Annotated in this window: 118 protein-coding genes, 1 tRNA gene, 1 other RNA gene, 2 riboswitches and 1 other annotated feature (2 of these 123 running past the window's edge); of the genes, 32 read left to right on the forward strand and 88 right to left on the reverse strand. The window is 36.1% G+C overall.

Features of this window, described 5'->3' with window-relative positions:
- The 10 genes from odhB to CS937_RS05255 all read right to left on the reverse strand — a co-directional run.
- Positions 1 to 82: the 5' end (the start) of a 2-oxoglutarate dehydrogenase complex dihydrolipoyllysine-residue succinyltransferase gene (gene odhB / locus CS937_RS05210; protein WP_099157400.1), read on the reverse strand. Its footprint begins 1,178 nt before the window's first position; 82 of the gene's 1,260 nt are visible here — the first part of the coding sequence; its start codon is at positions 80 to 82; the stop codon falls past the left edge of the window.
- The gene (locus tag CS937_RS05215; protein WP_099157401.1) at positions 69 to 2,933 is read right to left on the reverse strand and encodes a 2-oxoglutarate dehydrogenase E1 component; all 2,865 of its coding nucleotides are present in this window, start codon (positions 2,931 to 2,933) and stop codon (positions 69 to 71) included. The genes odhB and CS937_RS05215 overlap by 14 nt, the downstream gene beginning before the upstream one ends.
- Positions 2,934 to 3,516: 583 nt before the next feature.
- Entirely contained in the window at positions 3,517 to 3,990 is a 474-nt protein-coding gene (gene trmL / locus CS937_RS05220) for a tRNA (uridine(34)/cytosine(34)/5-carboxymethylaminomethyluridine(34)-2'-O)-methyltransferase TrmL (RefSeq protein ID WP_099157402.1), read from the reverse strand.
- A gap of 43 nt (positions 3,991 to 4,033) precedes the next feature.
- On the reverse strand, positions 4,034 to 4,885 hold the full coding sequence (locus CS937_RS05225) for an amidase domain-containing protein (protein WP_099157403.1): 852 nt from the start codon (positions 4,883 to 4,885) through the stop codon (positions 4,034 to 4,036).
- A gap of 69 nt (positions 4,886 to 4,954) precedes the next feature.
- The gene (locus tag CS937_RS05230; protein WP_099157404.1) at positions 4,955 to 5,242 is read right to left on the reverse strand and encodes a DUF5316 domain-containing protein; all 288 of its coding nucleotides are present in this window, start codon (positions 5,240 to 5,242) and stop codon (positions 4,955 to 4,957) included.
- 57 nt (positions 5,243 to 5,299) lie between these two features.
- Entirely contained in the window at positions 5,300 to 5,815 is a 516-nt protein-coding gene (locus CS937_RS05235) for a methylated-DNA--[protein]-cysteine S-methyltransferase (RefSeq protein WP_099157405.1), read from the reverse strand.
- A 24-nt stretch (positions 5,816 to 5,839) separates the two neighbouring features.
- Complete coding sequence (gene queG, locus CS937_RS05240; protein WP_099157406.1) at positions 5,840 to 6,985, reverse strand: tRNA epoxyqueuosine(34) reductase QueG; 1,146 nt, start codon at positions 6,983 to 6,985, stop codon at positions 5,840 to 5,842.
- A gap of 21 nt (positions 6,986 to 7,006) precedes the next feature.
- The gene (locus CS937_RS05245; protein ID WP_099157407.1) at positions 7,007 to 8,716 is read right to left on the reverse strand and encodes an ABC-ATPase domain-containing protein; all 1,710 of its coding nucleotides are present in this window, start codon (positions 8,714 to 8,716) and stop codon (positions 7,007 to 7,009) included.
- A 156-nt stretch (positions 8,717 to 8,872) separates the two neighbouring features.
- A tRNA-Gly gene (locus CS937_RS05250) sits at positions 8,873 to 8,946 on the reverse strand.
- A 405-nt stretch (positions 8,947 to 9,351) separates the two neighbouring features.
- The gene (locus CS937_RS05255) at positions 9,352 to 10,041 is read right to left on the reverse strand and encodes a Crp/Fnr family transcriptional regulator (protein WP_099157408.1); all 690 of its coding nucleotides are present in this window, start codon (positions 10,039 to 10,041) and stop codon (positions 9,352 to 9,354) included.
- A 175-nt stretch (positions 10,042 to 10,216) separates the two neighbouring features.
- Here CS937_RS05255 and dat point away from each other — a divergent pair, with 175 nt between their 5' ends.
- From dat to CS937_RS05270, 3 genes are all read left to right on the forward strand, one after another.
- Positions 10,217 to 11,092: a D-amino-acid transaminase gene (gene dat, locus CS937_RS05260; RefSeq protein ID WP_099157409.1), complete on the forward strand. Its 876-nt coding sequence runs from the start codon at positions 10,217 to 10,219 to the stop codon at positions 11,090 to 11,092.
- 94 nt (positions 11,093 to 11,186) lie between these two features.
- Positions 11,187 to 11,693 (forward strand): DNA topology modulation protein, encoded by a 507-nt coding sequence (locus CS937_RS05265; RefSeq protein ID WP_099157410.1) that lies wholly within the window; start codon positions 11,187 to 11,189, stop codon positions 11,691 to 11,693.
- Between the two features lie 94 nt (positions 11,694 to 11,787).
- Positions 11,788 to 13,785 carry a S9 family peptidase gene (locus tag CS937_RS05270; RefSeq protein WP_099157411.1) on the forward strand — a complete coding sequence of 666 codons (1,998 nt, stop codon included), beginning with the start codon at positions 11,788 to 11,790 and terminating at the stop codon, positions 13,783 to 13,785.
- A 102-nt stretch (positions 13,786 to 13,887) separates the two neighbouring features.
- On the opposite strand, the gene CS937_RS05275 is transcribed toward CS937_RS05270, so the two are convergent.
- The 10 genes from CS937_RS05275 to CS937_RS05320 form a co-directional block, all read right to left on the reverse strand.
- Positions 13,888 to 14,847 (reverse strand): alpha/beta hydrolase, encoded by a 960-nt coding sequence (locus CS937_RS05275; protein ID WP_099157412.1) that lies wholly within the window; start codon positions 14,845 to 14,847, stop codon positions 13,888 to 13,890.
- A gap of 188 nt (positions 14,848 to 15,035) precedes the next feature.
- Complete coding sequence (locus CS937_RS05280) at positions 15,036 to 15,524, reverse strand: DinB family protein (RefSeq protein WP_099157413.1); 489 nt, start codon at positions 15,522 to 15,524, stop codon at positions 15,036 to 15,038.
- 55 nt (positions 15,525 to 15,579) lie between these two features.
- The gene (locus tag CS937_RS05285; protein WP_176555757.1) at positions 15,580 to 17,754 is read right to left on the reverse strand and encodes a YhgE/Pip domain-containing protein; all 2,175 of its coding nucleotides are present in this window, start codon (positions 17,752 to 17,754) and stop codon (positions 15,580 to 15,582) included.
- 298 nt (positions 17,755 to 18,052) lie between these two features.
- Positions 18,053 to 19,165 carry an ABC transporter permease gene (locus CS937_RS05290; RefSeq protein WP_099157414.1) on the reverse strand — a complete coding sequence of 371 codons (1,113 nt, stop codon included), beginning with the start codon at positions 19,163 to 19,165 and terminating at the stop codon, positions 18,053 to 18,055.
- On the reverse strand, positions 19,162 to 20,430 hold the full coding sequence (locus tag CS937_RS05295; RefSeq protein WP_099157415.1) for an ABC transporter permease: 1,269 nt from the start codon (positions 20,428 to 20,430) through the stop codon (positions 19,162 to 19,164). The genes CS937_RS05290 and CS937_RS05295 overlap by 4 nt, the downstream gene beginning before the upstream one ends.
- Positions 20,431 to 20,444: 14 nt before the next feature.
- Complete coding sequence (locus tag CS937_RS05300) at positions 20,445 to 21,377, reverse strand: ABC transporter ATP-binding protein (RefSeq protein WP_099157416.1); 933 nt, start codon at positions 21,375 to 21,377, stop codon at positions 20,445 to 20,447.
- A 214-nt stretch (positions 21,378 to 21,591) separates the two neighbouring features.
- Positions 21,592 to 22,233, reverse strand: coding sequence for a response regulator transcription factor (locus tag CS937_RS05305; protein ID WP_099157417.1), 642 nt, complete (start codon positions 22,231 to 22,233; stop codon positions 21,592 to 21,594).
- Between the two features lie 12 nt (positions 22,234 to 22,245).
- Entirely contained in the window at positions 22,246 to 23,325 is a 1,080-nt protein-coding gene (locus CS937_RS05310) for a sensor histidine kinase (RefSeq protein WP_099157418.1), read from the reverse strand.
- Between the two features lie 23 nt (positions 23,326 to 23,348).
- Positions 23,349 to 24,644 carry a M20 family metallo-hydrolase gene (locus CS937_RS05315; protein ID WP_099157419.1) on the reverse strand — a complete coding sequence of 432 codons (1,296 nt, stop codon included), beginning with the start codon at positions 24,642 to 24,644 and terminating at the stop codon, positions 23,349 to 23,351.
- Positions 24,645 to 24,815: 171 nt separating this feature from the next.
- The gene (locus tag CS937_RS05320) at positions 24,816 to 25,673 is read right to left on the reverse strand and encodes an SAM hydrolase/SAM-dependent halogenase family protein (RefSeq protein WP_099157420.1); all 858 of its coding nucleotides are present in this window, start codon (positions 25,671 to 25,673) and stop codon (positions 24,816 to 24,818) included.
- A 61-nt stretch (positions 25,674 to 25,734) separates the two neighbouring features.
- Positions 25,735 to 26,008 (reverse strand) — a binding site (T-box leader).
- 130 nt (positions 26,009 to 26,138) lie between these two features.
- Between CS937_RS05320 and CS937_RS05325 the strand changes: the two genes are divergently transcribed.
- A complete protein-coding gene (locus CS937_RS05325; RefSeq protein ID WP_099157421.1) occupies positions 26,139 to 27,239 on the forward strand; it encodes an SDR family oxidoreductase in 1,101 nt (366 codons plus the stop codon).
- A 687-nt stretch (positions 27,240 to 27,926) separates the two neighbouring features.
- Here the strand turns inward: CS937_RS05325 and CS937_RS05330 are convergent.
- Together CS937_RS05330 and CS937_RS05335 are read right to left on the reverse strand one after the other, a co-directional pair.
- Positions 27,927 to 28,430: a DNA-deoxyinosine glycosylase gene (locus CS937_RS05330; protein ID WP_099157422.1), complete on the reverse strand. Its 504-nt coding sequence runs from the start codon at positions 28,428 to 28,430 to the stop codon at positions 27,927 to 27,929.
- Between the two features lie 191 nt (positions 28,431 to 28,621).
- Positions 28,622 to 28,846, reverse strand: a complete 225-nt coding sequence (locus CS937_RS05335; protein ID WP_099157423.1) for a hypothetical protein — start codon at positions 28,844 to 28,846, stop codon at positions 28,622 to 28,624.
- Positions 28,847 to 29,445: 599 nt separating this feature from the next.
- On the opposite strand from CS937_RS05335, the gene CS937_RS05340 reads away from it, so the two are divergent.
- Positions 29,446 to 30,402: a DMT family transporter gene (locus CS937_RS05340; RefSeq protein WP_099157424.1), complete on the forward strand. Its 957-nt coding sequence runs from the start codon at positions 29,446 to 29,448 to the stop codon at positions 30,400 to 30,402.
- Positions 30,403 to 30,556: 154 nt separating this feature from the next.
- Positions 30,557 to 30,898, forward strand: a complete 342-nt coding sequence (locus CS937_RS05345) for a GNAT family N-acetyltransferase (RefSeq protein WP_099157425.1) — start codon at positions 30,557 to 30,559, stop codon at positions 30,896 to 30,898.
- 457 nt (positions 30,899 to 31,355) lie between these two features.
- On the opposite strand, the gene CS937_RS05355 is transcribed toward CS937_RS05345, so the two are convergent.
- From CS937_RS05355 to CS937_RS05365, 3 genes are all read right to left on the reverse strand, one after another.
- Positions 31,356 to 32,192: a deoxyribonuclease IV gene (locus tag CS937_RS05355; protein WP_099157427.1), complete on the reverse strand. Its 837-nt coding sequence runs from the start codon at positions 32,190 to 32,192 to the stop codon at positions 31,356 to 31,358.
- A gap of 18 nt (positions 32,193 to 32,210) precedes the next feature.
- Positions 32,211 to 33,020 carry an Fpg/Nei family DNA glycosylase gene (locus CS937_RS05360; protein WP_099157428.1) on the reverse strand — a complete coding sequence of 270 codons (810 nt, stop codon included), beginning with the start codon at positions 33,018 to 33,020 and terminating at the stop codon, positions 32,211 to 32,213.
- A 132-nt stretch (positions 33,021 to 33,152) separates the two neighbouring features.
- Entirely contained in the window at positions 33,153 to 33,710 is a 558-nt protein-coding gene (locus CS937_RS05365; protein WP_099157429.1) for a beta-class carbonic anhydrase, read from the reverse strand.
- A 211-nt stretch (positions 33,711 to 33,921) separates the two neighbouring features.
- Here CS937_RS05365 and CS937_RS05370 point away from each other — a divergent pair, with 211 nt between their 5' ends.
- The gene (locus CS937_RS05370) at positions 33,922 to 34,104 is read left to right on the forward strand and encodes an aspartyl-phosphate phosphatase Spo0E family protein (RefSeq protein ID WP_099157430.1); all 183 of its coding nucleotides are present in this window, start codon (positions 33,922 to 33,924) and stop codon (positions 34,102 to 34,104) included.
- A gap of 334 nt (positions 34,105 to 34,438) precedes the next feature.
- On the opposite strand, the gene CS937_RS05375 is transcribed toward CS937_RS05370, so the two are convergent.
- The 4 genes from CS937_RS05375 to CS937_RS05390 all read right to left on the reverse strand — a co-directional run bounded on the left by CS937_RS05375 (position 34,439) and on the right by CS937_RS05390 (position 35,622).
- Positions 34,439 to 34,810: a VOC family protein gene (locus CS937_RS05375; protein WP_245835699.1), complete on the reverse strand. Its 372-nt coding sequence runs from the start codon at positions 34,808 to 34,810 to the stop codon at positions 34,439 to 34,441.
- Positions 34,811 to 34,973: 163 nt separating this feature from the next.
- A non-coding RNA gene (gene ssrS / locus CS937_RS05380) (6S RNA) lies at positions 34,974 to 35,160 on the reverse strand.
- A 51-nt stretch (positions 35,161 to 35,211) separates the two neighbouring features.
- Positions 35,212 to 35,460, reverse strand: a complete 249-nt coding sequence (locus CS937_RS05385) for a sigma-G-dependent sporulation-specific acid-soluble spore protein CsgA (protein WP_099157796.1) — start codon at positions 35,458 to 35,460, stop codon at positions 35,212 to 35,214.
- Between the two features lie 21 nt (positions 35,461 to 35,481).
- Positions 35,482 to 35,622 (reverse strand): small, acid-soluble spore protein L, encoded by a 141-nt coding sequence (locus CS937_RS05390; RefSeq protein WP_099157431.1) that lies wholly within the window; start codon positions 35,620 to 35,622, stop codon positions 35,482 to 35,484.
- 413 nt (positions 35,623 to 36,035) lie between these two features.
- On the opposite strand from CS937_RS05390, the gene CS937_RS19380 reads away from it, so the two are divergent.
- Both CS937_RS19380 and CS937_RS05400 read left to right on the forward strand, forming a co-directional pair.
- A complete protein-coding gene (locus tag CS937_RS19380; protein ID WP_176555711.1) occupies positions 36,036 to 36,197 on the forward strand; it encodes a glycine zipper domain-containing protein in 162 nt (53 codons plus the stop codon).
- 37 nt (positions 36,198 to 36,234) lie between these two features.
- Positions 36,235 to 36,828 (forward strand): kinase, encoded by a 594-nt coding sequence (locus CS937_RS05400; protein WP_099157432.1) that lies wholly within the window; start codon positions 36,235 to 36,237, stop codon positions 36,826 to 36,828.
- A gap of 41 nt (positions 36,829 to 36,869) precedes the next feature.
- Here the strand turns inward: CS937_RS05400 and CS937_RS05405 are convergent, their stop codons facing one another.
- Positions 36,870 to 38,480 (reverse strand): acyl-CoA synthetase, encoded by a 1,611-nt coding sequence (locus CS937_RS05405; protein ID WP_176555758.1) that lies wholly within the window; start codon positions 38,478 to 38,480, stop codon positions 36,870 to 36,872.
- Between the two features lie 410 nt (positions 38,481 to 38,890).
- On the opposite strand from CS937_RS05405, the gene CS937_RS05410 reads away from it, so the two are divergent.
- On the forward strand, positions 38,891 to 39,406 hold the full coding sequence (locus tag CS937_RS05410) for a spore coat protein (RefSeq protein ID WP_099157433.1): 516 nt from the start codon (positions 38,891 to 38,893) through the stop codon (positions 39,404 to 39,406).
- Between the two features lie 162 nt (positions 39,407 to 39,568).
- Here the strand turns inward: CS937_RS05410 and rbsB are convergent, their stop codons facing one another.
- The 9 genes from rbsB to CS937_RS05455 form a co-directional block, all read right to left on the reverse strand.
- Entirely contained in the window at positions 39,569 to 40,513 is a 945-nt protein-coding gene (rbsB, locus tag CS937_RS05415) for a ribose ABC transporter substrate-binding protein RbsB (protein WP_099157434.1), read from the reverse strand.
- Positions 40,514 to 40,573: 60 nt separating this feature from the next.
- Positions 40,574 to 41,509 (reverse strand): ribose ABC transporter permease, encoded by a 936-nt coding sequence (rbsC, locus tag CS937_RS05420; RefSeq protein ID WP_099157435.1) that lies wholly within the window; start codon positions 41,507 to 41,509, stop codon positions 40,574 to 40,576.
- Positions 41,487 to 43,010, reverse strand: a complete 1,524-nt coding sequence (locus CS937_RS05425; protein WP_099157436.1) for a sugar ABC transporter ATP-binding protein — start codon at positions 43,008 to 43,010, stop codon at positions 41,487 to 41,489. The genes rbsC and CS937_RS05425 overlap by 23 nt, the downstream gene beginning before the upstream one ends.
- 18 nt (positions 43,011 to 43,028) lie before the next feature.
- Positions 43,029 to 43,424: a D-ribose pyranase gene (gene rbsD / locus CS937_RS05430; RefSeq protein WP_099157437.1), complete on the reverse strand. Its 396-nt coding sequence runs from the start codon at positions 43,422 to 43,424 to the stop codon at positions 43,029 to 43,031.
- Positions 43,424 to 44,317 (reverse strand): ribokinase, encoded by an 894-nt coding sequence (gene rbsK, locus CS937_RS05435; protein ID WP_099157438.1) that lies wholly within the window; start codon positions 44,315 to 44,317, stop codon positions 43,424 to 43,426. Before rbsK ends, rbsD begins: the two co-directional genes overlap by 1 nt.
- Positions 44,318 to 44,321: 4 nt before the next feature.
- Positions 44,322 to 45,308, reverse strand: a complete 987-nt coding sequence (locus tag CS937_RS05440) for a LacI family DNA-binding transcriptional regulator (RefSeq protein ID WP_099157439.1) — start codon at positions 45,306 to 45,308, stop codon at positions 44,322 to 44,324.
- Positions 45,309 to 45,531: 223 nt separating this feature from the next.
- Entirely contained in the window at positions 45,532 to 46,146 is a 615-nt protein-coding gene (locus tag CS937_RS05445; protein WP_099157440.1) for a 3'-5' exonuclease, read from the reverse strand.
- A 149-nt stretch (positions 46,147 to 46,295) separates the two neighbouring features.
- A complete protein-coding gene (locus tag CS937_RS05450; protein WP_099157441.1) occupies positions 46,296 to 47,681 on the reverse strand; it encodes an FAD-binding oxidoreductase in 1,386 nt (461 codons plus the stop codon).
- Between the two features lie 14 nt (positions 47,682 to 47,695).
- Positions 47,696 to 48,631, reverse strand: coding sequence for a fumarylacetoacetate hydrolase family protein (locus CS937_RS05455; RefSeq protein ID WP_099157442.1), 936 nt, complete (start codon positions 48,629 to 48,631; stop codon positions 47,696 to 47,698).
- 162 nt (positions 48,632 to 48,793) lie between these two features.
- Positions 48,794 to 48,893, forward strand: a riboswitch (SAM riboswitch).
- A gap of 150 nt (positions 48,894 to 49,043) precedes the next feature.
- Between CS937_RS05455 and CS937_RS05460 the strand changes: the two genes are divergently transcribed.
- On the forward strand, positions 49,044 to 50,150 hold the full coding sequence (locus tag CS937_RS05460) for a 5-methyltetrahydropteroyltriglutamate--homocysteine S-methyltransferase (protein ID WP_099157443.1): 1,107 nt from the start codon (positions 49,044 to 49,046) through the stop codon (positions 50,148 to 50,150).
- A 60-nt stretch (positions 50,151 to 50,210) separates the two neighbouring features.
- On the opposite strand, the gene CS937_RS05465 is transcribed toward CS937_RS05460, so the two are convergent.
- Genes CS937_RS05465 through CS937_RS05475 form a run of 3 tightly spaced genes read right to left on the reverse strand, consistent with a single transcriptional unit; the run spans position 50,211 to position 52,437 of the window.
- The gene (locus CS937_RS05465; RefSeq protein WP_099157444.1) at positions 50,211 to 50,960 is read right to left on the reverse strand and encodes an amino acid ABC transporter ATP-binding protein; all 750 of its coding nucleotides are present in this window, start codon (positions 50,958 to 50,960) and stop codon (positions 50,211 to 50,213) included.
- Between the two features lie 15 nt (positions 50,961 to 50,975).
- Positions 50,976 to 51,680 carry an amino acid ABC transporter permease gene (locus CS937_RS05470; protein ID WP_099157445.1) on the reverse strand — a complete coding sequence of 235 codons (705 nt, stop codon included), beginning with the start codon at positions 51,678 to 51,680 and terminating at the stop codon, positions 50,976 to 50,978.
- Positions 51,664 to 52,437: an amino acid ABC transporter substrate-binding protein gene (locus CS937_RS05475; RefSeq protein WP_099157446.1), complete on the reverse strand. Its 774-nt coding sequence runs from the start codon at positions 52,435 to 52,437 to the stop codon at positions 51,664 to 51,666. Before CS937_RS05475 ends, CS937_RS05470 begins: the two co-directional genes overlap by 17 nt.
- 316 nt (positions 52,438 to 52,753) lie before the next feature.
- Between CS937_RS05475 and CS937_RS19385 the strand changes: the two genes are divergently transcribed.
- Together CS937_RS19385 and CS937_RS05485 are read left to right on the forward strand one after the other, a co-directional pair.
- On the forward strand, positions 52,754 to 53,020 hold the full coding sequence (locus tag CS937_RS19385) for a hypothetical protein (RefSeq protein WP_099157447.1): 267 nt from the start codon (positions 52,754 to 52,756) through the stop codon (positions 53,018 to 53,020).
- Between the two features lie 174 nt (positions 53,021 to 53,194).
- Positions 53,195 to 54,433 (forward strand): IS256 family transposase, encoded by a 1,239-nt coding sequence (locus CS937_RS05485; protein ID WP_099157448.1) that lies wholly within the window; start codon positions 53,195 to 53,197, stop codon positions 54,431 to 54,433.
- 103 nt (positions 54,434 to 54,536) lie between these two features.
- Here CS937_RS05485 and CS937_RS05490 read toward each other — a convergent pair whose 3' ends face one another.
- The 4 genes from CS937_RS05490 to CS937_RS05505 form a co-directional block, all read right to left on the reverse strand.
- A complete protein-coding gene (locus tag CS937_RS05490) occupies positions 54,537 to 54,968 on the reverse strand; it encodes a VOC family protein (RefSeq protein ID WP_099157449.1) in 432 nt (143 codons plus the stop codon).
- Between the two features lie 172 nt (positions 54,969 to 55,140).
- Positions 55,141 to 56,202, reverse strand: a complete 1,062-nt coding sequence (locus CS937_RS05495) for a DUF4030 domain-containing protein (protein ID WP_099157450.1) — start codon at positions 56,200 to 56,202, stop codon at positions 55,141 to 55,143.
- Between the two features lie 6 nt (positions 56,203 to 56,208).
- Complete coding sequence (locus CS937_RS05500) at positions 56,209 to 56,778, reverse strand: sigma-70 family RNA polymerase sigma factor (protein ID WP_099157451.1); 570 nt, start codon at positions 56,776 to 56,778, stop codon at positions 56,209 to 56,211.
- A 165-nt stretch (positions 56,779 to 56,943) separates the two neighbouring features.
- The gene (locus CS937_RS05505) at positions 56,944 to 57,921 is read right to left on the reverse strand and encodes a ring-cleaving dioxygenase (RefSeq protein WP_099157452.1); all 978 of its coding nucleotides are present in this window, start codon (positions 57,919 to 57,921) and stop codon (positions 56,944 to 56,946) included.
- A 187-nt stretch (positions 57,922 to 58,108) separates the two neighbouring features.
- Here CS937_RS05505 and CS937_RS05510 point away from each other — a divergent pair, with 187 nt between their 5' ends.
- Positions 58,109 to 59,488 carry a tetratricopeptide repeat protein gene (locus CS937_RS05510; protein WP_099157453.1) on the forward strand — a complete coding sequence of 460 codons (1,380 nt, stop codon included), beginning with the start codon at positions 58,109 to 58,111 and terminating at the stop codon, positions 59,486 to 59,488.
- Between the two features lie 102 nt (positions 59,489 to 59,590).
- On the opposite strand, the gene CS937_RS05515 is transcribed toward CS937_RS05510, so the two are convergent.
- A complete protein-coding gene (locus tag CS937_RS05515; protein WP_099157454.1) occupies positions 59,591 to 60,502 on the reverse strand; it encodes an endonuclease I family protein in 912 nt (303 codons plus the stop codon).
- Positions 60,503 to 60,808: 306 nt separating this feature from the next.
- Between CS937_RS05515 and CS937_RS05520 the strand changes: the two genes are divergently transcribed.
- Genes CS937_RS05520 through CS937_RS05535 form a run of 4 tightly spaced genes read left to right on the forward strand, consistent with a single transcriptional unit; the run spans position 60,809 to position 62,396 of the window.
- Positions 60,809 to 61,168: a CidA/LrgA family protein gene (locus tag CS937_RS05520; protein ID WP_099157455.1), complete on the forward strand. Its 360-nt coding sequence runs from the start codon at positions 60,809 to 60,811 to the stop codon at positions 61,166 to 61,168.
- Positions 61,165 to 61,854, forward strand: a complete 690-nt coding sequence (locus tag CS937_RS05525; protein WP_099157456.1) for an LrgB family protein — start codon at positions 61,165 to 61,167, stop codon at positions 61,852 to 61,854. Before CS937_RS05520 ends, CS937_RS05525 begins: the two co-directional genes overlap by 4 nt.
- Before the next feature lie 59 nt (positions 61,855 to 61,913).
- Positions 61,914 to 62,066, forward strand: a complete 153-nt coding sequence (locus tag CS937_RS05530; protein ID WP_099157457.1) for a Fur-regulated basic protein FbpA — start codon at positions 61,914 to 61,916, stop codon at positions 62,064 to 62,066.
- A gap of 24 nt (positions 62,067 to 62,090) precedes the next feature.
- Positions 62,091 to 62,396, forward strand: a complete 306-nt coding sequence (locus CS937_RS05535) for a MerR family transcriptional regulator (protein WP_099157458.1) — start codon at positions 62,091 to 62,093, stop codon at positions 62,394 to 62,396.
- A 146-nt stretch (positions 62,397 to 62,542) separates the two neighbouring features.
- Here CS937_RS05535 and proC read toward each other — a convergent pair whose 3' ends face one another.
- From proC to CS937_RS05550, 3 genes are all read right to left on the reverse strand, one after another.
- Positions 62,543 to 63,385, reverse strand: a complete 843-nt coding sequence (gene proC, locus CS937_RS05540; RefSeq protein ID WP_099157459.1) for a pyrroline-5-carboxylate reductase — start codon at positions 63,383 to 63,385, stop codon at positions 62,543 to 62,545.
- Between the two features lie 283 nt (positions 63,386 to 63,668).
- Complete coding sequence (locus CS937_RS05545) at positions 63,669 to 64,406, reverse strand: class I SAM-dependent methyltransferase (protein ID WP_099157460.1); 738 nt, start codon at positions 64,404 to 64,406, stop codon at positions 63,669 to 63,671.
- A 116-nt stretch (positions 64,407 to 64,522) separates the two neighbouring features.
- Complete coding sequence (locus CS937_RS05550; protein WP_099157461.1) at positions 64,523 to 65,086, reverse strand: GNAT family N-acetyltransferase; 564 nt, start codon at positions 65,084 to 65,086, stop codon at positions 64,523 to 64,525.
- A gap of 357 nt (positions 65,087 to 65,443) precedes the next feature.
- Here CS937_RS05550 and CS937_RS05555 point away from each other — a divergent pair, with 357 nt between their 5' ends.
- On the forward strand, positions 65,444 to 66,319 hold the full coding sequence (locus CS937_RS05555; protein ID WP_099157462.1) for a manganese catalase: 876 nt from the start codon (positions 65,444 to 65,446) through the stop codon (positions 66,317 to 66,319).
- 62 nt (positions 66,320 to 66,381) lie between these two features.
- Here CS937_RS05555 and CS937_RS05560 read toward each other — a convergent pair whose 3' ends face one another.
- The 4 genes from CS937_RS05560 to CS937_RS05575 form a co-directional block, all read right to left on the reverse strand.
- A complete protein-coding gene (locus tag CS937_RS05560; RefSeq protein ID WP_099157463.1) occupies positions 66,382 to 66,804 on the reverse strand; it encodes a DUF1801 domain-containing protein in 423 nt (140 codons plus the stop codon).
- A gap of 26 nt (positions 66,805 to 66,830) precedes the next feature.
- Positions 66,831 to 67,340 (reverse strand): GNAT family N-acetyltransferase, encoded by a 510-nt coding sequence (locus CS937_RS05565; protein ID WP_099157464.1) that lies wholly within the window; start codon positions 67,338 to 67,340, stop codon positions 66,831 to 66,833.
- Positions 67,341 to 67,711: 371 nt separating this feature from the next.
- Positions 67,712 to 68,629, reverse strand: coding sequence for an aldo/keto reductase (locus CS937_RS05570; RefSeq protein ID WP_099157465.1), 918 nt, complete (start codon positions 68,627 to 68,629; stop codon positions 67,712 to 67,714).
- A 375-nt stretch (positions 68,630 to 69,004) separates the two neighbouring features.
- Positions 69,005 to 70,483, reverse strand: a complete 1,479-nt coding sequence (locus CS937_RS05575) for a glycine betaine uptake BCCT transporter (protein ID WP_099157466.1) — start codon at positions 70,481 to 70,483, stop codon at positions 69,005 to 69,007.
- A gap of 132 nt (positions 70,484 to 70,615) precedes the next feature.
- Between CS937_RS05575 and CS937_RS19390 the strand changes: the two genes are divergently transcribed.
- On the forward strand, positions 70,616 to 70,777 hold the full coding sequence (locus CS937_RS19390) for a hypothetical protein (RefSeq protein ID WP_176555759.1): 162 nt from the start codon (positions 70,616 to 70,618) through the stop codon (positions 70,775 to 70,777).
- A 50-nt stretch (positions 70,778 to 70,827) separates the two neighbouring features.
- Here CS937_RS19390 and CS937_RS05580 read toward each other — a convergent pair whose 3' ends face one another.
- Complete coding sequence (locus tag CS937_RS05580) at positions 70,828 to 71,859, reverse strand: S66 family peptidase (RefSeq protein WP_099157467.1); 1,032 nt, start codon at positions 71,857 to 71,859, stop codon at positions 70,828 to 70,830.
- A 75-nt stretch (positions 71,860 to 71,934) separates the two neighbouring features.
- A complete protein-coding gene (locus CS937_RS05585; protein WP_099157468.1) occupies positions 71,935 to 72,849 on the reverse strand; it encodes an aminoglycoside phosphotransferase family protein in 915 nt (304 codons plus the stop codon).
- A 195-nt stretch (positions 72,850 to 73,044) separates the two neighbouring features.
- Here CS937_RS05585 and CS937_RS05590 point away from each other — a divergent pair, with 195 nt between their 5' ends.
- From CS937_RS05590 to queE, 4 genes are all read left to right on the forward strand, one after another.
- Positions 73,045 to 75,330, forward strand: coding sequence for an ATP-dependent DNA helicase (locus tag CS937_RS05590; RefSeq protein WP_099157469.1), 2,286 nt, complete (start codon positions 73,045 to 73,047; stop codon positions 75,328 to 75,330).
- A 108-nt stretch (positions 75,331 to 75,438) separates the two neighbouring features.
- Positions 75,439 to 75,483: riboswitch (PreQ1 riboswitch) on the forward strand.
- An 81-nt stretch (positions 75,484 to 75,564) separates the two neighbouring features.
- Entirely contained in the window at positions 75,565 to 76,233 is a 669-nt protein-coding gene (queC, locus tag CS937_RS05595; protein WP_099157470.1) for a 7-cyano-7-deazaguanine synthase QueC, read from the forward strand.
- Positions 76,233 to 76,700 (forward strand): 6-carboxytetrahydropterin synthase QueD, encoded by a 468-nt coding sequence (gene queD, locus CS937_RS05600; protein WP_099157471.1) that lies wholly within the window; start codon positions 76,233 to 76,235, stop codon positions 76,698 to 76,700. Before queC ends, queD begins: the two co-directional genes overlap by 1 nt.
- Positions 76,693 to 77,421, forward strand: a complete 729-nt coding sequence (gene queE, locus CS937_RS05605) for a 7-carboxy-7-deazaguanine synthase QueE (protein WP_099157472.1) — start codon at positions 76,693 to 76,695, stop codon at positions 77,419 to 77,421. The genes queD and queE overlap by 8 nt, the downstream gene beginning before the upstream one ends.
- Positions 77,422 to 77,499: 78 nt before the next feature.
- Here the strand turns inward: queE and CS937_RS05610 are convergent, their stop codons facing one another.
- From CS937_RS05610 to CS937_RS05625, 4 genes are all read right to left on the reverse strand, one after another.
- The gene (locus CS937_RS05610) at positions 77,500 to 78,672 is read right to left on the reverse strand and encodes a hydroxymethylglutaryl-CoA synthase (protein ID WP_099157473.1); all 1,173 of its coding nucleotides are present in this window, start codon (positions 78,670 to 78,672) and stop codon (positions 77,500 to 77,502) included.
- Between the two features lie 384 nt (positions 78,673 to 79,056).
- Positions 79,057 to 80,190, reverse strand: a complete 1,134-nt coding sequence (gene alr / locus CS937_RS05615) for an alanine racemase (RefSeq protein ID WP_099157474.1) — start codon at positions 80,188 to 80,190, stop codon at positions 79,057 to 79,059.
- Between the two features lie 88 nt (positions 80,191 to 80,278).
- The gene (gene ald / locus CS937_RS05620; RefSeq protein ID WP_099157475.1) at positions 80,279 to 81,403 is read right to left on the reverse strand and encodes an alanine dehydrogenase; all 1,125 of its coding nucleotides are present in this window, start codon (positions 81,401 to 81,403) and stop codon (positions 80,279 to 80,281) included.
- A gap of 104 nt (positions 81,404 to 81,507) precedes the next feature.
- A complete protein-coding gene (locus CS937_RS05625) occupies positions 81,508 to 82,758 on the reverse strand; it encodes a PucR family transcriptional regulator (protein ID WP_099157476.1) in 1,251 nt (416 codons plus the stop codon).
- Between the two features lie 233 nt (positions 82,759 to 82,991).
- Between CS937_RS05625 and CS937_RS05630 the strand changes: the two genes are divergently transcribed.
- Together CS937_RS05630 and CS937_RS05635 are read left to right on the forward strand one after the other, a co-directional pair.
- Positions 82,992 to 84,062 carry a YkvI family membrane protein gene (locus CS937_RS05630; protein ID WP_099157477.1) on the forward strand — a complete coding sequence of 357 codons (1,071 nt, stop codon included), beginning with the start codon at positions 82,992 to 82,994 and terminating at the stop codon, positions 84,060 to 84,062.
- Positions 84,063 to 84,241: 179 nt separating this feature from the next.
- Positions 84,242 to 85,350, forward strand: a protein-coding gene (locus CS937_RS05635) for an IS3 family transposase (RefSeq protein ID WP_425445454.1) whose coding sequence is annotated in 2 segments (ribosomal slippage) — positions 84,242 to 84,470 and positions 84,470 to 85,350 — 1,110 coding nt in all. Because the reading frame shifts where the segments join, the coding sequence is not laid out codon by codon here.
- 61 nt (positions 85,351 to 85,411) lie between these two features.
- On the opposite strand, the gene CS937_RS05640 is transcribed toward CS937_RS05635, so the two are convergent.
- The 5 genes from CS937_RS05640 to sspO form a co-directional block, all read right to left on the reverse strand.
- The gene (locus CS937_RS05640; RefSeq protein WP_099157798.1) at positions 85,412 to 86,779 is read right to left on the reverse strand and encodes a DHA2 family efflux MFS transporter permease subunit; all 1,368 of its coding nucleotides are present in this window, start codon (positions 86,777 to 86,779) and stop codon (positions 85,412 to 85,414) included.
- Positions 86,780 to 87,076: 297 nt separating this feature from the next.
- Positions 87,077 to 87,358: a hypothetical protein gene (locus tag CS937_RS05645; protein ID WP_099157479.1), complete on the reverse strand. Its 282-nt coding sequence runs from the start codon at positions 87,356 to 87,358 to the stop codon at positions 87,077 to 87,079.
- Between the two features lie 22 nt (positions 87,359 to 87,380).
- On the reverse strand, positions 87,381 to 88,616 hold the full coding sequence (locus tag CS937_RS05650) for a hemolysin family protein (protein ID WP_099157480.1): 1,236 nt from the start codon (positions 88,614 to 88,616) through the stop codon (positions 87,381 to 87,383).
- 49 nt (positions 88,617 to 88,665) lie between these two features.
- On the reverse strand, positions 88,666 to 89,832 hold the full coding sequence (locus CS937_RS05655; RefSeq protein ID WP_099157481.1) for a TraB/GumN family protein: 1,167 nt from the start codon (positions 89,830 to 89,832) through the stop codon (positions 88,666 to 88,668).
- A 164-nt stretch (positions 89,833 to 89,996) separates the two neighbouring features.
- Complete coding sequence (gene sspO / locus CS937_RS05660) at positions 89,997 to 90,146, reverse strand: small acid-soluble spore protein O (protein WP_099157482.1); 150 nt, start codon at positions 90,144 to 90,146, stop codon at positions 89,997 to 89,999.
- Between the two features lie 207 nt (positions 90,147 to 90,353).
- Between sspO and CS937_RS05665 the strand changes: the two genes are divergently transcribed.
- Together CS937_RS05665 and serA are read left to right on the forward strand one after the other, a co-directional pair.
- Complete coding sequence (locus CS937_RS05665; RefSeq protein ID WP_099157483.1) at positions 90,354 to 91,499, forward strand: pyridoxal-phosphate-dependent aminotransferase family protein; 1,146 nt, start codon at positions 90,354 to 90,356, stop codon at positions 91,497 to 91,499.
- A gap of 27 nt (positions 91,500 to 91,526) precedes the next feature.
- The gene (serA, locus tag CS937_RS05670) at positions 91,527 to 93,110 is read left to right on the forward strand and encodes a phosphoglycerate dehydrogenase (RefSeq protein WP_099157484.1); all 1,584 of its coding nucleotides are present in this window, start codon (positions 91,527 to 91,529) and stop codon (positions 93,108 to 93,110) included.
- Between the two features lie 115 nt (positions 93,111 to 93,225).
- Here serA and CS937_RS05675 read toward each other — a convergent pair whose 3' ends face one another.
- The 6 genes from CS937_RS05675 to CS937_RS05700 all read right to left on the reverse strand — a co-directional run bounded on the left by CS937_RS05675 (position 93,226) and on the right by CS937_RS05700 (position 98,635).
- On the reverse strand, positions 93,226 to 94,020 hold the full coding sequence (locus CS937_RS05675; protein WP_099157485.1) for an HAD family hydrolase: 795 nt from the start codon (positions 94,018 to 94,020) through the stop codon (positions 93,226 to 93,228).
- Between the two features lie 147 nt (positions 94,021 to 94,167).
- On the reverse strand, positions 94,168 to 95,268 hold the full coding sequence (gene ddlA, locus CS937_RS05680; RefSeq protein WP_099157486.1) for a D-alanine--D-alanine ligase: 1,101 nt from the start codon (positions 95,266 to 95,268) through the stop codon (positions 94,168 to 94,170).
- Positions 95,269 to 95,405: 137 nt separating this feature from the next.
- Positions 95,406 to 96,881, reverse strand: coding sequence for a sodium/proline symporter PutP (gene putP / locus CS937_RS05685; protein WP_141554329.1), 1,476 nt, complete (start codon positions 96,879 to 96,881; stop codon positions 95,406 to 95,408).
- Positions 96,882 to 97,163: 282 nt separating this feature from the next.
- A complete protein-coding gene (locus CS937_RS05690) occupies positions 97,164 to 97,730 on the reverse strand; it encodes a DUF6241 domain-containing protein (protein ID WP_099157488.1) in 567 nt (188 codons plus the stop codon).
- Between the two features lie 40 nt (positions 97,731 to 97,770).
- The gene (locus CS937_RS05695; protein WP_099157489.1) at positions 97,771 to 98,355 is read right to left on the reverse strand and encodes a DedA family protein; all 585 of its coding nucleotides are present in this window, start codon (positions 98,353 to 98,355) and stop codon (positions 97,771 to 97,773) included.
- A 103-nt stretch (positions 98,356 to 98,458) separates the two neighbouring features.
- Entirely contained in the window at positions 98,459 to 98,635 is a 177-nt protein-coding gene (locus tag CS937_RS05700; RefSeq protein ID WP_099157490.1) for a YjzC family protein, read from the reverse strand.
- A 186-nt stretch (positions 98,636 to 98,821) separates the two neighbouring features.
- Here CS937_RS05700 and CS937_RS05705 point away from each other — a divergent pair, with 186 nt between their 5' ends.
- Both CS937_RS05705 and CS937_RS05710 read left to right on the forward strand, forming a co-directional pair.
- Positions 98,822 to 99,601, forward strand: coding sequence for a class I SAM-dependent methyltransferase (locus tag CS937_RS05705; protein WP_099157491.1), 780 nt, complete (start codon positions 98,822 to 98,824; stop codon positions 99,599 to 99,601).
- Between the two features lie 10 nt (positions 99,602 to 99,611).
- Positions 99,612 to 100,076, forward strand: coding sequence for a GNAT family N-acetyltransferase (locus tag CS937_RS05710; protein ID WP_099157492.1), 465 nt, complete (start codon positions 99,612 to 99,614; stop codon positions 100,074 to 100,076).
- A gap of 320 nt (positions 100,077 to 100,396) precedes the next feature.
- Here CS937_RS05710 and CS937_RS05720 read toward each other — a convergent pair whose 3' ends face one another.
- Genes CS937_RS05720 through CS937_RS19940 form a run of 5 tightly spaced genes read right to left on the reverse strand, consistent with a single transcriptional unit; the run spans position 100,397 to position 102,486 of the window.
- Positions 100,397 to 100,741, reverse strand: coding sequence for a VOC family protein (locus tag CS937_RS05720; RefSeq protein ID WP_099157494.1), 345 nt, complete (start codon positions 100,739 to 100,741; stop codon positions 100,397 to 100,399).
- Positions 100,742 to 100,774: 33 nt separating this feature from the next.
- Positions 100,775 to 101,344, reverse strand: a complete 570-nt coding sequence (locus tag CS937_RS05725) for a histidine phosphatase family protein (RefSeq protein ID WP_099157495.1) — start codon at positions 101,342 to 101,344, stop codon at positions 100,775 to 100,777.
- A gap of 24 nt (positions 101,345 to 101,368) precedes the next feature.
- The gene (locus CS937_RS19395) at positions 101,369 to 101,536 is read right to left on the reverse strand and encodes a hypothetical protein (RefSeq protein ID WP_176555760.1); all 168 of its coding nucleotides are present in this window, start codon (positions 101,534 to 101,536) and stop codon (positions 101,369 to 101,371) included.
- An 18-nt stretch (positions 101,537 to 101,554) separates the two neighbouring features.
- Positions 101,555 to 102,028 carry a GNAT family N-acetyltransferase gene (locus tag CS937_RS05730; protein ID WP_099157496.1) on the reverse strand — a complete coding sequence of 158 codons (474 nt, stop codon included), beginning with the start codon at positions 102,026 to 102,028 and terminating at the stop codon, positions 101,555 to 101,557.
- 41 nt (positions 102,029 to 102,069) lie between these two features.
- The gene (locus tag CS937_RS19940; RefSeq protein ID WP_099157497.1) at positions 102,070 to 102,486 is read right to left on the reverse strand and encodes a DUF4181 domain-containing protein; all 417 of its coding nucleotides are present in this window, start codon (positions 102,484 to 102,486) and stop codon (positions 102,070 to 102,072) included.
- 523 nt (positions 102,487 to 103,009) lie between these two features.
- Here CS937_RS19940 and CS937_RS05740 point away from each other — a divergent pair.
- On the forward strand, positions 103,010 to 103,420 hold the full coding sequence (locus CS937_RS05740) for a DUF6376 family protein (protein ID WP_099157498.1): 411 nt from the start codon (positions 103,010 to 103,012) through the stop codon (positions 103,418 to 103,420).
- 74 nt (positions 103,421 to 103,494) lie between these two features.
- Here the strand turns inward: CS937_RS05740 and CS937_RS05745 are convergent, their stop codons facing one another.
- The 9 genes from CS937_RS05745 to CS937_RS05785 form a co-directional block, all read right to left on the reverse strand.
- Positions 103,495 to 104,169, reverse strand: a complete 675-nt coding sequence (locus tag CS937_RS05745; RefSeq protein WP_099157499.1) for a phosphatase PAP2 family protein — start codon at positions 104,167 to 104,169, stop codon at positions 103,495 to 103,497.
- 126 nt (positions 104,170 to 104,295) lie between these two features.
- Positions 104,296 to 106,146, reverse strand: a complete 1,851-nt coding sequence (locus CS937_RS05750; protein ID WP_099157500.1) for an LTA synthase family protein — start codon at positions 106,144 to 106,146, stop codon at positions 104,296 to 104,298.
- Positions 106,118 to 107,752, reverse strand: a complete 1,635-nt coding sequence (locus tag CS937_RS05755) for an aminotransferase class V-fold PLP-dependent enzyme (RefSeq protein ID WP_176555761.1) — start codon at positions 107,750 to 107,752, stop codon at positions 106,118 to 106,120. The genes CS937_RS05750 and CS937_RS05755 overlap by 29 nt, the downstream gene beginning before the upstream one ends.
- The gene (locus tag CS937_RS05760; protein WP_245835700.1) at positions 107,749 to 108,309 is read right to left on the reverse strand and encodes a glycerol-3-phosphate acyltransferase; all 561 of its coding nucleotides are present in this window, start codon (positions 108,307 to 108,309) and stop codon (positions 107,749 to 107,751) included. The genes CS937_RS05755 and CS937_RS05760 overlap by 4 nt, the downstream gene beginning before the upstream one ends.
- Positions 108,310 to 108,685: 376 nt before the next feature.
- Complete coding sequence (locus CS937_RS19945; RefSeq protein ID WP_425445450.1) at positions 108,686 to 108,913, reverse strand: DUF1697 domain-containing protein; 228 nt, start codon at positions 108,911 to 108,913, stop codon at positions 108,686 to 108,688.
- Between the two features lie 78 nt (positions 108,914 to 108,991).
- Positions 108,992 to 109,501 (reverse strand): DinB family protein, encoded by a 510-nt coding sequence (locus CS937_RS05770; RefSeq protein ID WP_099157501.1) that lies wholly within the window; start codon positions 109,499 to 109,501, stop codon positions 108,992 to 108,994.
- Positions 109,502 to 109,692: 191 nt separating this feature from the next.
- Positions 109,693 to 110,529, reverse strand: a complete 837-nt coding sequence (locus CS937_RS05775) for a DUF4037 domain-containing protein (protein WP_099157502.1) — start codon at positions 110,527 to 110,529, stop codon at positions 109,693 to 109,695.
- A 60-nt stretch (positions 110,530 to 110,589) separates the two neighbouring features.
- A complete protein-coding gene (gene csaA, locus CS937_RS05780; protein ID WP_099157503.1) occupies positions 110,590 to 110,919 on the reverse strand; it encodes a chaperone CsaA in 330 nt (109 codons plus the stop codon).
- Positions 110,920 to 111,383: 464 nt separating this feature from the next.
- Positions 111,384 to 112,277 (reverse strand): TetR/AcrR family transcriptional regulator, encoded by an 894-nt coding sequence (locus CS937_RS05785; protein ID WP_099157504.1) that lies wholly within the window; start codon positions 112,275 to 112,277, stop codon positions 111,384 to 111,386.
- Positions 112,278 to 112,446: 169 nt separating this feature from the next.
- On the opposite strand from CS937_RS05785, the gene CS937_RS05790 reads away from it, so the two are divergent.
- Entirely contained in the window at positions 112,447 to 113,988 is a 1,542-nt protein-coding gene (locus CS937_RS05790) for a DHA2 family efflux MFS transporter permease subunit (protein ID WP_099157505.1), read from the forward strand.
- 69 nt (positions 113,989 to 114,057) lie between these two features.
- Here the strand turns inward: CS937_RS05790 and CS937_RS05795 are convergent, their stop codons facing one another.
- The 3 genes from CS937_RS05795 to CS937_RS05805 all read right to left on the reverse strand — a co-directional run.
- Positions 114,058 to 114,345, reverse strand: a complete 288-nt coding sequence (locus CS937_RS05795) for a hypothetical protein (protein WP_099157506.1) — start codon at positions 114,343 to 114,345, stop codon at positions 114,058 to 114,060.
- A 184-nt stretch (positions 114,346 to 114,529) separates the two neighbouring features.
- The gene (locus tag CS937_RS05800; RefSeq protein WP_245835701.1) at positions 114,530 to 114,769 is read right to left on the reverse strand and encodes a hypothetical protein; all 240 of its coding nucleotides are present in this window, start codon (positions 114,767 to 114,769) and stop codon (positions 114,530 to 114,532) included.
- A 29-nt stretch (positions 114,770 to 114,798) separates the two neighbouring features.
- A protein-coding gene (locus CS937_RS05805; protein WP_099157507.1) for a nucleotidyltransferase domain-containing protein crosses the window boundary here: on the reverse strand, positions 114,799 to 115,343 show its 3' portion. The gene runs 292 nt beyond the window's last position; only the last 545 of its 837 coding nucleotides appear in the window; its start codon lies beyond the right edge, outside the window; the stop codon is at positions 114,799 to 114,801.

Consider the following 115,343-nt stretch of genomic DNA (forward strand, 5'->3'; position numbering starts at 1 on the left):
TATCACCTTTTTTTACAAGCCACTCGGCGATTGTACCTTCTGTGATGGACTCTGCTAATTCTGGAATTTTAATTTCTTTCACTGGAATCTCCTCCTTTTGTCTGATTTATAGCTCCACGTATAATTTGATTTTGTTCTGTCTTATGCACATTTGGTTCTCCAACTGCTGGGGAAGAACGATCAGGCCGACCAATATATCTGAGCGTTTGACCCTCTCCTAATAAATCTCTTAAGTAATCATCAACGAAGTTCCATGCACCCATGTTTTTTGGCTCTTCTTGAACCCAAACAACTTCTTCTAAGTTAGGAAGTTCTTTTATAACTTTAGCTAATTCTTCTTTAGGGAATGGATAGATTTGTTCAAGACGCATTGCTCGTAACCAATCCAATTTCTCCTCGGATTTATCAATCGCTTCTTCAATATCTACCATTATCTTACCACTACCGATTAACAAACGTTTTGCATTCTTCTTACTAACTTTTAAGTTAGGCTGTGAACGTAACGCTTGAAAATTCCCTTCCGAAAACTCTTCTGCCGCTGAAGCAACACGCTGATTACGCAACAGACTTTTCGGTGTCATTAAAACTAGTGGCCTTGCTTCCTCACGACCACGCATTGCTGCTTGTCTACGGATTAAATGGAAGAATTGGGCTGATGACGTTACATTTGCCACAATCCAGTTATTTTCCGCTGCCAATTGTAAATAACGTTCTAAACGTGCACTTGAGTGCTCTGGTCCTTGGCCTTCGTAACCGTGTGGCAAAAGCATTACCATATTTGACTTTTCGCCCCACTTCGCACGAGCTGCTGCAATAAATTGGTCAAATATAACCTGTGCTGCATTTGCAAAGTCACCGAATTGCGCTTCCCAAATAACTAATGTATTGGGAGACTGTACACTATACCCGTATTCATATCCCAATACTCCCGCTTCAGAAAGTGGACTATTACGAACATCAAACGATGCTTTAGCGTCATCTAAACCATGCATTAAACAATAAGAGTCGTTTGTGTTCACATCATGTAATACTACATGACGATGTGCAAATGTTCCCCGTTCGGAATCCTGTCCAGTTAAACGAATAGGAATACCATCTTGTAATATAGAAGCATAGGTTAGTGCTTCACCTGCACCCCAATCAGCTTTATTACCTTCTTCTAAAACTTTTTCACGACGCTTTAGGATTTTCTCAAGTTTTTTAAAGCCGATAAATCCTTCTGGACGTTTTGTTAAGCCTTTATTTAAAGCTTTCAATTGTTCTAGAGGTACAGCTGTATCAAACTGGTCAAGACTATTCGTTAATGCTTTAGGCATACCCTTAGCCTCTGCTTCACCAGTATTATTTTCCTTCATACTATCGTAAATGCCACGTAAGTTTTCTTCAACTTGCTCTTTGATCTTATCAAAGTCAGTATTTTCGATTATGCCATTTTCCTTCAATACTTCTGCAAATACATTAGCTGCAGTAGGATGATTGTCTATATCCTGATAGAGTTGTGGTTGTGTTGTTCTTGGTTCATCCATTTCATTATGACCATAACGACGATACCCTACTAAATCAATAAGAAAATCTTTATGGAATGTTTGACGGTATTCATAAGCTAGTTTAATTGCAGAAACGCATGCCAATGGATCGTCTGCATTTACGTGAATAATTGGAATTTCAAAACCTTTTGCTAAGTCACTAGCATAACGAGTTGACCTACCATCCTCTTGGTTTGTTGTATAACCAACAAGGTTATTCGCAATTATATGAAGTGTTCCTCCGGTATTAAATCCTGGTAATCCACTTAAGTTTAACGTCTCAGCAACAACGCCTTCGCCAATAAACGCTGCATCACCATGAATTAAAACACCAAATGCTTTATTTAAATCCTGTTTTGGATAACCTTTATCTGAGCGGTCATCCTGTGCTGCTCGTGTAAATCCTTCTACAACTGGATTAACAAATTCTAAGTGAGATGGATTGTGTGCAAGCGTAATACGAGTTGATACTTCATCGCCTTCTCGAACATCTTTTGTTGCACCAAAGTGATATTTCACATCCCCAGTCCAACCGTAATTAATCCCTGTAGAACCTTCTGAAGGAATTAATTCCTTATCTGGTGAATGGTGAAATTCAGAAAATATTTTATCAAATGGTTTACCTAAAACGTGGGCTAACACACTTAGGCGGCCACGGTGGGCCATTCCCATCATAATATGTTCAATTTTGTCATTTGTCGCGTGCTTAACAATTTGGTCAAGCATTGGAACCATGGCTTCTAAGCCTTCAATAGAAAAACGCTTTTGCCCGACAAATGTTTTTTGTAAAAATCCTTCAAAACCTTCTACATGGGCAAGACGTTCCAATAGTTGTTTTTTTTCTTCATTTGAAAATGATAAGTAAAGTTTACCGGATTCAATTCGCTCTAATAACCATTTACGTTCATCATCATTATTAACATGATCATATTCAAACGTTATTGTTCCAGCATAATATTTTTTCAATTGTTGAATAACATCATATCCATTATCTACACCATTCGGAGCTTCCTCCCATAACCATGATGCAGGTATGTTCTTTAATTCTTCATCAGATAGTCCGTACGATTTCGGATCGACTAACCCCGACTTACGATTTTTATCGCGCCCAACTGGATAAATATCAGCTTCCAAGTGTCCATAACGACGAATAGCCTCAACAAGTTTCATCGCTGAGGTTAGTTTTTTAACATCGTTTATAGAAGTTGTGTTTACTGATGGTTGCACTGCACCGTTTGTCTGGTACATCCAGTCAGGGGCTCCATGTTCATCAAAAATATCTTTTAAAGATGAATCAATAGCTTCTGGATCCTCTTTGTACAAGTCATATTGTTCTTCAATATATCCCATGTTTGGACCATGAAATTTACTCCAGAATCTTATGCTCGATTCTTCATTCTGTGCCACGTCTTATACCCCCATTAGAAGTTAACTTTCTCCGTTTAGAACGGTTATTTTCAATCCAGTATCCATTATAGAACTGTCGAATGACTTCATCAACTAATATACCCTATTTTATGTGTATAAACAATAATGTGTATAGTCTTTTGAGATGAAAAATATCAAATAAGAAAAGTCAAAAAAATGGAAGCGTTTTTAACAATAAAATCGTATTTGTGACATTTTGGCAATTTATCGTACTAATAGTTCACATTCAGAAATTTTTTCGGTATAATGAGGACATAATAATAGAAAAGAACTTTTTACATATAGACACAAAAGCGGAGTGACTGTTTAGTACGATGTTGACTTAACGAGAGAAGTTAATCAGTCGCTAAAGCCGAACGTGGCTGTTTATGTTGTTCATTTACCTTAGCAATACATTTTTAAATTCATATGATTAAGGAGGCAACACATATGGGATTAGCATTATTAATGGGAGTAATTGTTGTATTTATCGTATCTATGTTTACATCAGGATATGAAGCAAAACCAGGTAAACCAACAAAACAATAATAACAAAAAAGCTGACTTACAAGAGTCAGCTTTTTTATGTCAATTTTGGAAATGATTGTTGTCGTAAGGCCTCATAAATTAGTATTGCAGCTGTATTTGATAAATTTAATGATCTAACCTTGTCATTCATATGAATCCGTAAACACTTGTCCTCTTTTCCAACTAATAATTCTTTTGGAATCCCGTTTGTTTCTCTTCCAAAAACAAAGAACAAATCTTCATCAGTATTACTATAATCATAATCCGTGTAATATTTTGTACCGAAGTTTTCAATGTAATAAAAATTTCCATTTGGGTATGTATCATATAATTCATCGATTGAATCATACTCACGAATATCTACATGCCTCCAATAATCAAGCCCTGCCCGGCGAACCATTTTATCATCAGTTGAAAATCCTAGTGGGTGAATTAAATGAAGTGTCGTATCGGTTGCCAAACAGGTTCGTGCAATATTTCCTGTGTTTGCCGGAATTTCTGGTTGAAATAAAACAACATGTAAACTCACTATTCATTCTCCTTACTATGTTAATACGAAATTCATTATACCACTACTCACCGATTCGAAAAAACTTATACTTAATATTTGGTGTATATGCGGTTGAATCTTCGTATGACCAATAACGATTCCTGCTGTTTGACGTATGCGCATTTACTAGTGGCATTCCATAAGCATCTTTGGCAACGACTATTGTATTATGATTCCACCGGCCATCCCCTTCAAAGTCATAACAAATAACATCACCTGGGATAAGATCACTGGCTTCTTGCATTTCTTTCCCTTTCAAACCTCTAGTAGAACCACTTAAATACCAGCGAAGTGAATGTGCTACCGCCCAGCTATAACTCCAATTGTCCTGTTGGTACCACCAACCACGCCCTCTGTTTGGTGCCCCCCACATTGGAGCACCCCCTGCACGAAGACATTGGGAAATATAATTTGTACAATCCACTTCAAATTTATGATAAGCTGGATTATAGCTATTCCACCAACGTTCAGCGTACCTTACTGCTGCTAAACGATCATAACTAAAGCGCGATTCTTGTATATCACGATAATCGTTTGAAGAAAATGTATCATTCTTTTTAATTTGATCAGGTTCTGGTTTTTTCAGTTGAAAATGTTCTATTATGTTTCCTTTTTCCAATCTAAATTGAAACGGCAGTACTTGTTCTTCTAGGTAAAATTGATCCTTCTGTTTCATTAATAGTGATAAATGGAGTAAATAGTGATACGTGGATTTATTATCATAGCGAAGTTCTTGAAATACATGTCCATTCCCCTTTATCCTACTAATCTCTATACCCCGCTCTTCGCATAGTGCGTTTTTTCTATCCCACCAATCGTTTTTATAACGATCCGATTGAAAAAAATCCAACCACAAATCTGTTAATTTTTTCATAAAAAATCCCCTCCATTAGAAGTATATGGAGAGAAGGATTGTCTCAATGTTTTCTAATTTCTAAAAATGTTACGCTATAAGCAAAAGTACACCCACTGCAAAGTTTGGTAATGCTATAGCACCTGAAATTAAAAGTAATTTTTGCCTTTTACTACGATCTTCTTTCGTTTCTGTATGGAAATTTGCTTGGATTTGATTTCCGCTAATAAAAGCGCCCCCGACAAGACCACCAATTGCGAAAAAAACGAGTCCAATTCCCATCGCGATAGAACCAAATAATTCTGTATTCTTTGTAAAATATCCTAAAACTAATAGTAATAAAGCAACACCAAACGCGACTGAAAATGTTTTTTTCATTTTGGAATCTCCTCTCATTCATTATTACGAAAGAACATTCCAAAAAGATTCACAACCTTATCTTTGTTCATGTCTCAACAAATATTCTTTTTTATCCAGTCCTCCGTTATAACCAACCATTTTACCATTTGTTCCAATAACACGATGACAGGGAACTACAATTGAAAAAGGATTTTTATTAACGGCCCCACCAACCGCACGGATTGCTTTTGGATTTCCAATCGTCACCGCAATATCCTTGTATGATTTGGTCTCGCCATATGGAATAGTATCATATAACGCCTGCCAAACCTTTTTCTGAAAAGGCGTTCCATAAAAAGTAAACTCAAAAGAAAATTCCCGGCAATCATTTTTAAAATAGGATTGCAGTTCCATTTTAACGAGTTCTACTTTTTCTGGCATATGTTTAAAAACAGGATTGGCAAAATGCCGTTCTGACCAATTATCCAATTGTGATTTTAAATTATCTATACTGCCATAATCAATCCTGACTATTTTCTCCCCATTACTAATAATCATCAATGGACCAACAGGCGAGTTCATTTCATCATAGTACAGCATTGTATTTTTCATATTTTCTACCTCTTTCCCAAAGCATTATGTGGCCGAAACCTTTTTTTGATTTTCCAATCCTTTTTCCAATTCAAATAACACTTGGGTATCCTGTTCTTTTTCCATTGCACCTTTTATCGCTTCAAAAGCTTTTTCAGTTCCAATCTTCCCTAGCGACCATGCAGCTGTTCCACGGATCACAGGACGTGGATCATTATTCATAATACCAATAAGATCCTCTACTGCCGTTTCATCCTTAAAATGGGCAAGAGCGATAATGGCATTTCGTTGAAGCGGCTTCTTCCCACGCCACGAACCTGCTATATGGCCAAAAGTATCTTTGAATTCACGATTAGAAATTTTAAGCATTGGCTTTAATTTTGGCTTGGCGATTTCAGGCTCTGGTTCAACTTCTGGATGAAAATGAAAATCCATTTTTTTATTCTTTGGACAAACTTGCTGACATGTATCACAACCATATACACGATTTCCCAGTTCCACACGAAACTCATCAGCCAAAAACCCTTTTGTTTGGGTTAAAAATGACAGACAGCGCTGTGCATTCAATTGCCCACCTTGTACAAGCGCCCCTGTCGGACAAGCATCGAGACATTTTGTACAATCCCCACAGCTATCTTCAACTGGAGAATCCGGTATAAACGGTATATTCGTAATTAATTCACCCAAATAAACATACGAGCCAAACTCTGGAGTAATAATTGCACAATTCTTTCCACTAAAACCAATACCAGCACGTTCAGCAACGGCACGATCCGAGAGTTCACCAGTATCCACCATTACTTTATTTTTGGCATCAGGTACTTTTTCTTGAATAAACCTTGCCAATTTTTCTAATCGCTCTCGTAAGACTACATGGTAATCCGTTCCCCATGAGGCCCGACAAAAAATTCCTCGTCGATTTTCCTTGGTACCTTTTGGTGCGTTCTTAATACGTGATGGATAAGCAATTGCTATAGAAAGGATTGATTGCGCTTCGGGTAATAGCCTTCCTGGTTCAGTCCGTTCCTCGATTGTGCCCTTTTCAAATCCCGATTGAAATTTTAGCGTCTGTTGTCGTTTAAGTCGTTCTTTTAATTCACTAAAAACATCGGCGGAGGCAAAACCAATTTTATCGATACCAATTTCTTTACTGTATTCAATAATTTCTTGTTTAAGTTGTCCCGTGTTCATTGATTTTGCCTCCTTTAATTATCAATATAGCTGGGTTACGGTTAATGTCCTAATCCTATTCAACACAGCTGCTATTTCATATTTCCTTGGTCTTGCAATATCTCCAGGGTGCTGGTTTGGAAAAGCTGCAAACGATGCTAGCCCCTCTTTTTCAATTTTTGTCTCAATTGTATTTAGCAATTTATTTAATGAACTACTATTTTGTATGCCGTTCGTTCGGTCCAAATACTGGATAATTTCTGCAATCATTCGAGTTTGTGATTCATCTACCAACTGCTCGGTGCTGGTGAATGAAATATCGGTTTTTCCCATGATAATTTTGGTTAGTCCTTTTGCTTGTGTTTTCGCTCGCTTACCCTTCTGCGTTTGTAAGCTATTTTGCGCAAGCTTACGTCGTGTTATCTCACCAAACTCTTCTATAGTAGTCGAGTCACGCTCCATCGGAAATTTTTCCATAATAGATTTAGCTTGTTTTGTTACATTCTTTGGTACATATTCTCCCATCATAAGCACATCATCTGCAACTGCAAAATAATCACCAGAACCGCCCATGACAAGAATAGTCGAAACATCAAGTTGATCTCGCATTTGCTTAACTTTATCAATAAATGGCGTGATAGGTTCCTGTTCTTTTTTTACAAGCTGCTGCATGCGATGGTCACGAATCATGAAATTTGTTGCACTCGTATCTTCATCAATAAGTAATGTCGTCGCACCGACTTCAAGTGCTTCCATTACATTCGCCGCTTGTGATGTACTGCCACTTGCGTTTTCAGTTGAAAAAAACTGTGTATTTTGCTTATGTGGCAAATTAGAAATAAATGGTGAAATATTAACCCCCGTAATCTTTCTACCATCTTCAGCGCGAATTTTAACTGCATTTAGATTTGTTAAAACAAACTCACGCCCGTCTCCTTTTGTATGCGGATAAACACCACGTTCAATTGCCTGTAAAACAGTACTTTTCCCGTGGTAACCACCACCTACAATAAGTGTGATTCCTTTTTTTATCGCCATACCTTTTAGCGGTTCTGTCCTATGTGGTATGGCGACTTCAACTTCATTTTCTTTTGGGCTTTGAAAAGGAATTGCCTGCTGCATTGGACGATTACTGATTCCACTTTCCCTCGGTAAAATGGAGCCATTTGCTATAAATGCAATCCAATTATTGTCATACATCTCTTTATGAATTGCTTGTTGCTGATCAGCCAGTTGAACAGCACTTTCAATTTCTCGATCTGTAATCGTAAAAATTGACTTTTCTACAATAGAAGGAATCAGCTGACTCAATAATTTTTCCGCTTCCCGACCATTAATTCTTCGTCCATTTGCCGGAAGACCAATAGAAATACATGTCGTAATTGTTGATGAGTCAATTTGTACCGCACTTCTTTCAATAACTTCCTGACCTGGTTTATCAAAAAGAACTGCACCACTTTTACCCGATCCTTTTACTTGAAATTTAACATTATCAACTGCTTTTCCAACAAAGCGTGCAATAGCATCTTCTGTTGCTGTTTTTCGATAATAATTTTCCATCCATTCCTTTTTCAGTGGTCGTTTTTGTTGCGGGATAACAACGCGGATTTTTGACGGAGTGGCGAACGGATCTCCCTGAACATAATCTATATATAAGTTAAATTTATTATAAGCGTAATAGCCTTGGATACTTTTATAAGCTTTATAGCCTTTTCCATCTATTTGTTTCAGTAACTGCATAAGTTTTTTCATATAAATCCCTCAATTTTAATTATTTCTTCTTAAAGAATACTATCAAGAAACCCAACAATTCAAGCGAAGTAAAATTTGTTTTAGTAACGAAATAAAATAAAAACGCAACGCCCCGTAAAATTTAGTTACGAAACACTGCGTTAAGACATATGTATATGGAGCGGGTGATGAGAATCGAACTCACATCATCAGCTTGGAAGGCTGAGGTTTTACCACTAAACTACACCCGCAAATAAAATTTAATTATTTTTTCAACGTGCTTTTTATTATAACAACATTATTCTAATTAATCAATAGAAAAATGTCGATTTTTTTATTTGGCTCATTTCGCATAATTTCATTGCTATTTATAGAAACTGTGACATAAATTTTATCTTGGACTACCGTTCCGGAAATACACTACGCGCACCAAAAGCTCGCAATGAGAACCCGAAGTAAGTAATTTTCTCACGAGGATGACACCAGCCACCCTAAAGTGCGCTACTACCCGGAGCGGAAATCACATTACTGTTACGTTGCTGTTTTTATTAAATACTATTTACCATGTGAAAAATTAGCAACCTTCTATAAATCAGCATGTTTAATTTTTATAAATAATTTCATTGAAGGGCTGGTTTTCTGACGAGGTATAACCCTTATATTACACAGTTTTCGACACCGCATCTATCACAAGCTAGCATTTTCTTGAAGTAAGCTATGTCTTTAATTAGAAAATATTTGCTATCATTCCCTATAACTCCTTGCCCTTTCCATTTATTCACGATTCTGCTAACTGTCTCTCTGGAAATACCGATATGTTTACTAATATCCTGTATTAAGACTGCTTCTGTAATTCGAATACCAGTTGGTGTAACAACTCCATACATGTTTGCATAACGAATAAAGATAGAAGCAACAGCACCTTCTGAACCAAACAATAAAAAGTCACGGATCTTTGCTTTGCTTGCTTCTAATGATTCAGCAACCCATCTTGTAAAATGCAACCCGAGCTTACCATTCTGAGCAAGAATAGATTCCATTTCACCTTTTTCGATTACATATAATGTACTGTCCATTGTAGCTTGTGCCGAATTGGAGTAGCAATTTCCGCTAAAGATACCTACTTCACCAAAGCCATCTTGTGCACCACGAATAAAAATGGTTAATTCCTTATGTGTTCCAATCTCTTTAAACATACGAATTTCACCCTTATGAATAAAATATAAATAATCTGCAGGGCTACCCTCTTGAAAGATAAAATCATATTTTTTTACAAATTTTCGTTTTGAATTGGCTAGCAACATATCATAATCATACAAGTCTATCCGTTGTAGTAATGGCTCCACTCCATCACATCCTCTTCTTTAAACTAATACCATTATATATTGCCTTCCAAACTATTTCTGTGATTTTAATCACATTCTAATGAAAATAATTGTAAAAATTTTTACACAAGCAGTCCATTTACAAGGGGGAAAGGAAGTTATAAAATAGGCATAAGCTTTTTTAGGAGGCGTCATAATGTCTATTTACCCAATCATGTTATCACAAACAAAATTTGTTCATCGCGATAATATTAACTATCCTTTTGAAGAACGTGGATTACAGTTCGGGGATGGCGTGTATGAAGTGATTCGTATCTATAATGGAAACTATTATTTACTTAACGAACATGTAACACGTTTATTTCGCTCTGCAGAAGCGGTAAAAATTAATCTACCGTTTACGAAAGAAGAGGTTAGTAAATTATTAGCCGAATTAGTAGAAAAAAATGATATTACCACAGATGCAAAGGTATATCTTCAAGTTACTCGTGGATCAGCACCAAGAGACCATGTCTTTCCAAATAATGTTGAAGCAAATGTGTATGCGTATGTGCAGCATCTACCAAGAAATTTGGATCTTTTAAAAAATGGAGTATCAACCATAACCCGTCGAGATACCCGCTGGGAAAATTGTTATATTAAAAGTTTGAATCTACTGCCAAACGTTCTGGCAAAGCAAGAAGCAAAAGAACAAGGATGCTATGAAGCAATTTTGCATAAAGATGGTTTTGTCACCGAATGTAGTGCATCGAACGTCTACCTAGTTAAAGATGGAAAAATTCATACCCATCCAATTAGAAAGAATATTTTACATGGTTGTGTAAGAATGAGCGTTGAAAGATTTGCTACTGATCTGAAAATACCTTTTATAGAAGAAGGATTTTCAATTGATGATATTACGACCGCAGATGAAATATTTTTAACAAGTAGCACATCCGAAATTATGCCAATTGTCCAGGTCGACAGTAACCTTATAGCAGACGGTAAGCCTGGTAGCATTACAAAACAACTTCAAGCAGCATATGAGGCAGATGCACATATCTCCTCTACTAAAAAAGTAATTGTTAACTAAAAAAATGCTCCTCATGCAGGAGTATTTTTTTTTGCGTGAATTTTTCTGAATGTTATGTTAAAATATTGCTTCCTATTATAAAAGGGAGGACATTATGAGGAAAATTTTAATTATTGGCGGTAGCGGAGCAGGAAAGTCAACATTAGCTAGACAGTTGGGGGATATTTTACATATTCCAGTCTATCATTTAGACTCCATTTTTTGGAAACCCGGATGGCAATCAATTGAACGTGATGATTTAATCTCAGAACAACGAAAAATTGTCCAGAATAATACTTGGATTATCGATGGAAATTATAGTACCACAATCGATATTCGATTGAATGAGGCGGACACAGTTATTTTTCTCCATTATAAAACAATTCGCTGCCTGTACGGAGTCGTTAAGAGACGCATTCAGTACCATGGGAAAACACGTCCCGACATGGGGCAAGATTGTCCTGAGAAGCTAGATTTTGAGTTCCTTCAATGGGTATACCAATTCAACAAGAAAAAAACTTCAAACATTTATAAAAAATTAAACCAACTGCATAATATAACAACTCACATATTTACGAACCCGAAGCAAACACGAGATTTTCTCACCAATTTAAAACAATAATTCTTAAAATTTTTATCATTCTAATTGATTCGTAACTCGAAATAGTTTAGAATAGATAAAACTTGAAGTCTATTTATACTTGGAGGTCTTGTTCATGACAAATTCAAAACGTGCTTTGACAGTAGAAGATTTAACGAAAATTGCAGTTTACAGTGATCCACAATTTGCACCGAACGGGGAATCCTATGCCTTTGTATCGACAACTGTAAATGAAGCTAACGAATACCAATCACAACTCTTTTTACAAACAACTACTGACCAGCCACAGCAATGGACATTTGGTAATAACAAAAACAGTCACCCTCGTTTTTCTCCAGATGGTAATAGTATTGTTTTTCAGTCTACAAGAAGTGGTATCATGCAGCTTTGGATAGTACCTAGAAATGGTGGTGAGGCACGTCAGCTTACTTTTTTCAAGCATGGCGCTGCTAATCCCGAATGGTCAAAAGATGGTAGGTATATCATTTTCACGGCTGAATTGGATGCTGGTGATCATGTACAAGAACAAAAAGAACAATCAAAAGAAGAACGTCAAAAAGAGAAAGAACAAAAAGCAAAAGAACCCGTTATAATTAATCGACTAAAACATAAATCTGATGCAAAAGGATTTCATGATCATAAAAAGGCTCAATTGGTGCTGTTTGATGTTAAAGAGAACACCTTCACACAACTGACATCAGAGAATTCAGATCACAGTTACGAGGATATTTCTCCTGACGGGAATCTTGTGTTGTTTTCAGCCAACCTGGAAGATAATGCCGATTACAAAAATACCAATGACCTTTTCCTATTAAATCTATCCACTAAAGAGGTTACAAAATTGACCAATGGAAAAGGTTCTTATGGCCACGCCAGCTTCTCTCCAAGCGGAAAGAAAATTTCTTGCTTCGGTCATGAATATACATATAGTGGCGCGACATTGAGTGAGTTGTTTGTATTTGAGGTTGCAACAAGTGAAAGAACATGCTTAAGTGAATCTATTGATATGCAGCTTGGTGATGTAATGATCGGCGACACCCGCATGGGTCAATCTACAGTAGGACCGATTTGGTCTAAAAATGAGGAAAAATTATATTTCATTGGAACGGACTACGGCGCAACAGGACTTTATCAAGCAGATCTGAATGGAAATATTAACGTGCTATACAAAGATAATAATCATGTCTTTGGATTTTCTTATGATGAAAACAAGGATACGTTCATTTTAGGAATAAGTACCCCAACGAATCCATGCAACTTTTATCAGTTTAAGAATTCCCAATTAACGCGATTAACTGATGCCAATGCAGAGCTTTTAGCTGAGGTGACACTGTCTGAACCAGAAACAGTTACAGCTGCCGCAGAAGATGGCTGGGAAATTCAAGGCTGGCTTTTGCACCCATATGGTTTTGAAGCAGATCAAAAGTACCCATTTATATTAGAAATTCACGGCGGACCACATGCAATGTACGGCCAGACATTTTTCCATGAATTGCAATTACTTGCGGCTAAAGGATATGTAGTCTTGTACACAAATCCCCGTGGAAGCCATGGGTATGGACAGGAATTTGTTGATGCATGCCGTTCAGACTATGGTGGTAGTGACTATACCGATCTAATGTCCGCAGTTGATTACGCACTTAAAAACTATGACTTTATCGACAAAGATCGTCTTGGTGTAACCGGAGGAAGCTATGGTGGTTTTATGACAAACTGGATCGTTGGTCACACAAATCGCTTCAAAGCTGCCGTTACTCAACGTTCAATCAGTAACTGGTTAAGTTTTTATGGTGTCAGTGACATTGGGTACTTCTTCACCAAATGGGAGCTTGGCCAAAACCTATTAGAAGACCCTACTAAACTATGGGAATTTTCCCCGTTAAAATATGTTGAAAACGTTGAAACACCCTTATTAATTGTACATGGGGAACAGGACATGCGCTGTCCTATCGAGCAGGGTGAGCAATTGTTTGTAGCGCTAAAGCATTTGAAAAAAGACGTTGAATTTGTTCGATTCCCTGGTGCAAATCATGAGCTTAGCAGAAGCGGAAATCCCGAGATGAGGATGGCCCGCTTAAATCATATTTGCGGATGGTTTGAGAAATATTTATAAAGGTTTAGTGGCTGACGTATAATACGTCAGCTTTTTTTTGTGTGGACTTCGTACTCCTTACCTCCCTATCCCTAATAAAAAATAAGCAGTCGCTTTGACTGCTTATTCCTTCATATATTTACCTAGAAATTCTATTAACTTATTTTCATAACGCTCCTGGTCCACCACAAACGATTCACCATGTCCTGCGCCATCAACTGTCATGATCTCTGCTTCACTTTTAGTATTTTCATAAAGTTGTTCGGTCATTCTAGTCGGAACAAATGAATCAGCATTTCCATGAACATACAATATTGGTACTTCTGCTTTTTTAACTTGACCTAACGCGGAAGCTTCCGATAACGAATAACCCGCTTTTAGGTTTGTCACTAAGCTAGTACTTGGTAAAATTGGAAATGTAGGTAAATGATACATGCGGTTCATTTGATAGGCAAACATGTCTTTAACACTAGTATATGCGCTGTCTGAAACGACAGCTTTTACATTATCAGGAAGCTCTTCCCCACTAGCCATTAATACAGTAGCTGCCCCCATTGAAACACCGTGTAACACGATTTCTGTGTCAGATCCTAGCTTATCAACAACTAAATTGACCCAGTCAACATAATCCAATCGATCATGCCAGCCGAAACCAATGTAATCCCCTTCACTTTGTCCATGTCCACGTGCATCGGGCATCAGCACATTGTAGCCTAGATTTTCATAATAAAATTGTGCATACAATCCCATATCCTTCCCTTCACCAAGATAGCCGTGTGCAAGGATAACCGTCTTGTTAGTTGCCTCCTCTGCTTCTAAAAAATAACCTTTTAAATTCAATCCATCATAGGAGGTCATTTCTATCTCCTCAAACTGTTGACTACTTACCCAATCCCGCCAGTCACCATCAAAAAAGACTTCCATTGCCTCAGCAGAAACTTCTAAATCCTGATTTCCTTGTAAAAAATCTTTTTGATTACGATCAATTGCTAGATTATAAAAGTAAAAACTAGCCACAAAATTTATAATTAATAGGACAATTACGATTCCTATAGTAATTTTTAACCATTTTTTCCGTTTCACAGGTACTCCCCTTTCTAGTATACTCTATATATAGTATATAAAACTTTCATGTATTTTTGGGAAATTTGACCTATTCTTTTGTTGGTACTTCTTAACAATTCAATTTTATCTGAAAATGATTGCTTTTATTTTTACTCTATCCACATGGTACAGAAAAAGCAGCATATCGCTGCTTTTCATCAATTATACTATTCTTCCAGTTGCTCTTTTATTTCTTGAATCTGTAATATATGTCTTTTTTCGTGCCATCCAATAAATGGAATCCACTGGCTAAGACTCATTTGTCCAAATACTGGATGCGGAAAACCTTTGCGTTCAAGCTCATTTTCATCAGTATTTGCCACAAGCCTTAAAAGACCTTGGCGCGATGCTTCCAGTTTTAGTTTCATTTCATCAAGTGTAAAAAATTCGTCAGACGGTACTGTATAATCAGGCGCGTTAACCTTTTGACTTCGATCAACAGTTAGTTCAATTGGCTTTGGATCAGCATTTACATCCTCTCCATTTTTCAACTGGTCTTGAATTGTCTTCACTATCGCACCTTCCATAAGAAATAAATGCTCAAGTACTTGCTTTATTGACCAACTTTTTTCATCGGGTTTCTTATTTAAATCATTGTCTGAAATCTCATTTACCTCTACTAATAACGCTTCACGCACCTTCTCATTTCTTTGCAATACACTCTCCCCCTTTTCAAAAACTGTTCAATTCCACTTTACTATACAAGTATAATTAATGAAATAATCCAGATTCCTTCGATTTTTTCATCAATACATTTGTCTTTTTATTGATTGTTTTTTTCAAAAATGACCCGAGTAATAGTGCTGCAATTCCAAAGATCACAAGATACATAATATCCTTTAATGCACGATCCCAGACAATCCCACCGACTGCCTCCCTCATTAAATCAATTGCATACGTAAATGGCAGGAATGGATTCATCGCTTGGAAAAATTCAGGCAACAGTACGACCGGATACGTTCCACCTGCAGCAGCTATTTGTAGAACGAGTAATATGATTGCTAATGCCTTTCCAACATCCCCGAACACCGATACTAATGTATATACAATCGACATAAAAACAGTGCTTATCAATAAACCAAACAAAATAAACCAACTTGCTTCATTGATATACACATCCAATAAAGCTATATCACCAATTGTCACGACAAATGTTTGCAGTAATCCGATACTCATAAACGTTAAAAATCGGCCAAAGTATATTTGCTTTGAAGTCAACGACTCAGCACCGACAACTTCAACGGACAGTAAAGAAATAAGAAGTAATGCCCCTACCCAAATTGCCAATGTCGTATAAAACGGTGTCATCCCTGATCCATAGTTAGGAATCGGATAAAGCTTGTTTTCGTTTAGTTCCACGGGCTCTGCAAAGAAACTACGCTCTGCCTCAGGATCATTTTCCAGTAATTCAATGATCTCATTGATGTCAGTTTCTCTTTGTATATTTCGAATTCGATCAGCCAATTGGTTTATTTTATTGCTAACATAAGGGAATTCACCAGAAATGGATTCTAACTTCTCTTTTCCTTCACTTAAATTCTCATCCGTTCTTGTTATAATCTGCTTAACTTGAGGGATTGTCTGTTGAATATCTGTTAAAATTCCTTTTGCATTAGCTAACGTGTTTTTAGCTTTTGCAACTTCATTCAAAACAGTCGGTTCAATCCTTTCCTTGTACTCCTTCACAAAAGCATCGATTTTTGTATGTGTATCTTGCGTTAACTGCTGTAAATCCGCAAGCATCTGATCAATTTTTTGTTTTTTATTCCCAATAAAAGTACTTAAAGACTTGGTATTTTCCTGAACTATTTTCAAGCCATTCTTTAAAGTGGCCAGCTGTTTAAGTGTATTGTCAATCGTTCCCTGTTGTGAACTGTTTTGATCTTGATTATTATTGTTTTGCTCCTGTAAATTTCTCAATGCTTGCTCAATCGTTTCGATCGTTTTAATTTGTTCATTCACTTGATCATTCAGTTGACCAGTAATTTCTTCCCCTTGCTTGAAATTAATATCCTTACGTTGAATCCTACTAATAAATTTATTCGTGCTTGCGGCGAGTTCACTAACCTTTTTCAGATCCTTTTTAATTTGAGGAGCCATTTCATTCAAACGATTTTCAGCTTTATTCAAAAAATCCGTCGTTTTATCAATTGTTGCTAACCCATCATTTGTCACCTGTTCAGCTTCTGGAACTAGACCTTGCGCTTTATTAATAATACCTTGCACATTCGTTGCATCTGTTAACGATTCATTTAACATGTCATGAATTTCCGGAAGATTTTTTTCGATTGTAAAAATGTAGTCCTCGAATTGTTTAATGTCCGGTAAACCCGTTTCCAATTCAATTCCAAGATTATTAAAAAGGTCAAAAATAACGCCATTAACCGTTGAAACAAAGTTACTACTAATTTGCTCAACAATTACACTAGCACCTTTTTCAGTAATTTTTGGTGCTATTGCATTTATTTTTTCATTCACATAATACTCTACTGTCGCCTTTTTAGGATTATCGCTAATGACGGTACTTAGTTTTTCAGAAAAGTTTTCAGGAATAATAATCACTGCAAAATAGTCACCATAATCAACTTTGTCCATTGCCTCTTTCCGATCAACAAATTGCCAATCCATGTCATCATTTTTCTGTAACTTTTTAACTAAGTCGTCCCCAACTTGTATTTTCTGATCGCGAACCATTGCCCCTTGATCCTCGTTTACAACCCCAACTGGGATTTGATCGGTTTGACTGTATGGATCCCATGAAGCTTTTATATTGAACCAAGCATAAAATGAAGGTAATATAATTAACCCACCAATTAAAATAGCTGCAACCCAATTCGTACCAATGTTTTTTCCATCAGTTTTAAAAATTCTCAAGATGTTTTTCATCAATCTCGCCCTTATCTGTTAGAATACAATAATGAATATCCATTCATTTTGAAGTAAAAATATATTATAACATGGTATTATAGCAGTATCTTTTAGTAGATTCCACATCAACGATAAATAATAATTCTTCACACTTTTACACGCGAGCCCGCGGAAAGCGATGTGTATTTCCAGAACGACAGCCCTAGCATTAATTCACGTTGCATTTTTCGGAAACTACGGGGTTTAAAGCAACAAGATTTCTGAAAAAGCATTGATAAAAAAACGATTGACCTGTTAAAAGTCAATCGTTTCAACCTCACACATGCCTCTTCTCCATCAGGTGAATCCCAACTCCTGTCATCACAACACCCATCAACAATAAAATACTAATGGGATAAAGTAACTCATTTAATGAATATCCATAAATAGCTACTCCATTCAATGCTTCCATTCCATACGTAATTGGCACAATCTTTGCTAGCGCAAGCATAAATTTCGAACTAACTATTTCAAGCGGCCAATACGCTCCACCAATCATCGCCATACTAACCGCGATAATCGGGATTACTGCATTAAATTGTTGTACTGTTTTAACGATACCAGTAATTAGGATTGATAAAGCAACTATCGCAAAGACATACGGAATCAACATTAATAGTGCTACGCCGAAATTGCTGCCAAAGTCTACCCCAACCCAGTACCGAAATACAAGGAAAATAATCAGCACCTGTAAATAACCAGTACCAAAACTATACAGAAAGTTTGCAACATACATTTCCCATTTTCTTGCGGGGGACAGAATAATTCGATCCCAAACACCATTATTTTTTTCCTCTAAAATATGAAACACATTATAGGCAATTGTATAGATGACAAAAAATAACGTAAAGCCGAATATCGTATGAAGCTTTCTATTAATGATGACAGCATCTGAGCCGCGAAAATTAGCTGATTGAATAGAAAAAATAGGATCAGCAATTGTCTCTTCTAACTCTTTTTTCACTTCTTCCTTATCACTATTTGTGGTTGCATTAGCTGCGGTATAAATTTGCTCATATTGCAGCTTTTTACTGTAGGCACCATTTACTGTTTGCTGCACTAAATTAACATTTGGAGAATCTACTCCAACTAATACCCGAAAATCACCCTCATACAAGGCAACTCCAGTCTCTGCTTTTCCATTTGCAATTTGTTGTTTCACTTCAGCTTTTGACATATAGTTAAATTTAAAAGCTTCGGATTCGTTTAGTATATCCTCAACAACTGTCCCACGAATTGCATCATCTGCTACATAAACAGGAACATTGATAACATTGCCATTTCCTCCACCAATAATTAATGCAAAACCAATTGACATCACAACCATTGCAAGAAATGTCAAAGGATAGCGGATGAAAATTTTAATTTTAGCTAGTAAAATGCCAATCATATTATTTGCCCCCTTTTCGGAAAGCTAATAGCTGCTACTGTGATTAACACCGCTGCAAAAATAAACAGAAAGGCAATTTGATCCATTACTGCTGAAATATTATCACCACGCATAATCGATAAATAAGCCGTCATCGCCGCACCATTTGGTGTAAAGTTACCAGCTACCTGTATCGCCTTTGATAAGTCGCCAATTGGAAAAAAGCTTCCACCTAAAAAGGCGCATAATGTAACGACAATTGAACCGAAAAAATTGGTAATCATCTCTGAATTTAACCGAAAGCATATTGCAGTAAGCAGTACAGATAATCCGCCAACTGCTATCGCCAACCCTAGGGTAACAACTAGACAACCAAATAAATTTGGCCAGGTAACACCAAAAACCAACCAAGCAACCCCAAAAACGAGCGATAAATGAAGAAATCCAATAATCGTACCCGATATAAAAATTCCAATAAAATAAATCCATCTAGAAACATCAGCCAGTAATACACGATTAAATACATGTGTTCTTTTCTCAAGGAAGGCGATTGAACCTATTGTTGAAGCAATGAACAAAACATTCATCACAGCCATACCAACCGCATAATAATTCTTTGCTGAAACAGGTTTCTTTTGATTTATAGCAACTGTCTCTCCAATAATTGCATCTGGATCAACCTGTAATGCCTCAGACGCAATTCCCTGTTTACCAGCAAATGTGGTAAGCGATAATTGTTCCTGATATTGCTGTAAAATCCCGGTTACTATATTGGAACCTAATTGATTTCCCTCATTTTTATATACTTGTAATTCACCTTTTGATCCATTTTCTAAATAGATGCTTTTAAGTGTTTTGTAAGTAAAATTTTCCGGCACCTCAATAACTGCTGCATATTCTTTATTTTTGAGTACGTCATCTTTTTTTGATGGTTTTACTATTTCTAGGTCAATAATATTTTTTAGATCATCACTTCCTAAAATATCTTTCTTTAATATGGAAATAGGCATCATTTCTTTTGCACTACTACTAATAGCATTCACTGCCTCTTGTGGTAGCTTATTATTTTTTATCTCATCCAAAAACATATCCACCTGTGTTTGTTCATCACCGTGTTCAATAAATGCTACCTTTGCATCAATTGATATTGGTTCACCTTCCATCAAGCCTCCAAGTGAAGCACCCAAAATGGCAATTAAAATAATTGGGAGACCAAGTATCAAAAGAAGCTGCTGGGGATTTCGCCAAAATACTAAAAGCTGCTTTTTTACAATATGCCATATCATCTATTCCCCACCCCCTAATCCCTAAGTGCTCGCCCTGTTAAATGCAGAAATACATCTTCAAGGGTAGGAGTTTTTATATCAACAGAATTTAATTCAAGCTTTGCTTCTTCAGCAAGCTTTAAAACCGTCTGAAAAATATTTATTTCCTTGGGCACAATAATTGTCACTGTTTTGTTTTCAACCGTTACTCGATTAATGGTTGGGTTCTGTTTCAATGAATCAATAAACGTGTTGTTCAACCGGTCCGCTTTAACGATAATCGTTTTCTCAGCAGAAAGAATTCGTTTTATCTCTTCCTTTGTTCCAGAAGCAATCAAGTTTCCTTGATCCATGATATAAATCCGGTCACATAAAAACTCAACTTCTTCCATGTAGTGACTCGTGTAAATTACTGTCATCTGCTTTTCTTCATTCAGACGCTTTACTGTTTCTAAAATATAATTTCTTGATTGCGGGTCAATCCCGACAGTTGGTTCATCCATTATGATTAATTCCGGATTATGCAAAAGTGCTACACCGATATTCAACCTCCGTTTCATTCCTCCCGAAAACTTTTTGACAATATCTTTTCGTCTGTCTGCTAAACCTATCAACTCTAGTATCTCATCAATTTTCTGCTTGAGATCATTACCTTTCAAACGATAAATTCTGCCGAAAAATTGCAGATTCTCTTCAGCGCTTAAATCATTGTACAAAGCGATTTCCTGTGGAACCATACCAATAACTCTCCGAATTGGCCCTGGGCTTTTTAAAATACTTTTATTCTTAAAACGCACATCACCTGTTGTTGGTTCAACTAATGATGAAAGCATTGTTATTGCTGTTGACTTGCCAGCACCATTCGGCCCAAGCAATCCAACAATTTCACCTTTCTCAATGAACATATTTAAGTTTTTAACAGCATATAGGTGTTTAAACTTCTTGGATAGATTAACTAATTCAAGCATTTCGTACCCGCCTCCTATGTTAATTAGTTTACGTGGAATTGCAGTTGCTGAATACTGTCTGTAGTCATTGGATAGTGGTTAGAGGAGTGACTTAAGTCATTTTTTATAATCATGAAGTTGTGCTTAATATGAAATTTATGTGTTCAAACTGCTATTTCAGTTTTCGCACTTATTTCTGCTAAACTAAAAACTCCCAACCGAAGCAAGGAGTCTGTCACACATCACTTATATCATGTTTTACCGCATAAATAGCCAATTGTGTCCGGTCACGTAGCCCAGTTTTTTGTAGGATTTGTGTAATGTGATTTTTTACCGTACCAATTGATAAATAGAGTTTTTCAGCGATTTCTTTGTTTGTCATTCCTTCGCCGACAAGCTTGGTAATTGCCAATTCTCGCTCGGTGAATTCCACATCCATTCTGGAACTATTTTTAGACCGTTGTAGTAACCGGGGCATTACCTTAGCCGCTACTTCTTCATGGATTGTAAGTCCACCCTTCATGCAACTATATACTGCTTCTATTAATTTCCCTGACTCTGATGTTTTCAGCAAAAATCCATTTGCACCTTCTTGTAGCGCCTGTACTGCATATTCATCATCATTAAATGTCGTTAAAATTAAAATCTTGACATCCGGCCAGCGTCCTTTTATTTTCCTGGTTGCTTCGATACCGTTCATAACAGGCATTCTTACATCCATCATAACAAAGTCTATCACTTGTTTTTCTAAAATATCTAATGCTTCCTGCCCGTTTTCCGCTTCATGAATCACGCTTATCCCATTGTCTTGTTCTAAAATAACTTTTAAACCCTGTCTAACAATTGCCTGATCCTCAACAAGCAACACTCGTAACATACTTCCCGCCCCTTATTCGCTCGGTATCGTCCCACTAACTACAAATTGTTTGTCTGTTTGATAGACTTCCAAATTTCCTCCTATTTGCTCAACCCTTTCCTTCATGTTGGTTAGGCCAAAGCCAAATTCAAATGCCTTAGCAGTAAACACCTGATTCACAATCTCAAATGAAATGGCCCCGATGGCAGATTTGCCCAATGAAATATGTACTTCTCTTGACTCGGCATGACGCATGGCATTTGTTAGCCCTTCTTGAATCACCCGGTACAGGATAACACTCTTCTCGTTTGATATTGGCATCGACAAAATACCTTGTTTCACTGTAAATTGGACAAGAATATGACTTTCTGCTTCTAACTTACGAATTAAATGGACAACAGTTGCAATTCCTTCACTTTCCTCCGTTTGCAATGCTTTAACAGCAAGACGTGTTTCCTCCAAACTTTCCTTCGCCATTTGCTTTAATTCATCATATTGTGTATCTGCATTTTGAATAGCCAACATTTCCAATTTCATGATCAATGCTGTTAAACGATGACCAACAGAATCATGAATATCACGTGCTATTTTGGTTCGCTCCTCGAGACGTGCATTGTTTTCTGCAACTAAATGCATTCGTTTTAGCTGCCGGTATTCTCCTAAAAGCTCCTCGTAAATAGCTTTTTGTTCCTTTCTCGCAACCGCCATTCGATTTAGTGTCCATACAATGAAATAAAAAAACACACTAATCACAAGCGTTTCAATCAATCTACTCTCATTTAAAACACTCAATACAGTAGATAATACTAAATTACTAATCAAATAAACCGTAAACAATTTTTCAGGTAATTTAAATGCTGATATAATTGTTACAAATAAAAGTAATAAAAACGTGTATATATTATCGTTCATTACCATTAAATCATGGGTAAAAATAACAGCAGATAAACATATATATAATATAAACAAAGCTCGCTGCATAGATAAGAAAAAATAGATTCCAATTGCAATAGTAAAAAATAACAAACTAATTGTAGTTTCACTACTATATTGAACGATCATAAATGTCCACAAAAAACAAAACACACTAAAACGAAGCCAAAAAATACTCAAGGTCCTTTTTCACCCTTTTCTGATCATTCCCCTTGCAAGCTTTCCACAAAGTGCTTCAGGACATGTACTGTCTGTATACAATCATTTAAATCAGTCCATTCAGCAGGATGATGGCTAACCCCCTCTTTACTCTGTACGAATAACATAGCAATTGGTAATTTCTCTCCAACAATCATCGCATCGTGACCCGCACCACTTGGCAATTTGTATGGTCTAATTCCCTTATCCATAAATGATTTTTCCAACATTTGCTGTATTTCTTCTTCAATTGGGACAGGATTCACACGCATATTTTCACTTGATTCAACCTTCACATCATGTTTCACAGCAACTTTGGAACCTAACGCTTTTACACGATCAATTAAATCATCACGTGTTTCTTTAAATATATCACGTATATCCACAGAAAGTTTGACCTTTCCCGGTATAACATTAACACCATTTGGCTCAACTTCAAGCTTACCAACCGTTGCGACAGCAGAATCACTGACCTGACCAGGAAGATCTTTTACTTCAAAAATAAATTCGCTGGCTGCAATCAATGCATCATTTCGATCGTTCATTGGCGTGTTCCCTGCATGTCCAGCCTTCCCTTCAAATGTAACTTCCAACCAGCAAGGGCCAGCAATTCCAGTCACAATCCCACATGGAAGTTTTTCATTTTCCAATCGTTTTCCTTGTTCAATATGTACTTCCACAAACAATTCCATTTCATCCGAGTTACGTGCAGCATTTTCATAACCATCAACACTAAGACCAACATCATGCAAAACTTCTTCAAAACTCATTCCAGCAGAATCTTGTAGTTGTACCTTTTCTTCTATATTTCCTAGACCTAGCATTCCTTCACTACCGTTAAAACCGCCATTAAATCGCGCACCTTCTTCATCAGAAAAAATCACGACTTCAAATGGTTTTTCTGGTTGATATCCTGTTTGTTTCCATGCCTCTATCACTTCCAAAGCTGACAAAACACCCAAAGGACCATCAAAATGACCACCATTTGGTACACTATCAACGTGTGATCCAGACAATATTGCTGGTAGGTTATCTTTCTTACCTGGAAGTCTTCCAAAAACATTCCCTGCACCATCCTGATGAACCGATAGTCCAGCTTGTCGCATCCATGCTGCAACTAAATCCTTCGCCTGCTTTTCCCCTTCTGAAAATCCAGGACGATTTGAGCCATTATCAGCTGTACGCCCAATTTCGGAAAGCTCTCCTAATCGACTAGCCAACCGCTCACCTGACAAACCATCGAAATCAAATCCTCTATCATAACTATCTAGTAATTGTTCTTTTAATGAATAAGTACTCATCTTAACATCCCCCTAATACCGTTACTTTATAAAACCATACCAAAAATTCTAACATTTGAAAATAGTTTGGGACAGAGGGACAGGTTCATCGTCCCGTCCCACTGTCCCTATAAAAACATTCCCCTTCAAAAAACGTAAAGATATCTTTCCATTCCCCTTTTTAATTAATTTTTAGTTGTAAACCACTTTAGCAGTCTTGCGTATAATAATTTTCCAATTAACCCCTGTTTTAATATGATACGCTTCTGCAAAAGAACCTTGGTTAAGCGCAACTCCTAAGTTATCTAATGAATTTACGTATAATAGCGGTTCTCCCAATTGACTATCCGCAAATGACCTCCCAAACGTCATAATGTTCTTGTATACTTGTTGTCTATTATTCGCGATTGATACCTCAATTGAATCACCATATTGAATACCCGCGTCCTTAAATGTCCCCCTACTGATATTTGTCCACAAGTTACCAAATCGAACATCTAATATATCAATGTTTCCTGAAATGACTCCTTGTTCAACAATTGCCTCTGGTTTAGGTAGTTCTACAATTTTGTCCACATCGATGATTGGCCCCACCTCTTCATAAGTAATCACATTGGCGGCTAGTCGCGCTCCAGTATATGCGTAAACATCACGACCATGAAATGTGTATGATTCTCCTGATTTTGGTAAACGATTAACAGTTTCATCAATAATACGTGCTTCAACAATTCCGATATTATGTTTGATATGAGTTAACGTTCCATTATCAGGTGTAACAATATATTGATTATCTGCTGTTTTTACAACAATGCTTAATCGTGATGTTCCTACACCTGGATCAACAACAGACACAAACACGGTTTCTTCTGGCCAATACGTAATGGTCTGATATAAACGATAAGATGCCTCCCATATATTGTATTGTGGAATATCGTGCGTCAGGTCAAATATTCTAAGTGATGAATCCACAGATATTGCTACTCCATGCATTGCACTTACCGCACCATCACTGATTCCGAAGTCTGTTTGAATAACTAAATTTCTACTCATGTAAAAATTCCTCCCGCTGTGAAGTTTTGCAATTAAAAAACCACGTCATTACCGAATAAACGATAAGGACGTGGTTGGATTAACGTGGTACCACCTTACTTCACTGTATGCTCACACGTACAGTCTCATCAAGTACGAAAGCTCTCCTGCTCTTTATACTGTGGTATTGATAACGAGTACCAAATCTCGTCGGAACCTACTAATATCCATAAACAATACGTTCAGCACGAAACTCGGAGGCCATTGTTCAGATTCGTATTTTTGCTTCTTTTCAGCTACCGAAGCTCTCTTTTGAAAAATAGCTAAATCCTACTTTTCCTCTTCAACGTTTTAAAAAATGTTTCAATTAAATTAACGTTATTATACGGAATAAAAATTAATAATGCAAGAGAAATTTTTATAAAAGTGAAAACATTTTGTAGACAATGCTATAATAGTATCAAATATATAATAGGAGTTGTTACGATGAATCATACTTATTTCATCACTGGATACCCCGGATTTTTAGCTAGTAGTCTGATTAAACAACTCATCGACGACCACCACACAGATATTGAACGTGTTTACTTACTTATTTTACCTAGCCTCCAAGATCAAGCAACGGAAGAAATTACTCGCTTCTCCAAAAAACATAAATTAGATCCTGAATTATTCAGCCTTGTTACAGGCGACATCACGCAACCAAACTTAGGACTCCAACACGATACGAACCTTGAAATCCAACAATCCGCTACACATGTTTTCCACCTTGCAGCAATTTACGACCTTGCTGTACCAAAAGACATCGCTTTCAATGTAAACGTATACGGAACCCACCAAGTAAATAACTGGGTAAAAGCATTAAGCAGATTAGAACGCTATATTTATTTCAGTACTGCCTATGTATCAGGTACGCGGGAAGGCCGGATTTATGAGCATGAACTTGCTGAAGAGCAAACGTTTAAAAATCATTATGAACAAACTAAATTTGAAGCAGAACTTCTAGTTGATGATGTAAAAGATGAAATACCGACTACAATTATTCGTCCTGGAATTGTAAAAGGGAATTCAGTAAACGGACAAACAACTAAATTTGATGGAATTTATTTCATGTTGAATTTTTTGGATAATTTATGCTTTCTTCCTGTCATCCCATACCTTGGAGAAGGTGAACCAGAAGGTAATTTTGTACCAGCAGACTATGTATTACGTGCAACTAGCTATCTAGCAATCAACCCGATTGGCGTGGGTAAAACTTATCATTTAACAGACCCTAAACCATACCAAATGAGGGAGTTACAGAAAATACTTACAGAAAGCTATTTAGGTAAAACACCAGTAGGTCGCATACCAATTTCAGCAACAAAATTTTCTTTGTTATTAACACCAATTCGAAAATGGCTGCAAGTTGAAAAAGAGGCAATGGACTATTTCACGATCCACTCTTCCTACGATTGTTCCCAAGCAACAGCCGATCTAGAGGATTCAGGCGTAGTTTGTCCCGACTTAAAAGACACAGTTGAATCCATGATAAACTTTTATAGAAAATACAAACATGACAACAAAAAACATATTACTATCACATAAATGAAGCTAGATAATAACTTTTATAACAGGGTAAATGGTACGATAATAAAGGAAAGATGGGGGATTTCAATCAAACTTACCGACTTCTGTGAATATTGTACCATTTTCAAATAATTACAACCTTTACCAGTTGATTTATTGTATAATGGTAAGGGACAGGTAATGCAGGGTGATCTCCACTGAAGCTGCATAGGGAAGCTTCTTTAATCGGCGGCTTTAACCCCTAAGAAAGGGGCTGAAAGCAATTGATACCAATTGAAAAAGCAATTGAGTTGATGCTTATGTTTTCAACGCTTATATTGTTAGTTGTGAACAGCCGAGAAAAAAAGTAATCACCCTGTCGATGGAGTTAATGGGATAATTACTTTTTTCATTCCTTAACAAAGTCGCCGCACCTTGCGGACAACTGTCCGAGTCGCAAGTTCCCCCTTGCGACTCACCTTTTTATTGTATTCAAGATTTTCGAAAAAAACAACTAAAAATTTGAATACAATTAAATTAAGTAATTATTACTATTATATTGTTCGAACTAATAACTCTATTTCTAACTCTATTATAACTTAATAAAAATTTTATTGTTAGCTTTCATTAATATGTACCCGTTTACCGTATATACGAAAACTTAGCAGATTCTAGGGATAGATTCATGGAATGCTTTAACCGTCAAGGATGGACCATTAATAATTTCTATACGTATTCCAATATCCTCTTCCAATCCTCCACTTTTTCATCAAATGTTTTCGTATATCGTCCTGGAATTGGACTAGTTGATGGCATTTTAACAACTTCAACACCGCTCAATTTGTTAACATCAAATTTCTTGTTAAACGTTTGGAATGATTTCGTTCCGTTACAAGCAATCAGACGAATGTTCGGAAAACGTCCCAATAAACCCTCTATATCATTTACCTCTTCATTCTTAATAGCTGAATCCAAACTTCCCTCACGATAACACGAACCAATTGTATCCCACAAAGCAAGTCGATGTCGTTTAATAAATGCTAGCTTTTCATCATAATTTTCTACCGGAGCCTGGTTAAATACCGTAAAAAGAATATCCCAAAAATGATTTCTGGGATTACCATAGTATTCTTGTTTCTCTAGTGACCTAACACTGGGCATTGAACCTAATATTAAGACAATAGGATTTTCTGGTAAAACTGGTGCTAATGAGGTTATTTTTCCCGGCATTGCTAGACCCTTCTTTCATCTTATTTTAATTTGTTACAACTTATCAATTGTACGTAGAATGATAGTAAACTATTTATTACTGACAATAAAATTCCAAGGTAAACTATATTTTGAATAATATTAGCAAACACCCATTATAACGATGAAATAGCTCTTTAACTTCAATATCGGCCAGCTCCCTTATTATTGATTTATTTATCTTTATCGCGATCCCGTTCCTCTAGATATTTCTCAAACCCTATTTGTACTTTATCTTTTATTTTGATAGATTTATGAATTTCACTTAGTAAAAATAATCCTCTAAACAGGCACCCTACGACGATTCCAAAGGTTAAAACACCTCCAAGAATTGGTCCTAACATTAATAATATGTACCCTAAAATAGCACTTAAAATAATTGATATAAATAAATACATGGAAACCCCCATATGTCTTCTACTAAATATCTAGATAGCTTCATATTTTATAAAACTACCTTTTTTGTCTATTAATTAAGAATATCCCCCACCAAGCAAGTAAATATATATAACAAACGGTGATGAAAATAGCCCATAGATCACCCTGTTGCAGTTGGGGAAAGATATACTCGAACTCATTTAGTCCCTCGGTTCTCCCTATGCAATATAATAGGGTCATAATCGGCACAAGTAACGATAACATTTTTACTTAGAAAATAACCACCAAAATTAATAACTTGTTTCACCTTTTAAGTATAATCCATAATTTAAAAACATAGATAATACAACTAATTTCTACAAAAAGAACAAATATCCTGCTTCTTATGTCGATTCTCATGTGTCAATTACTTTTTACATAAATAAATAAAAGACTCCTGCTGTGGCAAAGCAAAAGTCTCTTCCTTTCAAAAAAACAATCCTAATTACATGAGGCATGCGTTATTTGACAGCATTATTTTCAGGGACTTTAACCAAAAATTAAATTAGTTTAATTTTTTCACCTTTTCGAATATTTACGTCTCATAATTTGTTATGATTAGTATGTTGGGAGTGAGAATATGAAAGCAACTCTAATTGGTATTTTGGCCGCAGTATTTTTTTCGGTAACATTTATTTTAAACCGTGCGATGGAACTCGAAGGTGGTAGCTGGGTGTGGAGTGCCTCATTGCGATTCATGTTCATGCTACCAATCTTGCTAATCATCGTCGGTTACCAGAAAAATGTAAGACCTGTTCTGGATCATATTAAAAAACAACCGCTTCCGTGGATCACCTGGAGTACCATTGGTTTCGGTTTATTTTATGCACCGTTAACATTTGCAACCATTTATGGACCAGGTTGGCTTGTCGCAGCTACATTTCAAATAACTATTATTGCTGGTTCACTGCTCGTTCCACTTTTAAACAATGAACGCAAACAGCGAATTCCAATCCAAAGTATTTTTATATCGTTAGTCATTTTGGCTGGGATATTCGTAATGCAAATGGAACACGCAACAGCAGTACCAATAATGAGTGTCGTCCTATCTGTCATTCCAGTAATCATTTCTGCATTTTCGTATCCGCTCGGAAACCGGAAAATGATGCAGCTTGTAAATGGTGATCTGAACACTTTTCAACGCATTCTTGGTATGACTATTGCAAGTATGCCATTTTGGATTATACTTTCTATTTATGGAATAGTTGCCCATGGTGGACCTAGTTCAAGTCAATTATTACAAACATTCCTAGTAGCAATATCTTCAGGAATTATTGCAACCGTATTATTTTTCTATGCTACAGAACTTGTTAATCATGATAATCATAAACTTGCTGCAGTGGAGGCGACTCAATCAGGAGAAGTTATATTTGCCCTATTCGGTGAATTGTTGGTCTTAAGCGTACCAATGCCTAGTACAGTATCGTTTGTCGGTATGTCCTTAGTTGTTGTGGGGATGATTTTACATAGTGTAGTATCAACCCTTGGGAAGCGAAAAAAAACACTTGTTTATAAAAATGCCTCAGGTAATGAATAAAGGAATTTTTATATTTACTGCGAAATTTATAAGGATAATCATAACTAGATGGATAAGACTATTAAAGTAAATTGTATTCCACAAGAATTCTTTATGGCATGTGCAAAATTACAAGTTGCAGAAAAATATATAGCTAGCTAGCAATCTCGCAACAATCGCTTGGGTATATGTTGATCTAAATTCCACTCCTTATGCAATTTGTGATGGTGAAACGATTGTAGGTGTAGCTGCAGTTGAACACGTTCCAGACAATGATCCTGAGTATAAACACTGGATTCCGCGGTTCATGATTCAGGACAAGTTCCAAGGAAACAGCAATGGTAAAAAGGCAATGCATAAGCTGATAGAAATGATTTCAGAGCATGACGACTTCGACCGTGTGCGCTTATCTGTAGTACCTGAGAACGAAGGTGCGATTACATTTTATAAGAATGTTGGGTTCGTATTAACGGATGAATTTTTAGAAGGCGAGCGTGCGATGGAGTGGTTTTGTTAATCCAAATAAACTTTAGTAAAAAGGAATAATAAGGGAAAACTACCACCAACAGAATTGAGGTAGTTTTTTATGTTAAGAGGAATATGTTTATTACTCATAATCTCTTTATTAAATATTAATATGGTTTCCGCTAATAACGATACTCCTCCCCCGCTCGAAAAGTTTTATTCCGACTTTGGATTCAAGCATGTAGAAGAAGCACTAAATACTTGTGCAAGTCATTTTAATAAAGAGCTAAAATTACCCTATAAGTTGCCACAGCTAAGTTTTACGCATCAATTAGGAAAATGCGATAAGAAGAATAACGTTTTTGAAGTTATGTTTATCAATGAAGATTCACCAAGAATACATTATAAGGTCAGGGTCCGTCCAGTTGAACATAAGGTTTCTTTTTAGGGACATGTTCATAGATAAGCAATATGAATTGGATAATTGCCTAAAAATGTTGTATATAACTTCACCTGCCCCACTTTTCATGCAATTGCTGTATCTCTTCATTATGTGGAACTTCCTCTTTTGGTGTTTCCAATATAAACGGAATATTCGCTAGTTGTGGTGATTTAATTAATTGATCAAATTGCTTTTCTGATATATATCCATGGCCAAAAATGTTAGCATGGCGATCTTTTCCTGAGCCAGGTTCATACTTTGAATTATTAAAATGTATTACTTCCAAATGATCAAAAAATCCGAGCTCAATTCCTCTTCCCAACACGTCATTCCAGTTTTCCCCATCCCAAAGCCCACTTGCAAAAGCATGGCATGTATCTAAACAGAACCCAATTTTTTCAGATTGATCACATAGGTTACGAACCTGGGCAAGCTCCTCTAACGTAGTTCCAATCGATCCGGGTATTCCAGCATTGTTCTCAAGAAGTATTTTACAATTACCTTTCCATTGGCTAAGGACCTCATTAAGCATTTCAATCATTAATTGATAACTTGCAAGTCGATCATCATTGCTGATTAATTTACCAAAATGGACGACAGCACCGATTGAACCACATGCATCGGTTATTTCCAAATCATTTAATAAAGACTCAATAATTTTATTCCTTTTGTTTTCGTCCCTTGGCGTTAAACTCGTTGGATAGGGTGTATGTGTTACAGATTCAATGGCATTTTCTGTACAAAACCTTTTGCATAATGCAGAATCCTCCTTGTTGAATTCCTTTATAGATAAACTTCTAGGATTCTTGGGGAAATATTGAAAAGCAGATGCATTTAGTGCTGCTGCTTGTTTTGCGGCACCTAAGTAGCCTTCCCTTATAGAAATATGACAACCAAATTTCATAACATTCACCTTTCAACATCAAGTCTGACAACCTTTACAAAAGAATGTTTTACGGGATGAAATTTCTTCTTTAACTATTAATGCACCACATCGTTTACATGTCTCCCCTGCTCGATTATAGACATACGTATTCGCTTCATAGCCACCTGTTTTCGTATCTCCTTTAAATAAAGGCTGATCCATATAACCACCATATTGGATCCCCTGCTGCAGGATAAAACGAATGGATTGATATAATTGTGTCTGTTCAATTCTTTCAAGCTCATTCATATTTCGTTCCGGTGATAGTTTTGCGTGCCACGCAATTTCATCGGAATAACGATTTCCAATTCCCGATAAGAATTCCTGATTGACAAGCGTAGTTTTAATCATACCTCTTCTATTTTCAATAAGGGCAAAAAAGGAATCGAGTGAAAAGTTTACACTAAGTGGTTCTGGGCCTAAATTCTCCAACTCTTTCTTCACCCCTTCCTTTGAAATAAGATGGAGGTATCCTAATCTTAGACCAATAAAGTAAAGGTTCTGACCTCCAAAAGATAATTGTATTTGAACAGTACGATCCGGCTTATCCTCGTCTGTCCCGTAATACATCCACCCACCTAACATGAGATGTAAAAGCAACACATAGCCATTATCAAGACGAAATAGTAAATACTTAGCCTTTCTGCTGATAGATCCAACTTTCTGATCTTTTACCTTATTTACAAATTCCTCAACCTTTACATTAATTGATTTTTCTCGATTCACCATTACATTGGTTATTTTATTTCCACTAATCCTTTGATTCAATAAGATTTTATAGTTCTCCATTTCCGGTAATTCTGGCATTTTTAATCCTCCACCTAAAAAGCTGATACTCTATTTTCCCCTAATTTGTACAAAATAATATAGAAAAAGCTTAGGTAACTATGATTACCTAAGCTTTTGTGAATATATTTGTTTTTTTAATATTAGTTTAACTTAATAGCCTTTCTCAACAAGATCCAATTTACCTGTATCAGGATTGATTACTAGTCCATGAACAGGTACATCCTGTGGTAATAAAGGATGATTACGTATCGTTGCTACGCTATGTTTTACACTATCCTCCACAGAATCAATGCCTTGCAAAAACTCTTCAAAATTAACCCCAGAGTATTGTAACGTATCAAGATTCTCTTGCGTAATTCCTCGTCCTCTTGCTTTCTCTAAAACCTTTTCTACTTGTAAACCAGCCATACCACAATCATGATGGCCTACAACACAAACTTCTTGCGCTTGAAGCTCATAAACAGCAACAAGAATACTTCTCATGATACTTCCAAATGGATGTGACACGAGCGCACCAGCATTTTTCACAATTTTAACATCACCATTACCTACATTCATCGATTTTGGCAGCAGTTCAACTAAACGCGTGTCCATACATGAAAGAATAACAAGCTTTTTATTTGGTAATTTACCTTTTTGGTATTTTTCATATTCCTTATTTTCTACAAACTTTTCATTATATGCTAAAATTTCATCTAGTAGTTTCATAAAATCCTCCTTCATGTTTCTTTCCATAATTCAATTCTACTTGATTTCCAAATAAAATGAAATATATTATCTAGCTTATTTCTTTGTCTAGTTTTGTAATGTTTTGACTTCATTTGTAGAATCTATTGAATTTTTATTAAAAAATAGTCATAATAAGTTTCGTTGTGTGTGAGTCATATGACTTAAGTAATAGGGTGAGGAGAAGGAAATAATGAAACAAGTAATAAAACCAATGCATTACGATTTATCTACGGCTATTATAGTTAAAAAGAGAGAAATGATTGAACTAGGTATGAAGTTTGGGTTAGCAGATAAAAGAACCATTGAATGTAGTCAACAGCTTGACGATCTTTTAAATAGATTTGAAAATGTAAAAAAGCTGCGTTATGCATAATTTATAAAGGTAACTGAAAAAGATGAGCTTATAGTTTAAGCTCACTTTTTTCAGCCTTTAAGACAATATAAACAGCAGCTTTTACAAGGTTTGTTCGCCTTTTAATAATCCACTTCTTGGTCCATACCAAGTGAGAGCCTTTTAAGTAAATCAAATAATTATATTAAAGAAGTGAAGTGTATATACTTCCGTAGTTCTCTCTGTGGACTGCGGCTCTTCTGTACGTAGCGATGATAAGTCTGTGCATATCCAAAAATATATGAATGACCAAATAAAAAGAAAAGGAAGTAATGCTGCACTGTTGGAGCATTTAGATTGCAATTAAATCAACTTCTTACTTGATCCATTCCAAAAATTCTAGTCGATTCCCAAACGGATCATTTAAATAAAACCGATTCGCACCTGGCAGTTTGTCATCAACTTTAAACGTTATATCGTGGGCTTGTAAATGCTCTTTCATTGCTTCAATATTTTTCACATGAAATGCTGGGTGTGCTTTCTTGGCCGGATGAAAATCACTCTCAACTCCAATATGTACATGAACAGACCCGGACCGAAACCAAACTCCCCCACGCTTACGTAACGGTTCAGGTTTTTCTACTTCCTCGAACCCAAGTAATCCTTGAAAGAATTCCCTTGCTTTATTCTCCCCTCCGATAGGTGCTGCTAACTGAACATGATCGATAACTTCATATTGAAACGTCACTTCAAATTCCCCCTCTATGTTTGACTTCATTATAGCTAACTGCATCCAATTAGTATAATATGAATTTTCAATCAAAGATAGCAAGTTTAGCTTATACCCTGAAAACGCCATGCAAAAAGATCAGTTTCAATTAAGAAACTGATCCTGGTTGTTATTATATGTAGGTACAGCCACGGTTGCCGTAATTTCTATATAAAAAGTTTTAAACCACCACTTCGCAAAGTGGGTGTTTGCAGAAACCTTCCTGTCTTCCGCTCAGTGACGGCCCGACATTAGAGTTCCAATTTAAAACTCCCTATTCATACATTAGAGGTTAAAACTTATTATGATTACGAACATCGTAGCTTGTATTTATATATTACATCTTCACCAAATAGATTTCAATGGTATATTTACCCATTTTAAAACAATAATTCATAAACCTCGTTTAGTTCTTTTACCCTATTATCATGTTGTACATTCTTTGCGTAGTTTATTTCTCTTTCTAACATAGCATTTAAATATTGCATCTCATCATCGTTCAAATCCTCAACAAACTCACCCTCACCTTTGTAATTTCCACGTTCCAATTTTTGATATATTTGCCTACAAATATCGCTTTCTATATAGTTTGATAGCGATTCTCGTAAATATTCTAATGTGTTATCGATTAGTCTCACCTTTTCTTACATTTATCTTTTTGTATTTGTTTTTTTGGCACGCTGCTCAAGTTGTGATTTTGGCGCTTGATCTTCCACATCCTCCGTTAACCCCTGTTGGTTGACGCTACTATTCACCCGATTTTTACTCCGATTATTCTTCTTTTCGCTCATACAAAACACCTCCTGTAGATAGTGTTTCAAAATCATGGTATTATATACAGCTACAAAATGTAAATAACACTTTACATCTATAAACTTATGTGCTATAGAATATGTAAATATGTAGTTACATTATAAGGTGATGAGGACCTAACGTCTCTTAAAAACAACATAAGAGAAATACGAAGGGAATTAAGCAACTAAAAATGGTAGAAGATCTACAAGTGACACGCCAAACATTTACCGCCATCGAAAAAGATAAGTACAATTCCAGCTTAGAATTAGCGCTAAAGATTGTTAACTATTTTATTTACATATTAAGTGATGAATTTTTGTATTATTGCTACAATAATAGCAAGCATAATTGTCGTTTCTTATTACATTTAATAATTTTCAATGAAATTAAATAAGAGAGGTAAATGACCATGGCAGAGAAAATGAATAAAAATGATACAAGTACTTGGATTGTGTTGGGTATAGCTATAGGTGTTACGGGTGGAGTAATTTTTGATAACATCGCTGTTGGAATTGCAGCAGGTCTTGCAATAGGCTTAGCTATAAGTTCTGGTGTTAATAAGAAGAAATAAGAATAATCCAAAGCTTTAAGAAGGAGATGATATTGAGTTGAAAGATAATTTAGAAGCATTAATAAGGGTGATTCCTACTATTGAAGAAGGTAGACGTTTTATATTAGGTGTGGATGGTTTAAGCCGTTCCGGAAAAACAACAATTGTGAATAAACTTAAAAAAATATTAAGGGATGAGAACAACACAGTCTATGTTTTTCATATTGACGATCACATTGTTGAGAGAAAAAAACGTTACCATACTGAACATGAAGAGTGGTTTGAGTATTATTACCTACAATGGGACATAAATTGGTTGCGCGACAATTTTTTTACTAAACTTAGGTATTCTAATGATCTTAACCTTCCTTTTTATGATGGTGATTCAGACGTATGTACGATGGTGAATGTAAAACCTCCCGATTCCAGTATTATCATAATCGAAGGTGTTTTTCTTCAACGGCAAGAGTGGAGGGATTTTTATGATTATGTCGTTTATTTGGATTCCCCAAGGGATAAACGATTTCAGCGTGAAAGTAATCATACACAAAAAGCTATTGAAAAATTCAAAAATAGATATTGGAAGGCAGAAGAATTTTATATACAATCCGAATCCCCAAAAAAAAATGCGGATTTAGTTTTAAATGGATAGAGGAGAAAAAAATTTTGTACTTTCCCCTCTATTCCAATCCCTTACTCCGCACTCAATCCTTCATACCGCTCTCTCAATGACCGCTTCAGCACTTTCCCACTAGGATTTTTAGGTAAAGTATCAGCAAAGTCTACATACTTGGGCACTTTAAAGGTAGACAGTTTCGATTTACAAAACTCAATAACAACCTCTTTCGTCAGGCTTGATCCATCTTTTGGAACGATAATTGCCGTCACCGCCTCTATCCAGTACGCATCAGGAATACCGACAACAGCCACTTCTGAAACACCATCCAATTGATAAATGGTTTCTTCAACTTCCCTGCTCGACACGTTAACGCCGCCAGTATTGATCATATCCTTTTTCCGGTCGATAATTGTTATATATCCTTCGTCATCCATTACGCCAAGATCACCACTATGGAACCAACCACCACGAAATGCTTCGGCAGTTTTCTTAGGATCATGTAAATATCCTTTCATTGTGTGTGGTGTACGATGAACAATCTCACCAATCTCACCGCGAGGTACTTCGTTGTCTTGATCGTCAACGATCCTTGTTTGCACATTTAGTGTTGCCTTACCCGCCGAACCAATTTTTCGTAATTGATCGTCGGGTTGCAATGCTGTTGCTAATGGAGCTACTTCGGTTTGTCCATAAAAATTCCAGAATTTAGCATTCGGTAACCGCTCAGCTAACTCCTTTAAAATTTCTCGAGGCATAATTGCTGCACCATAATAACATTTTTCCAATGAAGAAAGGTCACGTTTATCAAAGTCTGGGTGACGTAATAACCCAATCCAGACAGTTGGTGGAGCGAAAAGAAGTGTTGCCGCTTCTTCCTCAATAGTTTTCAAAATAACCTCCGGACTAGCAGTTCCTAAAATAATTCCACTTGATCCAACATATATGCTCGGACCTAAAAACACATGTAATTGCGCACTATGGTATAACGGCAATGCGTGAATTGCCACATCCCTTTCTTCCATTTTTCCATCAATAACACAACTGACATATTCGCTTATTAAGCTTTTATGGGAAAGCATTACCCCTTTAGGACGAGATTCTGTTCCACTCGTATACAACACGTGAGCAAGAGTCTCATCAGAAATCTCCGCCTCAACAAAATCAGTCGATTTCCCCACACGTATTAAAGACAATTGCTCCCATGATGCAAGCTCTTCCCTAGACTCGTATGTATCAGGCAAATCTATTAAATATTTATGGGCAATCGGAGCATTGCCTTTAGCACCTTCAAGAACTGGTGCATATTCTTCTGAAGCAATAAAACCGGTAACCTCCGCATGCTCAATGATATATCGAACATCCTCACCTGTCAGCATGTAATTAATTGGAATCATCACTGCACCAATTCTTGCTAAAGCAAAATTCACAACAACAAAGTCTAAACTGTTCTTGGACATCACTGTAACCATTTCACCCTTTTTCATTCCTTTTTCTAGAAAGGCATGTGCTGTCTGATTGACCAGATTATCCAACTCTGCATAGGTCAGACGCTTGTCCTCATAGCGAATCGCAAATTTTTCCGGTGTACGGTCACGTGTCCTTGCTAGTAAATCCCCTAACGCATTTCTCCGTGCACGTTCCAACAACTTGGAAAGCTCAACATTTTCATTTGCCTGTGTGCTCATTGTCCCACTCCTTAAATGAATTAATAACGTATGCTATCCCTCACGTTGAATTTTCTTTCTTTTATTTTAATTCAGATAATTAATGTTGGCAAGTGGCGTTCATAAGAATTGGATCGTATTTCGCATATTTTGGATCGTATTTCTACTAATTCGACTCGTATTTACTGAGTTTGGATTGTATTCCCATTATTTGTGCTTCCTCCCTATTCTCAACAGTTTCCCCGCCTAAAACACAACAAAATACCAATTAATTAACTACACTTCTTCAAGCATTCGCTTAAGTATATCCTTCTATTTTCACTACCCTATATTATTTAACTACTGTGCTTTCTGCCCAATTTCAATCTTTATGGTGCCATTACTCTCGCCTATGAATATAGTGAAAATGACTATATATTAGGAGGATAACTATGGTATCTCTGGAGTCATTTTCAAGAAATAATCCCGACCATTTAGCGTGGCATGAGACGATGGAAATACATGAACTTGTTGCATTACAATCTATAGCATTAATGAAATTAAAGAGCTCAGTAGATAAGATACAAGATGGTATGCTACGGGCACTTTATCTGCAGACAATCAAAGATCTAGAAATGAACATTACAGAGCTTATTCAATTTTATTCATTAGCACCCAGGAACGATGATGAATATGATAGGCGAGAGTTAGGTACAGGATTTTATGCAGGGGACCTATTGGGATTTGCTAAAACAGCGGTACGTACCTATGCTGCTGCTATCACTGAAACAGCGACACCAGCTTTACGTGAAACATTAAACAAACACCTTCAAAAGACAATTCAAACGCATGGGAAGGTCTTTAATTATATGTATGGAAAGGGAATGTACCCAGCCTATAACCTTGAAAAATTACTGCAAAATGATTTACAGAATGCCCACAAGGCTTTGGAAATGAATTATAAGTAAATTTCGTTATGTCATAGTAGTATACTAGATGTTTCCACGTGTATTTTTCCTTTTTCAACTAAATGGTATTGTACTATTTCGCACGCTTACCACACGTTATGACGTTTTGCATCAAAAAGATCCCTACACAAAAACGTAGGGATCTTCACTATCTTAATCTAATTACTCTGTGACTAACTGTAATTCAACTGGAATAAACTTTTCAACAGATTCACCATTAACTACCTTACCTGCTGCGTCAATAGCCTTTTGTCCGATTAATTCTGGTTGCTGTGCAACTGTTGCAGCCATTTTACCTTCTTTTACCGCTGCACGGGCATCATCTGTAGCGTCAAAACCGACAACGATTACATCTTCAAGCAAACCTTTTGATTCAAGCGCTTGTACCGCACCTAATGCCATTTCATCGTTATGTGCAAATACTGCGTTAATTTTATCTGTACCTTGAAGGATATTTTCCATCACAGTTAAGCCTTCTGTTCTGTCAAAGTTTGCTGATTGTTTGGCAACAACTTCTATTCCATCGATTTCATCAACGATGTTATGGAACCCTTCTCCGCGCTCTCGTGTTGCGGATGCACCCGGAATTCCTTCCAGCTCCACAACTTTACCTTTTTCGCCTAATTGCTCTGCGATGAATTCTCCTGCCATTTCTCCACCAGCCACGTTATCGGAAGCGATGTGTGTTACAACTTCGCCACCCTCAGAACTACGGTCAACTGTAATAACTGGTACACCAGCATCGTTAGCTAGTTCAACAGCAGTCACAACTGCTGCTGAATCTGTTGGATTGACTAATAGTACATCAATATCTTGTTGTAATAAATCTTCAACATCACTTAATTGTGTTGATGGATCATTTTGTGCATCAGAAGTTAGAATTTCATAGCCTGCCTTCTTTGCTGCAGCTTCAGCACCATCACGTAGCGTTACAAAAAACGGGTTGTTTAGTGTTGAAATAGATAAACCAATTTTCACACTATCTTCTTCTGATCCATTATCCTTTGAGCCTTCTGATTCGTCTGATGAACTAGGGGCCTCTGTTGAACATGCAGTAATAACTAAAAGCAATACAAGTAGTGCTAAAGTTTTTATCCATTTACTCATTTTGTATTTCCTCCCATGGAAAATGTTTAGTTAAAGTGTTCTAATTGAACACGTGAAACCTTACTTAGATCTTCGGTCAAGCAAGACAGCAAGTAAGATAACGCCACCTTTGACAATTTGTTGATAGAACGATGATACGTTTAATAGATTTAGCCCGTTATCAAGAACACCAATAATTAATGCACCCACAAGTGTACCGACGATTCTACCGCGTCCACCCATCAAGCTCGTACCACCGATAACGACAGCAGCAATCGCATCTAATTCGTACATTGATCCTGCTGTTGGTTGTGCTGAGTTCAATCGGCTTGTTAAAATAATTCCTGCTAAGACCGATAGCATACCAGTTAATGAATATACCCAGATTTTTACTCGATCAGCTCTTATACCCGAAAGAGTTGACGCTTCTTCATTTCCGCCGACAGCATATACCTGTCTGCCGAAAACAGTTTTACGTAGCACAAAATATAAAATTAGAAATACACCAAGCATAAGGATAACAGGAAACGGAATACCAAACACATATCCGCGACCAATCATTTCAAATGCAAAACTATCCGACAATCCTGTAATTGGTTTTCCATCGGTATAAACAAGTGTAACACCACGGAAAACTGTCATCGTAGCAAGTGTTGCAATAAATGGTGCAACTTTCCCTTTTGTAATAATAAGACCATTCACCGCACCTAGTGCTAAACCAATTATTAACCCAATAAACACAGCAAAAATTGGATCCATTCCACTCGAAAGCATACCCGCAGTTAATGCACTTCCTAAAGCTAAAATAGAACCAACGGATAAATCGATCCCCGCTGTTAAAATTACAAACGTCATACCAAATGCTATAAGTGCGTTAACCGAAACCTGACGTAGTAGATTAAGAATATTATCTAGTGTGAAGAAATTATCACTTAAAAATCCTAATATGATCATAATTACGATTAAACCAATAAATGGACCAATTTTTGCAAAGTTAGTTACTAATAAGCGCTTCATGATTCTCCCCTCCTGTTGCCGCCCTCATTATTTTCTCTTGATCAGCGACTTCTCTATCTAAAGTTCGTGTTATCTTGCCTTCATGAATAACCATAATACGATCACTCACTCCAAGAACTTCTGGAAGCTCGGAGGAAATCATAATAATCGCTACACCCTTTTCGGTAAGTTCATTCATAATTGTATATATTTCTTTTTTTGCCCCAACATCAACACCGCGGGTTGGCTCATCAAGGATTAGCAGCTTTGGTTTAATTCCTAACCATTTTGCAATAACAACCTTTTGCTGATTACCTCCACTCAAATGTTTGATTTCTTGTTCGATACCAGTTGTTTTAACTTGAAGTCTTTTAATCAGATCACTAATCAACTTATTTTCCTTAGAAGCAGAGATAACCCCATTATTCGAAACCGCTTTCATATTTGTTAACGAAATATTTTCACGAATTGAAGCATTTAATACTAATCCTTTCGCTTTTCGATCCTCTGTAATAAAACCAATTCCAGCTTTGATCGCATCACTTGGATGGTTAATCGTTAAGGCTTTTCCATCTAATTTAACGGTGCCATTATTTTTCTTTTCAAAACCGAAAATTGCTTCCATTATTTCCGTTCTGCCTGCCCCCATTAGTCCAGCTACTCCAAGGATTTCACCTTTTCTTACATTAAAACTAATATTTTCAAATACCCCTCGTCGGTCTAGATTATCTACTTCAAAAACTACATCGCCAATGATGCTAGTTCTTGCCGGGAATCGTTCCCCAAGCTCACGACCAACCATCATTTTCACAATTGCTTCAAAGCTTGTCTCACGAATGAACTCTGTACTAATGTACTGCCCATCACGCAATACTGTGATTCGATCACAAATTTGAAAAATCTCTTCCATTCTGTGCGAAATGTAGATGATACTTACTCCTTTTTTCCGAAGCGACTCGACAACATTGAAAAGACTTTCGATTTCACGTGCCGTTAATGCGGCAGTGGGCTCATCCATGATGATTAGTTCAGCATTTGTAGCTAGAGCACGAGCTATTTCTATCATCTGTTGTTTTCCAACGGATAAATCTCCAGCTGTATCTTCTGGTTGAATGTTTGTTGCACCCAAATCTTGTAAACTAGTTTCCGTTTGTTTCTTCATTTCTTTCGTATTTAAAATTCCAGTTTTGCCATATGTCAGTTCTTTTCCAAGAAACATATTTTCAGCAACAGTTAAATGTGGAATAATATTAAGTTCCTGGTGAATGACAATAATCCCATCTTGTTCTGCTTGTTTTGGATTAGAAAAATCTACTTTTTTCCCCTTCACCTTGATAATCCCATTATCACGTGCATGTATTCCTGTTAACACTTTTATTAATGTTGATTTCCCTGCACCATTCTCCCCCATTAAGGCATGAATTTCTCCAGAATTAATTTCAAAATTAACCCCTTTTAACACTTGATTTCCTGAAAAAGACTTATCAATATTTATCATTTCAACAAAAGGTGTTTCGACCATTTTTCTCACCCCTTTTCATTAAAAAATTACACCAGCATGTAAAATGACATTGGCATACGGAGTTGCCTCTCCTGTTCGAATTACCGCTTTTGCTTTAGGAATTTCGGCTTTAAGCTGCTCATGTGACACATAATTTACTTGCACCTTGTCATAAAAATTCTTTAATTCATCGTGCAACACACTATTTTTGTCATGAATTTCTTTTGCAATTGTCATTTCCTCCACTTCCATGTCATCGGTAACCGCTTTAAAAACAGTTGTAAAACTTGGATTACCTATAGTTAATGACAAATCAATACAATGTATCTCATTCGGTATCGGAAGTCCACAATCTGCAATAATTATTTTGTCTGTATGTCCAAGTTTCCCTAGTACGGATGTGATGTCTCGATTTAAAATGCCTGACTTTTTCACTAAGAAACCGTCCTTTCTTTGATAAATAAATCTACCTCAGTACCTGTTGGCATACCTCCTTGAGCACCAATTTTTGTCACCGACAGTGCTGCTGCGGCATTAGCATATTCAATAGCTTTTGTTAGCTTTGCGCCTCTGCCAAGCTGAGATGCAAGAGCACCATTAAAGGTATCTCCAGCTCCAGTCGTATCCTTCGCTTCTACATGGTGACTCGGTAAATATCGTTTTTCTCTATTTTCATAAAATTGAACTCCCCGTTCACCCTGTGTCACAATTACATTCTCTTGAATCGAAGTAAATTTTGGATCAGTCTTCATCGACAGCAACTCAATCTCGTTCGGTGTCAGAAAAGCTGAACCACTAAAAACAGCTTCGGGTAATTGTTGATATGGTGCTGGATTAACAATTACTGGAATACCATATTCATTAGCTATTTTTAATGTGTGAACAACTGTTTCCATTGGAATTTCCAATTGTAGTAACACGATGTCACTTTTATTAATAACGTCACGATGTCTTTCAACAAAGTCTGGCGTCACTAAACGATTCGCCCCTGACGAAACAATAATTCGATTATCATTTTCTGACAAAATAATGTTAGCAATTCCTGTTGCCACGTCAGGAATTGTCTCTATACCATCATAATTTATACCTTCTGATTCTAAATGATCTAAAAGTGTGGCACCAAAAGTGTCATTACCTATAGCACCAATCATATTTACTGATGAACCAAGTCGTGCAGCTGCAACTGCTTGATTAGCACCTTTTCCCCCTGGATACGTCGCAAATTCTCCCCCAATCACGGTTTCGCCCTGCTTCGGTATTGTGTTTGTTGAAATTGATAAATCCATATTAATACTACCTACAATACAAACTGTGGAACTTACAGCCATGTTATTACCCCCTTTTTCGTGTCGATTGACGCTCAATAAGCTGGACGGTAAATTCTTCTCTCTTTGTCTTATATCCACTATTATTAATTTGTTCTAGCAGCATTTCAGCAGCTTGTGTTCCAATATCATAGATTGGTTGTGCCATCGTCGATAGAGACGGTGTCGTGGTTTCCCCAACCGTAATTCCATCAAAAGCTATTATCGATAACTCATCAGGAACGTTTATTCCTAGTTCCTCAGCCCCTTTAAGCGCCCCAATACCCATCAAATCATTCCAAACAAAGATTCCATCTATTTCCGTGTGATCTGTGAGTAATTTTTTCGTTGCTTGAACAGCTGTTTCGAAATTGTATTCTCCTGGCACAATATAACTTGACAAAAACCAGTCTTCATTCTTAACCTCGTCAAGATAACCCTTAAGTCGTTTTGCCGTATTACTTACATGTTCCGGACCGCATATATGTGCAATCCTTTTACATCCAACTGATTTTAAGTGCTGAACGGCCTGCCTAGCACCCTCTCGATTATTTACAGTTACCGAGGATATATTAGAACCTATGATTCTATCAAGCGCAATGATGGGAGTACTTATCTTACCAACAAGTTCTTTCGTAATCGTACTTGAAACAATTATTATGCCGTCCACTGACTTTTGTTGTAATGCATTCAAATACGTTTGTTCCTTTTCAAAATCGTCATCCGTATTACACAGAATGAATGTATAACCATGTTGATTGGTAACATCCTCCACTGCTCGAGCAAGCTCTGGAAAGAAAGGGTTCATAATATCCGGAACAAATAAAGCTATCATTTTCGATTTGCCTTTATACAGACTTCGTGCCACATCATTTGGTCGATAGTCTAATTGCTTAATTGCACTGTTAACCTTTTCTTTTGTTGATGGATTTACATAACCAGTACCGTTCATAACGCGCGAAACAGTAGCTGTTGAAACCCCGGCAAGCTTTGCAACATCTTTAATCGTTGTCATTATAAAACCACTCTCTTAAATTATTAAAAACAAAAGTGTAACCCGTTACATTAAATTATAGAAAAAAATTCACTTGAAAACGCATTCATGTAACCCATTACATAAATAATAAAGTGCGTGCACATAAGTGTCAATAACTTTTGCTAGAACGATAATTGTAGAGATTAAATAAATAAAAAGCATGGATAGTATGGGTCCATGCTTTTCATTAGTGAGGCACCGATTAAAAGATTCTAATCTTACTGCTTCGTTTAAAAGATTTTGATTTTGGCGGTACATATCCACGTTCAAAAATTCTCCCTTTTGAGATCATACATTTCTGTAAAAACATTTCCAACGAGTCGGATTCATACTCCTCGATAGCCTTTAGTAATACTTTTGCTGCTACTTTTGCATCCTCTAAGGCATGGTGATGCTCGAACACGATATTATGATGGGCAGCAAGTGTGTTTAATTTATGACTCATTAAATCTGGCCAAACTCGTTTAGATATACTCGCTGTACAAAGATACTCCAACTCCGGATAACGCAAATCAAATCGATCCAGTGTTTGCCGAACAACACTCATATCGAAGCTTGCATTATGTGCAATTACAATATTATTATCAAGATATTTATGTAGTGTTGGCCACAGTTCAGCAAAAGTTGGTGCATCTTCTACATCACTTTCAGTTATACCATGAATGTATGTATTAAATGATTTGAATTCCATGAGTGGATTTATTAGGCTATAAAATTCATCAACAATTCCCTGCTCATTAGCAACGACAACACCAATTGCACACGGACTGTTACGTTTTTCGTTTGCAGTTTCAAAGTCAATGGAGACGAAGTCCATGATAAAAATCTCCTTTGTTTTCTAATGTCAATAACAATATATAATACTATGTATTTCTAGTGTAAGGGAGAAGGAATTTCATTGTAAATGAATGTGCATTGCTGTACCACGAATTAACGTAGTACTGCAATGCAATTATATCAACGCTATTATAACTGTTTTACAGAATTATTCTTAAGAATTTTATTTGGGTTCAGAATGGCATCAGGGTCCAGTGCTTGTTTAATCTTTTGCATTACCACTAACGCTTCTCCATGTTCTTTTTCCTGGTATTCCTGTTTACCAATTCCAACACCGTGTTCACCCGTACATGTTCCACCTCTTTTAAGTGCATAATTCACAATACGAGTGTTTACATGTTTCGCCTTTTCAACGTCTTCTTGATTAGCCGGATCAATCATGATCAAAGCATGATAGTTACCATCCCCAACATGACCAACAACTCCGCCACTGAGTCCTGAATCTTCAATGGCTACTCTTGCCTCTTTAATAGCCCCTGCTAGCTTGGAAATTGGTACACAAACATCCGTTACCATTTGCTTTTTCCCTGGATGACCGTGGATGTATGCGTAAGCTACATTGTGACGTGCCTCCCAAAGGCGATTTCTGGCAGCTGTATCTGATTCAAATTTAATTTCCTTACAATTTTTATCGAGAACAATTTCTCTCGTAAATTCAATATCATGATTAAGTCCAGCTTCATTACCATGGAATTCCAAGAATAATGTTGGTCCTTCTTTGTATGTTGTTCCACTATAAAGATTCATTTGCTTCATCGATTGTTCATCAACAAGTTCAACTCTTGCAATAGGAACACCAGCCTGTAAAATACCGACAACCGCTTCAACCGCATCATCGACACTATCAAATGATGCTCTTGCAGCCATAGTATGTTCAGGAATTCCATAAACCTTTAGTGTTAACTCAGTGAAACACCCCAATGTTCCTTCAGACCCGACAAAGAGACCATTCAAATGAAAACCCGATGAAGATTTTGCTGCAAGATTACCTGTGTGAATGATTGCACCATCAGCCAGGATAACTTCTAAATCACGAACTTGATCTCGCATGACTCCATACTTAACAGCGGTTGTTCCACTAGCATTCGTTGCTGCCATACCTCCAAGCGTTGCATCAGCACCTGGATCCACTGAAAAAAATAAGCCATACTTTTTAAGCTCTTTATTTAATTGTGAACGTGTAACACCAGGTTGCACCTTGACCAGAAAATCATTCTCCCTAACTTCCAGCACCTTATTCATGAGTGAGAAATCAATCGTTATCGTATCCTGTTCATTCGGAATTACATTTCCTTCCAAACTTGAACCTAATCCAAACGGAACAACCGGTGAATGGTATTTGTTTGCTAGTTTCATAATTTCGCTAACTTCATCAGTAGTTTCAGGAAACACGACTACATCTGGAAAACGTGGTGTATGATACGATTCATCCTTACTATGCTGCTCTAAAATAGTTTCATTCGACGATACACGGTCACTGTTTAGTGCTTCTTGTAATTCTTCATAAAGACCCATCAGTCACATCTCCTTTAATCTCTTTCCTTTACTTGGTTTTCAAGCTTGCCTACGTTTTCAATTTCTAATGTTACAACGTCCCCATCTTTCAAAAATTGCGGAGGATTCATAGCAAAACCAACTCCATTTGGTGTACCAGTCATGATAATATCACCTGGTTTCAACGTAATTAAGCTAGATATAAATTCTATTAAAAATGGAATATCAAATATCAATTTATTAGTGTTAGAGCTTTGGCGTTCCTCTCCATTCACATAGGAACGAATAGATAAATTATGGGGATTTCCAATTTCATCTGGTGTTACCACCCATGGACCAATTGGTGTACTACGGTCCAATGTTTTTCCCTGTAGCCATTGGGCTGTACGTTTTTGCAGGTCACGGGCAGAAATATCATTACCAATTGTATATCCAGCAATATGATTAAGCGCATCTTCTTTGCTAACATGTGATGCTTCTTTTCCAATCATTACTATTAACTCTACCTCGTAATCAAGTTTTTCTGTAAACATAGATTTTTTGATATCATCCTCAGGACCAATTAGTGCATTATTGAATTTTGCAAATAAAACCGGAAATTCTGGAATGTCGCTTTGCATTTCTGCAGCGTGTTCAGCATAATTTTTCCCGACACAAATAACCTTTGAAGGTGCTGGATTAGGAGTTGAAAAACTCACTTCTTCTGGGCCAAACAATACTTCGTTATGACCTTGTTTTGTTATATAATTACAAGCTTTCCTGGCACGTTCAACTACCACAGTTCCCATGGAAAAAAATGTACTTGGATCTGCCGGTAGAAGACTATCAATTAAATGAATAGCATCCTTTTCTCCCATTGAAATAAGATAGGCATGATAACTTTCCTGTAAATCAATCACTTTCCCATCTACTACACAACCTATCCTATATGTACCAGGTTTTCCCTTAAATTTGTAGCTAACCAATTTCATGATTAATCCACCTCGATTGTTAGGTAATATTTAATACTTATCGTACCATAAAAATTCAATCTATCCCCAATATTCAGTTAAAAAATATTCTAAATTTTCGCTTGACATTTAATACTCCTAAAGGTAATGTGATTAATAACATTTAAAATTGAATAAGTAACTTTCTTATCCAGAGAGGTGGAGGGACTGGCCCTTTGAAGCCTCAGCAACAGGTTATTTAATACTGTGCTAATTCCAGAAGCGTAAAGCTTGAAGATAAGAAGAGTGATTAACTATTGTCTGTAAACCTCTTCTTATCTTAAGAAGAGGTTTTTTTGATGCAAACTACATATAAAGAGGTGATTCTTCTAATGAAGTAAGACACAACTTTCTCTAAAAGTAAATACAAAATAAAAGAAAGAAGGAATTTACTATGTCAATCACATTAACGAAAGCACCATTTAAAGCAGATCACGTTGGGAGTTTGTTACGACCAGAAAACTTACACAAAGCAAGAAAGGAATTTAATGAAGGGAAAATCACAGCAAAACAATTGCGTGATGTTGAGACAAAAGAAATTAAACGTATTGTTGATAAACAAATCGAGGTTGGGTTATCATCCGTAACAGATGGTGAATTCAGACGACGATTTTGGCATACGGATTTCCTTGAGCACTTGAATGGGGTGGAGGGGTATGTCCCAGAAATAGGCTATATTTTTAATGGTGACGAGGAAACTGAAAAATATAACATACGAAATACAGGAAAGATCTCTTTTAATCCCAACCATCCATTTATAAAAGATTTTATTGTGTTTAATGAAATCGTTGATGGTCGTGCTGTTGCTAAACAGACAATTCCAAGTCCCAACCAATTATTTAATGTTGGTATACGTGATGAGAGTATATACCCTGACATTGAGGAATATGCAAATGATATTATTAAGGCGTATCGTGATGCAATAAAGGTATTTTATGAAGCTGGTGTGCGTTACTTGCAATTGGATGATGTTTATATTGCTGGACTTTCCTCACCAGATATCCCATTTAATGATGGAGCATTTTCAAGGGAACAATTAATTGACTTAGCACTTCGCGTAGTAAATAGCGTTTTAGAAGGTAAACCGGAAGACTTAGTGGTGACAACACATCTTTGTCGTGGTAACTATCGTTCTAATTGGGCATTTCAAGGAAGCTATGCACTGATCGCACCAACTTTATTTGCAAAAGAAAAGGTGGATGGTTTCTTCCTAGAATATGATGATGAACGTTCAGGAGACTTTAAACCATTAAAACACATTCCAAATGGTGGCGCGCAGGTTATTTTGGGAGTTGTAACATCAAAATTTGGAGAAATTGAAGACAAAGAAGCAATTAAAGCACGTATTAAAGAAGCAGCAAAATATGTTCCGCTTGAACAGTTGTGCATAAGTCCGCAATGCGGATTCGCATCGACTCACCATGGTAATAAGTTAACAGAAGAACAACAATGGGCTAAATTAAAATTTATAGGTGAAGTAGCTCAGGAAGTTTGGGGATAAAATGTGGGGGGCAGTGGGACAAGGGGGCAGGAACCTTGTCCCAGTCCCAGATTCCCTGCATTATGATGGATTCAGTATCCTTTGTAAAAATTGCTGTGTACGCTGTTCCCTTGGCGCTTTAAGTACTTTATCCGGAGGTCCATGTTCGACAATATATCCACCATCCATAAAAATCACCTCATCCGAGACTTGTTCTGCAAATTGAACTTCGTGCGTAACAATAACCATCGTCCAATTTTCTTTAGCAAGGTCTTTGATTACAGTTAATACTTCTCCAATCAACTCTGGATCCAGTGCAGATGTAGGCTCATCAAACAACATTAACTCTGGTTCAATTGCAAGTGCTCTAGCAATTCCGACCCGTTGCTGCTGTCCACCAGAAAGCTGATGAGGATAAAGATTCATCTTATCCTTCAGACCAACCTTCTCTAGAAGACTTTCCGCTAATTCCTGAACGTCAGCTTTGTTACGTTTCTGTACGATGATTGGTCCTTCCGTTACATTTTCTAAGGCTGTTTTATGTGGGAAAAGATTGTAGGATTGAAATACCATTCCCGATTTACGTCGTAATCTTAAGGCATCCTGTTTACTGATTTTCTTTTCGAAATTCAGTGTAAGTCCATCGTCAAACGTAAAAATTCCTCTATCTGGTTGCTCCAGGGCATTTAGACAACGTAGAAGCGTTGTTTTTCCAGATCCAGAAGGACCCATAATCGACAACACTTTACCTTTTTCAATTTCTACTTCAATATCCTTCAAAACTTCCAACTCATTAAAGGATTTAGCCAAACCTTTAATTGATAATAACACCTGGGTTCCTCCTCTCTATGTAGCTGTATACCGTTCGAGACGTTTTTCGATAGCCTGTTGAACAATAGATAATAGAAAACAGATTATCCAATAAAGAATTGCTGCTTCGATATAAATCAGCATAAAATCATATGTTACTGCAGCAATTTCCTGAGCTCTCCTAAATAACTCAGTAACAAGTATTAGTGAAGCAAGTGATGTATCCTTCACCAAACTAATAAATGTGTTTGATAATGGGGGTATAGAAACCCTTGTTGCCTGCGGTAGAATAATTCGCCTTAACGCTGTATTTTGCGTCATACCAATTGTATATGCTGCCTCCCATTGACCTTTTGAAATCGATATAATAGAAGCACGAATTATTTCTGATGCATAAGCCCCTACATTAAGGCTAAATGCGATGATGGCACTTGGAAATGGGTCAATGGTAATGTTTAAGCTTGGTAATCCATAGAAAACAATAAACAATTGCACAAGTAAGGGTGTTCCTCTAATTGCCGAAACATATACAATCGCTGGTGTACGAACGATAGATGATTTTGAAAGACGCATAATAGCTGTTAATAGTGCCAATATAAGACCAGCCACAAATGAGATAAGTGTTAGTGGTATTGTATATTTAATCCCACCTTTAATCATGGGGAGGAGGGAGTTTTTGAATAACTCCCACCCACCTTGATCCGCAGTTATCGCAAATAACATATCATTTAGATGAAACATCTTCACCAAACCAATCTTTAGCAATTTTAGCGAGGGTTCCATCTTCTCTCATCGCTTTTAATTGCTCATTAACAGCTTCAACTAATTTCTCATTTCCTTTATTGAAAGCAAAAGCTGTTTCTGAAGCATCGCCCTCTTCTGCTACTATTTTAATACTTTTATCACCTTCTTGATTCAAATAATCAAGAACCGCAAGTTTATCATTTACCGTTACATCTGCACGACCTTGTTTCAATAATTCAATCGATTGTGCAAGACCTTCTACGCCTACAAGCTCAGCACCATTCTCTTTTGCAATAGCCCCAAAGTTACTCGTCAATGATTGTGCAGATTTCTTGCCTTTTAAATCTTCAAAGGAATTAATATCATCCGTTTCTTTTGGTACAACTACGACTGCAGCTGAATACGTATACGGGTTAGAAAAGTCATAGTTCTCTAAGCGATCTTCATTAATACCCACCTGGTTCGCAATCAGATCAAAACGTTCGGAATTCAAACCAGCAAACATAGAATCCCATTGTGTTTCCATGAATTCTACTTTTACTCCCATACGGTTCGCAACTTCTTTTATAACTTCAACATCGTATCCTGTTAATTCACCTTGATCATTATGAAAAGTAAATGGAGCATATGTGCCTTCTGTCCCAACGGTAAGGACACCCTTTTCCATAACCTCATCATAAAGATTTCTTGAACCACATGCAGTTAATACAGCAATAAGTCCAATCATTAATACCCATAAAGCTAGTTTCTTCATATCTATTAAACCCCCAGTAATTTTATCGGAATAATTGATTATAACCTACCAATTAAGATAAGTAAAAGATTTCCTACTATGACTTAGAATTAACAAAAAGATTTAATTCATTCCTTTTAATCAAGGGCAACTTTCTAAAAGATTATTGTTTTTACACAAATGACATAAAATGCGACGTAAACACCAAGCCGAGGAGACAGAAAATATTACTTTCATACTAATGACATCCTGGGGAGATGATGCTCGGTAGGAGAGCGAGGATATCAGCAGGAGAGCAGGAACATCGTCAGGAGAGCAGGAATATCAGTAGGAGAGCGTGAATATCAGCAGGAGAGCAGGAATATCAGCAGGAGAGCAGGAACATCGTCAGGAGAGCAGGAATATCAGCAGGAGAGCAGGAACATCGTCAGGAGAGCAGGAATATCAGCAGGAGAGCAGGAACATCGTCAGGAGAGCAGGAACATCGTCAGGAGAGCAGGAACATCGTCAGGAGAGCGTGAATATCAGCAGGAGAGCGAGGATTGCAGCTGCTCCGGAAATCGTAGTGTATACTGGCTGTGGGAATAACAGCTACATAAGATAACTTACGTCACATTTTACTGAAACTACGGATTTAAAAGTAATAAAATTTACGAAACGAGCCTTAATTAAAGGGAGTGTAATATTAACTGTGTAAGTAAGAAATGCGTACGGTTTCTTACTCACACAGTTTTTTATTTGGTAGAATAATAACTATAAAGCTAAAGGAGTGTTTTAAATGGGCAAACCTAAAAGAGATCCCAACTCCATAGAATTAGCTAACAAGATTATTGAACAGTATCAACCAAAGTCTGTAGAAGATATGCAAGATGCATTAAAGGACATATTTGGACCTATGTTTGAATCGATGTTAAAAGGTGAAATGAATCATCATTTGGGCTATGAATCCAATGATAAGGGAGAAAAAGAAACAAACAATAGACGGAACGGGTACGGAAAAAAGAAAGTCAAAACGACTGCTGGCGAAGTGGATATTGCTGTACCTCGTGATCGTGACGGTTCATTTGAACCAGAGCTTATTCCAAAGCGTAAAAGAGATGTTTCTGCCATCGAGGATAAAGTCATCTCCATGTATGCAAGAGGAATGTCTCAGCGAGATATTTCATCCACGATTGAAGATATCTATGGATTCTCCGTGTCTCATGAAATGATATCCGATATTACCGATACAGTGCTTCCTGATTTAGAAGAGTGGCAAAGTCGCCCTTTAAGTAACTGTTATCCATTTGTATTTGTAGATTGCCTTTATACGACGATACGTAATGACTACGAAACCAAGAAATACGCTGTTTATACCATGTTAGGCTATACCATGGAAGGAAAGAAAGACATTCTTGGTCTATGGTTAAATGAAACGGAAAGTAAACATAAATGGATGCAAATCTTTGATGAAATAAAAGCTCGTGGTGTAGAAGATATTTTCTTTATTTCCATGGATGGAGTAAGTGGATTAGAAGATGGAGCTCGTGCCATTTTCCCACAAGTTGTCGTACAACGCTGTATTGTTCATCTCATTAGAAATTCGATTAAGTATGTTCCAAGTAAAGACTATAAAGCTTTTACTGCTGCATTAAAAAAGGTTTACGCTGCACCAAGTCTTAAGGCTTGTCATAGTGCATTCGAAAGCTTTCAACAACAATGGTCTGCCTATCCAGGAGCTATTGACGTATGGAAACGAAACTTCTCCCATGTGGAACAACTATTTGATTATGGAAGTGCCATACGCAAAATCATGTACACTACCAATGCGGTAGAAAGCATACATTCTAGCTTTAGAAAAGTGACTAAAAAAGGAGCATTCCCAAATGAGAACGCTCTTCTAAAAGTATTATATTTACGAACGAAAGAACTTGAAAACAAATGGGAAGGTGGCCATATTCAACAATGGGCAATGGTGATGAACCAGCTATTAATACATGACCATCTTAATAAACGTGTGTTAAAATATTTAGAATAACTTACACACTTTTCTTGACAAGCCCTAATTAAAGCAAAAGAGCTTAGGGATACCGAATCTCCCAAGCTCTTTTTGTACTAATAATACATTTAAATATTCAATTTCAATTATTTTCAGCTACGTATGTTGAAATTTGCCACGTTACACCAAATTTGTCTGTTACTTGACCATATGATGGACTCCAAAATGTTTCTTGAAGGGGCATTTCAACCTTTCCCCCTACCTGTAACTTTTCAAATACTTCTTTGGACGTTTCCACATCACTCACCGTAATCGCAACGTTAACTTGTGATCCAATTGTGTGTGGTTGACCCGGAAATGTATCTGAAAGCATAAGATCTGTATCTCCAATTTTTAGATGTGCATTTAATACACGATCTTTTGCTTCTTCTGGAATAGGGGACTCTGGATTATCCGGCATATCCCCAAACGTTTGAACGTTTGATACTTTTGCATGTAACGCATCTTCATAGAATTTAATAGCTTCTTGCCCATTTCCATTCGTTACAAAATACGGATGAAACTTTAAAATCATAACATACACCTCTTTCTCGAATTTTTATTCTATAATAATTTCTACCCCCTTCCCAAAAATTCCTTTATTCTGGGAGCTATTATGATTAAAAATACATCCTTTACAAAAACTTTATATAAAAGGTCAAACAAATAGCGTATCTGAGCTATATTACAGATACGCTATTGGCTTACTAATTTATTTTTTCCTTATCTTTACTATACACATTAATGTTATAAGGATCATCCTTAACATTTTCTTTAACTTCTTCAGACTCTATAAAATGACGAACTTTATTTTCAATTTCTTTCCCAAGTTCCCTAGCATTCGAATCAGACGATTCAACCGAAGTTCTTATTGAAATGGTAAGTGGGAATGGATAAAATGAATACCCAACTCCCTCAACTTTTAACTCCTTCATACCAATTAGTCCCTCGGAAATAGTAGTTATAACTGGTCTCCACCTTCTATCTGCTTTTTCTTTCTCTGGATCCGTTTTATATACCTTTATAGTGAACTTATCCATATCCTTTTCTTGTACTATATCTTTTACAATTTGCTTCATTTCATCTTCCCTTGTTTCAGAAACTGGTATTTCTAATGGGATAAATTTTTCAACATCGTTGATTCTTACATGCGCAGAAAGGATTTCATAATTCTTGTTGTTTAATGCTTTTAAAATTTCTTCTTCAAGTTTTTGACTTTGTTGCATATACGCTTCTATCTTCTTCTTTTGTTTTTCGGAAATCTCTTCTCTTACGAATTCTTTTTCTTTAGTTACTTCTACATGATAAGCATCCAGCTCTTTATCTTGTAATATCTCTGTTATTTCCTGTTCAACTTTCCCTTTTACTTCATTAAAATATTTATCCGTTCCCCCAATACGTACCCCAATTTTTTTATCGTGTACTCTTAAATAGCCCCCTACAATATTATAATCTAATGTTCTTAGGTGATCAGTAATCATTCCAACTATAGAAGGGTAAATATCTTGTTCTTTCTCAAATAAAGCATTTAAAATGGGAACCTTAGCTAAAACATTAGCAACAGTAGGTGAAGCAAATGCCGAACCAATTAGTAGTCCAATTATAAGTACTGCAACTGAACTAAAATACATCACTTTTTTACCGATACTCATTTTTACTTTTTTATTTCTTATTTCATTTAGAACACGCTTTTTTATTCTATCGGAAGTTTCTTCTGTAAAGTAGTTGTTATTATAATACTCCTTCATTTTCTTCAACATTTTATCCATAAAGAATTACTCTCCTTCCACAAAAGATAGCTTTTGTTTTAGTCTGTCTCTTCCCCTAGACAACCTAGTTCTTACCGTATTGGAATTAATATTAAGAGCCTTCACAATTTCCTCTAATGTTAGCTCTTGAAAATAATACAAAACCAAAATTTCTCGATACTTAATTGGTAGGGTGAAAATAGTCTGCAATACTTGTTCTTTTCGATTTTGTTTTAAGAAAATTTCTTCTGAACTTTCACTTCGTCTAAAATCCTCGAAAAATTGACGAGGGTATATTAGATTCATAAATTTTTTCTTCCTTAAAAAATCCTTTGAGGTGTTAGCTGTTATACGATAAATCCAAGATGAAATTGATGCTTCCCCTCGATATTTACCTATGTGTCTGTAGCATTTGATAAAAACCTCCTGGGCTACATCTTCAGCCAGTCCATGATCTTTAACATAAGAATATGCAAGTAAATACACCTTTTGTGAATAATCGTTCATTAGTCCATTAATTAGATTTTCTTTATCAACGTCTGTTTTATAGTACTTATCTTTGTTTAATTGAATTGAATTATCGCGATAATCATTCATGTAGATCCTCCTTGCCAAGTACTTTTAAGACATGGAAAATAGGTTTTATGTTTCACTTTTTTTTAAAATAGTAAGAATTATGTATTTGCTCCCATATTACTATTAACAATACAAAAAAATAAGGCGCAATTCTTTAAGCAATGAATTGCGCCTTTGTATCAATCGTTATTCCTTAACAAATTCCTTTGTACTTCTCACCGTCTCAATCGGACGGACCATTTTCTCGATTTGCTCACGTTTCGGTTCAAGAAATGGAGGTAAAGATAAACTTTCCCCAAGTGTTTCATATGGCTCGTCTCCCATAAATCCTGGACCATCTGTCGCAAACTCAAATAAAATTTGTGGTGCAACTCTTGTGTATAATGATCCGAAAAAGAAACGATCAACGAAGCCTGAAGTCTGAAATCCAAAGCTCCCCATTCGTTTTTCCCATTCATCTAATACAGAACGATCGTCAACACGGAAAGCCGCGTGATGAACTGTACCAAATCCTTGGATTGCTTGAGGAAGAACTGTATTATACTCAACAACGACTTGAGCACCGTTACCTCCTTCACCCACTTCAAATAAATGAAAAGATCCTTCATTAGCAATTTCGTTAAATAATAACACTTTTTCCATCATATTTTTAAAGTAGTCAAAGTTAGCAATACGAACAAAAATTGGTCCTAGTCCAGTAATAGCATATTCTAAAGGAATTGGTCCCTTTTGCCACGGTGTACCTGCAGCAATTCCTTCATTATTTTCATCTGAAATTAATTGATAGTTTTGGTCATCAAAATCAACAAAAGAAAGTGTCTTTTTACCAAATTGTTCTTTAATTCCAGTATGCTTAACTTCTAAACGATCAAAACGTTTAACCCAATAGTCTAATGCTGCATCACTTGGTACACGAAAGGAGGTTTTCGAAATTTCATTTGTACCATGTACGCCCTTTGGTATCCCTGGGAAATCAAAAAACGTCATATCAGTGCCTGCACTTCCTTTATCATCCGCAAAAAACAAATGATACGTTTGAATGTCGTCTTGATTCACAGTTTTCTTTACTAATCGCATTCCTAATACATATGTGAAAAATTCATAGTTCTTCTCTGCACTACTTGTAATGGCGGTAACGTGGTGCATTCCTTTTAGTCCCTTCATTTTATACTCCTCCTACATCTTCAAAAGTTTGTACTATCAATAGATCTTTATTTATCCTTAATTAAGTTATTTTGAATTCAAAATAAATATACCACAAACTAAATTGATCGTCAAAAGTTTGAAGTTCTATATAATTCAAATTCATTTTGTTCTATGATATTATATACAAAATAAGGGGGAATTCATGATGAACGAGAAGAGGTTTCACATCCAGCTCAACAAACATAACGTTACTGTAGCTGCTCAAGAATTAATTGTATATAAACAATGCAAGATCCTTGTAGCAATAGACGATAATACAAATTATTACTATTTATTCTTTTTTAAAAATGAATTCTTAAATGGAGCAAAAGTAAATCATATTAAATTATATTCCTACGTCCATCGTGCATGTAAGAATGGAATTCATTTTAAAGGTTCACATCCACTTACCCTTCAACTAATCCACAAGCGGAAGCAATTCCATTTGAATCCGGTAAAACAATCCTTAAAAAATATACAAAAAGGTCTTTCCAAAGTAGAAGCCGCACTAATTTTCACTTTCTTCGACGCCTTTCTGTCAGACGAATCCATTAATGAGATACTTAAAGAAACTTTTTACCACTATCAAAGAAATGGTCAAGCCTTTACAGCCTATCAAGTGTTAAAAGTATACATAGACCATGATAATACGAATAATTTTGCAAACGATATGATCAACAGCTTTCAATTCACTCCCTACGAACATGTCTATAATGATTTGAATAAACTAGTAGAAAAAGATCCTATCCATTTTGAATCCATTTGCTTCGATACCATTTTCAACACCGCTTCTTTTAATATGCTTCTTCAATTTTATAAAAAGGAAAATCGCTGGATAGATGAACTAGCCGTAAGAATTAAATTACTTAACCATCACTTTACCCCCGAAAATTTTACAATTGTTCAACAAATGATTCAGGATTTCTCTGGGAAAGAACAACTCATGGTATTACAGGAATTACATCAATTAAACGATCACCCGATCATACAGGAATCTTTCGTTAACTATCTTCTCGAATATGGACCATCGGAGACAATCATAGAATTTATTATGACAACAAATTTCCAGCCTGACGATAAGCACCTACATACTATTATCGAAGGTTTTGAACAAGCAAATAGCAGACAACTTGCTGCTTTTTTCAATAACTCCAACAATCGACTACTAAAGATTTGCAACAATGATTCAAAAGCTCTAAATAGGATGGTCCACCCATTTGTGTCTGCCTTTTTACAAGACCACAGCCTGAAAGACATTATCCATTGGCTGACCCCATTTCGTAATGCTGATTTTCACCTTCCAATTGAACAGAAATTAATTAAAATGCAAGGTTTGATAGAGGATCCCGATCATCAATTTGATTTAGGGGAGTTATTCATCTATTTCAATCAATTTGAAAAATCAATTGATTGCTTTAAATGGGTAATGGAGCTGCATCCTGATGATCCTAAGCCTGTAAACTATCTATCAAAAATATATAGTCAAATTGGTTATCCTGAGGAAGCCTCAGCTTATAAGCAACTGTTAATTCAAATGCAAAAATAACGAAATGAAAGACAAATTCCATTTTATAAAACTTTTACTAGCCTTATATTTAACAAGCCCTACCACAGGATTCATGTCTGTTGGTAGGGCTTGTTCACTTTATTAACTTAATCTACTGTCAAAACCAAGACTCTTTTCAGGAAAATCAATAAAAGGATTGCGGTTCCCCTGAATTTCAAAAATAGCTTGATTACGATGCTTTTCGTAAATATCCGGTGGGAATTTTTGATGCCATTCATATAAAAGTTCTTTATTTAATTGCTTCTTATATGTTTTTTCAATTTCACCAGGAAACCTCAACAAAAAATACAACATAGCCCTGGCAACAGTACCTTTACCATATTCGGGTTCAAACTTTTCCTCTTCCGCTTTCCCACATGCGTCTTCAACTCGATTGGTATTAAATTGTTCTGGATTATAATCAGTAAAGTCATGGAAAGGATAGTTACTTCTAATTGAATTACAGACGGGTTCACATGTAAATAAATGATGAAGATCGCCACGCATTGGTTCCTGTTCATTAAACCAAGATTGTGGAACAGCATGCTCACAGTTATATTTAAAATTTCTTTCGACTTGCATTAGTTTTGTTTTATCCTCATCTATTATCTTAGCAACCTCATCTCTCCGTTTTAATGAGGTTGCATAATCCTCTTTTATCACTTCTTCCGCATCCCGTTTTATCCCGGAATAAATACTTTTTAGATTTCCATCTGGGCGTAAATCAACCCAAGGATAAACATACTCACTTGGATCGTATTTTACTTTATTCGTATGCGTCTCTTTTAGAAGTTGTGTTAGGGATTGGATTATTTCATCATTCGAGTTTTCAAAATCAATGTTCTGGTAGTATTGCTCGATTGTTTGTTTATCTTTTTTCTCATCGTAATACACTTTTTCGTCTTTCTTCATTTTTTCTTTTGTCTCTGTGAGCAAAGATAGGATAGTACTGAGACGCTGTTTGTCTGTTGTCTTTCGAAGAAGCTTTTCCCTTTGATGGTGGATCAAAGTCATTTTTAATTCCTCCTCTGATTTGAGCTATCTCACTATTTCCCCTTGATACTTTCTAAATACTTATTTCTATTTTTTTTACGGATATCCTTCTATATTTGAAAAGTCAGCTCGATAAAGTGAAACTTCATTCAGTGATGGTTTTACTGCCCGTTAATGCGGGATAAATTTTAATTGTAAGATTTTCTTTCAATAATTTAATATTATTAAAAAAACTATGTTAGATTTCCTTACAAGTTTACTGACATCCAGTTTAAAGTGCTTTAAACTAAAATTAACAAAAAATTAGAACAGAATGGAGGCCAAGAAATGAAATTTATATGGTTCCCACAACTTTTGATCATTTTTGGGTTCCTAATACTCGGTTATAGTACTGCTACTATCTTTCATCTCCCTTTACCAGGTAGTGTAGTTGGCATGTTATTACTATTTGTATCCCTAATAACCGGAATAATGAAGTTAGAATGGATCGAAAAAGTTTCTTCCTTTCAGTTAAAACACCTTACATTATTGTTTATTCCGCCAATCGCTGGTCTCTTTATATCTTCAGGTTTTATAGAAATCCTAAAGTGGAATATCTTGATTATATTAATCATAAGCAGCATTTTCTGTTTATTAGGTACAGCGTTCGCTGTTGAATGGTTTGAAAAAAGGAGAGATATGAAATGACAACTTTTATTATAAATATTCTTTTCTGTATTTCTATCACTATCGTATGTTACTTTATTGGTCTTAAATTCTATCATAAATATAAAAAAGCCTGGTTAAACCCTTTATACACCGCCTCCTTTCTACTTATTCTACTGCTAATTGCATTTCCATTTGAAGGCGTTAACTATCAAGAAGGAAGCTTTATCTTTAATCAACTTTTACAGCTTGCTGTTGTCTCATTGGCCGTCCCACTTTTTAAACAATGGTCCTTTCTAAAGAAAAACTTTAGAAAAATTTGTTTCGGTGTAATCTGTGGAACAGCACTAGGTGTGATAACTGTATTAGCTATGTCCCATATGTTTCACTTACAAGAACAACTTTTAGCGTCGCTAATTCCAAGATCTGTAACCCTACCTATTGCATTGACCATATCCAGCGACCTTGGAGGTCTTACTTCAACTACTGTATTTTTTGTAGTTATATCTGCCCTTATTTCTTTAATCATCGGACCAAAATTATTACAACAATTCGGCATTAAAAGTAGATCAGCAAAAGGATTAGCAATGGGTACTTCAGCACAAATGCTAGGAGCAAATCGTTCCCTCTTATGGGGAGAAGAAGAAGGAGCAATGGGAAGTATAGCAATGACAACATCTGCAATATTTCTTTCTGTTTTAGTACCATTTATCGCGTATATTTCTTAACTATAGAATGTAAAACGTTACAATCATCATTTCACTATTAGTTAATGGAGGTGCATACTGTGAGGAATCAGCTACGTGAAGCTGTAGAAGAATTGAGACAATTTTACATTCAAAAACTTCGAGATGCTGGTGTATTACATGAAATAGAAAAAGAAACTTCTTTACTTACTCTGAGTGAACTTGAAAATATGTATAAATTCTATCAACTATAATGAATAGAGAGAAAGGAGCGAATCATGCATTCTTATAAAGATAAAAAAGTAATAACCATTGGTATTGTTCACGAATTAACCGGTTTGTCCGAAAGAAAAATTCGCTATTATGAAGAACGTGGATTAATTTTCCCCGAAAGAACAAGACGTGGAACAAGAAAATACTCCTTTACTGATATTGAAATTCTTATGAAAATTGCAGATAAGCGAGAAGAAGGGGTCCAAACTAATGAAATAAAACAAGATATACACAATAAAAAAAATAATATCGATGTCCGTAAAGAGATGCTTCGAGGACAATTAAATGCCCACTTTAAAAGACCACACTAGTCAAAGTAAAACTTCATTTAGTGGGGCTCCTTTCCATTCCCACTTATCTTTCTTAAGTCCATTAAAAACTTGTAGCTTTAAACACACTCAAAAGGCGTACATCGTTTTTACCGATGTACGCCTCAAAAGAAGTTGTAAGATTTCCATTAAGAACTCACTAATACTTGATCTAACTCTTTACTAATCTCTTTTGATCGTTTTGCTGCATGATTAACAGCTTGTGAAATAGCCTCTCCACCATTGTACTTTTTAAGAGCATCTAATCCTGCTGCTGTCGTACCGTTTGGAGATGTTACCTTTTCTCTTAGATCGGCAGGAGATTCTTCTTTTTCCATAATCATTTTTGCCGCACCATAAAGTGTTTGTGCAGCAATTTTTCGTGCCGTCTCTCCGTCCATACCACTTACTTTCCCAATATTCTCCATTTGTTCCATCAAATAATAAAAATAAGCTGGACCGCTTCCTGCCATACCTGTGAAAATATCCATTTGGTCTTCATCGATGACATATACTTTTCCCATGCATTCAAGCAATTCTTGAACAAATTCGGCATTATTGTTATCGTAATTAGCACCTGCTGACATCGCTGTAGCAGATTCTTGAATCATACTTGATGTGTTCGGCATTACCCGAATAACCTCTTGTCCTGGATTAAGTCTTTCTTCCATATAGGAAGTGGAAATTCCAGCAAGTACAGAAATTACGACTTGATTAGTACTGATTAAATCTTTAATAGTAGCAAGTGTTTCTTCTGCTCCTTTTGGCTTCATCGCCAAAATAAAGAAATCAACTTCTTCGTAAGGTAAATCTGATAATGAAACAGTTCTTACTCCATATTTATACTTCATCATATTTAGACGATCTTGATTACATTTATTTGTAACAATAATTTGATTCGCAGGCACTTTTTCAGTTTGGATCATTCCAGAAATCATTGCTTCTGCCATAGATCCCGCTCCTAAAAATGCGATTGTTTTTTGTTTTAACATAGTGATCTCTCCCACTTGTTTTGTCTTCCGTTCTTAATGACAACACTATGTAGAATAACATCTGTAGATATAGATTCAAGGGGTTTTTGGAAAGTCATGCGTATATGATTCAATTAATGAGAAAAAACGCTTCCATTTCATTTTAACCATACTAAAATCAACCCTCATCAGTATTAATCACTTCAAATCGCCTTAAATGGGCAATTAATTTTGCAGAAAAAACACTTTTAAACACTATACAAAAGAAGATAGCCTGAAAGCATTCCAAGCTATCTCTTTTATTTCAACCTACTTTACATGCCGAAATGATCATGAACATAGGCCTTCGATTCTCATCCTTCATTGCCGGATCTGTTTTTAGCATTTCATCAGTAGGTGTTGGCTCCTTAATGGCATTCAACACAAACCCTGTACCAACCAAGTCATTTATATACGTCGAAACTGTTCGGTGATATTTAATAACATTTTCCGTTAAGAAATTAGTTCCCCGTCTACCCTCCGCCTGATAATTATCCACTGGCCAATGCAGACGATTTCCATGATCATCAAGATACCAATTTTGATCATTTCGAGAAGTAAATATTGGGTGTTCAACGGAAAAAACGAACGTCCCACCTGGTTTAAGGCGTTCATATACCTTTTTGCAAATTACTTCAAACGATTTAACATAGTGAAATGCTAATGAGCTAATCACAACATCAAATTGTGAATGAAGGAAATTAATGTCCTCAATCGGCATATTTACATACGCAATTGCCGAATCATCGGTCTTTTCACGAGCCTTTTGCAGCATTTTTTCAGATATATCAATACCTACTACAGAACCTGCTTGTTGACTGCGGGCATACCGACAATGCCAACCGAATCCACATCCTAAATCAAGCACACTTTTATTTTGCAAATCAGGTAATAAAGCCTTAAATACTGGCCATTCTCCTGCACCTTCAAGTCCATTAATTGAACGGGACATTTGTTCATATGCAGAAAAAAACGTTGAATCATCATATTTATTTTGTTTCATTTACTGCAAATCTCCCTTACTCTAAAATAGCCTCCTAAATTTTACATTAAAGTTTAGGAGGCTATTTCCGCCTGCCTTACCATAACATTCACCTCTCAGGTCCTTTTACTTTATAACTAATCTCGAATTTTTGCATATATGCATGTATCTCTGATTTCTTTGCCATCAACGGAGCAATCATCATTTCGTAATAATCCTTCTAGATCAAAATCTAATCTCACAGGAATCGCTCGACTTTTTGTATTTTTGGCATCACAACGAATTTCGACCCGCTTAGCGTTTAGTTCATTGAAAGCAAAAGTTGTTATTCCCTCCACCGCTTCAGTTATGTATCCTTTTCCGCTATTACGTGTATCAGCCCAGTATCCTATTTCAAATTTCGGTACTTCCCAATCAATTCTATGCAGACCTGACGAACCTACTAAATTACCAGTTTTTTTATGAAATATCAGCAGCCTCAAATCCTTTCTTGCTAAAAAATCCATATGAGCTTCTCGAATATTTATTTCGACTTCTTCTTTACTTTGTTCTTTTTGCGCAAAAGGTAACCAAAGTTTTAATTCTTCTATTGATGCATTAATTGCTTCATGTACCACTTGACCATCCCCAGGTTTAGGGCATCTGATCAGTAATCGTTCCGTTTCAAATTCATCCGGGAAATCTAACAGAATAGGATTCATATAAAATCTCTCCCTTATAATTTACAGAATAGTATAATATAAATCGAAACAGATAGGAATCCTATTTTGATTCATTTAACGATAAAGCCGTCAACGCTACTAATTTGTAGTAGCAATCGATCCTAGTTTCTTTCCGTGTAAACATGCGTGTGTATGCAATGCAAAGCCTACGACATAAATGCCTCAACAACTTCTCCCTATTTTCCTTGAACATAAATACCTTCTTTTCTTCTCGAAATTAAAAATATTTATTTATATCAAAGATAATATCACAATAACGAAACAATAGTTTGCATAATATTTATCCATTAAGTTAAACATACTCATGATAGATTAAACAGCCGGAGGGATTTTTATATGTTTTCACATATTAAAGAGCTACAATATAATGCCAAACCAAGTAAGCCAGATCCTGTATATGCGAAAAAATTGCAGGAAATTTTAGGGGGACAATTTGGGGAAATAACGGTAATGATGCAGTACCTTTTTCAAGGTTGGAACTGCCGTGCAGAGCAAAAATATAGGGACATGATTCTTGATATTGGAACAGAGGAGATAGCACATGTCGAAATGATTGCTACAATGATCGCACAGTTGTTAGATGGTGCACCCGCTAAAGAACAAGATGCAGCCGCACAAAATCCTGCAGTTGAAGCTGTTCTTGGAGGGATGAACCCACAACATGTGATTGTTTCCGGATTAGGGGCAACACCTACCGATAGTTCAGGATATCCTTGGAATTCCCGTTATACAATATCCAGTGGTAACCTTCTCGCAGACTTCCGGGCAAATTTGAACGCAGAATCACAAGGACGTTTACAGGTAGTAAGATTATATGAATCGACTACCGACCCTGGGGTTAGGGATATGTTATCCTTTCTTATAGCTAGAGATACCATGCATCAAAATCAATGGATGGCAGCAATTGAAGAAATTGAACAAAATCAAAAAGCAATCGTCCCAAGTACATTTCCTCAGAATCTAGAAAAACAAGAGGTTTCCTATTCTTTTATGAATTTTTCAAAAGGAGAAGAAAGCGCTCAGGGAAGATGGGCAAGTGGACCAAGCATGGACAATCAGGCTAATTTTGAGTATGTAGCAAACCCGGAAGCAATGGGACAAGTACCTAAATTAACACAAGCACCGGCTTATATTCATAATAGTCCAGTTCCTGGTCAACCTGCACCCTCAACAGAAACAGCAACTTTTAATAAGCAAGGAAAAAATATTTAATAAATCTAAAATTCTAAATCCAAAAATAAGCATATTGGAAAATTCTAAGCTTGTTTTTGGATTTAGTTTTTCGGATATGCTTCCCTTAAAAACTTTATAGATTGATTTATTAAATCTTTCAATACTCCAACATCAATGTCCGCTACCTTATTTATATACACACATGCTTTACCTGTCGTATGCTTACCAAAGTCTTTTAATAATTTCTCACGGTCCATGTCGCCTGTTGCAAAATACAAACTTATTTTTGCCTTTCGAGGCGAAAAGCCAACAAGTGGTGCATCTCCTTCATGACCAGACTCATATTTATAATGATAGGAACCAAATCCAATAATGCTCGGCCCCCACATTTTTGCTTGATAACCTGTTGTGTCCGTAAAAACATCTAATAATTTATAAGCATCTTCACGCTTTTTTAGGCTTTCCACATTTTCGATAAACTCAATGACACTACTATCGTTTTCTTTTGTTTTCAATTCATACATACAAGATGTCCTCCCCTTTCTAAAATCTAATGCACTTCACCATTGATTCCAAGCTTAAAAATATATTCTTCAACCTCTATACCTCGCGCGTTGGAAAATCCTTTGTCCTCACCACAAACGATGAATCCACACTTTTCTAGTACACGAATGGACCCGACGTTATCTTTGACAGTACGAGCATAAAGAGGGCGGACGTTTACGTAGGGAAGAAACTTTCGAAGAGCCTTAGTTGCAATTCCTTTTCCCCAGTACTGTTTTCCAATCCAGTAACTTATTTCAGGATTCCCAAACTGTCCAAAACTCGCAATGTTACCTACAACTTGTCCGTTATGATAAATAGTCTTTTTAATTATTTTTTCATCTTCTAAAATGGATTCCCAATGTTTCATAAATGCAGCTCTATCACTTGGATCTTTAGAAGTAAATGCGGCCATATGGTTTGCAGATCTTTCAAGCTGCTGTTCAAAAAAAACGTGAAGATCATCTTCTATAACATCCCGCAATTGGACTTGTCCGTTCATAATCGAATATTCCATAATACCACCTTCCTTGGTAACTATACACCTTTCTAGACTCACTATAATTATGGAATAATAATAACATAAAACCACTGTAAAAAATTGATTTTTCAAATATTTTAATCAAGTAAATTTAATAAAGATGACACTTCATTCCATTATTAAGGAGCTTACTACTCAAAAAAGGCGAGATAAATTAAAAACGCCTGCATAAAATGCAGACGTCTCTCGCGTTTGTTTGTGGCAAAGGATCATGTGTTCACATTCACATGTATTGCGTCATCCTTCGTCTTACACAATTCAGCTCATCGCTTGATAAGTATACCATTGTTTTAATCATAGAACTACTAGTATTTATTGTTAGTTGACACCAGCAAGAAATCTCCTATCTAAGGTAGTTCGTTTCCAGCTGCACGATAAATGTCATACCATTCTTCTCTAGAAAGTTCGATATCAGAAGCCTTTGCAATATTTTTAAGTCGTTTAGGATTCATTGTACCAACTACAGTTTGAATTTTTGCCGGATGGCGTAAAATCCATGCCACAGCAAGTGTCGACTTAGTTACATTCCTTTTATCAGCTATTTCCTGAAGTTTGGCATTTAGCTCTGGGAATTTTTCATTATCAATAAATACACCTTCAAAAAAGCCGTACTGAAACGGAGACCATGCTTGGATTGTCATATCATTCAAGCGACTATAATCAAGAATACTACTATCACGATCGATAGAATTAATATGTTTGGTATTCACTTGAAGACCTTTATCAATCATCCCAGTATGCATAACACTAAATTGCAGCTGATTCACAATTAAATCCTGTTCCAGATACTTATTCAACAGTTCTATTTGCATTGAGTTATGGTTGCTAACCCCAAAATGTCGGACTTTACCGCTCTCTTTTAATAGAGTAAAAGCCTCTGCAACCTCTTCAGGCTCAACCAATGCATCAGGACGATGAAGTAGAAGTACATCGATATAATCAGTTTTTAATCGCTGCAAACTTCCATCAACAGCTTCTAAAATATGTTCCTTAGAAAAATCAAAATAACCTTGACGAATCCCACATTTCGTTTGTAAAACTAGTCTTTCTCGCAAAGTTGATGTCATTTCAATTGCTCCTGCAAAAACTTCTTCAGATTTTCCGCCACCGTATATATCTGCATGATCATAAAAGTCAATTCCCAAGTCCATCGCATTATGAATTACAGTTGCTGCTTCTTTTTTGGATAGATTACTAAGTCTCATACATCCTAACGAAATATTTGATACCTCTAAATCACTTTTTCCAAGTTGGATCTTCTTCATTTGAACACCCCTTTCATTATTATGACTATTCTAACATTTGCAACTCTATTTTTGTAGAACGATGACTCTAGACACAAGAAAACTTAAACGCTTCAATTCTCCCCTTCTAAAAATGAAATAAAAACTTCCTGTAAGTATTTAACTCTTCACAAATAGACATAAAAATTTTATTCGATTCGATCGCTTCCCTTCCAAATTTGTAAAAAGCGAGACCTTTGTCCTGAATGGACAAAGGTCTCGCTGAATTTGTTTAAGAAAGCCGATGTTAAATCTACGTCGCATTTTATATCAGATTCAACATGTGAAAAAGCAACACTCTATTAAAAACAGCCTTAATTTATTGCCTGGATTTCATCTAAAACCATAAACGTCTTTTCACCCTTTTTGTTTATCTTTCCGTAAAGCTTTGTAAAAAGAAAGAACCATCAGCAACATGATTAATGAAAATGGAAGTGCTGCTGATATTAATGCATTTTGTAAAGCCTGCAGTCCACCAGTATAAAGTAAAACAGCAGCTATCGCTGATTGGGCAAAGCCCCATACAAATTTAACCGATGTCGATGGAGACAGGGATCCGTTTGTTGTTTGCATACCCAAAACGAATGTGGCAGAATCTGCTGAAGTTATAAAGAAAGTTCCAATCAGCAGTATGGCAAGTATAGACAAGACTGTACTAAGTGGAAAGTTGTCAAACAACCCAAATAATGCTTGTTCATCCGGAAGACCAGCAATATCTATTCCATTATTTTGTGCTTCAATACCCGACATCCCAAAAGCTGCAAACCATAGGAAGCTAACAACAGACGGTACAATTAAAACGCCTGATAGAAATTCCCGGATGGTTCGTCCTTTTGAAACACGAGCAATGAAAATTCCAACAAATGGTGCCCAGGCAATCCACCAAGCCCAGAAGAAAACTGTCCAATCCATTACCCATTTCCGTTCATCTTCATTATTAGGGGATATGCGAAAACTTTCAGCAGGAATCTTTTGAATGTACGCCCCAAGCGTATCCGTAAATGAATTCAAGATGTACATGGTAGGGCCCAAAATTAATACAGCAAAAAATAAGATTGCCGCTAAAATCATATTAGCATTACTTAAATATTTGATTCCTTTACTCAGGCCAGTATAGGCAGAAAGCATAAATAAAACCGTTACTACTAGAATAATAACAAGTTGTACCCATAAATCATCATCAACTCCAAACAGATAGGTGAACCCTCCATTAATCTGGGTCGCACCAAATCCTAGAGTGGTTGCTACACCCACAATAGTTGCAAACACTGCAATAATATCTATTGCCTTTCCCCATGACCGATTCATCCTATTACCGAAAAGAGGTTCAAGTGCAGCGCTAATTAACCCAGGTTTACCATGGCGAAACATAAAATAAGCTAGTACTAAAGCTGTTACAGCATAGATTGCCCATGCATGAATACCATAATGAAAGAAGGTGATCCTTAATGAGTCCTCTAGTGCCTCCCTTGTACCCGGCTCCGCAGTAGGTGGAGTTTTTATAAAATGAGAGACTGGAGAAGCCACTCCATAAAATACAAGGCCAATCCCCATCCCTGCACTAAATAGCATTGCAAACCACGTAGGATAACTAAATTCCGGTTTATCAGTTTGTTTACCAAGCCTGATTTTTCCATATGGACTAAAGATTAAATACAAACAAAACACAACAAAAATAGTTACAATTATTAAATAATACCATCCAAAATGAATTGATATATAATTCATAATAGAACCTGAAACGCTTCCAAATTTATCTGGCGTCACGATACCAAATATAGATAAGACTAATGTAATGGCCAAAGTTATCCAAAAAACAGCAGTAACCTTTTTCATATAATACCCCTTCCTTTTGTGCACTTTTAGTATTTCTGAAATGAATAGTTCTATACAATAAGAAGGATAAGGAAAATTTATTGCATTAAAAAAGCTATACTTTGGAAACGCTAACAATTGGAGGTGTGTAGAATGGAAGATAATTATCGTGAATATAGAACCGGTCAAGGTGTACCGAAAAATGGTGAGTATATCTGTCAGTCTGGGAAAACAGTAACATTTAATGAAAACGAGGAGTTCCCAGTCTGCCCTGTAAGTGGTGAAGAAACAATATGGAAGCATGAAGATCGTTAACAGAATTAAAAACAAGGGTAGCTACCCTTGTTTTTAATTTCCACTACAACTTACTCCACACCACTTTCCAGAATCGAAAATGACACTTTTTCACAATTAATTTCCGCCTTCGCACCATACGGTAATATAAACTTTGGTTCCGTATGACCAAAATTCAAGTTATAAAAGATTGGTAGATTTTCTAAATTGTATTCCTTCATAACATTTAAAATTTCGTTTTTATATTCTGTGTAATATTTTTCATGAATCGGTTTACCAAAAACCATTCCATTTATCTGATGCAAAATACCTTGTGCAGCATAATTCCGCAACCAATACGTGATAAAGTCCGGTTTAGGCTGATCTTCTGATGTCTCAAAAAATAAAATGCTATCATCCCAATACTTCGATTCTGGCCAAAGGTCCGTACCTTTTGCAAACTCCAGCACATCCATGCAACCACCGATTAAACGCCCTTGCACAACACCTGTACCTTGAAGCAATTCATAGCCAGAGTTATGTTGCATTGTCCGCCGTTTATCTTGATTTGATTCAAACCATTCTAAAAACTCACTCGTCCATTGTGTTGCTGGTTGAATTTCACCGATAACCTTACCCGAAAAAAGTGTCCGTTTTACCATTTCAACCGTATACGGATCCATTTCAATATTTTCAGCGAAATCCGTTAAGACCGCGGGACCGTAGAAAGATGATAACCCTGCCTTATGGCAAAACAAATGTGAAACTGTGACATCTGAGTAGCCCATAAAAATTTTCGGATTATCTCGTATAACAGTGAAATCAATATATGGTAGTAATCGAATGCTATCTCCCCCACCAATATTTGCGAAAATTCCTTTAATGTTCTTATCTTTAAAGGCCATCATCAAATCTTCAGCCCGAGCTTTAGGATTCTTATAAGTAAATTCTGTACCTTTCAAGCTATTAGGCATCGGAACAACGTTTAGACCAAAAACTTCCTCTAATCGCTTAACCCCTTGCTCATAGCGCCATCTGATTTCACGATCACCCGCTCCTCCCCATGATGGACTTACTGTCGCAACTCGGTCTCCATACTGCAATTTTTTAGGTTTTACCAACATATTGAACACCACCTTATCTTCTGTCTATTTATAATTCGCCCATCCATGCTGATTTCCTTCTTTTGTTGCAGATCTTTAATTACTCATAGTATCAAAAATAGTCGCGTACAGCTTTTCAAATACATTAATCATTTGAAAAAATCCTTTATTATAAGATTCACCATCAACTGTCCAAGCAGTTGCTAAAACTGTATGACAATACCCCCAAAGTAGTATTCTTTCTTTATCCAGATTAAGTTCATTTGTAAAAATCTCTACTCTCCTTTCAGTCACTTCATAAACTCTTTTTTCTGGTAACTTATTTAACATATATTGAATTAGATCATACTCTATCTCGCCGATTAAGCCCTTCGGATCAATTGCCTTCCACTCTCCTTCTCCGGAAGCAAGTACGTTATAGTGGTGGAAATCCCCATGAAGAAGCAACTGTTGTCTTATCGTTTGATTCATATATGTAAACATTTTTAAAGCTTTTTGAAGCGTATGCCCTGAAATGGGTCCAATTCCATTTGAATGTTTCTCCACTATTTTTTTTAGCTCTTCTTCTCTTGCCTTTAAAGTAGGTATTCTTGTTTTAATCGGTACCGGGACAACCAATTCTTTGATTACATTAGCAGCAATTTGACAAGCTTCTTCATCATCGGCTATTTCCGCAAGTGTGTATCCAGGTGAAAGTGTTTCAAGAATGATGATTCCATTTTCTTTATCATAATCGATTAATTTAACCATTTTCTTTTGAAATAATTGTAAAGCTTCAAGCTCGTCCAAAAAGCCGTTTTCTGGAATACAGATCTTCACAACTACTTCTTTCCCATCCAGCATCGTAGCGGGAGCAACGTAATTAACAGAAAGGGAAAATGGTTCTCGCATTTGTATCGACCACTTCTCTTCACAGTATTGAATTAAGTTCGGTAAACTTTGTAACCATTCTTCTCCCCGTTCTTTAAAATATAAACGCACTGATTGAACGAATTGTTTTTGTAGGTTCATACTCAATCTCCTCAGCCTATTCTCAAAATGGCTTAATCATTAACTTTTAGAATTACTTTTAACAAAAAAACAAATTGAATTATCAAAAATCATATCATTAATTATCTATCTATCCAATACTTATTCCCCAACATAAGTTCCCTATTCTAAAATTAACTGCTACACTAGAAGTAACGAATAACAATAGGTGATAACATGACAAATGTAGTTAAAATATCGGTACGACATCTAGTAGAATACGTGTTTAAAAGCGGGAGTATTGAAACAGGCTTTCGTACTTCCTCTGCACTTACAGATGGAACAAAGGCCCACCAAAAGATACAAAAAACATACGGTGAGAACGATCAAAAAGAAGTTTATGTAAAAATAGAAATTCCTTATGAAAATATCATCCTACAAGTGGATGGGCGTTGTGATGGATTGCTTGTTCAAGATGACGGTTTGTTTACCGTTGATGAAATCAAGTCTACTATGAACACACTTGACGCTATCAAAGAGAATTCTTATCCCGTTCACTGGGCACAAGCATGTTTTTACGCATATATTTATGCAAAAGATCATGAGCTTTCGGAAATGAATATCCAGTTAACTTATGTGCAAGTCAAAACCGAAGAAAAGAAACAGTTCCAACGAAACATGTCATTAGCAGATCTGGAAGCATTTGTAATGGATGTTGTGAAAAACTATGCAGCATATGCCAAAGCTAAAATTCATCATAAAATAAATAGGGATGCAACTAGTAAAGAACTCTCATTTCCATTTGAAATGTATCGAGATGGACAACGTAAACTAGCTGGATCCGTATACAAAACGATACTAGATAAAAAGGTTCTGTTTGCAAAAGCATCAACAGGAATAGGTAAAACGATTTCGACCATTTTTCCTGCAGTGAAAGCAATAGGGGAAGGTCGCCTGCAGCGGATTTTTTACCTTACTGCAAAAACCATTACAAGAACAGCAGCAGAAGAAGCATTTCGATTATTGATTGAGAAAGGATTAGATATAAAAGTAGTAACAATAACAGCGAAAGATAAAATTTGTTTTCAGGAAGAAACGATCTGTACAGCAGAACATTGCCCATTTGCTAAAGGGTATTATGACCGAATAAATGGAGCAATATTAGATATCTTTGAAAATGAATCAATGATGACACGCTCGGTGATTGAAACATATGCCCGGAAACACCTTGTTTGTCCATTTGAATTTTCACTCGACCTAGCTTACGCAGCTGATGCTATTATTTGTGATTACAATTATATTTTTGATCCAAAGGTTTCCTTAAAACGCCTTTTGGAAGAGCAAAAAAAACAAACCGTATTGCTCGTAGATGAAGCTCATAACCTGGTTGACCGTGCACGGGAAATGTATTCCGCTGAACTATTTAAATCGGCTTTTCTTCAAGTAAAAAAAGAATACAAAGGAACAAATGATGCAGTTGCTAATGCCGCAAAATCTATCAATGTTCATTTGGTTGGAAAAAGGAAGCAAGAGAATTTATTAGAGATAGAATTGGATGAGGAGTTGGCAATTTTAGTAGAAAAATTTGTGGAAGAAGCAGAAGTAGAACTAGCGCAAAATGAGGAATCTAGTCAACTTTTACTGGATACGTATTTTGCGGCGAATAATTTTGCTAAAATCTCAAGATTCTACGATGAGCGGTTTACAACCTATAGTGAGGTAGACAAAAATGAAGTAAGAATAAAATTATTTTGCTTAGATCCGTCTTACCTGATTAAACAAATGGGAAAAGGATTTCGTGCCAAGGTTTTCTTTTCGGCTACATTAGCTCCAGCCAATTATTATAAAAATTTGTTAGGTGGAACACAAGAGGATTACGTACTATCCATCCCTTCTCCATTTGCTCGAGAAAATACAGAGGTACTGATTCAACCGTTGTCAACTCGCTATCGTGATCGTGAGCATACACTTAGCCCGATTATCCATTCTATCCTAAATGTTTTACAAAAAAGTACAGGGAATTTTCTTATCTTCTTCCCATCCTATAGCTATATGAATACCGTATACGAAGCATTTAAACAGAGTGCACCAGATATAAAAACAATTGTTCAAGATACAGGAATGTCAGAAAGTTTGCGAGAGGAATTCTTAAGTAAATTCCAACCAAACGCTGAACAAAGATTAGTTGGGTTTGCAGTACTCGGAGGGATTTTTTCCGAAGGTGTTGATTTAAAAGGAGACAGACTACGAGGAGTCATGATTGTTGGTGTTGGGCTCCCCCAAATTGGATATGAAAGAGATATCATTAAGAATCACTTTATATCTGTAGGACGTAATGGTTTTGATTATGCGTACGTATACCCAGGAATGAACAAGGTTTTGCAAGCCGGAGGTAGACTTATCCGATCAGATACAGATCAAGGTACCATTGTCCTTATTGACGATCGATTTTTACAACCCAAGTACCAAGCATTATTACCAGAGGAATGGCGAGATTATAAAGTTGTAAATAAACACCGTTAGTCCAATTCCACTCAACTCTTCCAAGTATTTTAAAATAGAATTTTAACAAAGTCACATGGTATGTTACAATTAAGAATGTGAACAATTTAATGACAAGTCTGCAACAATGCAGGAGAGGTTCTAGCTACACCCTCTATAAAAAACTAAGGATGAACTGTACCTTGCCTTAGGTATGGTTTTTTGTTTTTGGGTGAGTGGGATTCTCTTTTTCAATTATGGAAGGAGAATTTTTTTATGGAAAAAAATCATAAAGCTGTAGTCGTTTTTAGCGGTGGGCAGGATAGTACCACATGTTTATTCTGGGCACTGAAAAAGTTTAATCAAGTAGAAGTTGTGACGTTCGATTATAATCAAAGGCACAAGGAAGAAATTGAAGTAGCGAAGGAAATTGCTAAAGATTTGAATGTAAAACATCATGTACTAGATATGTCCTTACTAAATCAACTAGCACCCAACGCTTTGACTCGAAATGATATTGAAGTAAAGGATGGTGAAAACGGAAACTTACCATCAACATTTGTACCTGGACGTAACCTTCTCTTCTTATCGTTCGCAACCATTCTAGCAAAGCAAATTGATGCAAAGCATATTATCACAGGTGTATGTGAAACAGACTTTAGCGGTTATCCAGACTGCCGTGATGTTTTTGTAAAATCACTTAATGTAACGTTAAATTTATCAATGGACGATCAATTCGTTGTCCATACGCCTTTAATGTGGCTCGATAAAACAGATACATGGGAGCTTGCAGAGGAACTTGATGCTTTTCAATACATTCGTGAGAACACCATAACCTGTTATCATGGTATTCGCGGTGATGGTTGTGGGGAATGTCCATCATGCAAATTACGAAAAAAAGGACTAGAAACGTACCTCAAAAAGCTTGAAGAGGTGACATCCTAATGTATGGATTTACCATCGTAGAAAGCTTACAAAAATTAGACAAAGATATTAAAAGACATGAATTACAATATCATCAGAAACGTGTGATGATAAGTAAAGAATTCACATTTGACGCTGCTCATCACCTTCATTGCTATGAGGGAAAATGTAAGAATTTACATGGGCATACGTACAAGGTAATTTTCGGTATTAGCGGTTATGTTGATGAGATTGGAATCGTGATGGACTTTAGTGACATTAAAAACATTTGGAAACAGCAAATCGAGATTCATCTCGACCATCGTTATTTGAATGAAACTCTTCCACAAATGAATACAACAGCAGAAAATATGGTCGTTTGGATTTATGAACAGATGGAACAAGCACTTCTGAATGAACCAAATGAGTCCCAAGTAGAATTCGTAAAACTTTATGAAACACCAACAAGCTTTGCTGAAGCGAGACGGGAGTGGATGATCAATGAATAAATTCCCGATAATTGAAATCTTCGGACCAACCATACAGGGTGAAGGCATGGTTGTCGGTCGAAAAACTATGTTTGTCAGAACAGCTGGCTGTGATTACAGTTGCTCCTGGTGTGATTCTGCATTCACGTGGGATGGCAGTGCAAAAGAAAATATTGAAAAGTTGACTGCAGAGGAAATCATTATACGTCTTAAGGAAACTGGCGGAGAGCAATTTGATCATGTAACAATCTCAGGAGGAAACCCAGCACTTTTAAGAAAGCTCGATGAACTAATTGAGCCATTACATGAATTAGGAATTGAGGTAGCTATAGAAACTCAAGGAAGCCGATGGCAGGATTGGTTTATGAACATTGATGATTTAACGATATCACCCAAGCCTCCTAGTTCAAAAATGTGTACCAACTGGGAAATACTTGACCATATCATAAAAAAATTAATGAATAATAATCGAATCAATAACGCTAGTCTAAAGATAGTTATTTTTAATGATGAAGATTTAACCTACGCAGAAAAAGTACATGAACGTTATCCTGCGATCCCTTTCTTCTTGCAAGTTGGGAATGACAACTTAGAAGAAAGCAAGGCCACTAATCTCACCAGTCATCTATTAACTAAATATGAATGGCTTATTGAGCGGGTTGTCGCATCGTCTAAATTAAATCATGCTCGTGTCCTGCCCCAAGTTCATACACTCATTTGGGGAAATAAGCGTGGAGTATAAAATGTATACGTCAGTTTTTGTGGTGATAACATAAATTAAAAAACCTCTGGAAAAATTAATTTTTCCAGAGGTTTATTTTTAATTTACCTTATTAACATATTGACGCATATTGTCTTTCATTCCTGATAGACAAATCTCCGCAGGGTCTTTTTCAATGTCAAATTCAACTGTTGAACCGTCGGTTGGTAGTGCTTCCTGGAAAATTTCCTCATATTCTGAAACAGTTACTTCAGTTCTTGAAGAGAATAACTTATTATGTTGTTCAATATTTAAGTAATCACGATAATTTGGTTGTAAAATACCAGTGAAAAACTCTCCTACTGCACCTGATCCATAGCTGAATAGACCGATTCTTGAGCCTTCTTTCAAATCTTCTTTTTGTTCAAGAAGTGATAGTAAGCTTAAATACAGTGATCCCGTATAAATGTTTCCAACGTTCCTGTTATAAGTTGTACTAATTTTATAGTTAGCTAATAGCTTTTCTTTATCTTCCTCGTTTACGTCATCTAAAATTGTTCTTAACGCTTTAAGTCCCATCTTTGTATATGGGAGATGATAACAGATTGCTTCTAAATCTTTTAGCCCCAACCCTGTTTTTGCTTTATATGCTTCCCATACTTTTGAAAAGAATAAAATATATTGTTCATTTGAGTATTTCCCATCAACAAATGCTTTATCAGAGTAAACCGGACGCCAAAAATCCATAATATCTGAAGTTAAATAGGCACTTTGCTCCTCAAGCTCCATAATTCGGGGATCTGCACTGATAACTAATGCAACCGCTCCTGCTCCCTGCGTTGCTTCTCCTGAGGTATTCAAACCATACCTAGCAATGTCCGAACCCAATACTAATACCTTACTTTTAGGATTCAATGCAATATGCCCTTTTGCCATTTGAATAGCAGCAGTCGCTCCATAACAAGCCTGTTTCACTTCAATGGCTCGAGCATGTGGATTCAACCCTAACAAGTGGTGAACGTAGATTCCGGCTGATTTAGAATGATCAATTCCCGATTCCGTCCCGAAAATACATAGGTCAATCTCTTCCTTATCCTGTTCGTCCAAAATTTTCAATGCAGCATTTGCTGCTAACGTGACGGAATCTTGGGTGATTGGAGCGATAGACATTTTTTCCTGCCCAATTCCAATCGTAAATTTTTCTGGCTCTACATTTCTTTGCACTGCTAATTTATTCATATCTACGTATAAATGAGGTGTGTGAAAACCTATTTTATCAATTCCTATTTTCAACTTTTCTACTCCTTACCTATCTGTATAAATTATTAAGTATCAACTATGCTGCTAAGCAAAATTTCCGAAGCAATACATTCAACATCCTAAATCATAATATAGTCCAGCGTTAAAAACAACAAAATGACATAACCCAAATTTAGGTATGACCGTTTAATATACCAATACTGGGCTGCGGGAAAAAGCAATAAAAAATGCTAATTTACTACAGCACTTATGTCGCAGTTTCTATAAAAATTGCCTAATTCTATTTTTTCAAGTTAACTCAGCCTTAATAAAGGTGGAGTTTATTCAGAAAGAAATAAGGAAGTAATTTACTATATATATGAAACGGTGCTTTGGGACTGTACTGCCCCCAAAGCACCGTTTAAAATAAAACCTGTATTAACATTCATTCCTATACACCCGTGGAACCCTCTTCCCTATCAAACAAGCTACTTCGTAGTGAATCGTGTTCATTTTATCCGCTACTTCTGCCATAGAAATAAAACCATCACAAGGATCACCGAAGATGGTAATCACATCTTCCGGTTTATACTGTTCAATGTCTGTCACATTAATCATTGCCTGATCCATGCAGATTCGACCAACAATTGGTGCACGTTGTCCGTTAATGATTACATTACCCGTATTAGATAATGCACGTGAAAATCCATCCGCATAGCCAACAGGAATAGTTGTAATGGTAGATTCTTTTTTGGGAGCATACGTACATCCATAACTGATCGGCTGGCCGGCAGGTACTGTTTTAGTCATGACTGATTTTGTTTTAAAACTCATAGCTTGTTTTAAAGAGATTTTTTCTTGAAGATGTTCACTTGGGTATAAGCCATACAAACTTACCCCCACCCTAACCATATCCAAATGCATTTTCGGGTGAGCAATCGTTCCTGCACTGTTACAACAATGTTTAATTGGAATTTGAACGTTATGCTTTTCCAGATAATCAGTGATTTTGTTGAAATGGTTAAACTGTTTAACCGTGTATGTTGCATCAACATTATCTGCATCCGCAAAATGGGTAAAGATTCCTTCCACAAAAACGAAAGGAGATGTTATAGATCGAACCAGTTGAAGTGCCGCTTCTTTATTATTTAGCCCAATTCTATTCATCCCAGTATCAATCTTTATATGAATACGAGAAGTTTTTTCGTTTTCCTCAGCAACTTCTACAATGCGTTTTACCACATCTTGTGTAAAAACTGTCAAAGTAATATCATTCATAATCGCATCTTTTACAGCATTGAGGGGAGTATATCCAAGAACTAAAATAGGGAAGCTTATCCCGGCTTTTCGCAGCACTATTGCTTCATCAAGCAAAGCAACCGCCAAATAGTCTACGCCTGAATTGATTGCCGTTTTTGCGACTTCAACTGCACCATGTCCATATCCATCGGCTTTTACGACAGCCATCAGTTTACAATTATCATGTATATGCCTTTTAAAAGCTTTTACATTTTCTTGTATTGCATCCAACGAAATTTCTACCCAAGTATCTCGATAACTTCCATGATTCATGACTAATTCCCCCTGCATTATTAAAAATACCCTTCAAGCAGTATCACATGAAGGGTATTTTACATTAAAAAATTTATAGTGGCTAGACTTAATCTAGATCTGAAATAGCATCTTCTACTGTAACATAATCATAACCAAGATCATGTGCTACCGCTTCAAATGTAACTTTACCATTTACAACGTTAACACCTGATTTAATTGCTATGTTGTCATTAATTGCTTTTATAGCACCCTTTGAAGCAATCTGTACCGCGTAAGGAATCGTTACATTAGTCAGTGCCATTGTTGCTGTACGTGGTACAGCACCAGGCATATTCGCAACAGCATAATGAAGGATACCATATTTTTCATAGATTGGGTCATCATGTGTTGTAATGTGGTCTACTGTTTCAAAGTTACCACCCTGGTCAATTGCAACGTCTACAATAACAGAACCTGGCTGCATGGATTTAACCATTTCCTCAGATACAAGTTTAGGAGCTTTTGCACCTGGAATTAGTACAGAACCAATTACTAAATCAGAATCTTTAACTGCTTCAGCAATATTGAATGGGTTCGACATCAATGTTTGTACACTTGTACCAAAGATATCTTCTAATTGACGTAAACGTGTTGGATTTAAGTCAATAATTGTTACATCAGCACCAAGACCAACTGCGATTTTGGCTGCGTTTGTACCAACCATCCCCCCACCTATAACAGTTACTTTACCACGTTTAACACCTGGAACACCACTTAGGAGAATTCCTTTTCCACCATAGAATTTTTCAAGGTATTGTGCTCCAATTTGTGATGCCATCCGACCAGCAACCTCACTCATAGGTGAAAGTAATGGTAATGTATTGTTAACTGTTACTGTTTCATAAGCAATTGCTGTAACTTCTTTTTCAACTAATGCTTTTGTTAACTCTGGTTCTGCTGCTAGGTGTAAGTATGTGAACAAAATTAACCCCTTACGGAAATAGTCATATTCAGATGAAAGTGGTTCTTTAACCTTCATAATCATATCAGCTTTTCCCCAAACATCTGAAGCGCTTACAATAATCTCGGCGCCTGCATCCTTATATTCCTCATTTGTAAAGTTACTACCAACACCAGCATCTGATTCAATAATTACAGTATGCCCAGCTTTTACCAAATTAACAACTCCAGCGGGTGTCATAGCAACGCGGTTTTCATTATTTTTTATTTCTTTAGGTACGCCAATAATCATAGTTAATCTCTCCTTCATGTTCATTTTACACTTCATTATATCGCTTTTATGTCAAATTTGATTTATGCAGGTAACAAAAAATAATAGGGACAATTTGTGTAAAATCACATATCATCCCTTCTTATGTTCTCTAATTTCAAATCAAGGTATAACGTTATTTTTTGATTAGGATCCTTTAGGTCAATTTCTGCAATATCAACTATCCTTTTGAGACGATAATTTAACGTATTTGTATGAACATGTATTAATTTAGCTGCTCGATGAACATTACTATCACATTCCAAATAGACTTTTAATGTTGCTAATAATTCGGAATGATGTAGCCGGTCGTATTCCTTTAACTTTTCAATGGAATAGTTTAAATAATGTTCACGAGTTCTGATTTGATAAAGTTCATCCAAAAATTGATAAATACCAAGTTCCTGGTAGCTAAATATATTCTGTAATTCCTGTGGAAATTGCTCTTTCACCTCCAAAACCTTTAAAGCTTGTGTGTAGCTATCCTTCATATATTGTGGTGAGTTATAGATATTTCCAAAAGATCCCGTCACATTACTAATTTGCAATCGTTCACTAATTTTGTGCGTAAAGTTTTGGATAAATTCATTTAAGACGTTTATCGCATTGCCCTCTTTTCCAAGACGAATAAGCAATATTAGTTGGTTTTGGTCAAATACACGACAAACAATTTGAACTAACTGCAAGGTTTCTGTTAAATAGTACGAGTGCTTCTCAATTGTTTGAGTAATTTCACAATCATATTCAATCATGACAATAGCAAGTCTTCCATCTAATTGTAGTCCAAACTGCCTCGCTTGACGCCCAATTATACTTTTTTGCTGAACGTGTCCTGTGAGTAACTTCCAGAAAAATTCTTGGTAGCTTTCTTCCGCTTTTCTTTTTTTAATTTGAAGCTTCAGAAGCTGTTTAGTCACAAGACTCGCCGCTTCTTTAAGCAAGTTAATTTTTTCTTCACCAAGTGTTTTATTATCAGTTTGAGCCCATATAAATCCAAGGACCTCGTTATTTTTACGAACTGAAACGGCGATACGGTTACCCAAGCCTACTTTCTCAATAGCCGGGACAATCACGGGATCATCACTTTCGAATAATTTTCCCATCACACCATTTTTCCAAAGGCTGTTAATTACCTTTTCAGGTACTTTTCTTCTTATTATAGTAGCTATTCTAGCATCATCCACATTTTTTTCATGTGTACTATACGAGATTATTCGATGATTAGAATCTTCTATTGTAATAGGACAATCCAGGATTTCCCCTATCCGATCAGCAAGCCCTTCCAGAGAATCAAAATTATCCTTAAACAATTCTTTATAGTCAGATGAATTAGACATAAAAAACGTTCACTCCATTCTGTCCCTAGAATACCACATTATCGGTAATTTTGTATTACTTCTTTGTGAAAAATAACAACGATTACATTTTAGATTTTATTATTAAAACAAATGGACTTTACTAATAATTTGTTACAATTGTGAAAGCGTTTTAAACAAATAGACAAAATTCGACAAAGTATCATTTCTTTGGTATTATATGCATTTGTCATCACAAGTTTGGAGGATATTACATGAAAAAAATCTTAAAAATTGGAAGCGCTTTTATCGGAATCATTGTCGGTGCTGGCTTCGCATCTGGACAAGAAGTTTTACAATACTTCACTAGCTTTGGTCTCATTGGTACAGTTGGAGCGATTATTGCAACTGCCTTATTTGCATACTTGGGCATGACTTTAGTTAGGCTTGGAAGTCGCTTGCAGACTAAGTCACATAGGGAAGCAGTGTATAAAATTAGCGGGCACTACCTACTGGGTATTATTGTTGATTATATCATTATTTTCACCTTGTTTGGTGTAGGTGTTGTCATGATTGCAGGTGCAGGTTCCACTCTTGAACAGCAGTTTGGATTACCATCTCTTATAGGTACGATATTAATGACAATTTTAGTCATTCTTACCATTATGATGAATGTTGATCGAGTAGTTGCTGTTATTGGAAGTATTACACCATTTTTAATTCTTGGGGTAATCATTGTCTCTATATATAGTCTGCTATCAATGGATGCATCGTTTTCATCGCTTGAACCTACAGCTAAAGAGCAACCGTCTGCACTACCTAATTGGTTCATATCAGGAATCAACTATGTTTCATTTAATATTGCGGTAGGTGCTTCCATGTCACTTGTTATGGGAGGGGCTGAAAGGGACGAAAAAACAGCAAAAATTGGTGGACTTGTTGGTGGATTAGGTCTTGGCATCCTAATTATTTTAAGTCACCTTGCTATTTATTCAAAAATTGAGATCGTTCGAAACTTCGATATGCCAATGTTAAAAATAGTTGATGATATTTCGCCTGTTTTGGGAGTAGTTTATTCACTAATTCTATTCGGAATGATTTTTAATACTGCAGTAAGTATGTTTTTCGCATTCGGCGCACGCTTTACAGAAATTGGATCAAATAAATATAAAATGTTTGTAATTATAACGATGATCATAGCATTTGCTGCTAGCTTTGTTGGCTTTACAGATCTTGTTGCCTTTTTCTACCCACTTATTGGTTACTTAGGGTTATTCCTTATTGTTGCCCTAGTATATGCATCTATTAAAATGCCATCCGCAAAAAAAGAAAAAGAATCATCTTAAAATGAGATGAAAAAGTATATAGTAAAAACACCTCCAAATTGAAGAGACCTAAAAAAATGAGACAGAGGAAAAAGCACCCCCTGAGTCGTATATAAATTTAACGACTTTTAGGAGGTGCTTTTCTCGTGGGGGAAAAGAAAAAATTCTATTCAGAAGAAATTAAACGAGAAGTAATTGAAATGAAGTTGTCTAAGAAGTACACCAATAAACAGATTATGGATGAGTTTGGGATACGTAATAAATCTCAAATTATGACTTGGATGAGATGGTATAGACAAGGGGAAGAACATCGGCTGTCACAACCCGTTGGTAAACAATATTCTTATGGAAAAGGACCTGAGGAACTAAGTGAAATAGATCAATTAAAACGGCAAGTGAAGCATCTGGAAATTAAAAATGAAATCTTAAAAAAGTACCGGGAAATCGAAAGGAGTTGGTACCAGAAGTAGTAATAGAGCTAGTAGAGTCATTAAAGGAAGTTTATACTGTGTCGATGATATGCGATTGTGTTGGAGTTCCTAAGTCTACTTACTATCGTTGGGCTCAAAAGTCGTGGGGGCCAACGGAACTAGAACAACAGATAATCGATATTTGTAAATCTCTAAAATACAGAGTGGGACACAGAATGGTAAAAAAGATATTAAAAGAGGATTACAACATTTCTGTGAATAGAATTACTGTTCAAAAAATCATGCAGAAGTATAAGATCCAATGTCGGGTTAAACCAAAAAGAAAATCCAACATAGCTGGTGAAAGTAAATGTGTTGTACCTAATTTATTGGAACAGAATTTCAAGGCGGAGAGACCAAACCAAAAGTGGGTTACAGATATTACCTATTTGTCTTTTGGAGAATCGATGATGTATTTATCAACCATTATGGACTTGTATAGTAACGAAATTGTTGCTTACCGAGTGAGTCACACCCAAGAGGTAGAACTCGTATTAGAAACCTTAAAAGCAGCATGTAATGGGCGTGAAACTAAGGGACTGATTCTTCACAGTGACCAAGGATCGCAATACACATCGTATGCTTTTCAAGAGTTGGCTGAAGAAAAAGGCATTATCACAAGCATGTCCCGCAAAGGCAATTGCTTTGATAATGCCGTCATTGAATCCTTCCACTCCACCATAAAGTCGGAAGAATTCTACACACACCAAAAGGCGCGTCTTACAAACTCTATTGTACTAGAAAAAGTAGAATCTTACATGTATTATTACAACTATATACGACCGTTTTCAAAATTAAACTGCCTTTCCCCTGTTCAATTCAGGGCAAAGGCAGCATAGGTGCTTTTTCTTGTCTCATATTACTAGGTCAGTTCAACTTGGAGGTGTTTTTACTATATATTTAATGTGAAGCTTCTCCCCCATCAATTCCAGGGCGAGAATTTTTAATAAAGAAAGCTAAGACAAGTCCAATAATCCCAATAACTCCTGCAACGATGAATGATATATTTACACCATGAATTATACCATTGATTCCTTTGTCTGGAATTACATTATTTGTCATAACAGATACAAGTAATGCTGTACCAACCGCACCTGATACTTGACGCATCGTATTGTTCATTGCAGTTCCATGGGATATTAAATTGGTTGGTAGCTGATTTAACCCAGCTGTGGTTACTGGCATCATAACCATCGCAACACCAAACATTCTTACTGCATTAACTACAGCTATATACGTAAATGTTGTCTGAGCCGTCAAATCAGTAAACATAAACGTTGTAATAACTAAGATAGCGAGTCCAATAATTGACAACCACTTAGCACCAAACTTATCAAATAATCTTCCGGTAATTGGGTTCATTACTCCCATCAATACAGCCCCTGGCAACAGAGCTAAACCAGATTCAAACGCTGTAAATCCCAACATATTTTGCATGAGCAAAGGTAATACAACTGCTGCACCAATCATGGAAATAAACACAACCATCCCAAGAGCAGTTGTTAAGGTGAATATTTTATACTTAAATATCCTAAACTCAAGTATTGGTTCCTCTAATTTCAGCTGTCTGAATATAAACCATACTAAGGCAACGGCTCCAATTATTATTGAAACGATAACCTGCATGCTTGCCCACCCGTTACTACCAGCGGTACTAAACGCATATAACAAACCACCAAATCCTAAAGTTGATAAGATAATCGATAGAATATCAACCTTTGGAAACGTTTGTTTTGTAACATTTTTGAGAATGAAATACGCAACAATAATGTCAATGATAACAATTGGCAATATAACGTAAAATAAACTTCTCCACGGAAAGTGCTCCACAAGCCAGCCAGATAATGTTGGACCGATTGCTGGAGCAAATGCAATAACTAATCCGAACATTCCCATTGCTGAACCCCGTTTTTCAATCGGGAAAATAAGAAATAGTATTGTTTGCATTAATGGCATAATGATACCTGCACCGGCTGCTTGAGCAACTCTGCCGACCATCAAAAAGGCAAAATTTGGTGCAATGGAACAAATAACCGTTCCAATTGCAAAAATCCCCATTGCTGATAGAAATAACCCTCTTGTCGTAAAGCGACCAATCAAAAAGGCAGTGATTGGTATCATGATTCCATTAACTAGCATAAAAATAGACTGTAACCACTGGGCAACGTTGGCATCCAGTTCCAAGTCATGCATTATGTGCGGTAGTGCAGTGGCTAACAGTGTCTGATTTAAAATAGCAACGAATGCACCTGAAATTAGTACAATCATAAGTGGTACTTTATTAAATGTTTCCTCCGATTGAGGTGGCGTTTGACTCTTTTCCAAATTTCTCTTCCTTCCTTCTTAAGCGTAGAAGTCTGTTGCTTTATTAATAATTCCACAGTCAAATATTTTTATGAAAAGATAGAAATTAAAGCTAACTTTCCATTATCAACCATGTAGTATATGCAACAGTAAATCCTAACATAAAAAAGAAATGAATAAAAGAAATTGACTTATATTATTTAAGAAAACAAGTGAACCCAGATATATTCTCTGTTTTCACTTGTTTATTATGTTATTATCTCATTTCGCAATTTCCTTAAATCCTTCTATAAACAACTTAGGTGATGATTTCACCGTATAAGCGTACAGGCCTCTACTAGTGTGCAGATAAAGCAAACCACCTTCCCCGCCTACTGTTCGATATGTTATATCAAGTACATCCTGAATTGGAAACTCCCGGTGCTGCGTAACAACTTTATCGTCATATAAGTATAGTGTACGTTCGTGTTCAATATCTTTTTGCTCGATACTGTTTACTTGCCTTTCAACCTTAATATACGGCTGTTCAGCTATCAAATGCATGAAAACCCTCCAGCTTTAAAAATTATGAATTGGTATCATTCTTTATAATTTCGACTCGCTTTATCGTTCTACCTTCGACTCCTAATATGCTAAACGTTAAATTTTTTCTATTTAACGTTTCACCCACGGTCGGAAAGTAATTAAATTCTTTTAACAAATAACCTGCCAAAACATCCTCTTCTTCGGGTATTGCCGTACGAAATATAGAATTTAATCGGTGTAAAGGAATTTTACCATCACATATTATTTCGGTTTCTGTTACCTTTTCCACAAGCTGATCGCCTACTTGGTCCATTTCGTCTTCGATTTCCAAGCCTATCATTGCTTCTATTACGTCTTCATGTGTAAGTATTCCTTCTGTTCCACCGTATTCATCTAATACAATTGCCATATGCTTTTTCTCCTGCGTCATTTTCCGAAATACCCATTCGATTGATTGAAATTCATAAATTATCATAGGATCCGTGTCACTAAATGATTCAAGTGACTTCCCTTGTTCAATTGACCAGGATAACAAATATTTTGAATGAAACACACCGACAATATTATCTATATCTTCTTTATAGATAGGGTAACGTGTAAATGGATTCTGAATTGCAACGTCTCTTATCTCTTCAAAACTTGCCGTACTTGGAAGGGCTACAATTTCTACCCGAGGGGTTTTAAGAACATCTTTCACATTCAAATTATAAAAATCGAGAACACCTTTAATACGATGGGATTCTTCCTGTTTAAATGTTCCCTCTGTCCCTGCAATATCAACCATAGCTCTTAAATCCTCTTTAGAAATAGACATGTTCTCTTCCTGTTCTTTCGATAGCAGTTTGATGATAAACCCAGTAATAGAATTGAGCATCAGTGTTAGTGGCTTGAAAATAATAATGATAAATCGTATCACCGGATAAACAGTATAGGCTATTCGGTCCGGAAAGGCGGCGGCAATTGACTTCGGAATCACTTCAGAAAAAATAATAATAACAATTGTTAATATAGCTGATGCGATAGCCACATTGAATCCATAGTCAAGCGCAACCATGGTAACTAACGTCGGTAGAATAATGTTTGCGATATTATTTCCTATTAAAATAGACGTAATAAACTCACCTGGTTTAGAGACCAATTCTAATAGTTTTTCTGATTTTTTGTCATTATTGCTAGCTTTTGTTTGAAGTCTCATTTTATTTGTAGCCGTCAAAGCTGTTTCACTACCGGAAAAGAAAAATGAAACAATTAGTAAAATAATGATCGCAATGATCACTTGAAAATTCCTCCCTATGTATATCCGTTAACGTTCAATTCCAATTCACCTATAAATTCTCAATGAACAAACGAATGACATCTGCTCCACCAATAAATGTTCCTAACGAACTTCCTAAATTGGCAAAAACAACAACAAGTAAAATTCTAGTCACTTTATTATTCCAAAAACCTTTCACACTATAAACGTCCTCTTGTAGATTCTCAAAATCAGCAACAGTAGGTCTACGGAAATAAGCTTGTACAAAGCCAGCAAACCAACCAGCTGCAGTTATTGGATCCAAAGATGTAATTGGTGCTGCGACAAACGCAGTAAGAATGGTAAGTGGATGTCCTAAGGCAATTGCCGTTCCTATTGCTGACAAGGTTCCATTCCACAATACCCAACTAAGCGTTTGCTGCAGGCCAGCAGATGGATCTACATTAAAGGTATAGATAATAATCGCAAGGAGTACGATAGGAATTGTCCATGCAATAATCTTTGGTACCTTTGATTTAGGCGGACGCTCCGAAAGTCGCTCTAAATCGTGTTCTTTTTTAATTTCTTCTTTAATCCCCGGAACATGTGCAGCCCCAAGAACAGCAACAACTTTATCTCCTGGTGCCTCTTTAATTTTCTGAGAAAGATATTGATCTCGCTCATCAATTAATGGCTTCTTTAACCTAGGAAAGTTATCCGTGAAATCATGAAGCATGGAATCGATCATATCCTGTGACTTCATTTTTTCCAATTCTTCTTCTGAAATGCTTTCTTTACTAAAAATACTCCCAATCACTTGCATGAGAAGTATTGCCTTTCCTTTTAAGCCAATACTACCCCATATGCGAGAAAATGTAATTTGAATATTTCTATCAGCTAACACTAAATTTGCATCTGTTTCTTTAGCCGATTCAATGCCCTGCATCATTTCTTGGCCGGGATTAATACCAAATTGTTTTGCCATCCGTTTTTGAAAGGAAGATATAGCTAAATTCATTAAAAGTAACGTGGCTTTCTTCTCTTTTATGACTTTAAAGATATCCGTCTCTCTCCACTTGCTGCCTTCCATCATGGATTGGTATCGTTGTTCATCCAATTCTATACAAACAGAGGCAGGTTGTTCTGATTCAATAACTTCCTTTACTTGTTCTGCACTGTGTTTTGATACATGGGCAGTCCCAATAAGTATGTATTCTTTACCATTTAAATTTAATCTCGTAATATTTTCTTCCGACATAAACTACCTTCCTTTTATAACTTCCCTTATTCCAGACACTCATTTTTTCGATAATTTCTACTATATATCAATGATAAACTAGATTAGACCAAATTAGAATTAATTTATCTAAAGAATAAGCCATAACATACAAAATTCGTTTATATGCTATGGCTAACCTTTGATTATTGTCGTTTTTTTGTTTTTTTATTGTTGTACTTTTCATTCGCTGTTAGTGGTTCATTAGCAAATTCATGATCATATTGTCTTGACATTTCCCCTCTTACAGCTTGTTCATCGCTAACTCCATTATTTGTTTTTTTCTTTTTACCCATTAGTAAACACCTCCATTCTATTATTTTGTCTAAACAAAAATTGTTTATCCAAGTCCCCCATAATAGTAAATATATTTAAAATTAATTAAATTAATTGACAATATTCTTGATTCTGCTATGCTAGAAAATATTTTAACTACCTACGTAATAGTAAGTCTCTTTAAAACAAACAGATTTGCGTTTTTTATTAGAAAGGAGAATATAATAATGCTACCAGATCAGCAATTATTAAGAATTCCTGGTCCAAGTCCAATTCCCCCAAGTGTGCAAAGGGCAATGGGCAAGCCAATGATTGGACACCGTGGCCAGGAAACGAAGGAATTGTTACAAAGAATTAAACCAAAACTGAAACCTATCTTCGGTACACAGCAGGATGTTCTTATTATTACTGGTAGTGGAACTGCGGGACTGGAAACCGCAGTTGTCAACACGGTAAAACCAGGTGATGAAGTTTTAGTCATTGTTACAGGTTCCTTTGGTGATCGGTTTGCTAAAATATGTACGGAATATCAGATTAAGACCCATCGTTTGGACATTAAGTGGGGAAAATCCGTATCTCCTGGATCTGTTGAAGCGTATCTAAAAGAACATCCATCGATCAAAGCGGTATTTTCCACCTATTGCGAGACTTCCACAGGTGTGATGAATCCAATTGAGGAGCTTGCAACGGTTGTACATAATCATTCAGACGCATTATTTATTGTAGACGGTGTTTCCTGTATCGGTGGCGTTGAGACTAAGATGGATGAATGGGGCATAGACATATTGGTTACAGGTTCCCAAAAAGCATTGATGCTACCCGCTGGTTTAACTTTTGTTTCAGCAAGTAACCGCGCTTGGAAGGTTATGGATGCAAATGAACGGCCACGATTTTATTTGGATTTAAAAAAATACCAAGATAATTTAGTAAATGATGCTACACCATTTACACCTGCTTTATCACTTTTATTTGGTTTGGAACAAGTTCTCAAGCTTTTGGAAGAGGAAGGTCTTGAACAGGTTTACACAAGACATCAGTTAATGAAGAACATGACAAGGGCAGCATTCCGTGCACATGATATTCCCTTGCTTACAAGTGATGATTCTGCATCATCGACTATAACAGCGATTAAACCAGCCGATTTTCAAGCGGAAGATCTAAGAAGTATGATCAAAAAAGAGTTCGGTCTGGAAGTAGCTGGTGGCCAACAACATATGAAAGGAGAAATTTTCCGTATTGGTCATATGGGTTACTGTTCTCCGGCAGATGTGCTGCAAATAATTGGTATCATTGAAATTGGCTTACAAAAGATTGGTAAGGCTATTGATCTTGGTAAAGGAACACGCGCTGCTCAGGAGCTTTACATTGGTTAGAAATTTCATGAAGGAGGATTTGTCGTCATGTTTCGTATATTAATCTCGGATCCACTTAGTGAAGAAGGTATTCAATCCCTTCAGCATGCAGAAAACGTAAATATTGTAATTGATACGGATTTAACACCCGAGAAACTAGGGGATAAAATTGCAGATTTCGATGCACTATTAGTACGAAGCCAAACACAAGTAACACGTGAATTAATTAGCAAGGCTCCTAATTTGAAAATTATTGGCCGTGCAGGGGTCGGAGTAGACAATATAGACCTTGATGCCGCCACTGAGCATGGAATTATTGTAGTTAATGCCCCTAACGGCAACACCAATTCAGCAGCAGAACATACAATGGCGATGCTTATGGCTATGTCCAGAAACATTCCGCAAGCTTACTATGCACTTAAAAATCAGCAATGGGAACGAAAAAAATATCTTGGTGTTGAATTAAAAAACAAAACGCTCGGGATTATTGGTCTAGGTAGAATAGGTACAGAAGTTGCCTACCGAGCTAAAGGCCAACGAATGAATGTTATGGCATACGATCCTTTTTTTACGGAAGAAAAAGCAGATAAAATGGGAATTGGGTATGGAACAATTGAAGAAGTTTTAAAAGAAGCGGATTTTATTACGGTACATACACCGTTGCTGAAGGAAACTAGGCACTTGCTTAATGCCGAGGCTTTTCAGCTCATGAAAAATGGTGTACAAATTGTTAACTGTGCCCGTGGTGGAATAATCGATGAGGATGCTTTGTATGAGGCAATCATTTCTAAAAAAGTTGCAGGAGCCGCAATGGATGTTTTTGAAGAAGAACCTTTCCTCGATAATAGATTGCTAGAGCTGCCGGAAGTAATTGCTACTCCCCATTTAGGCGCAAGTACAGTTGAGGCACAGGAAAATGTTGCAATTGATGTCTGTCAGGACGTTATTAGCTTTTTAAACGGGGGAACTGTGCAGAATCCCGTTAACCTGCCATCCGTACCAAAAGCTATTATGAACAAAATTGAACCTTACTTTAATTTAGCGGAACAATTAGGATTGTTTCTTATCCACTTAACGCAGGAAGCAATTGAAGAAGTGAATATCTATTATGCTGGAGATTTATCGGAAGTAGAAGTAGCTCCATTAACCAGAAATACTGTAAAAGGGCTATTAAAACGACATCTCGGTGATCATGTAAACGATGTAAATGCCCTTTATCTTGCCGAGAAAAAAGGAATAACAATACACGAAAATAAAACCTCTCAGGCTAAAGGCTTTACTAATTTACTTAAAGTTAAAGTCAAAACGAAATCAGATGTACGAAGTGTGTCTGGAACGTTACTAAATGGCTTAGGAGCAAGAATTGTGAAGGTGGATCACTACAGTGTTGACTTTACCCCAGTAGGACATATAATTGTTATTCATCATAAAGACCAGCCAGGTGTAATTGGTCGAATGGGAAGTCTCTTAGCACAACACCAAATCAACATAGCTACTATGCAGGTGGATCGATCTGACGTTGGCGGAGATGCGATCATGATGCTGACAGTTGATAAACATCTAGAAAAAGACGGATTGGAAGAATTGAAAGCGTTAGATGAAATTAATGATGTTACTGCGATAGATTTGTAGAGAATGAGCGGCTGTACCATCGGGTTGGGAAGCCGCTTTTTATAAGACAGTATAACAATGACGCTAAAACCATTGGCAAAACGCCTGATGAATATCAGAAATAAGCTTATTCTGTTCACCCCAATTGATTACCTTTATCAACAATCGAGAAAAGCTCCTCCAAACTAGCAATCTCATAATCTGGAACAACTTCATTTACTTTTTTTCCATTACGATTCACCCACACAGATGTTATGCCGGCTCTAGCTGCACCAAGAATATCCGTCAACAAATTATCCCCAATCATCATTACTTCATCTCTTCGAACTGAAAGAAGCTCTAACGCATGATCAAAAATAGAAGGATCTGGTTTTCCTTTTCCAAACGCCCCTGAAATTATAACGTGATCAAAATATGGTGAGAGCTCTGGTGTTATGCTTAATTTTGTTTGCTGTAATTCAGGTGAACCATTCGTCAGCAGCAACAACTTATAATCCCCTTTTAACTGATCCAACACATTAAATGTTTCTTCAAAAACAAATGCATTTTCTATACGCGCAACTGGAAAAGCCTCTGCCAGTTGATGACCAAATTCAGAATCATTTATTCCCATATCCTTTAACCCTCTAGTCCATGATTCTTTGCGATAGCCCGGAACGATCTCTTTTAATCTACGAAAAGCTTCCCCTTCATCTGTGAAATTTCCCCATAGACCTTCGAATGGATTAATCCCAATCATCTGCGTATAATTATATGTATCGTATGAAGCGTATAGCATTTGGGCATTTTTCCGAACTTTTTCTTCTAATAATAGTGGGTCAATACCATACCTTTTCTCGGCTAGTTCACAGGTTGCTTTAAAAGATTCTTGAACACTTTTTTTATCCCAAAGCAAGGTATCATCCAAATCAAACAGGAGTGCTTTAATCATGTATTCATCTCCGCTTCTAAATATAAGATTTTCTACTAATTATACAACAATTCCGAACAAATTTAGTCTAATATTCCGCATGTAAGACAAATGGTTAACTAAAAGGTCCGTACACAATGTAGTAACTGACCTTACGAATTTAAAAAACTAATCTATTGAACTTTTCAAGCCCTCATCACGATGATGCCTCTTAATTGCCAAAGCTATAAGTCGTTCGATAAGCTCCGCATATGATATCCCACTTGCTTCCCATAACTTCGGATACATACTAATCTTTGTAAAACCTGGTAGTGTATTCACTTCATTTAATACAAGCTTACCATCCTCTTTTAGGAAAAAGTCTACCCGTGCTAAACCTTCACACTCTAGTAATTGGAAAGCATTCACAGCAGTTTCCTGTACATATTGTACTTCTTTCTCCGTCATATCAGCTGGAATTTTCAATACCGCCCCATTTTCATCAATATACTTTGTTTCATAGGAGTAAAAGTCTCCTTGTGACATGACCTCACCAGGTAACGAAGCAATCGGTTCTTCATTCCCCAATACGGAGCATTCAATTTCCCGACCAACAATATTTTCTTCAATTAATAGTTTATGATCGTAATCAAATGCTTCTTTTATTCCTCTATTAAATTCTTCTTCGTTCTTTACTTTACTGACACCAACAGACGAACCCTGATTAGCAGGCTTAATAAAAAATGGTGTACCCAGGGTATTTTTTACTTCAGCAAAGGAAATATTTTTTTGCTGATGCTTTCTAAAGGTCAACGATTTTGCTACCTCAATTCCCGATCCTTTAAGTAATCGTTTGGCAATATCTTTATCCATACATACTGCTGACCCTAGTACATTGGAACCTACAAATGGTATATTTCCGAGCCGTAACATTCCTTGTGTACTCCCGTCTTCACCAAGCGTTCCGTGGACAATTGGAAACACTACATCTAACTGGTCTAGACTCACCGATTCACTAACGTTTAACAATTGATTATTATTTTCTCCTGGAACAATAGCGACATTTTTATTTGTCTTATTTAATTCAATTAGCTTCGGATTTTCATCATTAAGTAAATAGTGTGATCGATCATGCAAATGCCATTTTCCTTCTTTATCTATACCGATAAGTGTTATTTCGAATTTATCCTTATCCATCGCATCTACAATATTTTTTGCAGATTGTAGTGATACCTCATGCTCAGCTGATTTCCCACCAAAAATTAACCCCACTCTAATTTTCCCTTTCATCAATACCCTCTCCCTCAATTAATAGGAATATAGCGAGACATGGGGCTGGGACACGGGGACTGACCCCGTGTCCCACCCAACGTCCCTTATAAAAAAGATAGCATCACAAGCGATGTGATGCTACCTCTTTATAAAGTTTATTCTGTTTCTGTCATTTTTTGTTCCATTTTTTCAAACTGTTCTTGTACTTGTTTTTCTGGATCTTTTGTTAGTAAACTAACAACAATGACTGCAACAAGGCTTAAAATAAATCCAGGTATTATTTCATAAAGAAAATCAGATAAACCTGGTATATTTAACCAGATGATAACAGTGATTCCACCAACAATCATTCCAGCTAATGCGCCCCATTTTGTCATTCGTTTCCAATACAAACTTAATAGGACAACAGGACCAAATGCTGCCCCAAAACCTGCCCAAGCATTACCAACTAGTCCTAAAATTGTATCATTTGGCGAATAGGCAAGGATTAAACTAATAATCGCTACAATTAGAACAGCCAATCGACCAACAAGAACTAGCTCCTTGTCAGATGCATTTCTTCTAAAGAAAGTTTTATAGAAGTCCTCTGTCACAGCACTTGATGTAACAAGTAGCTGTGATGAAACTGTACTCATGATCGCTGCAAGGATTGCCGCTAAAATAAAACCAGTTATATATGGGTTAAATAGTACTTCCGCAAAAACGATCAGAACAGTTTCTGGATCACCAAGCTGACCTGGATGATCCGCAAAATAAGCAACACCGATAAGTCCAACAAGCATTGCTCCAGCGATAGAGATGATCATCCAACCAATTCCAATTCGACGAGCTGTTTTCAATTCTTTTGTTGAACTAATTGCCATAAATCGTACAATAATATGAGGTTGTCCAAAATATCCTAACCCCCACGCTAAGAAAGATATAATTCCAAGAACGGATGTGCCTTTAAAAAAGTCTAAAAGGGTAGGATCAATTCGTTGTAAGTCATCCAACAATGTCTCAGTTCCACCAACCTCTGTTAAGGCAATAACAGGAACTAATATTAAAGCTACAAACATGATAACACCCTGTACAAAGTCAGTCATACTCACAGCCAAAAAGCCTCCAAAAAGAGTGTAGGCTACAATGACTCCTACTGTTACAAATAGACCAATCTTATAATCCATGCCAAATGCACTTTCAAACAATCTACCACCTGATACCATTCCTGCTGAAGCATATAAAACAAAAAAGATAAGAATAACAAGACCTGAAACAAGTCTTAGTATATTAGATGAATCATGAAATCTATTTTCCAAAAAATCCGGTATAGTAATGGAATCATTAGCAATTTCTGTATACGTTCTTAACCTAGGTGCCAAGATAATATAGTTCAAATATGCACCCACCGTAAGCCCAATTGCAAGCCAGGCACTAGCTACCCCTGTAACATACATGGCTCCAGGTAAACCCATTACCATCCAACCACTCATGTCAGAAGCGCCAGCTGATAATGCTGTAACAGCAGGACCTAATCCACGTCCTCCTAACATATAATCTGATAAATTGGACGTCTTTCGATATGACCAATATCCAATTAATAGCATGCCGACCATATAAATGCCCAGCGAAATAAATACTCCGATCTCCACCAAATCGCTCCTTCTAATTTATTATCTACTTTTTCAAAGTTATACTTCTATTGATCAGGCGATGATCAAATGCTAGAAGCAAATAAAAGCAAACTAAAAACATCAACGGTTATATAAGTTAACATTGACTGGGCGCTTATTCAAGCTAAGTCATAAAAAGCGATTTAACGTAAAACATCCCTACCATACTATTGTGATAGGGATGAATACGCTTGCAAAAAATACAAAAGAATTAAGATTAGGAATTGTCAATCAAGTATTTTCGATGAATACTCTTTTTGGTTAATCCTTCTGAGCATTCACATATTTTTGCTCTTCTGCTACACTCATTACTCCTATTGCTTTTCCGACAGTACCACCCTGAATACTCCAAATGGCATTATGGTCATCATCTGCACTAGCAAAATCCCCTTCACTCCATTTCTTCAATATTTCTCGGTATACCTTTTCATGCTCTAAATCCACCTTACCCAGCCCTTGTAATAGCCATTGAATACGCTCTGGATGTATTTCATAAAACCCCCATTTTTTGCTTGCCTTTACTTTTTGATGTGACATACCATGAATATATTCCTGATACCTAATATCCGTTAATTCCTCCATTTTCGTATCGTCACCAAACGGATTAAGACCTTTTTCCTTAAAAGCAGTTAAGTCTTCTTCACTAATCGTTCCCTCTATTTCTTCGCGTTGCTCCTGAATTTCTTCTCGTTCCGCTTCCTCTGCATTTGCAGTCTTCTCACTTTTTGCAATATCTTCGTCTTCTCCCTCAAGCCATTTATAAGTACCCCAAAAAGCCCCGCCAGCTAAAAGTATTAAACATAAAACAAAAATTAAAGCTTTCTTCATGTAATCCCTCCAGAAAATCTCTATGAATTATATTTCTAGTTTAAGACGTAAAATCCTTTTTTGACTTTTTATAAAAGAAATATACAATTACCACTATAATAACTATTCCTGCTGCTATATACACGTACGTACTATATGTATCGAAAAAGCCCTTAAATGCCTCATAACTTCCGTTGAAATAATCCCCCAGAAAAATCATCACATATGACCAGGGATAAATTCCGATTAATGTTAAGATAAAATATTTTAATACATTAATCCTGCTCATTCCAGCTATATAAGATATATAATTTCCAACACCTAACGGTCGCGATAATGCTATACTCCACACCCCAAATCGATTAAAAAATGCTTTTCCTTTGTCCAAACCCTTTTTCAACTTTTTTGAAATAAGGCTTTCAAGTTTCATCGCCAAAAAATACGGTACTAGACTGGCCAGACTATAACATATACTCATATTCAACGCTAGAAAAGCAGTATCCAGGTAGTCAGGAGATAAAATGTATCCAAATGAAAGCACCAAAATGACCCCCGGAAAAGGTAAAGAAGAACCCTCTAGCAACATCACCATATATAAACCCGGCTTCCCAATCGCACCAAGCCATTCTATAATTTGTTCAAACATAACATTTCCTACTTTCTAGCTGGGACAAGGGGTCAGGTCCATTGTCCCAGTTAAAAATGAAGGTGGGACAAGAAATTTGACCCCTTGCCCCACCTTTCCTTCTTTAGCTTTTCTCATATGTCCAAACACGATCGTGGTTAGAGTTTTGCGGGAATTTTTCTCCGTCCTTTAGCTTAACTATTTTCGGATCGCTTACACTACTACCTGTCTCACCAATTTCTCTGAATACACCATTATTCGGCGCCTTTTGTCCGAAACGTAAATGGCTATACTCCCCCATCTATCATCACTCCTCTTTCCCAATCTCATCTCTTTTTAAAATGTGTAATTTAAGCATTTTTATACAAATTTTAGCAAAGAAAATACCAGTGAATATATAATTATTATTTATTACTTATGATTGGAAATATGTATTATTTTCATCGGTAATGATCGCGTATTCTATAAGTAAAGGGAGATGATTAAAATGACAATAAATTTCCATGATGCAAACAACAAGCAAAGTTATACCACACGTAAAGCAAATGATGATTGGCAAGCACAAATTAAAAAATTATTACGTAATAAAGAAATTTTTCATGCATTAGATATTGGTTGTGGCGGGGGAATCTATTCCAAGGCACTATCGGAAATGGGAATTCCTAACATAACTGGTATAGATTTTTCTAAAGTTATGCTTGATGGGGCAAAAGCAAATTGTCGTGGCTATGAAAAGATAAACTTTCAACTTGGAAATGCCTATAATACTGGTTTATCAGGCCAATCGTATGATTTAATAGTAGAACGAGCACTAATTCATCATTTGCACGATTTAGCATCCTGTTTTTCTGAAGCATTCAGAATTCTAAAACATAACGGAATACTTCTGATTCAGGACAGAACTCCTACTGATAGTTTGCTTGAAGGAACTGTCAATCATATTAGAGGATATATTTTTTCTAAATTCCCTTATTTAGCAGAGCTTGAGGTAAAGAGACGCTATACAAGTGAGGCTGTCACAAAAGAATTAAAAAGTGCTGGCTTCACCAGAATTGATAAAATTAAATTTTGGGAAACAAGAAATATATACCCATCCAAAAACGAATTATTAACGGACATACGTTCACGAAATGGCCGCTCCATTTTACATGAATTAACGAACAGTGAACTTAATCAACTAGCTGAATATATCAACAGTGCGTTACATTCTACTGGTAACATTGTTGAAAAAGACCGCTGGACAATTTGGGTAGCTACTAAAAAATAGAGGTGAAAGAATGCGTGTTTCTTTAATTACTCAACTGAAAATCATAAAAATTACAGAGAGATACCAAATCGATGCAAAAAACCTTATACTTGCAGGGTTCAACGAACGTTTTGGTTTTATCGACCATTCATACAATCCTGATCTAAACAACATTTATACCTACTATAACAAGGAAGGTTATGCTTTCTTTGTAGGTCTTCATCAAGATCACGTTATTTGTACAGGTGCATTAACGAAAGTACGAGATGAAGTTGGCAGGATTGAACGAATGTCTGTGAAAAAGCAATACAGACGACAAGGAATTGCCCAACGAATGTTAGTACACTTAGAGAATTACGCAAAAAAAATTGGTTACCCCAAACTTGTGTTGGAAACCAATAAAGAATGGGATAGTGCAATTAATCTATACATAAATAATGGGTTTATTATCGATAAACAGGATAAAGAACGTGTTTATTTAGCAAAGATTTTATAAGTTTATACTGAATAGCAAAAACCATTTCACTACTAGTCTATTACTTAATGTAGGGCAGTTTGTATTTCTGTTTTCATTTTTATCACTCCTGTAACTGCCCTTTATTAAGAAGCTTAAGAAGTCGAAAAAGGCTACTACCCACTATTCCTACACCTAGGATTACATACAGTATTTGAAATTCATTTACTATATATGAAGTAATTATCCCTAATCCAAACAAAGTGATAAGTATATGAAAGACAATCTCAAATTTCCTAAAACCTTTTGTTTCACTCATAAAATCTCTCCTCATTTCTTTCCAATATCCAATAGCTTTAATTTTATTCCCAAAAACACACTTGCAGCTTATTATTGTCTAAATCGAAAAAGTCAAAAAAGGTATTTACTCCATCTTTTTGTATTTCACTTACATTTACACCATGATCCTGTAATTTCTTATATATTTGCTCAATATCCCTAGTAAAAAATATTGGATATGCTCTATTCTCCATTGAGGATGTATCTCCCTCTTCAATAGTTAAAGGTACGTCGCTATTTCCAACACTTAAAATCCGATATCCATTTCCACTAAAAGCCTCTTTAAACCCGAGTAGTTCGTGATACCAATTGCTTGATTTCTCAACATTACTAACGGTTAAACATATAGTATCAATTCTTTTAATCATATGTAATACAGCTCCTTCTCTTAGCCTTATGTACTAATCCCACAATCTCTCAACTTCGATTAAATTTTCATTGTTAAAGACCAATCTATATATATCAGGTTTCGATGTACTTTCCCAAAAATCATAGCCATAACGGCCATCAAAGTAATTCATAATGATTGTCATAATGTTCCCGTGTGTTCCTATAACAATATTTCTTCCTTCGTATTCTTTTAATAGTTGCCTAACGATTGGAATTGAGCGATTTTGAGCTTGTAACGTCGATTCACCTTCTACTAAACAATACTCTTTATCTTCAAAAGATAGTTTGATAGCTTCTAACATTTCTTGTTCAGATACTTTATAATTTAATCCTTTTATTGGTCTTTCTCTTAACTCTTCATATTTCTTAATGGTTAATCTTTTGCAGGTAGCAAGGCCCTGTACTGTTTGAATTGCTCTTGTATAGGGACTTGAAACAATCACATCAATTTGCTTATCCTTTAACAACTCCGTTACTTTGTTTGCGTTTATTTGCCCTTCATTAGATAATCCCCTTGTTCTTTCTTTTCCAAATATAAATGGAGATTTTGCATGACGTACCATGTATATTGTAGTGGACAATGTTTATCCCTCCAATTCCAGACTTTAATTCATACTAAATGTAATGATCATTAATACAGTCAAAAATAAAGCTCCAATACTTCCACAGCCTAAACACCCAAAATAACCAACATCCGTTGCAGTATTTACTTTATCAAAATTATCTGATCTAGATTTTTTCTTTGACGAATTTTTACCTATTTCTTTACTCAAACAAAACACCTCTAAAACTCAATTCTCCTTAACCATCGTTATAAACTCAGCTGAATCCGTATCAAATGCCATCTTCTTAGCAAACCCCAGTTTTACATATAAATGGATTGCTCGTTCATTAAACGTTGCTACTGTAAGGCGAAAGTCCTTATCTTTATAGTTCTCATGAACGTAACGAAAAATAAATGAACAAAATTTAATTCCATAACCCCGTCCAGTTAGGTCAGGTTTCATCCCAAATCCAACATCCACCATATCATCACGATACGCACCATATTGATTCCCAGCGGGTACTTGAGCTGAATCCCCGATACAAAAGAATCCAAATAGATCATTATCCTGATCAACAACAGCAAAATACTGGTTTTCTAGAAACTCCTGTAACGATTCATCATCCAATTCATTATTATAAAAATCATAAGGCTTTACATATTTCCATTTTAAAATCTCAGTCGCAAGTTTTTCATTCATATTTTTTATAGTAAATTCCACAATAAGCTCCCCTTTCCTACGCCTAATACTGATAAATTTATTCAATTTAATATTATAATTATTATTGCCACCTGCTTAATCCAATCTATCCAATTTTCGATTAAGAAGAAAATAATTAAAAAGAAAAAAATATGTATAAGTGTAATTATATACTCCCTTTCGATAACAGGATATTTCCATTGCATGAATGCATGAAAACCATGTTGGACCATAAAAATTATACAAATTAGATATGTCATTTCGATTGGAGGGGGATAGGAATAATTGACATTTATTATAATAATCACAGCAGATATAACCGCTATTACTATGGAACCTACTTTGTGAAAATCGTTTACAAATTCTATTAAGAAACGTTTCTTTCTTTTAACCTTAAGCAACTTTCTCATGATAATATCCAATAAAAAGAATATGATTAACAGAAGGAATATTAAGCTTACAAACTTAAAAAAAGACAAAATTGGCCTCCTAAGCTTCTATGTTGTGATTTAGAATAGTTAGAATATTAGTCTTTATATACTATACCATAATTTGACGGGACAGAGGGACAGGCTCCTTGTCCCAATTAATAATAAAATTACGAAACATGATCCCCTGTTCCGTAATTAATGTAAACTTTCACTTTATTTCAGATTGCGATTTTCAAATTATTTCAGATGCATAAACTGCATAAAATGCGTTGCACGACTTGATATGGAGAAGTGGGTATGCTAGCCTATTCGACAAGCCAAGTCTTTAGACTGCTGGCTTCTTGGCTAGGAATGCATGCCCACAGAGGCTCCATATCAAGCCACTCCGGTATAAATATACATTTAATGCGGGTTATATTCATTTAAACTTTGTGAAAAAACTGGCTTAATTTGAACAAAAACCACCGATTTTGGCTGGAATAATGTTTATCTTTACATAATTAATCATAATTCGCGACATATAGTAAGATAGATGCTATCTTTAAGTTAAAGAATTTGAAAGGAGAAATGAATGAAAAAACAAATTGCATTGATAATCGTGATGGTGTTTTTCGTCCTAAGTGGATGTTCCATGTTAGAGGATGCCAATAACTCCTTAGACTACGTTAATGAATCAACAGAGTATATTAATAATCTTAGTACATTTGCAGAAGAAGCTACCTCACTTGACGGAGCAGAATTGGAGTCTAGGTTGGAAAATTTAAAAGGAAATATCCAAGACTTCATGGAACTTGAAGCGCCTGATTTTGCAGCGGATATTCATAAGGAATTAGAATCTAAAAGCGAAGTGTTACTGGATGCGACAAATAATGTACTACAGAGTGGTGAAATAGCAATCGATCAACTGCAACAATCGGAAATTTTTCAAACCATTGGTAACATAACAGAGCTGTTAAATCAGATTGAACAATTAGGATCATAATAAAGTTAAAATCGAGACATGGTATCCATGTCCCGATTTTAAAGCGAAGCAAGCAACCTGATCTCTTGTCCCACCTAATCCCTAATTTGTCCTTTTTCTCCGGTTTCACGTTCTTTTATTGGTAGGAAAGAATGAATACAAATACTTACGAACAACCATGCCCCACCTGCAGCAAAGCCGCCCAAAACATCAATTGGATAGTGAACACCTAGATAAACTCGACTAAGACCAATTAGCAAAATTAATATAGATGCAATCGACCAGATCCAAATCGATTGCTTTTTTGTTTTCACAATGTAACGGCTAAGTAAGAATGCTAGCAATCCAAAAAATGCTGTAGAATTCATGGTATGACCGCTTGGAAAACTATAATAACCCGCATGTACTAAATGCTCTAGATTAGGTCTGGCAATTTCAAAAATCGATTTCAGTAAATGGTTGAATTGACGTACACCGATAATATTGAATGCTATTAAACCAGCAATCCAACAATTCCTTTGCAATAAGAAATACATGACTAACAATCCAGTTAGTGGCAACGAGAAATATCCTGATCCAATGTTCGTAATGATAGCAAATACGGGAATCCATACCTCGTCCAGAAAATTATATAGGTTAGATCCTACCCTTCTATTCAGATCGGACCAAACCGGATCCTGATAGGCAATGCCCAATGTAATAACTATTAACATCAACAAAAGAGAGCCAGCAATTAAAAATCCTTGTTTTCTTTTGTGTGATAATCGCATAAAAAAGTCCTTTCACAATAACTAGCAAGACAGCATATACATAACCAATTTGGGACGAGGAACCTACCCCCGTATCCCGAACGTGTCCCGCATAGTATTCCTGTTAGCCACTTTTTGTATACTTTTTTACCGTTCTTCATTTAAAAAACGGAAGAGATCTCCCATTATTATACTGTCAGATATCTGTAACTCTTTCCGTACCAAATCTAAATAGGGCGAGCATTTTTTACTGTCAACTGTTTGTTTAGAATTTCGGTCATAGCACACATTATCTAAATAAGCATAATCACTTGTAACCATACCTCCATCCCTAAAAATAACTGGTTTGTCATTATCTCTCGTAAACAAATTTTTACTTAATGAAACATAATGATCATTAGGAATCCCCAGTAGATGAAGCAATGTTGCACGAATATCTATTTCGCCTCCGATTGTATCTACTATTCTACCTTCTTGACCAGGCATATGAATAATTAATGGGACCTGCTGTAATCCAAGATGATTAAGAGCAGTATTATCCTGTCCAAGCAATTCATGAACTCCCGCTTCATATTTTTTCGAAATTCCATAGTGATCACCATAAATCACAAATAGTGTATCTTTATACATACCTTTCTCTTTTAATAACTCAAAAAATCGTTTAAGTGCTGCATCCTCATACCTCACAGTGGTAATATATCGGTTGACCACATCTACTTTTGTATTAGCTGGTTCAATCATTTGGTCCTTCTCATCTAAAAGAAAAGGAAAATGGTTGGATAACGTGATAAATTTCGCCATGTAAGGTTTATGTAATTCCGAAAGTTCATCCATAGATTGCTCAAAAAAAGGAATATCTTTAATTCCGTAATTAATAGAGTTTTCCTCCGTTATATCGTAATTCTTTTTTGAATAAAAATGGTCATAACCAAGTGTGCGATACATTTGATCTCGATTCCAAAACTCGGCATCATTACCATGAAAGGTATAAGCTTTGTAATCAGCATTCTCCTTCAAAATAAGCGGCAGTGATTGAAATTCATTTTCAGGGCGACGAACAAAAACAGAGCCACTCGGTAGCGGGTATAATCCCGTATCCACCATAAATTCCGCATCAGATGTTTTTCCTTGAGCTGTTTGATCATATATATTGGAAAAATAAAAACTATCCTTAATTAAGTCATTAAGAAAAGGCGTTATTTCCTCTCCATTTACAGTTTCATTAATAACAAAGTTTTGTGTCGATTCTAAGCTAATAAGTATAACATTTTTTCCTTTAGCTATACCAAACGTATCTGTTGGCTCAGTAGCATGAGTTTGTATATTCGTATTTACTGCTTTGGCATCTGCTTCATCTGACAAAACCTTTTCAATTGGAGCCTTCACACCATAAATCATATTAACTAATTGATAATTATATAGGCCAAGAGATTCAACAAGTTGTTCACGGTCATACTCTGTTTCAAGTAGATATGGATGTTGGATAACACCTATACCAATCGTAATAGCAATCATTCCTAATCCAGAAAGTGCATATTTTCTTTTTCCTGGCATAATTATTTGCTTCCGTTTTTTTCTCATGATAAAGACTAAAAATCCAATAATAAAAATATCAATAAATATCAATACATCAAAAGGGGAAAGTAATTCTACTGTACTAGGCCCCAATCCTCCAACATTGCTCAATTGGAGGAGAACAGATACGGTAACAAAGTCGATATAAAAACGATAATAAAGTAGATTTGCATATAAAAGTCCCGTTACCAAAACATAAATAACGATTAAACTAATTGGATGGACACGTTTACTGAAAAGGAAACTAATACCAATAATCAACATTAACGTTCCAATCGGACTAATGATCAGTAAAACAATATCCAACCATGAGACAATTGTCAGGTCAAAACATAATAACGTAACAATTACTGTTTTGATCCACAAAAAAATGACTGAAGTAGCAATAATATGATTAGATAAATAGGCTGTGATTTTTTTCATCTTTTTTACCCTTTTCTTCAAAATACTGTTTATATTGATTCTTTATTATTTCAATTGCTTTCATGACACTTTCATGTTCCTGTTCACCCATTAATGCAAGTTGAAACCAATTTTTTCTAAGTAAATAACCACTTTCATAGCTTACATGTACCCCATACTTTTTTAAACGATCACCAAAATTCCTTGACGACATTTCCTCTGGCAGACTAACCGTTATGATACCTGGCGAATACCCATATCCCCTAAGCACAACCATGCCCGTGGAATTAAATTCACGACATATCCTATCAGTCAGCTCATTCATTGATGGTTGAGGATTATTTAACGCTGCCTCTAATGCTAACAATCCATTTGAAGAATGTGTATAAGGTACACTATTAGCTGTTTGATATCGACCTATATCTAAATAATTCGGGATTTTTTCATTTGGTAAAATTTCTTTTTGATGAAATACCATAGCTATTCCCGGATAAGAAGCTAATCCTTTCCCGCTAACTGTACTCGCTAAATATACACCGTCTAAGTCAACTGGAATCACGCCAACAGTACTACATGCATCGACACATAGATGTACATCATGATTTTCACAAACGCCCCGCAATTCTTCCAATGGGAAAACATATCCAGTAGACGTATCACAATGAACCGTCCAAAGCCACTGAATGTCTGGATTGTTTACTAAAACACTTTCTATTTCTTCTATAGAAATAGATGTGTTCCACTGCTTATGAATTTTTTCAAAAGAAAGCCCCCATCTATTTCCATGATCGATTAATCGTTCACCAAATTCGCCGTTAGCTAAAATTAACCCTTTATCAAAATGAACAGACAACTGTGCAGCAATCATATCATTTGCGAGAGTACCTGTTCCTATAACAACCTCTACAAAGTTTGCATTGGTTAGATTACTTAATCGAATTTGTACATTTTTTATAACCTCATCAAATCTAGACGAGCGGTGTGAAATTACTGGTGCTTGCCATGCCTTCTTTACGACGTTGGGAATCTCAACAGGGCCAGGAAGAAAGTTATGATAAAATTTTTTCTCTTCCCTTTGTATTAGCCTTTGGAAGACTCTAGATGATAACTCAAAACTCTTCTTCGTTAAGTACATTGGCTGGTATGATGCTTGCTCGGTCCCAACGAGTGGCCCAAATGCCTTAAAGCCAATATGTTTATATAGTTTCGTTTGTCTTACAGTTCCAGAAATCAAGGCCATATTGTACCCTTTTTCCAAACAATAAGCGACCAACTTTTCACATAACCCGTAAAAAATTCGCCCACCACGATATGCTGTTTTTATCGAAAGTAGACGTACTTCACATGGAGAAGCATCTTCAGGTAAATAGTCATCAAGGTTAGCAAGCTTTTGATCTAAGGAAAAAGGACGTTTTCCATTAACAGAAATCATACCAATGACCTCATCTTTCTTTTTTGCAATTATATATGTATTCTCATCGTTAAAACGGTCGATTAATTTTCGTTCCTCATTTGATTCATGTTGTGGAATTTCCTCAACGAAAGTCTTGTAATTTAATTGATGAATTTGATCCATCTCATCAGCACGATCTGCGATTTTATACAAAAATTGTGTAGTATGACTCATCTCAAATCCCCATTTCTATGTACAAGTATAACGATTGATAGCATTACTAAAAATATTCCTGCCAGCATAAATCTTGATACTATTAGTAATGTAACAGGAATAATGGAAAGACTAATTAAACCAACGATAGTAAAGCTTCTCTTAATCTTTAAACCTACTAACACCGTTAAACCAACTACTAGCAGTGTGATTGGTGCAAGTACTAAAGCGATAGCCAAATATACAACTACACCTTTTCCACCCCGGAACTGAAGTTGCACTGGCCAGATATGACCAAGTAAAACTGCTAATGCTATACCCCCTAATAACAATCCAGTGATATCTAAGATATAAAATGCAATGGTTAATGGTACTACCGTTTTTAAAGCATCAATAATAACAGTATATACAAATGCGGAACGACCAAATATTCGTCCGGCATTTCTAGCACCTGCATTAGAACTTCCAAGTTCCCTGATATCTTTCTTTGAAACTAACTTTCCAACATAGTAAGCTCCATTCAGGCATCCAAATAAATAGGATATGCAAACAAAAATAACTTCTAGCAGAGACTTCACCCCTTACAATTATATTAACAAAACTTTCTACCATTATTTTAACATTAATATCCAATAAGGAATATGGGTTTCATTGATGATGATGACAATTCACATAAGAAAAGCGCAAGCGCCCGTTTAGAGACTGCCAAGCAGGTGGTTCGGCGTTGCCGCGCAAAGCGGCGGTTTTAGTCGTAACATTCCTACGCAGGAGATAAAGGAAACTCGGATGAGTAGCGAATCGATGTTGACCTTATCATACGGAGATGAGGGGAAGTCCATCAGTCTCTGATCGCTGGAGCTGGACATTGGACATGGCCAACTCTGTAGAAAATTGAACAAAGCCTAAATTTTACTTTCTTACCTATTAAAAAAGGCTTAGAGAAGTACCCTAAGCTCATTTTCCTAAATGACTGGCTAATTTGGATTTGCGAATACTTTGGCGAAGAAGCAGATAAACTTCTTTATCCTTTATTTGAAACTCGTCTCCATTTTTAAAGCTATGTAGTTCGGCAATCCCTTCTTGGGAAGGTAAATCTGCAATATATGTTTTTACATTAGTTAGACCCATTGTTTCAAGTAATTGTCTCAAATCTGCCATCTTTAATTTATTATGTTCACCCAACGTTTATCCCACGTAGTAGAGCAACATAACTAGTCATATGAGAACCTCCTTCCTCATTTTTTGCTATATCTGTATTACTTAAAAAGGCAACATCTTACGTAATATCCGTATTTGCCCCCTATGGTTTAGTTCATCTTCAAATACATGAAACCAAATGAAATAATTATTAGAGTTGTCATTTCCCCAAAGTCTTTCCTCATACAACCATTCATCATCTCTTTGTTTCAGTTCTTTTAATGTTCTATTTCTAACTTGGTTTAACTTTTCAACATAAAACTCCAGAGGATTTCCGTTAATTTCAGCTCGTCCTAAATCCCCAAGCTCATACGCAGCACCCCACTCAAACATTTCTTTTTGGTTAGGTTTTCGACTATCAAATATCTCAATTTGAAACCCTATTTCAACTGCAGCGATATGTAATAACAATGCCCCAATAGAATTACTTTCATCGTTGACTAAGTAATCAAGCTGTTCCGTGGTTAACCCTTTTACTGCATCTAGTGTCGTGTATCTGGCGTAATTCATCATTAAAATCAAATGTCCAATTTGTGGAGAGTATCCGTCTAACTCTGAAATTTTAAATTCCATTGCATCGCTTCCAATCTATGTATTCAATTGCCTCAAATTCTCCCTTATGTTATCAAGATTCTCCATAATGCTTAATCTAGTGGAAATGATGTGGAGTATCCTCATTGTAAAATAAAACGTATGCTCAATTACTAAAATGTGCTTTTCATATTTTAAACAACTCATTTACGTAACCATGTCTTTCTTCTTCCTTATTTTGTTTGCTTTGGCCGTAAAAATTGTGAACGTTTAACTTCTTCGGTCATATCCACGTTAACACCATCATGTCTCACTAACTTGTAAACTTCTTCAATAATTAATTCGAGTTCTGTAATGCCGTCTATAGGATGATGCTGAAATACTTCATCAAGACGCTCAGCAATTCTATCAGGAACAACTTTCATCAATTCCAACGAACGTTTCTGCCATTTGAAAGCCGGATGATGAACATATACACGATTTAATCCAAATAAAAGTGCCATAATCTTCGTCTGCGTATCAACCATAATCCTATAAAGCATGAGCCAATCTTTTCGATCAAGCAATGCTTCTCGGTTATTCCAGCGATTACCCAAATCAATATTTTCTATAATCATTGCTTCTCTTAATGTGTCGGGATAGAACGCTACCTTCTCTTGTAATCTATCAACAGTCTTTTCACCTGTAAGTGCGATACCATCATGTATAGTTGCTACAAGGCACTGTTTGTCAAATCCTATATCTCCCTTAATTATTACATCCTCTATTACATTATAGATAGTGTCGGTAAGAAAATTACTAATCTCCAACTTAACACCATTTGCAATGTACGTTTCCGACCATTCTTCATCCTCGTACGGATAAAAATCGATAATGCTTCCATTAACGTTATGAATTGGCGCTTTTCTGTCCTCGTCCGTTGGTTCCTCTTTCCAAAGAACAAACAACTCTATATCAGAAAATGCATCATCCCATCCCCGTGCAACTGACCCACCAAGCAGGACCGCCTCCACTTTAGGATTTTGGTTATATAAACTAGCCATATCTGAAGCTAATCGTTTCAATTCCATTCCCTATCTCCCTCACGTAAACTTTTTAAAAAAAGATCCCTCCTATATAGAAGGACACTACTAGGATACAGATGTGCCATTTTTCACTGGCTCATCTGGCCTTAATAGCACAACATCCCCATCCTCTGGAACACCACCTATAATCAAAACCTCAGACTTATAACCTGCAACACGCATTGGAGGAAAATTCACTACCCCAACTACCTGCTGACCAATAAGTTGTTCTGGTTCATATCTTCTTGTAATTTGTGCAGACGATTGTTTAATACCAATTTCCCCAAAATCTACTTCAAGTTTTATTGCCGGTTTTCGTGCTTCTGGAAACGGTTCCGCTTTAATTACAGTTCCAACACGTATATCCAATTCCATAAAATCTTCAATAGTTGCCATGTTTTTGCCTCCTAATTTCTTTTATATATAATATTATTTCTATTAAATAACTTTAATTCCTTCAAAAAAAGCACAATTCTTCCAATAGAATTGCACCTGTACGAGTCACTATCATTGATTATATTTTCTATTCCTTCTTTTATTGATAAACTTTCTTATAATTGGGTAAATAATTGGTCCATATTTTATTAGTCGTCTTATCAAGCGTCCCATGTTAAATCTCCCGTCTAAATTATAGGTTTATTACCTTTATAATTCCTTATACATAAGATTTTTAAACAACTAGCATAAATATAGTTATTATCAATCCTGGAACCTATCTTCAAATCATATTGGACACCTAAGTTAATGGTATCCTTTCTATAAGACATTGCAATTAAAAAATAAATATTCTCCCTCTTCTCTAAATACCACTTGCAAAGAAATAGGTTTTATAATACAAGCTCTTTAAGTAGCGGCCTAATTTACGCCTCTAACTGTCCAATTAAATCCGATATCATTTTAGATAGTTGATTGACTTCATGTTCATAATCTGATTGTTCAACAGCATGCAACAGTGACATTAAAACACTTTCCATTAAAAATGTACGTGGGTTATCCACTTGCACCTCGTTTAATAAAAACTGAATATAATCGGTTTTTTTCGAACCGCTACTTTCCTCTCCAACTTTATCAACAAGTCTTTCCAATTGAACAATTATCTGCTTTTTCATTTTATCGCTATTAGTTTTTCCCGAATCGAATGATATAGGAAGCCAATTCTCAGGAAAGAAGACCTCTTTTGATTGCACTTGCTCCTTAATCATCGGCTTCATCCGATTTAGTGCAAACTGAATAACTTCTTCAGATGAAATTTCTTTATTTGTTCCTAATTTCCAAATATGCATTAAATGATGGACTATTCCTAGCAGCATAACGGCTTGATCCAAAGCATAAAGTTTGTTGTCGAGATTGAAAAGTTCTTTCATTCGTTTCGAAATCCATTGCAATTCTGTAATATGTTGTTCTTTCATAAAAGTTTTTAAATCAATATCATCTGAAAATGAAACAGATTCAAAAAGCGCCATTATGTTATGTTGGCGATTCATATCCATTCGAACGGCAATTTGAGCGACAAAAACTTTCTCATCATCTTTTTCCTTGCCATGACCAAGCTCTCTTCTTTTTTGGTCACCTTCTTCTGTTACAGATTCTAAGATTGCCATAAGACACTCATTTTTCGATGTAAAGTAATTATAAAAGGTTCCTTTTGCTACATTTGCACCATCTAAAATATCCTGAATAGAGGTGGATGCAAATCCTTTTTCGATAAATAAACGGTGTGCAGCATCTATTATTTGTTTCTTTTTAGCGTTCATAATATCCCCTTTTTGTAACGTTAGTCTACCTTAGATTTTATGTCATAAACCTTTATATATCAAATATTTTAATTGAAATCGTTTTTAGGGGTTGATATTTTTATACTATCGGTATAGAATACTTAAGTACTAAATTAAAGGATTAATCGAAAGAAGGAATGAAACGAATATGTCTGAATCAAGTTCTATTCAAAATAAACCACCCTATGGTATGATTGCCGTTTTATTTATTGGTGCATTTGTCGCCATTTTAAATGAGACACTTCTTAATGTTGCACTTCCATCTATAATGGAAGAATTCGAAGTTAATGCAACAGCTGTCCAATGGTTGTCAACGGGGTATATGCTTATCAATGGGATCTTAATTCCTGCGAGTGCATTTTTAATTCAGCGTTTTACTAATAGAAAATTACTTATTACCGCACTGGTATTGTTCACTTCAGGAACATTACTTGCAAGTTTAGCACCAACATTCGGGGTTTTACTTGCAGCAAGAATGATTCAAGCATCAGGGTCAGCTATCATGATGCCACTGTTAATGAATGTAATGTTGACAGCATTCCCAGTAGAAAAACGAGGTGCTGCAATGGGTACATTTGGCCTTGTCATGATTGTAGCACCAGCTCTTGGACCAACAACATCAGGCTGGATCATTGAACATTACAGTTGGAGAATGTTGTTTGATATCGTATTACCGATTTCTGCATTAACACTTATTTTTGCGATATTCAAATCAAAAAATGTTACACCCCAACGAGCTATAAAACTTGATGTTATATCAATTATTTTATCAAGTTTAGGTTTTGGAGGACTTCTTTATGGATTCAGCTCTGCTGGAGACAAAGGATGGGATAGTCCTTTAGTATACGGTACAATTATAATTGGAGTAGTTGCCATTGTAAGTTTCATCTTACGTCAATTACGTATGGATGATCCAATGTTAGAATTCCGGATTTTCAAATATCCAATGTTCGCATTGTCATCAGCAATTTCAATGGTTATCGCAATTGCGATGTTCTCTGCTATGATTTTGATGCCAATCTATGTGCAAACGATTCGAGGTATTTCACCTATGGAATCAGGGTTACTCATGCTTCCAGGTGCTTTGGTGATGGGGATCATGTCCCCAATCACAGGTAAACTATTTGATAAATACGGGGCACGTACATTAGCTGTTATTGGTTTAACGGTTACAATTGTAACAACGTACTATTTCAGTAAAATTGATATGCATACTTCATACGCAAATCTTGTATGGCTTTATACTTTCCGCATGTTTGGTATATCAATGGTCATGATGCCAGTTATGACAAACGGATTGAACCAACTTGCAATGAAAGACAATCCACACGGAACTGCAATGAACAATACGTTACAACAGGTATCAGGTGCAATTGGATCTGCGTTGCTAATTACGGTTATGAACAACCGTACGGAATCTGAAGCTAAAGACTTAGCTGCTGATGCTATGGCTAATTTAGACCCAAACGCTGCACAACCATCAGCACAAGCAACTGCTGAAATCGGGCAACAGATTATGAATGAGGCAATGTTGCATGGAATCAATTTTACCTTTTTCGTTTCAACATTAATCGCAACTGTTGCACTTATCTTGGCCTTTTTCATTAAGAGGGTAAAACCTCATCATGTTGATAAGGTTAATGAAGATGCAGTTGTAGATCTTGCGAAAGTAGCTACAGAGACTAGATAATTGATCATCAAAAGAGGGCGTCCTTAGCAATTTTGCTAAGAACACCCTTTTTCTGCTTAAGTTCCATTATTAGTGACGATTTTTCAATTGCTTTTTACTTTTGAATCGAATAATAAAGGAATCAATTATTAATCCATAAATAAGGAATGTAAAGAAGTGGACGACATAGGAGGTAGCTTGTAATTTGTTTTCCTGTACATTAACCATCCAATTACTATAAGGTTCCATGTTAATAACCTCATTTAATACAGGATTTAGTTTTATAAGTAGAACATTGTTATCATCATAACCCAATATATTATATATAATGATCATCAAACTTATTATCGACAGCCAAAAAGAAAACAATTTCAACATGAATATCACCCCTGTAATCATTATATTGCTGTTCAAGACAGAACGTTTCAGATTTCTACCTAAAAAACGAACATATCTTAAAAGCTGATTATAGGATGATGATTTCCATGAGTTAGTATTTTCTATAAATTTGTCATCCAACCGATAAATATAGGTGTCGCCAACAACAATATTGATACGCAAATTAATGTCTTGGTAATGTTCTTTGGTAATTTTTCTCTCCCCTTACCCTTGACCATCCCGAAAACTGCAATTTATTTCTATATAAAACAAAGAGTAGAGTATAAATACCAATAGCTCCGCCCCATTGATACTCTTGGATATCAGTGTTTATTGAGTAAACTTCTCCTAATATCAGCCAAGCTAAAGCACCAAGTATGGCAAATATAAAAATGATCCGAAGTAATTCTAGTACAACTTTCATGATTATCATTCCAAATCTTAATTTTTACTTTAAAGTGCCATTGCTATAATTTTATTGCAGTATTCTTCATTTTCATCGATTCCGACAAGTTTACTTAGGTACTTATTTATTCTAAGAAACTCAGGAATCATACTTTTCATTGTTTCCATTATATTTACACTATCACGATCACAGTTCCAATTAACTAATAAAGATAATTGCCACTTGTTTAGCTGACTTCTTTCCCCTTCTATTTTTGACCACACTCCATAAGAACTTTCTAGATGCTTTTCCATTTCCATATACCAACCATATGCGATAAGCCAGCGAACCCTGTCCAAATTTGCTAATGCATAATACATTTCTTCCCTCATTACCGAACGATATGTTTCATGAACAAATGCAAATACTTTCCCCTTCCAAAATTCAACTTCTTCTTGGGTAGGTCTATAAGCTAGCTTCACCGATTCCTTAATAACTTTACTTATAATGTTATGTTTATCGTAGTGCGCATAAACTCCTTGTAACCAAATTGATGGTTGTAACTCAGCAGGAGATTGATACCAAGTATCCATTTTTACAAAGCATTCATAAT

Origin of the sequence: Virgibacillus ndiopensis, from assembly GCF_900187325.1 — a bacterium.
In the GTDB taxonomy this organism is placed as follows: domain Bacteria; phylum Bacillota; class Bacilli; order Bacillales; family Amphibacillaceae; genus Virgibacillus_E; species Virgibacillus_E ndiopensis.

What these genes read in the sequence shown, in the direction of transcription:
- CS937_RS05740 (WP_099157498.1), top strand. Translation starts at nt 103,010, where the DNA reads ATGAAAAAACAAATTGCATTGATAATCGTGATGGTGTTTTTCGTCCTA.
- rbsK (WP_099157438.1), bottom strand. Translation starts at nt 44,317, where the DNA reads ATGGCTGTAAGTTCCACAGTTTGTATTGTAGGTAGTATTAATATGGAT.
- CS937_RS19390 (WP_176555759.1), top strand. Translation starts at nt 70,616, where the DNA reads ATGGAAGATAATTATCGTGAATATAGAACCGGTCAAGGTGTACCGAAA.
- CS937_RS05790 (WP_099157505.1), top strand. Translation starts at nt 112,447, where the DNA reads ATGTCTGAATCAAGTTCTATTCAAAATAAACCACCCTATGGTATGATT.
- CS937_RS05490 (WP_099157449.1), bottom strand. Translation starts at nt 54,968, where the DNA reads ATGATTTTAAAGTTTCATCCGTATTTTGTAACGAATGGAAATGGGCAA.
- CS937_RS05690 (WP_099157488.1), bottom strand. Translation starts at nt 97,730, where the DNA reads ATGAAGAAAGCTTTAATTTTTGTTTTATGTTTAATACTTTTAGCTGGC.
- CS937_RS05410 (WP_099157433.1), top strand. Translation starts at nt 38,891, where the DNA reads ATGGTATCTCTGGAGTCATTTTCAAGAAATAATCCCGACCATTTAGCG.
- CS937_RS05640 (WP_099157798.1), bottom strand. Translation starts at nt 86,779, where the DNA reads ATGATTGTACTAATTTCAGGTGCATTCGTTGCTATTTTAAATCAGACA.
- CS937_RS05285 (WP_176555757.1), bottom strand. Translation starts at nt 17,754, where the DNA reads ATGAAAAACATCTTGAGAATTTTTAAAACTGATGGAAAAAACATTGGT.
- CS937_RS05455 (WP_099157442.1), bottom strand. Translation starts at nt 48,631, where the DNA reads ATGAAATTGGTTAGCTACAAATTTAAGGGAAAACCTGGTACATATAGG.
- CS937_RS05575 (WP_099157466.1), bottom strand. Translation starts at nt 70,483, where the DNA reads ATGAAAAAGGTTACTGCTGTTTTTTGGATAACTTTGGCCATTACATTA.
- CS937_RS05470 (WP_099157445.1), bottom strand. Translation starts at nt 51,680, where the DNA reads ATGTTTCATCTAAATGATATGTTATTTGCGATAACTGCGGATCAAGGT.
- CS937_RS05750 (WP_099157500.1), bottom strand. Translation starts at nt 106,146, where the DNA reads ATGAAAAAAATCACAGCCTATTTATCTAATCATATTATTGCTACTTCA.
- ddlA (WP_099157486.1), bottom strand. Translation starts at nt 95,268, where the DNA reads ATGAAAGGGAAAATTAGAGTGGGGTTAATTTTTGGTGGGAAATCAGCT.
- CS937_RS05565 (WP_099157464.1), bottom strand. Translation starts at nt 67,340, where the DNA reads ATGGAATATTCGATTATGAACGGACAAGTCCAATTGCGGGATGTTATA.
- CS937_RS05570 (WP_099157465.1), bottom strand. Translation starts at nt 68,629, where the DNA reads ATGAAGAAGATCCAACTTGGAAAAAGTGATTTAGAGGTATCAAATATT.
- CS937_RS05580 (WP_099157467.1), bottom strand. Translation starts at nt 71,859, where the DNA reads ATGTTGGTAAAACCTAAAAAATTGCAGTATGGAGACCGAGTTGCGACA.
- CS937_RS05265 (WP_099157410.1), top strand. Translation starts at nt 11,187, where the DNA reads ATGAGGAAAATTTTAATTATTGGCGGTAGCGGAGCAGGAAAGTCAACA.
- CS937_RS05505 (WP_099157452.1), bottom strand. Translation starts at nt 57,921, where the DNA reads ATGAAGGGACTAAAAGGAATGCACCACGTTACCGCCATTACAAGTAGT.
- CS937_RS05560 (WP_099157463.1), bottom strand. Translation starts at nt 66,804, where the DNA reads ATGTATGAATTGAAAACAAAAGAAAACGATAGTAGTGTCATTGAGTTT.
- alr (WP_099157474.1), bottom strand. Translation starts at nt 80,190, where the DNA reads ATGAATCATGGAAGTTATCGAGATACTTGGGTAGAAATTTCGTTGGAT.
- CS937_RS05770 (WP_099157501.1), bottom strand. Translation starts at nt 109,501, where the DNA reads ATGGAATTTAAAATTTCAGAGTTAGACGGATACTCTCCACAAATTGGA.
- CS937_RS05330 (WP_099157422.1), bottom strand. Translation starts at nt 28,430, where the DNA reads ATGCCGGGAAAAATAACCTCATTAGCACCAGTTTTACCAGAAAATCCT.
- CS937_RS05300 (WP_099157416.1), bottom strand. Translation starts at nt 21,377, where the DNA reads ATGCTTGAATTAGTTAATCTATCCAAGAAGTTTAAACACCTATATGCT.
- CS937_RS05745 (WP_099157499.1), bottom strand. Translation starts at nt 104,169, where the DNA reads ATGCGATTATCACACAAAAGAAAACAAGGATTTTTAATTGCTGGCTCT.
- serA (WP_099157484.1), top strand. Translation starts at nt 91,527, where the DNA reads ATGTTTCGTATATTAATCTCGGATCCACTTAGTGAAGAAGGTATTCAA.
- CS937_RS05710 (WP_099157492.1), top strand. Translation starts at nt 99,612, where the DNA reads ATGCGTGTTTCTTTAATTACTCAACTGAAAATCATAAAAATTACAGAG.
- CS937_RS05590 (WP_099157469.1), top strand. Translation starts at nt 73,045, where the DNA reads ATGACAAATGTAGTTAAAATATCGGTACGACATCTAGTAGAATACGTG.
- CS937_RS05755 (WP_176555761.1), bottom strand. Translation starts at nt 107,752, where the DNA reads ATGAGTCATACTACACAATTTTTGTATAAAATCGCAGATCGTGCTGAT.
- CS937_RS05520 (WP_099157455.1), top strand. Translation starts at nt 60,809, where the DNA reads ATGAAATTTATATGGTTCCCACAACTTTTGATCATTTTTGGGTTCCTA.
- CS937_RS05355 (WP_099157427.1), bottom strand. Translation starts at nt 32,192, where the DNA reads ATGAAATTTGGTTGTCATATTTCTATAAGGGAAGGCTACTTAGGTGCC.
- CS937_RS05495 (WP_099157450.1), bottom strand. Translation starts at nt 56,202, where the DNA reads ATGGATAAAATGTTGAAGAAAATGAAGGAGTATTATAATAACAACTAC.
- CS937_RS05340 (WP_099157424.1), top strand. Translation starts at nt 29,446, where the DNA reads ATGAAAGCAACTCTAATTGGTATTTTGGCCGCAGTATTTTTTTCGGTA.
- CS937_RS05555 (WP_099157462.1), top strand. Translation starts at nt 65,444, where the DNA reads ATGTTTTCACATATTAAAGAGCTACAATATAATGCCAAACCAAGTAAG.
- CS937_RS05320 (WP_099157420.1), bottom strand. Translation starts at nt 25,673, where the DNA reads ATGAGTAGAAATTTAGTTATTCAAACAGACTTCGGAATCAGTGATGGT.
- CS937_RS05705 (WP_099157491.1), top strand. Translation starts at nt 98,822, where the DNA reads ATGACAATAAATTTCCATGATGCAAACAACAAGCAAAGTTATACCACA.
- CS937_RS05485 (WP_099157448.1), top strand. Translation starts at nt 53,195, where the DNA reads ATGGGCAAACCTAAAAGAGATCCCAACTCCATAGAATTAGCTAACAAG.
- CS937_RS05390 (WP_099157431.1), bottom strand. Translation starts at nt 35,622, where the DNA reads ATGAGCGAAAAGAAGAATAATCGGAGTAAAAATCGGGTGAATAGTAGC.
- CS937_RS05365 (WP_099157429.1), bottom strand. Translation starts at nt 33,710, where the DNA reads ATGAAACTACTAGATGAAATTTTAGCATATAATGAAAAGTTTGTAGAA.
- proC (WP_099157459.1), bottom strand. Translation starts at nt 63,385, where the DNA reads ATGTTAAAACAAAAAACAATCGCATTTTTAGGAGCGGGATCTATGGCA.
- CS937_RS05225 (WP_099157403.1), bottom strand. Translation starts at nt 4,885, where the DNA reads ATGAAAAAATTAACAGATTTGTGGTTGGATTTTTTTCAATCGGATCGT.
- CS937_RS05775 (WP_099157502.1), bottom strand. Translation starts at nt 110,529, where the DNA reads ATGGAATTGAAACGATTAGCTTCAGATATGGCTAGTTTATATAACCAA.
- CS937_RS05475 (WP_099157446.1), bottom strand. Translation starts at nt 52,437, where the DNA reads ATGAAGAAACTAGCTTTATGGGTATTAATGATTGGACTTATTGCTGTA.
- queC (WP_099157470.1), top strand. Translation starts at nt 75,565, where the DNA reads ATGGAAAAAAATCATAAAGCTGTAGTCGTTTTTAGCGGTGGGCAGGAT.
- dat (WP_099157409.1), top strand. Translation starts at nt 10,217, where the DNA reads ATGTCTATTTACCCAATCATGTTATCACAAACAAAATTTGTTCATCGC.
- CS937_RS05785 (WP_099157504.1), bottom strand. Translation starts at nt 112,277, where the DNA reads ATGAACGCTAAAAAGAAACAAATAATAGATGCTGCACACCGTTTATTT.
- CS937_RS05315 (WP_099157419.1), bottom strand. Translation starts at nt 24,644, where the DNA reads ATGAGTACTTATTCATTAAAAGAACAATTACTAGATAGTTATGATAGA.
- CS937_RS05645 (WP_099157479.1), bottom strand. Translation starts at nt 87,358, where the DNA reads ATGCATTTGATAGCTGAACAGCCGTATATTAAGGTTGAAAGGCAAGTA.
- CS937_RS05325 (WP_099157421.1), top strand. Translation starts at nt 26,139, where the DNA reads ATGAATCATACTTATTTCATCACTGGATACCCCGGATTTTTAGCTAGT.
- CS937_RS05230 (WP_099157404.1), bottom strand. Translation starts at nt 5,242, where the DNA reads ATGAAAAAAACATTTTCAGTCGCGTTTGGTGTTGCTTTATTACTATTA.
- CS937_RS05535 (WP_099157458.1), top strand. Translation starts at nt 62,091, where the DNA reads ATGCATTCTTATAAAGATAAAAAAGTAATAACCATTGGTATTGTTCAC.
- rbsC (WP_099157435.1), bottom strand. Translation starts at nt 41,509, where the DNA reads ATGAAGCGCTTATTAGTAACTAACTTTGCAAAAATTGGTCCATTTATT.
- CS937_RS05800 (WP_245835701.1), bottom strand. Translation starts at nt 114,769, where the DNA reads ATGAAAGTTGTACTAGAATTACTTCGGATCATTTTTATATTTGCCATA.
- CS937_RS05665 (WP_099157483.1), top strand. Translation starts at nt 90,354, where the DNA reads ATGCTACCAGATCAGCAATTATTAAGAATTCCTGGTCCAAGTCCAATT.
- rbsB (WP_099157434.1), bottom strand. Translation starts at nt 40,513, where the DNA reads ATGAGTAAATGGATAAAAACTTTAGCACTACTTGTATTGCTTTTAGTT.
- CS937_RS05795 (WP_099157506.1), bottom strand. Translation starts at nt 114,345, where the DNA reads ATGTTGAAATTGTTTTCTTTTTGGCTGTCGATAATAAGTTTGATGATC.
- CS937_RS05425 (WP_099157436.1), bottom strand. Translation starts at nt 43,010, where the DNA reads ATGGTCGAAACACCTTTTGTTGAAATGATAAATATTGATAAGTCTTTT.
- CS937_RS05270 (WP_099157411.1), top strand. Translation starts at nt 11,788, where the DNA reads ATGACAAATTCAAAACGTGCTTTGACAGTAGAAGATTTAACGAAAATT.
- CS937_RS05675 (WP_099157485.1), bottom strand. Translation starts at nt 94,020, where the DNA reads ATGATTAAAGCACTCCTGTTTGATTTGGATGATACCTTGCTTTGGGAT.
- CS937_RS05720 (WP_099157494.1), bottom strand. Translation starts at nt 100,741, where the DNA reads ATGATTAAAAGAATTGATACTATATGTTTAACCGTTAGTAATGTTGAG.
- CS937_RS05305 (WP_099157417.1), bottom strand. Translation starts at nt 22,233, where the DNA reads ATGTTACGAGTGTTGCTTGTTGAGGATCAGGCAATTGTTAGACAGGGT.
- CS937_RS05630 (WP_099157477.1), top strand. Translation starts at nt 82,992, where the DNA reads ATGAAAAAAATCTTAAAAATTGGAAGCGCTTTTATCGGAATCATTGTC.
- CS937_RS05235 (WP_099157405.1), bottom strand. Translation starts at nt 5,815, where the DNA reads ATGAAAAATACAATGCTGTACTATGATGAAATGAACTCGCCTGTTGGT.
- CS937_RS05360 (WP_099157428.1), bottom strand. Translation starts at nt 33,020, where the DNA reads ATGCCAGAATTACCGGAAATGGAGAACTATAAAATCTTATTGAATCAA.
- CS937_RS05585 (WP_099157468.1), bottom strand. Translation starts at nt 72,849, where the DNA reads ATGAACCTACAAAAACAATTCGTTCAATCAGTGCGTTTATATTTTAAA.
- queG (WP_099157406.1), bottom strand. Translation starts at nt 6,985, where the DNA reads ATGAACACGGGACAACTTAAACAAGAAATTATTGAATACAGTAAAGAA.
- CS937_RS05245 (WP_099157407.1), bottom strand. Translation starts at nt 8,716, where the DNA reads ATGAAAAAACTTATGCAGTTACTGAAACAAATAGATGGAAAAGGCTAT.
- ald (WP_099157475.1), bottom strand. Translation starts at nt 81,403, where the DNA reads ATGATTATTGGCGTACCTAAAGAAATAAAAAATAATGAAAACCGCGTT.
- CS937_RS05500 (WP_099157451.1), bottom strand. Translation starts at nt 56,778, where the DNA reads ATGAATGATTATCGCGATAATTCAATTCAATTAAACAAAGATAAGTAC.
- CS937_RS05515 (WP_099157454.1), bottom strand. Translation starts at nt 60,502, where the DNA reads ATGACTTTGATCCACCATCAAAGGGAAAAGCTTCTTCGAAAGACAACA.
- queE (WP_099157472.1), top strand. Translation starts at nt 76,693, where the DNA reads ATGAATAAATTCCCGATAATTGAAATCTTCGGACCAACCATACAGGGT.
- sspO (WP_099157482.1), bottom strand. Translation starts at nt 90,146, where the DNA reads ATGGGTAAAAAGAAAAAAACAAATAATGGAGTTAGCGATGAACAAGCT.
- CS937_RS05335 (WP_099157423.1), bottom strand. Translation starts at nt 28,846, where the DNA reads ATGTATTTATTTATATCAATTATTTTAAGTGCTATTTTAGGGTACATA.
- CS937_RS05450 (WP_099157441.1), bottom strand. Translation starts at nt 47,681, where the DNA reads ATGGGTCTTTATGAAGAATTACAAGAAGCACTAAACAGTGACCGTGTA.
- CS937_RS05695 (WP_099157489.1), bottom strand. Translation starts at nt 98,355, where the DNA reads ATGTTTGAACAAATTATAGAATGGCTTGGTGCGATTGGGAAGCCGGGT.
- CS937_RS05370 (WP_099157430.1), top strand. Translation starts at nt 33,922, where the DNA reads ATGAAACAAGTAATAAAACCAATGCATTACGATTTATCTACGGCTATT.
- CS937_RS05295 (WP_099157415.1), bottom strand. Translation starts at nt 20,430, where the DNA reads ATGATATGGCATATTGTAAAAAAGCAGCTTTTAGTATTTTGGCGAAAT.
- CS937_RS05625 (WP_099157476.1), bottom strand. Translation starts at nt 82,758, where the DNA reads ATGTCTAATTCATCTGACTATAAAGAATTGTTTAAGGATAATTTTGAT.
- CS937_RS05510 (WP_099157453.1), top strand. Translation starts at nt 58,109, where the DNA reads ATGAACGAGAAGAGGTTTCACATCCAGCTCAACAAACATAACGTTACT.
- CS937_RS19380 (WP_176555711.1), top strand. Translation starts at nt 36,036, where the DNA reads ATGGCAGAGAAAATGAATAAAAATGATACAAGTACTTGGATTGTGTTG.
- CS937_RS05700 (WP_099157490.1), bottom strand. Translation starts at nt 98,635, where the DNA reads ATGGGGGAGTATAGCCATTTACGTTTCGGACAAAAGGCGCCGAATAAT.
- CS937_RS05405 (WP_176555758.1), bottom strand. Translation starts at nt 38,480, where the DNA reads ATGAGCACACAGGCAAATGAAAATGTTGAGCTTTCCAAGTTGTTGGAA.
- CS937_RS05525 (WP_099157456.1), top strand. Translation starts at nt 61,165, where the DNA reads ATGACAACTTTTATTATAAATATTCTTTTCTGTATTTCTATCACTATC.
- queD (WP_099157471.1), top strand. Translation starts at nt 76,233, where the DNA reads ATGTATGGATTTACCATCGTAGAAAGCTTACAAAAATTAGACAAAGAT.
- CS937_RS05445 (WP_099157440.1), bottom strand. Translation starts at nt 46,146, where the DNA reads ATGGACTTCGTCTCCATTGACTTTGAAACTGCAAACGAAAAACGTAAC.
- CS937_RS05550 (WP_099157461.1), bottom strand. Translation starts at nt 65,086, where the DNA reads ATGAATCCTATTCTGTTAGATTTCCCGGATGAATTTGAAACGGAACGA.
- csaA (WP_099157503.1), bottom strand. Translation starts at nt 110,919, where the DNA reads ATGGCAACTATTGAAGATTTTATGGAATTGGATATACGTGTTGGAACT.
- CS937_RS05290 (WP_099157414.1), bottom strand. Translation starts at nt 19,165, where the DNA reads ATGATTGGCATTTTACTAGCTAAAATTAAAATTTTCATCCGCTATCCT.
- CS937_RS05440 (WP_099157439.1), bottom strand. Translation starts at nt 45,308, where the DNA reads ATGACAACGATTAAAGATGTTGCAAAGCTTGCCGGGGTTTCAACAGCT.
- CS937_RS05460 (WP_099157443.1), top strand. Translation starts at nt 49,044, where the DNA reads ATGTCAATCACATTAACGAAAGCACCATTTAAAGCAGATCACGTTGGG.
- CS937_RS05655 (WP_099157481.1), bottom strand. Translation starts at nt 89,832, where the DNA reads ATGTCGGAAGAAAATATTACGAGATTAAATTTAAATGGTAAAGAATAC.
- CS937_RS05545 (WP_099157460.1), bottom strand. Translation starts at nt 64,406, where the DNA reads ATGAAACAAAATAAATATGATGATTCAACGTTTTTTTCTGCATATGAA.